The organism is Actinoplanes lutulentus (assembly GCF_003259845.1).
Lineage (GTDB): Bacteria > Actinomycetota > Actinomycetes > Mycobacteriales > Micromonosporaceae > Actinoplanes > Actinoplanes lutulentus.
The window spans coordinates 56,746-170,386 of the sequence record NZ_QLMJ01000011.1 but is presented as its reverse complement, the minus strand read 5'-3'; the positions used below and the strand labels follow the sequence as shown (position 1 = coordinate 170,386).

The 113,641-nt window shown below is 71.0% G+C and carries 106 protein-coding genes and 3 riboswitches (2 of these 109 running past the window's edge); of the genes, 50 read left to right on the top strand and 56 right to left on the bottom strand.

From position 1 onward, the window contains the following. Both B0I29_RS23590 and B0I29_RS23585 read left to right on the top strand, forming a co-directional pair. A protein-coding gene (locus B0I29_RS23590; RefSeq protein WP_111651222.1) for a sensor histidine kinase crosses the window boundary here: on the top strand, positions 1 to 688 show its 3' portion. Its footprint begins 443 nt before the window's first position; only the last 688 of its 1,131 coding nucleotides appear in the window; the start codon falls outside the window, past its left edge; its stop codon occupies positions 686 to 688. Continuing rightward, positions 685 to 1,779, top strand: a complete 1,095-nt coding sequence (locus B0I29_RS23585) for a sensor histidine kinase (RefSeq protein WP_111651221.1) — start codon at positions 685 to 687, stop codon at positions 1,777 to 1,779. Before B0I29_RS23590 ends, B0I29_RS23585 begins: the two co-directional genes overlap by 4 nt. Here the strand turns inward: B0I29_RS23585 and B0I29_RS23580 are convergent. Beyond that, the gene (locus B0I29_RS23580) at positions 1,768 to 2,211 is read right to left on the bottom strand and encodes a MarR family winged helix-turn-helix transcriptional regulator (protein WP_111651220.1); all 444 of its coding nucleotides are present in this window, start codon (positions 2,209 to 2,211) and stop codon (positions 1,768 to 1,770) included. The genes B0I29_RS23585 and B0I29_RS23580 overlap by 12 nt on opposite strands. 76 nt (positions 2,212 to 2,287) lie before the next feature. On the opposite strand from B0I29_RS23580, the gene B0I29_RS23575 reads away from it, so the two are divergent. Together B0I29_RS23575 and B0I29_RS23570 are read left to right on the top strand one after the other, a co-directional pair. Continuing rightward, positions 2,288 to 2,701, top strand: coding sequence for a nuclear transport factor 2 family protein (locus B0I29_RS23575; protein WP_111651219.1), 414 nt, complete (start codon positions 2,288 to 2,290; stop codon positions 2,699 to 2,701). 73 nt (positions 2,702 to 2,774) lie between these two features. Continuing rightward, a complete protein-coding gene (locus B0I29_RS23570; protein WP_111651218.1) occupies positions 2,775 to 3,257 on the top strand; it encodes a MaoC family dehydratase in 483 nt (160 codons plus the stop codon). Here B0I29_RS23570 and B0I29_RS23565 read toward each other — a convergent pair. After that, positions 3,233 to 3,673: a hypothetical protein gene (locus B0I29_RS23565; RefSeq protein WP_111651217.1), complete on the bottom strand. Its 441-nt coding sequence runs from the start codon at positions 3,671 to 3,673 to the stop codon at positions 3,233 to 3,235. The two genes, B0I29_RS23570 and B0I29_RS23565, sit on opposite strands and share 25 nt — an antisense overlap. A gap of 88 nt (positions 3,674 to 3,761) precedes the next feature. Here B0I29_RS23565 and B0I29_RS23560 point away from each other — a divergent pair, with 88 nt between their 5' ends. From B0I29_RS23560 to B0I29_RS47500, 3 genes are all read left to right on the top strand, one after another. Beyond that, the gene (locus B0I29_RS23560; RefSeq protein WP_111651216.1) at positions 3,762 to 4,943 is read left to right on the top strand and encodes a DUF418 domain-containing protein; all 1,182 of its coding nucleotides are present in this window, start codon (positions 3,762 to 3,764) and stop codon (positions 4,941 to 4,943) included. Continuing rightward, positions 4,940 to 5,302, top strand: a complete 363-nt coding sequence (locus tag B0I29_RS23555) for a DUF1304 domain-containing protein (RefSeq protein ID WP_220091397.1) — start codon at positions 4,940 to 4,942, stop codon at positions 5,300 to 5,302. The genes B0I29_RS23560 and B0I29_RS23555 overlap by 4 nt, the downstream gene beginning before the upstream one ends. A gap of 223 nt (positions 5,303 to 5,525) precedes the next feature. Further along, positions 5,526 to 5,709, top strand: a riboswitch (cyclic di-AMP (ydaO/yuaA leader). Continuing rightward, positions 5,708 to 6,253 carry a LysM peptidoglycan-binding domain-containing protein gene (locus B0I29_RS47500; protein ID WP_111651215.1) on the top strand — a complete coding sequence of 182 codons (546 nt, stop codon included), beginning with the start codon at positions 5,708 to 5,710 and terminating at the stop codon, positions 6,251 to 6,253. (Overlaps the previous riboswitch by 2 nt.) A gap of 469 nt (positions 6,254 to 6,722) precedes the next feature. Here the strand turns inward: B0I29_RS47500 and B0I29_RS23545 are convergent, their stop codons facing one another. Further along, a complete protein-coding gene (locus B0I29_RS23545) occupies positions 6,723 to 8,273 on the bottom strand; it encodes an MFS transporter (RefSeq protein ID WP_181557949.1) in 1,551 nt (516 codons plus the stop codon). Between the two features lie 58 nt (positions 8,274 to 8,331). Here B0I29_RS23545 and B0I29_RS23540 point away from each other — a divergent pair, with 58 nt between their 5' ends. The 4 genes from B0I29_RS23540 (at position 8,332) to B0I29_RS23525 (ending at position 12,152) form a co-directional block, all read left to right on the top strand. Beyond that, entirely contained in the window at positions 8,332 to 9,072 is a 741-nt protein-coding gene (locus B0I29_RS23540; protein ID WP_245972698.1) for a sulfite exporter TauE/SafE family protein, read from the top strand. 22 nt (positions 9,073 to 9,094) lie between these two features. After that, positions 9,095 to 10,081, top strand: a complete 987-nt coding sequence (locus tag B0I29_RS23535) for a nitronate monooxygenase (protein ID WP_111651213.1) — start codon at positions 9,095 to 9,097, stop codon at positions 10,079 to 10,081. Positions 10,082 to 10,155: 74 nt separating this feature from the next. After that, positions 10,156 to 11,139, top strand: coding sequence for an alpha/beta hydrolase fold domain-containing protein (locus B0I29_RS23530; RefSeq protein ID WP_111651329.1), 984 nt, complete (start codon positions 10,156 to 10,158; stop codon positions 11,137 to 11,139). After that, entirely contained in the window at positions 11,136 to 12,152 is a 1,017-nt protein-coding gene (locus B0I29_RS23525; protein WP_146616874.1) for a hypothetical protein, read from the top strand. Before B0I29_RS23530 ends, B0I29_RS23525 begins: the two co-directional genes overlap by 4 nt. A gap of 15 nt (positions 12,153 to 12,167) precedes the next feature. On the opposite strand, the gene B0I29_RS23520 is transcribed toward B0I29_RS23525, so the two are convergent. After that, positions 12,168 to 13,178 (bottom strand): zinc-dependent alcohol dehydrogenase, encoded by a 1,011-nt coding sequence (locus tag B0I29_RS23520; RefSeq protein WP_245972697.1) that lies wholly within the window; start codon positions 13,176 to 13,178, stop codon positions 12,168 to 12,170. Positions 13,179 to 13,295: 117 nt separating this feature from the next. On the opposite strand from B0I29_RS23520, the gene B0I29_RS23515 reads away from it, so the two are divergent. Beyond that, complete coding sequence (locus B0I29_RS23515) at positions 13,296 to 17,384, top strand: SpoIIE family protein phosphatase (protein ID WP_111651210.1); 4,089 nt, start codon at positions 13,296 to 13,298, stop codon at positions 17,382 to 17,384. Then, positions 17,381 to 17,683 carry an STAS domain-containing protein gene (locus B0I29_RS23510; protein WP_111651209.1) on the top strand — a complete coding sequence of 101 codons (303 nt, stop codon included), beginning with the start codon at positions 17,381 to 17,383 and terminating at the stop codon, positions 17,681 to 17,683. Before B0I29_RS23515 ends, B0I29_RS23510 begins: the two co-directional genes overlap by 4 nt. A gap of 30 nt (positions 17,684 to 17,713) precedes the next feature. Here B0I29_RS23510 and B0I29_RS23505 read toward each other — a convergent pair whose 3' ends face one another. Next, positions 17,714 to 17,965 carry a hypothetical protein gene (locus B0I29_RS23505; protein WP_146616873.1) on the bottom strand — a complete coding sequence of 84 codons (252 nt, stop codon included), beginning with the start codon at positions 17,963 to 17,965 and terminating at the stop codon, positions 17,714 to 17,716. Between the two features lie 154 nt (positions 17,966 to 18,119). Between B0I29_RS23505 and B0I29_RS23500 the strand changes: the two genes are divergently transcribed. The 5 genes from B0I29_RS23500 (at position 18,120) to B0I29_RS23475 (ending at position 26,562) form a co-directional block, all read left to right on the top strand. Then, entirely contained in the window at positions 18,120 to 21,392 is a 3,273-nt protein-coding gene (locus B0I29_RS23500; RefSeq protein WP_181557948.1) for a PAS domain S-box protein, read from the top strand. A 134-nt stretch (positions 21,393 to 21,526) separates the two neighbouring features. Further along, a riboswitch (glycine riboswitch) is annotated at positions 21,527 to 21,622 on the top strand. Between the two features lie 4 nt (positions 21,623 to 21,626). Next, positions 21,627 to 21,713: riboswitch (glycine riboswitch) on the top strand. Between the two features lie 40 nt (positions 21,714 to 21,753). Continuing rightward, the gene (gene gcvH / locus B0I29_RS23495; RefSeq protein ID WP_111651206.1) at positions 21,754 to 22,125 is read left to right on the top strand and encodes a glycine cleavage system protein GcvH; all 372 of its coding nucleotides are present in this window, start codon (positions 21,754 to 21,756) and stop codon (positions 22,123 to 22,125) included. Positions 22,126 to 22,127: 2 nt separating this feature from the next. After that, positions 22,128 to 23,447, top strand: a complete 1,320-nt coding sequence (locus B0I29_RS23490; protein ID WP_111651205.1) for an L-serine ammonia-lyase — start codon at positions 22,128 to 22,130, stop codon at positions 23,445 to 23,447. 17 nt (positions 23,448 to 23,464) lie between these two features. After that, positions 23,465 to 23,770, top strand: coding sequence for a MazG-like family protein (locus B0I29_RS23485; RefSeq protein ID WP_111651328.1), 306 nt, complete (start codon positions 23,465 to 23,467; stop codon positions 23,768 to 23,770). Positions 23,771 to 24,876: 1,106 nt separating this feature from the next. After that, a complete protein-coding gene (locus B0I29_RS23475) occupies positions 24,877 to 26,562 on the top strand; it encodes a WD40 repeat domain-containing protein (protein ID WP_181557947.1) in 1,686 nt (561 codons plus the stop codon). Here B0I29_RS23475 and B0I29_RS23470 read toward each other — a convergent pair. Next, entirely contained in the window at positions 26,549 to 26,899 is a 351-nt protein-coding gene (locus B0I29_RS23470; RefSeq protein ID WP_111651203.1) for a DoxX family protein, read from the bottom strand. The genes B0I29_RS23475 and B0I29_RS23470 overlap by 14 nt on opposite strands. 107 nt (positions 26,900 to 27,006) lie before the next feature. Between B0I29_RS23470 and B0I29_RS23465 the strand changes: the two genes are divergently transcribed. From B0I29_RS23465 to B0I29_RS23455, 3 genes are all read left to right on the top strand, one after another. Beyond that, positions 27,007 to 27,381 (top strand): winged helix-turn-helix transcriptional regulator, encoded by a 375-nt coding sequence (locus B0I29_RS23465; RefSeq protein ID WP_281270909.1) that lies wholly within the window; start codon positions 27,007 to 27,009, stop codon positions 27,379 to 27,381. Positions 27,382 to 27,492: 111 nt separating this feature from the next. Next, positions 27,493 to 27,852, top strand: coding sequence for a hypothetical protein (locus B0I29_RS23460; protein ID WP_111651201.1), 360 nt, complete (start codon positions 27,493 to 27,495; stop codon positions 27,850 to 27,852). Between the two features lie 19 nt (positions 27,853 to 27,871). Then, the gene (locus tag B0I29_RS23455; protein ID WP_111651327.1) at positions 27,872 to 28,351 is read left to right on the top strand and encodes a GNAT family N-acetyltransferase; all 480 of its coding nucleotides are present in this window, start codon (positions 27,872 to 27,874) and stop codon (positions 28,349 to 28,351) included. On the opposite strand, the gene B0I29_RS23450 is transcribed toward B0I29_RS23455, so the two are convergent. Beyond that, the gene (locus B0I29_RS23450; RefSeq protein WP_111651200.1) at positions 28,348 to 29,016 is read right to left on the bottom strand and encodes a TetR/AcrR family transcriptional regulator; all 669 of its coding nucleotides are present in this window, start codon (positions 29,014 to 29,016) and stop codon (positions 28,348 to 28,350) included. The two genes, B0I29_RS23455 and B0I29_RS23450, sit on opposite strands and share 4 nt — an antisense overlap. Positions 29,017 to 29,129: 113 nt before the next feature. Between B0I29_RS23450 and B0I29_RS23445 the strand changes: the two genes are divergently transcribed. After that, positions 29,130 to 30,581: an MFS transporter gene (locus B0I29_RS23445; RefSeq protein ID WP_111651199.1), complete on the top strand. Its 1,452-nt coding sequence runs from the start codon at positions 29,130 to 29,132 to the stop codon at positions 30,579 to 30,581. Positions 30,582 to 31,279: 698 nt separating this feature from the next. Here B0I29_RS23445 and B0I29_RS23440 read toward each other — a convergent pair. From B0I29_RS23440 to B0I29_RS23425, 4 genes are read right to left on the bottom strand one after another with little or no spacing between them, the layout of a single operon-like run. Further along, the gene (locus tag B0I29_RS23440) at positions 31,280 to 32,152 is read right to left on the bottom strand and encodes a TPM domain-containing protein (RefSeq protein WP_111651198.1); all 873 of its coding nucleotides are present in this window, start codon (positions 32,150 to 32,152) and stop codon (positions 31,280 to 31,282) included. Between the two features lie 22 nt (positions 32,153 to 32,174). After that, complete coding sequence (locus B0I29_RS23435) at positions 32,175 to 32,600, bottom strand: hypothetical protein (protein ID WP_111651197.1); 426 nt, start codon at positions 32,598 to 32,600, stop codon at positions 32,175 to 32,177. After that, a complete protein-coding gene (locus B0I29_RS23430) occupies positions 32,597 to 32,857 on the bottom strand; it encodes a winged helix-turn-helix domain-containing protein (protein ID WP_311733617.1) in 261 nt (86 codons plus the stop codon). Before B0I29_RS23430 ends, B0I29_RS23435 begins: the two co-directional genes overlap by 4 nt. Before the next feature lie 47 nt (positions 32,858 to 32,904). Next, positions 32,905 to 33,372 carry a hypothetical protein gene (locus tag B0I29_RS23425; RefSeq protein ID WP_245972696.1) on the bottom strand — a complete coding sequence of 156 codons (468 nt, stop codon included), beginning with the start codon at positions 33,370 to 33,372 and terminating at the stop codon, positions 32,905 to 32,907. Positions 33,373 to 33,573: 201 nt separating this feature from the next. Here B0I29_RS23425 and B0I29_RS23420 point away from each other — a divergent pair, with 201 nt between their 5' ends. Then, on the top strand, positions 33,574 to 36,648 hold the full coding sequence (locus B0I29_RS23420) for a discoidin domain-containing protein (RefSeq protein WP_245972712.1): 3,075 nt from the start codon (positions 33,574 to 33,576) through the stop codon (positions 36,646 to 36,648). A gap of 18 nt (positions 36,649 to 36,666) precedes the next feature. On the opposite strand, the gene B0I29_RS23415 is transcribed toward B0I29_RS23420, so the two are convergent. Then, entirely contained in the window at positions 36,667 to 37,398 is a 732-nt protein-coding gene (locus B0I29_RS23415) for a hypothetical protein (protein WP_183192740.1), read from the bottom strand. 54 nt (positions 37,399 to 37,452) lie between these two features. On the opposite strand from B0I29_RS23415, the gene B0I29_RS23410 reads away from it, so the two are divergent. Continuing rightward, a complete protein-coding gene (locus B0I29_RS23410) occupies positions 37,453 to 37,893 on the top strand; it encodes a hypothetical protein (protein ID WP_111651193.1) in 441 nt (146 codons plus the stop codon). Here the strand turns inward: B0I29_RS23410 and B0I29_RS23405 are convergent. Both B0I29_RS23405 and B0I29_RS23400 read right to left on the bottom strand, forming a co-directional pair. Further along, positions 37,833 to 38,327: a hypothetical protein gene (locus tag B0I29_RS23405; RefSeq protein ID WP_111651192.1), complete on the bottom strand. Its 495-nt coding sequence runs from the start codon at positions 38,325 to 38,327 to the stop codon at positions 37,833 to 37,835. The two genes, B0I29_RS23410 and B0I29_RS23405, sit on opposite strands and share 61 nt — an antisense overlap. Before the next feature lie 12 nt (positions 38,328 to 38,339). Further along, positions 38,340 to 39,770 carry an MFS transporter gene (locus tag B0I29_RS23400; RefSeq protein WP_111651191.1) on the bottom strand — a complete coding sequence of 477 codons (1,431 nt, stop codon included), beginning with the start codon at positions 39,768 to 39,770 and terminating at the stop codon, positions 38,340 to 38,342. A 74-nt stretch (positions 39,771 to 39,844) separates the two neighbouring features. Here B0I29_RS23400 and B0I29_RS23395 point away from each other — a divergent pair, with 74 nt between their 5' ends. The 5 genes from B0I29_RS23395 to B0I29_RS23375 all read left to right on the top strand — a co-directional run bounded on the left by B0I29_RS23395 (position 39,845) and on the right by B0I29_RS23375 (position 45,179). Then, a complete protein-coding gene (locus tag B0I29_RS23395) occupies positions 39,845 to 40,402 on the top strand; it encodes a TetR/AcrR family transcriptional regulator (RefSeq protein ID WP_111651190.1) in 558 nt (185 codons plus the stop codon). A gap of 92 nt (positions 40,403 to 40,494) precedes the next feature. After that, complete coding sequence (locus tag B0I29_RS23390) at positions 40,495 to 40,950, top strand: lamin tail domain-containing protein (RefSeq protein WP_111651189.1); 456 nt, start codon at positions 40,495 to 40,497, stop codon at positions 40,948 to 40,950. Positions 40,951 to 41,016: 66 nt separating this feature from the next. Beyond that, positions 41,017 to 41,301, top strand: coding sequence for a hypothetical protein (locus B0I29_RS23385; protein ID WP_111651188.1), 285 nt, complete (start codon positions 41,017 to 41,019; stop codon positions 41,299 to 41,301). Positions 41,302 to 41,414: 113 nt separating this feature from the next. Beyond that, positions 41,415 to 43,487, top strand: a complete 2,073-nt coding sequence (locus B0I29_RS23380) for a hypothetical protein (RefSeq protein WP_146616870.1) — start codon at positions 41,415 to 41,417, stop codon at positions 43,485 to 43,487. Between the two features lie 642 nt (positions 43,488 to 44,129). Next, positions 44,130 to 45,179, top strand: a complete 1,050-nt coding sequence (locus B0I29_RS23375) for a LacI family DNA-binding transcriptional regulator (RefSeq protein WP_111651186.1) — start codon at positions 44,130 to 44,132, stop codon at positions 45,177 to 45,179. Between the two features lie 65 nt (positions 45,180 to 45,244). Here the strand turns inward: B0I29_RS23375 and B0I29_RS23370 are convergent, their stop codons facing one another. Both B0I29_RS23370 and B0I29_RS23365 read right to left on the bottom strand, forming a co-directional pair. Next, positions 45,245 to 45,907 (bottom strand): DNA alkylation repair protein, encoded by a 663-nt coding sequence (locus tag B0I29_RS23370; RefSeq protein WP_245972695.1) that lies wholly within the window; start codon positions 45,905 to 45,907, stop codon positions 45,245 to 45,247. Between the two features lie 29 nt (positions 45,908 to 45,936). Further along, the gene (locus tag B0I29_RS23365) at positions 45,937 to 47,478 is read right to left on the bottom strand and encodes a UxaA family hydrolase (protein WP_245972694.1); all 1,542 of its coding nucleotides are present in this window, start codon (positions 47,476 to 47,478) and stop codon (positions 45,937 to 45,939) included. A gap of 93 nt (positions 47,479 to 47,571) precedes the next feature. On the opposite strand from B0I29_RS23365, the gene B0I29_RS23360 reads away from it, so the two are divergent. Both B0I29_RS23360 and B0I29_RS23355 read left to right on the top strand, forming a co-directional pair. Continuing rightward, a complete protein-coding gene (locus tag B0I29_RS23360; protein ID WP_181557945.1) occupies positions 47,572 to 48,819 on the top strand; it encodes a mannitol dehydrogenase family protein in 1,248 nt (415 codons plus the stop codon). A gap of 28 nt (positions 48,820 to 48,847) precedes the next feature. Next, positions 48,848 to 49,492 carry a dihydrofolate reductase family protein gene (locus B0I29_RS23355; RefSeq protein ID WP_245972693.1) on the top strand — a complete coding sequence of 215 codons (645 nt, stop codon included), beginning with the start codon at positions 48,848 to 48,850 and terminating at the stop codon, positions 49,490 to 49,492. On the opposite strand, the gene B0I29_RS23350 is transcribed toward B0I29_RS23355, so the two are convergent. Both B0I29_RS23350 and B0I29_RS23345 read right to left on the bottom strand, forming a co-directional pair. Next, positions 49,438 to 50,115, bottom strand: a complete 678-nt coding sequence (locus B0I29_RS23350; RefSeq protein WP_111651184.1) for a lysoplasmalogenase — start codon at positions 50,113 to 50,115, stop codon at positions 49,438 to 49,440. The two genes, B0I29_RS23355 and B0I29_RS23350, sit on opposite strands and share 55 nt — an antisense overlap. A gap of 64 nt (positions 50,116 to 50,179) precedes the next feature. After that, positions 50,180 to 50,890 carry a FadR/GntR family transcriptional regulator gene (locus B0I29_RS23345; RefSeq protein ID WP_111651183.1) on the bottom strand — a complete coding sequence of 237 codons (711 nt, stop codon included), beginning with the start codon at positions 50,888 to 50,890 and terminating at the stop codon, positions 50,180 to 50,182. Between the two features lie 84 nt (positions 50,891 to 50,974). Between B0I29_RS23345 and B0I29_RS23340 the strand changes: the two genes are divergently transcribed. After that, entirely contained in the window at positions 50,975 to 51,874 is a 900-nt protein-coding gene (locus B0I29_RS23340; RefSeq protein WP_111651182.1) for an aminotransferase class IV, read from the top strand. A 4-nt stretch (positions 51,875 to 51,878) separates the two neighbouring features. Here B0I29_RS23340 and B0I29_RS23335 read toward each other — a convergent pair whose 3' ends face one another. Then, positions 51,879 to 52,583, bottom strand: coding sequence for a sulfotransferase-like domain-containing protein (locus B0I29_RS23335; protein WP_111651181.1), 705 nt, complete (start codon positions 52,581 to 52,583; stop codon positions 51,879 to 51,881). Positions 52,584 to 52,705: 122 nt separating this feature from the next. Here B0I29_RS23335 and B0I29_RS23330 point away from each other — a divergent pair, with 122 nt between their 5' ends. Genes B0I29_RS23330 through B0I29_RS23315 form a run of 4 tightly spaced genes read left to right on the top strand, consistent with a single transcriptional unit; the run spans position 52,706 to position 56,214 of the window. Beyond that, positions 52,706 to 53,632 carry an ABC transporter ATP-binding protein gene (locus tag B0I29_RS23330; protein WP_111651180.1) on the top strand — a complete coding sequence of 309 codons (927 nt, stop codon included), beginning with the start codon at positions 52,706 to 52,708 and terminating at the stop codon, positions 53,630 to 53,632. Further along, the gene (locus tag B0I29_RS23325) at positions 53,629 to 54,444 is read left to right on the top strand and encodes an ABC transporter permease (protein ID WP_245972692.1); all 816 of its coding nucleotides are present in this window, start codon (positions 53,629 to 53,631) and stop codon (positions 54,442 to 54,444) included. The genes B0I29_RS23330 and B0I29_RS23325 overlap by 4 nt, the downstream gene beginning before the upstream one ends. 10 nt (positions 54,445 to 54,454) lie before the next feature. After that, a complete protein-coding gene (locus B0I29_RS23320; RefSeq protein WP_181557944.1) occupies positions 54,455 to 55,612 on the top strand; it encodes a sensor histidine kinase in 1,158 nt (385 codons plus the stop codon). Further along, positions 55,609 to 56,214 (top strand): response regulator transcription factor, encoded by a 606-nt coding sequence (locus B0I29_RS23315; RefSeq protein WP_220091395.1) that lies wholly within the window; start codon positions 55,609 to 55,611, stop codon positions 56,212 to 56,214. The genes B0I29_RS23320 and B0I29_RS23315 overlap by 4 nt, the downstream gene beginning before the upstream one ends. A gap of 10 nt (positions 56,215 to 56,224) precedes the next feature. Here B0I29_RS23315 and B0I29_RS23310 read toward each other — a convergent pair whose 3' ends face one another. Continuing rightward, positions 56,225 to 56,716 carry a hypothetical protein gene (locus tag B0I29_RS23310; protein WP_111651178.1) on the bottom strand — a complete coding sequence of 164 codons (492 nt, stop codon included), beginning with the start codon at positions 56,714 to 56,716 and terminating at the stop codon, positions 56,225 to 56,227. 211 nt (positions 56,717 to 56,927) lie between these two features. Here B0I29_RS23310 and B0I29_RS23305 point away from each other — a divergent pair, with 211 nt between their 5' ends. Both B0I29_RS23305 and B0I29_RS23300 read left to right on the top strand, forming a co-directional pair. Continuing rightward, positions 56,928 to 57,356 (top strand): hypothetical protein, encoded by a 429-nt coding sequence (locus tag B0I29_RS23305; RefSeq protein ID WP_111651177.1) that lies wholly within the window; start codon positions 56,928 to 56,930, stop codon positions 57,354 to 57,356. Positions 57,357 to 57,416: 60 nt separating this feature from the next. Further along, on the top strand, positions 57,417 to 57,641 hold the full coding sequence (locus tag B0I29_RS23300) for a hypothetical protein (RefSeq protein WP_111651176.1): 225 nt from the start codon (positions 57,417 to 57,419) through the stop codon (positions 57,639 to 57,641). Positions 57,642 to 58,031: 390 nt separating this feature from the next. Here the strand turns inward: B0I29_RS23300 and B0I29_RS23290 are convergent, their stop codons facing one another. Next, the gene (locus B0I29_RS23290; protein WP_111651175.1) at positions 58,032 to 61,478 is read right to left on the bottom strand and encodes an SCO7613 C-terminal domain-containing membrane protein; all 3,447 of its coding nucleotides are present in this window, start codon (positions 61,476 to 61,478) and stop codon (positions 58,032 to 58,034) included. Between the two features lie 191 nt (positions 61,479 to 61,669). Then, complete coding sequence (locus B0I29_RS23285) at positions 61,670 to 62,425, bottom strand: sulfite exporter TauE/SafE family protein (protein WP_111651174.1); 756 nt, start codon at positions 62,423 to 62,425, stop codon at positions 61,670 to 61,672. Between the two features lie 172 nt (positions 62,426 to 62,597). On the opposite strand from B0I29_RS23285, the gene B0I29_RS23280 reads away from it, so the two are divergent. From B0I29_RS23280 to B0I29_RS23270, 3 genes are all read left to right on the top strand, one after another. After that, positions 62,598 to 63,059 (top strand): SigE family RNA polymerase sigma factor, encoded by a 462-nt coding sequence (locus tag B0I29_RS23280; protein ID WP_221403141.1) that lies wholly within the window; start codon positions 62,598 to 62,600, stop codon positions 63,057 to 63,059. Between the two features lie 136 nt (positions 63,060 to 63,195). Continuing rightward, entirely contained in the window at positions 63,196 to 63,744 is a 549-nt protein-coding gene (locus B0I29_RS23275; protein ID WP_146616868.1) for a hypothetical protein, read from the top strand. Positions 63,745 to 63,769: 25 nt separating this feature from the next. Next, positions 63,770 to 64,195: a hypothetical protein gene (locus tag B0I29_RS23270; protein WP_111651171.1), complete on the top strand. Its 426-nt coding sequence runs from the start codon at positions 63,770 to 63,772 to the stop codon at positions 64,193 to 64,195. 33 nt (positions 64,196 to 64,228) lie between these two features. Here the strand turns inward: B0I29_RS23270 and B0I29_RS23265 are convergent, their stop codons facing one another. Next, complete coding sequence (locus B0I29_RS23265) at positions 64,229 to 65,017, bottom strand: alpha/beta hydrolase (protein WP_181557943.1); 789 nt, start codon at positions 65,015 to 65,017, stop codon at positions 64,229 to 64,231. Between the two features lie 41 nt (positions 65,018 to 65,058). Here B0I29_RS23265 and B0I29_RS23260 point away from each other — a divergent pair, with 41 nt between their 5' ends. Then, positions 65,059 to 65,409 carry a VOC family protein gene (locus tag B0I29_RS23260; protein ID WP_111651170.1) on the top strand — a complete coding sequence of 117 codons (351 nt, stop codon included), beginning with the start codon at positions 65,059 to 65,061 and terminating at the stop codon, positions 65,407 to 65,409. A gap of 1,163 nt (positions 65,410 to 66,572) precedes the next feature. Here B0I29_RS23260 and B0I29_RS23250 read toward each other — a convergent pair. Further along, positions 66,573 to 67,019 carry a hypothetical protein gene (locus tag B0I29_RS23250; protein WP_146616867.1) on the bottom strand — a complete coding sequence of 149 codons (447 nt, stop codon included), beginning with the start codon at positions 67,017 to 67,019 and terminating at the stop codon, positions 66,573 to 66,575. After that, positions 67,016 to 69,766, bottom strand: a complete 2,751-nt coding sequence (locus B0I29_RS23245; protein WP_111651167.1) for a GDSL-type esterase/lipase family protein — start codon at positions 69,764 to 69,766, stop codon at positions 67,016 to 67,018. The genes B0I29_RS23250 and B0I29_RS23245 overlap by 4 nt, the downstream gene beginning before the upstream one ends. Before the next feature lie 70 nt (positions 69,767 to 69,836). Here B0I29_RS23245 and B0I29_RS23240 point away from each other — a divergent pair, with 70 nt between their 5' ends. Beyond that, on the top strand, positions 69,837 to 70,337 hold the full coding sequence (locus B0I29_RS23240; protein WP_245972691.1) for a GNAT family N-acetyltransferase: 501 nt from the start codon (positions 69,837 to 69,839) through the stop codon (positions 70,335 to 70,337). Here B0I29_RS23240 and B0I29_RS23235 read toward each other — a convergent pair. After that, on the bottom strand, positions 70,334 to 72,514 hold the full coding sequence (locus B0I29_RS23235) for an esterase-like activity of phytase family protein (RefSeq protein WP_111651319.1): 2,181 nt from the start codon (positions 72,512 to 72,514) through the stop codon (positions 70,334 to 70,336). The two genes, B0I29_RS23240 and B0I29_RS23235, sit on opposite strands and share 4 nt — an antisense overlap. An 80-nt stretch (positions 72,515 to 72,594) precedes the next feature. On the opposite strand from B0I29_RS23235, the gene B0I29_RS23230 reads away from it, so the two are divergent. Then, positions 72,595 to 73,146 carry a GNAT family N-acetyltransferase gene (locus B0I29_RS23230; protein ID WP_111651166.1) on the top strand — a complete coding sequence of 184 codons (552 nt, stop codon included), beginning with the start codon at positions 72,595 to 72,597 and terminating at the stop codon, positions 73,144 to 73,146. Here B0I29_RS23230 and B0I29_RS23225 read toward each other — a convergent pair. Beyond that, complete coding sequence (locus B0I29_RS23225) at positions 73,109 to 74,050, bottom strand: nucleoside hydrolase (RefSeq protein ID WP_111651165.1); 942 nt, start codon at positions 74,048 to 74,050, stop codon at positions 73,109 to 73,111. The genes B0I29_RS23230 and B0I29_RS23225 overlap by 38 nt on opposite strands. 17 nt (positions 74,051 to 74,067) lie before the next feature. Beyond that, a complete protein-coding gene (locus B0I29_RS23220; RefSeq protein WP_111651164.1) occupies positions 74,068 to 76,569 on the bottom strand; it encodes a DEAD/DEAH box helicase in 2,502 nt (833 codons plus the stop codon). Between the two features lie 66 nt (positions 76,570 to 76,635). Here B0I29_RS23220 and B0I29_RS23215 point away from each other — a divergent pair, with 66 nt between their 5' ends. Continuing rightward, positions 76,636 to 77,199 (top strand): DUF1707 SHOCT-like domain-containing protein, encoded by a 564-nt coding sequence (locus tag B0I29_RS23215; RefSeq protein ID WP_245972690.1) that lies wholly within the window; start codon positions 76,636 to 76,638, stop codon positions 77,197 to 77,199. A gap of 6 nt (positions 77,200 to 77,205) precedes the next feature. Here the strand turns inward: B0I29_RS23215 and B0I29_RS47495 are convergent, their stop codons facing one another. The 24 genes from B0I29_RS47495 to B0I29_RS23100 all read right to left on the bottom strand — a co-directional run bounded on the left by B0I29_RS47495 (position 77,206) and on the right by B0I29_RS23100 (position 105,965). Then, entirely contained in the window at positions 77,206 to 82,548 is a 5,343-nt protein-coding gene (locus tag B0I29_RS47495) for a hypothetical protein (protein ID WP_146616866.1), read from the bottom strand. A gap of 8 nt (positions 82,549 to 82,556) precedes the next feature. After that, complete coding sequence (locus B0I29_RS23205; RefSeq protein WP_146616865.1) at positions 82,557 to 83,243, bottom strand: hypothetical protein; 687 nt, start codon at positions 83,241 to 83,243, stop codon at positions 82,557 to 82,559. Between the two features lie 15 nt (positions 83,244 to 83,258). Further along, complete coding sequence (locus B0I29_RS23200; RefSeq protein ID WP_111651160.1) at positions 83,259 to 84,650, bottom strand: hypothetical protein; 1,392 nt, start codon at positions 84,648 to 84,650, stop codon at positions 83,259 to 83,261. Between the two features lie 23 nt (positions 84,651 to 84,673). Then, on the bottom strand, positions 84,674 to 86,734 hold the full coding sequence (locus B0I29_RS23195) for a hypothetical protein (RefSeq protein ID WP_111651159.1): 2,061 nt from the start codon (positions 86,732 to 86,734) through the stop codon (positions 84,674 to 84,676). Positions 86,735 to 86,738: 4 nt separating this feature from the next. Further along, a complete protein-coding gene (locus tag B0I29_RS23190) occupies positions 86,739 to 88,613 on the bottom strand; it encodes a baseplate J/gp47 family protein (RefSeq protein WP_181557941.1) in 1,875 nt (624 codons plus the stop codon). Further along, a complete protein-coding gene (locus B0I29_RS45885; protein WP_181557940.1) occupies positions 88,610 to 93,595 on the bottom strand; it encodes a hypothetical protein in 4,986 nt (1,661 codons plus the stop codon). Before B0I29_RS45885 ends, B0I29_RS23190 begins: the two co-directional genes overlap by 4 nt. Then, on the bottom strand, positions 93,592 to 94,017 hold the full coding sequence (locus B0I29_RS23185) for a GPW/gp25 family protein (RefSeq protein ID WP_111651157.1): 426 nt from the start codon (positions 94,015 to 94,017) through the stop codon (positions 93,592 to 93,594). Before B0I29_RS23185 ends, B0I29_RS45885 begins: the two co-directional genes overlap by 4 nt. Before the next feature lie 2 nt (positions 94,018 to 94,019). After that, complete coding sequence (locus tag B0I29_RS23180; protein ID WP_111651156.1) at positions 94,020 to 94,316, bottom strand: PAAR domain-containing protein; 297 nt, start codon at positions 94,314 to 94,316, stop codon at positions 94,020 to 94,022. Between the two features lie 29 nt (positions 94,317 to 94,345). Beyond that, the gene (locus B0I29_RS23175; protein WP_111651155.1) at positions 94,346 to 94,984 is read right to left on the bottom strand and encodes a phage baseplate assembly protein V; all 639 of its coding nucleotides are present in this window, start codon (positions 94,982 to 94,984) and stop codon (positions 94,346 to 94,348) included. After that, positions 94,984 to 96,093, bottom strand: coding sequence for a phage late control D family protein (locus B0I29_RS23170; protein ID WP_111651154.1), 1,110 nt, complete (start codon positions 96,091 to 96,093; stop codon positions 94,984 to 94,986). Before B0I29_RS23170 ends, B0I29_RS23175 begins: the two co-directional genes overlap by 1 nt. Next, positions 96,074 to 96,757 carry a CIS tube protein gene (locus tag B0I29_RS23165; RefSeq protein WP_111651153.1) on the bottom strand — a complete coding sequence of 228 codons (684 nt, stop codon included), beginning with the start codon at positions 96,755 to 96,757 and terminating at the stop codon, positions 96,074 to 96,076. The genes B0I29_RS23170 and B0I29_RS23165 overlap by 20 nt, the downstream gene beginning before the upstream one ends. 6 nt (positions 96,758 to 96,763) lie before the next feature. Beyond that, positions 96,764 to 97,120 (bottom strand): hypothetical protein, encoded by a 357-nt coding sequence (locus B0I29_RS23160; RefSeq protein WP_111651152.1) that lies wholly within the window; start codon positions 97,118 to 97,120, stop codon positions 96,764 to 96,766. 49 nt (positions 97,121 to 97,169) lie between these two features. Continuing rightward, positions 97,170 to 97,439 carry a hypothetical protein gene (locus tag B0I29_RS23155; protein WP_111651151.1) on the bottom strand — a complete coding sequence of 90 codons (270 nt, stop codon included), beginning with the start codon at positions 97,437 to 97,439 and terminating at the stop codon, positions 97,170 to 97,172. A 586-nt stretch (positions 97,440 to 98,025) separates the two neighbouring features. Further along, positions 98,026 to 98,448 carry a phage tail protein gene (locus B0I29_RS23150; RefSeq protein ID WP_111651150.1) on the bottom strand — a complete coding sequence of 141 codons (423 nt, stop codon included), beginning with the start codon at positions 98,446 to 98,448 and terminating at the stop codon, positions 98,026 to 98,028. Positions 98,449 to 98,457: 9 nt separating this feature from the next. Then, positions 98,458 to 98,640: a DUF6760 family protein gene (locus tag B0I29_RS23145; RefSeq protein ID WP_111651149.1), complete on the bottom strand. Its 183-nt coding sequence runs from the start codon at positions 98,638 to 98,640 to the stop codon at positions 98,458 to 98,460. After that, positions 98,637 to 98,975: a hypothetical protein gene (locus B0I29_RS23140; protein WP_111651148.1), complete on the bottom strand. Its 339-nt coding sequence runs from the start codon at positions 98,973 to 98,975 to the stop codon at positions 98,637 to 98,639. The genes B0I29_RS23145 and B0I29_RS23140 overlap by 4 nt, the downstream gene beginning before the upstream one ends. A 12-nt stretch (positions 98,976 to 98,987) precedes the next feature. Next, positions 98,988 to 99,434, bottom strand: a complete 447-nt coding sequence (locus tag B0I29_RS23135; protein WP_111651147.1) for a phage tail protein — start codon at positions 99,432 to 99,434, stop codon at positions 98,988 to 98,990. Then, positions 99,431 to 100,948 (bottom strand): phage tail sheath family protein, encoded by a 1,518-nt coding sequence (locus B0I29_RS23130; protein WP_111651146.1) that lies wholly within the window; start codon positions 100,946 to 100,948, stop codon positions 99,431 to 99,433. The genes B0I29_RS23135 and B0I29_RS23130 overlap by 4 nt, the downstream gene beginning before the upstream one ends. Before the next feature lies 1 nt (position 100,949). Beyond that, entirely contained in the window at positions 100,950 to 101,333 is a 384-nt protein-coding gene (locus tag B0I29_RS23125; protein WP_111651145.1) for a hypothetical protein, read from the bottom strand. Between the two features lie 444 nt (positions 101,334 to 101,777). Continuing rightward, positions 101,778 to 102,449, bottom strand: a complete 672-nt coding sequence (locus B0I29_RS23120) for a hypothetical protein (RefSeq protein WP_111651144.1) — start codon at positions 102,447 to 102,449, stop codon at positions 101,778 to 101,780. Next, positions 102,446 to 102,994 carry a Pvc16 family protein gene (locus B0I29_RS23115; protein WP_111651143.1) on the bottom strand — a complete coding sequence of 183 codons (549 nt, stop codon included), beginning with the start codon at positions 102,992 to 102,994 and terminating at the stop codon, positions 102,446 to 102,448. Before B0I29_RS23115 ends, B0I29_RS23120 begins: the two co-directional genes overlap by 4 nt. Beyond that, positions 102,991 to 105,000: an AAA family ATPase gene (locus B0I29_RS23110; RefSeq protein WP_220091393.1), complete on the bottom strand. Its 2,010-nt coding sequence runs from the start codon at positions 104,998 to 105,000 to the stop codon at positions 102,991 to 102,993. The genes B0I29_RS23115 and B0I29_RS23110 overlap by 4 nt, the downstream gene beginning before the upstream one ends. A gap of 60 nt (positions 105,001 to 105,060) precedes the next feature. Continuing rightward, positions 105,061 to 105,690 carry a LuxR C-terminal-related transcriptional regulator gene (locus tag B0I29_RS23105; protein WP_111651142.1) on the bottom strand — a complete coding sequence of 210 codons (630 nt, stop codon included), beginning with the start codon at positions 105,688 to 105,690 and terminating at the stop codon, positions 105,061 to 105,063. Further along, on the bottom strand, positions 105,681 to 105,965 hold the full coding sequence (locus B0I29_RS23100) for a response regulator transcription factor (RefSeq protein ID WP_220091392.1): 285 nt from the start codon (positions 105,963 to 105,965) through the stop codon (positions 105,681 to 105,683). Before B0I29_RS23100 ends, B0I29_RS23105 begins: the two co-directional genes overlap by 10 nt. 131 nt (positions 105,966 to 106,096) lie before the next feature. On the opposite strand from B0I29_RS23100, the gene B0I29_RS23095 reads away from it, so the two are divergent. Together B0I29_RS23095 and B0I29_RS23090 are read left to right on the top strand one after the other, a co-directional pair. Further along, complete coding sequence (locus B0I29_RS23095; protein WP_181557939.1) at positions 106,097 to 106,735, top strand: LuxR C-terminal-related transcriptional regulator; 639 nt, start codon at positions 106,097 to 106,099, stop codon at positions 106,733 to 106,735. 94 nt (positions 106,736 to 106,829) lie between these two features. Continuing rightward, positions 106,830 to 107,159, top strand: coding sequence for a hypothetical protein (locus B0I29_RS23090; protein WP_111651139.1), 330 nt, complete (start codon positions 106,830 to 106,832; stop codon positions 107,157 to 107,159). Here the strand turns inward: B0I29_RS23090 and B0I29_RS23085 are convergent. Beyond that, a complete protein-coding gene (locus tag B0I29_RS23085; protein ID WP_181557938.1) occupies positions 107,148 to 108,233 on the bottom strand; it encodes an SGNH/GDSL hydrolase family protein in 1,086 nt (361 codons plus the stop codon). The genes B0I29_RS23090 and B0I29_RS23085 overlap by 12 nt on opposite strands. A gap of 16 nt (positions 108,234 to 108,249) precedes the next feature. After that, positions 108,250 to 109,755, bottom strand: a complete 1,506-nt coding sequence (locus B0I29_RS23080; RefSeq protein WP_181557937.1) for a GGDEF domain-containing protein — start codon at positions 109,753 to 109,755, stop codon at positions 108,250 to 108,252. A 129-nt stretch (positions 109,756 to 109,884) separates the two neighbouring features. Between B0I29_RS23080 and B0I29_RS23075 the strand changes: the two genes are divergently transcribed. Together B0I29_RS23075 and B0I29_RS23070 are read left to right on the top strand one after the other, a co-directional pair. Continuing rightward, complete coding sequence (locus B0I29_RS23075) at positions 109,885 to 110,418, top strand: NfeD family protein (RefSeq protein WP_111651137.1); 534 nt, start codon at positions 109,885 to 109,887, stop codon at positions 110,416 to 110,418. Then, positions 110,419 to 111,948 carry a flotillin family protein gene (locus tag B0I29_RS23070; RefSeq protein ID WP_245972689.1) on the top strand — a complete coding sequence of 510 codons (1,530 nt, stop codon included), beginning with the start codon at positions 110,419 to 110,421 and terminating at the stop codon, positions 111,946 to 111,948. A gap of 175 nt (positions 111,949 to 112,123) precedes the next feature. Here B0I29_RS23070 and B0I29_RS45880 read toward each other — a convergent pair whose 3' ends face one another. Both B0I29_RS45880 and B0I29_RS23065 read right to left on the bottom strand, forming a co-directional pair. After that, positions 112,124 to 112,300, bottom strand: coding sequence for a hypothetical protein (locus B0I29_RS45880; protein ID WP_181557936.1), 177 nt, complete (start codon positions 112,298 to 112,300; stop codon positions 112,124 to 112,126). Further along, positions 112,287 to 112,763, bottom strand: coding sequence for a hypothetical protein (locus B0I29_RS23065; protein ID WP_111651136.1), 477 nt, complete (start codon positions 112,761 to 112,763; stop codon positions 112,287 to 112,289). Before B0I29_RS23065 ends, B0I29_RS45880 begins: the two co-directional genes overlap by 14 nt. 368 nt (positions 112,764 to 113,131) lie before the next feature. Here B0I29_RS23065 and B0I29_RS23060 point away from each other — a divergent pair, with 368 nt between their 5' ends. Continuing rightward, on the top strand, positions 113,132 to 113,641 hold the 5' portion of the coding sequence (locus tag B0I29_RS23060) for a helix-hairpin-helix domain-containing protein (protein WP_220091391.1). Its footprint extends 84 nt past the window's final position; the window shows 510 of its 594 coding nt (coding positions 1–510); it begins with the start codon at positions 113,132 to 113,134; the stop codon falls past the right edge of the window.

Sequence of the window (113,641 nt, the reverse complement as noted above, 5' to 3'; positions counted from 1 at the left end):
GGTGCTGGTGATCGTCTTCGGGGTGGGGCGGGCCGCGCGGCATCGGGCGACGCTGAACCGGCAGCTCACCGAGCGTGACGCGGAGTTGCGGCAGTTGCGGGACGACCGGGCGGCGCTGATGGTGGCCGACGATCGGGCGCGGCTGTCCCGGGAGCTGGACGGTCTGCTTCAGGAGCGTCTCGACGAGCTGACCCGGGCGGCGTCGTCGGCGGACGGGCTTGATCCGGCGCAGGCTCGTGAGCTGCTGGAATCGATCGAGTCGGCGTCGCGCCGGACGATGGACGACATGCGGGAGATCGTCGGGCTGCTGCGGGGTGGTGAGGTGGCGCTCGCTCCGGTGCCGACCGTCGCGCATCTTGACGCGTTGCTGGCCCGGCATCGGTCGCCGCTGACGCGGCTCACGGTGAGTGGTGATCCGCGGTCGTTGCCGGCGACGGTGGAGTTGTCCGCCTATCGGATCGTGGAATATCTGGTGACCGCGCTCGATGATCGGCCGGTGCGGGTGGCGGTGCGGTTCGACGACGAGGCGCTGGAGATCCGGGTTCAGGGGTCGGTGGGGCGTGGTGGCGCGTTGCGGGCGGCGGTGGCGCGGGCCCGGGAGCGGGCGAAACTGCATGCCGGGTCGGTCGAGGTGAAGCTGGCGCGAGGGTCGGCCAACGTGGTGGCGCAGCTTCCCGTGCTGGGGTGACCGTCGTGTGGTGGCTGGCCGGGGTGGTCGTGCTGGTGGTGGGCGGTGTCGTGGCGCCGATCGGGTGGCACGGGTGGCCGTCGACAGTGGTCGGCAACGTCTTCGCTCTGAGTCTGGTCGTCAGTGGGCTCGTGCTGGCGTGGTGGCGTACGCATCCTCGACTGGTGGCCGTGGCCGGAGGTGGGTTGTGGCTTGTCGCGGGGGGACTTTCGTCGTGGGGATGGTTTCCGGACCCCGCTCTGGTGATCCTGGCGTTGCTGTCGACGGTGGCGGCGCTGGGTTTCCGGGGATGGCAGGGTGCGGCCGGCCTCGCCGGATATTTGCTGATTTTGTTTTATTTGGTGGGTGATCCGAATCCCGTACCTTTGATGATGTTCAGCGTTCCGGGGTTTCTGGCCGGGACCGTGCTGCGGCAGCGGCGGGAGGTGGCCGCGCGGCTGGCCGCGCGGGGCCGGGAGCTGGAGGAGGAGCGGGAGCTCTTCGCCGACCTGGCGTTGCGGCACGAGCGTGCCCGGATCGCTGCCGAGCTGCACGACATCGTCGGCCATGCGATCAGCGTGATGATCATCCAGGCAGCGGCCGGGCAGCGGCTGGTGGACCGTGATCCGGATCGGACACGTGAGGCGTTCGCGGCGATCGCCGAGTCGGCCCGCCAGGGTCGGGGTGATCTCCAGCGGCTGGTGGATCTGCTGGGTGGGGCGGCGTCCGGTGGCCCTGACCTCGCCGTGATCGACGAGGTGGTGGATCGCGCGGCTCGGTCCGGTCTTGACGTGTCGTGCCGCTTCGAGGGTGTGCGTGACGGTCTGCCCGCGCCGGTCGCGCATCTCGCTTTCCGGGTGGTGCAGGAGAGTCTCACCAACGCCTTGCGCTACGCGCCAGGCGCGGCGGTGCGGGTCACGGTGAGCGGTTCGGTCCAGATTCTTGTGGTACGCGTGGAGAATGCGCCCGGTTCAGGCGCGGATGCCGGTGTTGCCGGATGTGGGCAAGGGCTGACGGGTCTGCGGGAGCGGATCCAGGAACTGGGCGGGCGGTTGAGCGCCGGGCCGGTGGTGGGTGGGGGCTGGGCGGTGGAGGCCGGTCTACCTCTGTGATCTCTGATGAGTGAGCACCTCGTGGAGCAGGTGGGTCAGCGTCTTTCTCTCCGCGGCCGTCAGCGGGGCGAGCAGCTCGTCCTGTGCTCGTTGCAGTGATTGCTCCAGGCGCTGCTGTTGCTGCTGACCGGTTTCGGTCAAGGAGACCAGGTTGCGGCGCCGGTCGGCGGGGTCCGGGGTTCGCTCGACGTAACCCTGGGCGGCCATCTCGTTGATCGCCGCGACGACGTCGCTGCGGTCCATGTTGCAGCGGCGGCCAAGGTCGGCCTGGCTGGCGACGCCGAACTCGTCGAGGGCGGTGAGGATCCGGTAGTGGTAGCCGTGGGCGCCCGCTTCGGCGAATGCCTCGGTGGCCAGCCGGTGCGCGTGCACCGAGAGCTGGGTGATCAGCCAGGTGGGCTTGGCGCTGAGGCGGGCCGGGATCTCTTCCACGTGTTCGACCCTACATTGTTGGTGCGGCCAACGACTTAGGTATATCGTTGGCCGAACCAACGAATAGGGGAGAGTCATGCTCGCTGATGACCGGATCGAGATCGCTGATCTGCACGCCCGGCTCGCGGTGTTCCTGGATGAAGGGCGGTTCGAGGACGCCGGCCGTGTCTACGCCGGCGACGTGGAGGTTCGTAACCCGCAGGGCGCGACGTTCCGGGGCATCGGCACCGTCGTCGAGAACCTGCGCCGGGCGCGTGTCGACGGGGAGCACACCCAGCGGCGGATCACCGACGTGCTGGTGGATCTTGCCGGTGACGAGGCGTCGACGTCGGCGAACTCGCTGGTGTACGCCTATCGGGAGGGGCAGGCGCCGCACCGGACGAGCAGCATGCGGATGGCGTTCACGGTGGTGCGGACGCCGGTGGGCTGGCGGTTCCGGTCGGTGCGGATGACGCTGGTGTGGACTCGGGCCGATCCCGTGGCGGTGTGATCGGCGTTCGTCGGCGTGTGCCGGCAGTCGGTTGACGGACGGCGGGCGGATCTTTTGCGGGCAGGCTGCGGTCATGCTTACCGATACCGCTTTTGATCCCTCCAAGCACACCGTCGTCGCGGCGCGGACGTTCGAGGACCTCACGATCGGTGAGGTCTTCAACGCGCCGAGCCGGACGGTGACCGACGCGCACGCCGCCGCCTTCCAGACCGTGTCGGCGGACAACCATCCGATCCACTACGACGCTGTGTACGCCCGGGCGCACGGGCACGCGGCGCCGGTGGTGCACGGCTTGCAGGTGCTCGCGTTCACGGCGCCCGGGGCGACGTTGTTCCCGCAGTACATCGGCGATGTGTTCGTGGCGTTCGCCGGGCTGACGGCCGAGTTCCACAAGGAGGTCAACGCGGGCGACACCCTGTATTCAGCCCTGGAGATCGTCGGGCTGGAGCCAGGGGAGAGCACCGGGATCGTGACGACGCGGGTGACCGTTCACAACCAGCGCGGGGACCTGGTGCTGTCCGGGGAGCACCGTTACCTCTTGAGGCTGTCCCGCTGAGGTCGCTCCGCCCGGTGCAGCAGCCGGCCGGTGTAGAGCAGCAGCAGGGCCAGGGCCACCTCGAGGCCCAAGCCGGTGCCGACGCCGACGGCCTCGGTCAGCGAGAAGTTGCCGAAGTGGGTGACGTGGAAGAGGAAGTGCGTGCCCGCGTAGATCAGGTACCCGGTCACGGCCGTCAGCGCGACCGTGGTGTCCCGGGTCCAGGCGGCGATGAACAGCATGGCGGCCAGCGCGAGGCCGAGACCGCCGACGTCGGTGACCAGGTGCTCGTTGTACGGCGGGTCGAGCCGTACGGTCGGGAAGTCGTTGTAGAAGGAGACCGGGAACAGGTACTGCCATCCGGAGACGAACGCCTGCAGAGTGCCGAGGGTGAGCAGGCCGCCGCGCAGCCATGACTTCAGGGATTCAGGGGTCATGCCGGATAGACGATCTACGAGCCGGAGTTGTGACTTCGTAGACTTTCGATAACTGCACACCGGGTGCGGCGGTGCCTAGCGTCGAGGCATGACCGCGAAACCGACCGGCCGATCGCTGGGGCCTGACCTGGCCCGTGGCTTCATGCTGCTGTTCATCGCGCTCGCCAACACGCACTACTTCCTCCAGGCCGGTCCGGTGCTCGGCGGCTTTCCGCGTGATGGGTCGGGGGCGGACTCCGCCGTGGCCTGGTCGCTGGCGACGTTCGTCGACGGGCGGGCGTTCCCGCTCTTCGGACTGCTCTTCGGTTACGGTGCCGCCCGCATCGCCGAGCGGCAGCGTGATCGCGGTCCGTGGGGTGTGCGCCGGTTGTTGTGGCGGCGGAGCGCGGCGTTGATCGTCGTGGGGCTCACCGACGCGGTGCTGTTCTACGTCGGCGACATCCTCGCGGCGTACGGTGTGCTGCTTCTCCTCGGGGCGCTGATGATCCGCTGGACGGATCGGTGGCTGCTGGTGACCGCCGCCTTCTTCCTGGTGATCGGCGCGTTGCCGGACGACGCCGCCGGGCTGGTCTCCGCGACGCCGGATCCGGCCATGCTGCCGGTCGACCTGGGTGTTGTGGTCACCGAGCGGGTGCCGGCCGCGCTGTTCGTCGCGGTGCTCGGGCCGCTCGGGTTCCTGTGCCCGTTCGCCGTGGGGCTGTGGGCCGGCCGCCGGCGTGTTCTGGAGCGGCCGGAGCGGTTTCGGGGCCTGCTGCTGACGACCGCCATGATCGGCATTCCGGTCGCGGTGCTGGGGGCCCAGCCGTTCGCGCTGATCGTCAGCGGGGTGAGCGACGCACGGCTGGCGGGGTGGGCGGTCGCGCTGCACAGCACGACGGGCACGCTGGGCGGATTCGGTTACGCGGCGCTGGTGGCTCTGGTCGCTACTCGCCTCGATGCCGGCGGGCGCCGGCATCGGCTCGTGGCGGCTGTCGCGGCTGCTGGTGAGCGGTCGATGAGTTGTTACCTGATGCAGTCGGTCACCTGGGCCGTGGTGTTCACGCCGTTCCTGCTCGATCTCTCCGGCCGGTTGACCGTCGCCGGGACGGCGCTGCTCGCTGCCGTCACCTGGGTGGTCACCGTCGTCATCGCCGACGGGATGCGGCGGGCGGGCCGGCGGGGGCCCTTCGAGACGCTGGTGCGGCGGATCACCTACGGCGATGGCAGCGCCCGGGGCGGTGGCTACCGGGAAGGGAGGGTGGGGCGTTCACGCGCTAGTGTGTCGCCGTGATCATCTTGGCGAACGTGCTGGTGGCGCTGGTTGCGCTGATCCACGTCTACATCCTCGTGCTGGAGATGTTCCTGTGGACGAAACCGCAGGGGCGCAAGGCGTTCGGGCTGAGCGAGGAGTTCGCCCAGCAGACCAAGGTGCTCGGGGCCAACCAGGGTCTCTACAACGGTTTCCTCGCGGCCGGTCTGATCTGGGGGCTGATCGCCGGCGGTGACACCGGGTTCGCGGCGAAGCTGTTCTTCCTCGGCTGTGTCGCGGTGGCCGGTCTGTACGGCGCGGCGACCGCGAGCCGGCGGATTCTGTTCGTCCAGACGGTTCCGGCGGTGCTCGCATTGGTGGCTGTCATCGTCGCCGGTTGACGGGAAAACAACCGAAATGCCTGGCCGGGAGTCACCCGGCCGGGCATTTTTTGTTACTGCTCATTACGACGGACCTCCTGAATCGGGAATGCCCGCCATTCCAGGGCACGAACAAGATCAAATCGGGCAAATACCGTGAAGAACGTCACTATTCAAGGGTCGGAGCTTGGCCTTTGTCGATGGGACGTGGTTACCGTCGGGCCGTCCTGCGACAGCGGGCACCGTGGACGGTCCGCCGAATCCTGCCGCCGTCCGCGGACACGAATCGATGGCAGGAGCGGGGGACCCAAGTACGTCGGCTAGCTGCGAGAACAGGCAGCTACGCCTTGGGGTGAAGCCGCATCCAACGGCCGGGCCACTCTGCCCGAACCCGACAGCTCACCTCGTAGGCGTGGAGGATCATCCATGTCTCGGATCGGTAGACGAACGCGCCTTGCCCTCGGTCTGTTGACCGTCGGCGTGACCGGAGCCGGCGTCCTGCTGGCACCCGCGAGCCCCGCCTCGGCGGCTCGGCAGGTGAATTGGGACGTAGTCGCGAAATGCGAGTCCGGCGGCCGGTGGCACATCAACACCGGTAACGGGTACTACGGCGGTTTGCAGTTCAGCCGCAGCACGTGGAAAGCGAACGGCGGCGGCAAATACGCCTCGACCGCGAACAAGGCCACCAAGGCCGAGCAGATCAAGATCGCGAACAAGCTCTTCAAGAAGCGCGGCCTGAAGCCGTGGCCGGTCTGTGGCAAGAAGCCTGGCGTCTACAAGAAGGCGTCCCCCGGCAAGAAGACGCCGGCCGTCACGAAGGGCACGTATGTCGTCCACTCCGGGGACACGCTCGCCTCGATCGCGAAGAAGTACAAGGTCAAGGGTGGTTGGCGGGGCTTGTACAAGCTCAACAAGGACCGGCTCGACAGCCCGAGCATGATCTTCCCGGGCCAGCGGCTGCGCCTGCGCTGACGCGCGCCGGTGCCGGCCGGCGGTGACGCGGGCCGACGACGGGGGCGGTGAGCGCACGCGCGAGCGTTCTGTGTGCGCTGACCGCCCACAGGGCGGCGGTGAGCGCACGCGCAGGCGTTCTGCGTGCGTTCACCGCCCCTGCGCAAGCGTTCTGTTCGGCGTTCACCGCCCCTGCGCAAGCGTTCTGTTCGGCGCTTACCGTCTTTGCGCGAGCGTTTTGTGTCCGCCAGGCATCTGGCCGGCCCGTGGGTGGCGAAAGGACTGTCTTCCCGGGAACTCGTGCGTTTGCGGTCACCCGGACGGCCGAACCTCACAAGATCTGGCAGTGACGCCTTTCCGCGGGCGTCGCCGGGCAACCCGAACCGCACAAGATCTGCAAGTGACGCCTCGCCACGAGCGTCGCCGGGCAGCCCGAACCCGCCATCGGTCCAGGCGTGGCGAAACTCGGGTGCGTCACCACTCGCCAGGTTCACCCGGCGGGTTGACGCGCGCGTTCGGGGACTGTGCGCAGGTCCAAGGCGGCGAACACCGCCGACGCCACGGTCATCACGAGACAGATCGCCAGCGCACCTGTCACGCCGTCAAAGCCGCCGGCACCCGAACCAGCTGCGCCGGCGGCCGAACCAGATACGCCGGCAGCCGAACCAGCGGCCGCACCGGCCGCGCCGCCGCCGGCTACCGGCGAACCAGCCACGCCCCCGCCGGCCACCTGCGAACCAGCCTCGCTGCCGTGCAGCAGCAGCGCCGTCACCGCCGCTGTCGCCACCGTCGCCGAGATGCGCTGGGAGACCTGGAGGAACGCCCCCGCCAGCCCCGCCGCCGCGGCCGGTGCGTGGGCCAGCGTCAGCGCCTGATTGGGCGAGATGATCAGGCCGCCGCAGATGCCCATCGCCAGCTGGGTCAGCATCAGCCCGACCCCGAGCCCACCGATCCCGAGACCACCGCCCGGCCCGAGGCCAAGGCCGACGTCCGGCACCACGTGCAGGACCACCACGGTCGCGACGATCGCCACCACGTTCCCCACGAGAGCCCACACCACGCTCGCCCGGCCGAACCGCCCGACGACCCGCCAGCTCTGCGACGACGCCACGGCGAAGCCGAACGCGCTCGGCAGCAGCGTCATCGCGGTGCGCAGCGGCGTCCAGCCGAGCCCGTCCTGCAGGTGCAGCGTCAGCGTCAGCGTGGTGCACAGCGACGCCCCGAACTGGAACATCGCGGTCAGGGTGCCGAGCGCGAACCCCCGCCGGGCCAGCAGCGCGGGCATCAGCACGGGAGTCCGGCCGCTTCGTGCGTACCGTCGCTCCCAGACGTAAAGCGCGAGCAGGAGTCCTGGAAGGACCACTGAGAGTGATGGCACGGGCGTCACGAACGGCAGCATGAGCGCGACGGTCACCGCACCGAGCAGGGTCAGACCGGGAAGATCGAGAGTGGTCCGGCGCGCGCGTCCCGCTTGCGCCCTGGGGAGCAATTTCAGAGCTAGGGGTACGGTGACCAGCCCGAACGGAACGTTCAGTAGGAGGACCAGTCGCCACCCGAGGTCAGGCCCGGCCGCTTCGAGCAGGAGGCCGCCGACGACCGGGCCGAGGACTCCGGCGATGCCGCCGACGGTGGAGTACGCCCCGAGCGCCCACGCCCGGTCACGCCCCGTGAACAGGTCCTGGATGATGCCGTACACCTGAGGGTTGACCGTGCCCGCCCCGATGCCCTGCGCGAGCCGCGCGAGAGCGACCACCCACGGCGAGGTGGCGGTTCCGGCCACGATGCCGGCGACGGTGAAGAGGGCGACGCCGCCGGCGAAGAGCTCCCGGCGGCCGTACGCGTCACCGAGCCGCCCGGCAGGGACGAGCGCGAGACCGAAGGTGAGCGAATATCCGGCGAGGATCCACTGCAGCGTGGCGGGCCCGGCGCCGAGGCCGGTACGCAGAGCCGGCACGGCCGTGGTGAGGCTGGACTGGTCGAGCAGGGTGGTGAAGGCGGCGGCGAGACAGACGGCGAGGGCGACGGCGTTGCGGCGAGGCACGACGCGACCATAACCCGCTTCGCCTATCTGCTTAATGGGGAACGTACGCTCACGTCCCGTGAACACCGGCCAGGCCACCCTGCTGTTCCTCGGTGGCATCGGTTCCGGCCTGACCGGTTCGATGGCCGGGCTCGCGTCGCTGGTCAGCTACCCCGCCCTGCTCGCCGCCGGCATCCCGCCGATCGCCGCGAACGTGACCAACACGGTGGCGCTGCTCTCCAGCGCGGCCGGCTCGGCGGCCGGCTCCCGGCGTGAGCTGCGCGGCCAGGGCCGGCGGATCCTGCGGCACGGCGTGGCCGGTGTGGCCGGCGGCACGGCCGGGGCGCTGCTGCTGATGAGCACGCCGTCCGACGCGTTCGAACGGATCGTGCCCGGCCTGATCGTGCTCGGCGCGCTCGCGCTGCTGTTCCGCGAACCGCTGCGGGCCTGGTACGCACGACCCGGCCGCCGCCCGCCGCTGGGCGTCGCGGTGTTCCTGATCGCGATCTACGGCGGGTACTTCGGCGCGGCCGCCGGCGTGCTGCTGCTCGCCGCGATGTCGCTCGCCGCCGCCGAGCCGCTCGCCGTGACCAACGCGGTGAAGAGCATCGTCCTCGGTTTCTCGAACGTCGCGGCTGCCGTGCTGTACGCGCTGTTCGCCCCGGTGCACTGGACCGCGGCGGCGTTGCTGGCCGCCGGATGCCTGATCGGCAGCTGGATCGGGCCGGCGCTGGTCCGGCGGACGCCGGAGAAACCGTTGCGGGTGGCGATCGCGATCGCGGCGCTCACGCTGGCGGGTTTCCTCTGGCACACCGCGTGACATTGGCGCATAGGGTCGGCCCATGCGTGAACTGATCGTCGCCCCGATGGCCGGTGGACCATCCACGCCCGCCCTCGTCGAGGCCGCCGCCCGGGCCGGATCCCTGGGTTTCCTGGCCGCCGGATACAAGACCCCGGACGCCGTCGAGACCGAACTGCGCCAGGTCGCCTCGGTGGCGCACGGGCTGAACATCTTCGTGCCCGTGCCGCCGCCCGCCGACCCGGCCCCGCTGGAGGAGTACCGCCGGCTGCTCCAGACGGAAGCCGACCGGTACGGCGTCGACCTGCCCCCGGTACGCCTCGACGACGACGATCACTTCGCGGCGAAGGTCGAGCTCGCCGTCACCTACCGGGTGCCGGTGGTCAGCTTCGCGTTCGGCGTACCCGATGCGGCTCTCGTCCGGGCTCTGCACGTGGCCGGTTCGACCGTACTCATCACGGTGACCAACCCCCGGGAAGCGCAAGCGGCCCTCGCGGCCGCGCCCGACGCCCTGATCGCCCAGGCCGGCGCGGCCGGTGGGCACGCTTCCACGACCAACCCTCATGGGTACGCCGGAACCAGCACCGCCGCCGGGACCCTCGCCGCGATCCTCGCCGTCACCGACCTGCCCGTGGTCGCGGCCGGCGGCGTCAGCACGGCCGAGGACGTGCACGAGCTGCTCGACGCGGGCGCGGCGGCCGTGCAGTGCGGTACCGCGTTCCTGCTCGCCGACGAGGCCGGCACCCGTCCGGCGCAGCGGGCGGCGATGCTCTCCGGCGAGTTCACCGAGACCGTGGTGACCCGGGCGTTCACCGGCCAGCCGGCCCGCGGGCTGCGCAACCGCTTCATCGACGACTACGAAGCCGCCGCCCCGATCGGCTATCCGGCCGTCCATCACCTGACCGCGCCGATCCGCGCGGCCGCCGCCGCGAAGGGCGACCCGGGCGCGCTCAACCTGTGGGCCGGAACCGGCTTCCGCAGCGCGGTCGCCGGCCCGGTCGCCGAGCTGGCCGGCCGCCTGACCGGCTGACAGCGGGCCGGCCGCCCGACCCGCACGGCCTGTCGCCGAGCTGGCCGGCCGGCTCAGCGGCTAACTTGGCAGCCATGACCGCCACCGGCACCGTCCTGGGTTACACGATGAAGACGCTGCGCCGGCTGCCCCGCCCGCTCCGCCGGGCGATCATGGCCCGCGCCGCCGGCGGTGACCTGCCGCCGGTGCCGGACTACGTGCGGATGATGGAGATCGCCGGCGACCTGCCGGAGACCGGGCCGACCGACGCCGAGCTGTTCGCGCGATTCCCGCAGCTCGCAGCCGTCCGGGTGGAGGACCAGGCCGCGGGCGTGCCGGCGAGGCTCTACCGCGGGCCCGGCGAACCGGTCGCCGGCCTGGTCTGGGTGCACGGCGGCGCGTTCGTCAGCGGATCCCTGGACATGGCCGAGGCGCACTTCACCGCCCTGGCACTGGCGGCCCGGGGTTTCCCGGTGCTGTCGCTCGATTACCGCAAGGCCCTGCACGGCGTGCGCTACCCGGCCGGCTCCGACGACGTGCTCACCGGCTGGACCTGGGCCGTGGCGAACGCCGACCTGCTCGGCGTCCCGGCCGAACGGCTGCACCTCGGCGGTGCCAGCGCCGGGGCGAACCTGGCCGCCGGGGTGGCGAAACGGCTGCGCGACGGCGCGGGGGAGGCGCCCGCCTCGCTGCAGCTGATCTATCCGATCCTGCACGCCGAGCTGCCGCCGTGGGAATCCGGCGAAATGGAGAAGATCCGCAAGAACAGAGCGGCCGTCTACTTCTCCCCGGAATGGGTCGCCGCGATGAGCCGGCACTACTGCGACGACCCCGCCGACCCGTACGCCTTCCCGGCCTCCGGCGACCCGACCGGCCTGCCGCGCACCCTGGTCGTCAACTGCGAGACCGACACCCTGCGCAGCTCCGGTGAGGCGTTCGCCGGACGGCTGCGCGAGGCCGGCACCGACGTCACCGTCCACCTGGAGTCCGCCGCTGTGCACGGCTGCCTGGGTGAGCCGTTCACGGTGGCCGCCACCGGCATCATCGAGTTGATGGGCGCGAATATGATCCCGCGGTGATGATGTTTCTCCGCTACCTGATCCACGCGATGTTCCACGGTCCGGTCCCCGATCCGCCCGAGTTCACCGACGACCTCCCGCTGACCGACGAGACCGAGCGTGAGGCGCGCAACCGGGCCGTGCGCGGGGACTGGCACGCCGCTGAGAAACTGCTCGCCGACGCGGGCACCGACTGGGAGAAGCGCGGCCGGCGCGTCCAGCTGCTCGCCGACGCCGCCGCGAAGGACGGCTCCTGGCTGCAGACCTGGCTGGAGACAGCGCCGGACGACCCGGGTGCCGTGCTGGTCCAGTCGGAGACGCTGCAGATCCGTGCCGCGCGGGCGCGGGGTTCGGCGTCGGCCTCGGAGACGACGCCGGAGCAGTTCCACGCCTTCCACCGGCAGTCCGGCCTGGCCGGCGCGGCCGCCGACCGGGCGATCGCCCTGGCGCTGCCGGGCGACCCGGTGCCGTACGCCCGCAAGATCCGGACGATGTTCGGCAACCAGGCGGCCCGGTCGTCGCTCGACGAGATCTACGCCGAGGGCCGCCGCCGCGACCCGCACAACTTCGCCCTGCACCTGACCGCGGTGATGCTGCTCTGCGAGAAGTGGTACGGCTCGCACGAGCGGATGTTCGCCACCGCCCGGGACGCCGCGACGGCCGCGCCGCCCGGTTCGAAGACGGTGCTGCTGCCGCTGTTCGCGCACTACGAGTACGCGCTGCGTGAGTTCAACTGGGACGCGACGACGACCAAGGGGTTCAAGACCGCCCGCGCGTACTTCCGCGGGCCGGAGGTCCGGCAGGAGATGGACGCGTGGGTCCAGAAGTGGGGCGGCGGCGACCGCGATCGCGAGTGCCTGCACTGGGTGGCGCTGCACCACGTCCTGGCCGGCCGCCGCGCCGAGGCGAAAGCGCTCTTCGACGAGATCGGCCCGGTCGTGGACGCGTCGGTCGCGTGGTACTACGTCTACGGCGGCGGCGCCGAACTGGGTTACCTGCACGGCTGGCTCTGGGCCAACCGCCTGGGAAGATAGACGGAAGACAGCCGGTCAGCGCCGGGGGTCGACCAGGATCTTCGGTCCTGCGCCGGCCCCCACCGGCCGGTTCCCGGCCAGCACGCCGGCCACGTCGTCCAGCCCGGTCACTGCCGCGACCAGCGCCTGTGGGTTCACATTCCCGCTTGCGTACGCGGAAACGGCGTCGGCCAGCCCGGCGGAGGCACCGAGGATTCCGACCGCTGTCACGTCCTTGAGCACGATGTCGCGCGAGTCCACCGTGCTGGGCGTCCCGGACAGCCCGATGTAGACGACCCGCCGCCCCGGCTCGACCAGCTCCACGGCCAGTCCCGGCATCGCGGGCGCGTTGGTGGCGTCGACGACCGCGTCCCATTCCAGGCCGGGCAGCGTCTCGCGGGTCCACGACTGGTCGAACCCGAGGGACCGGGCGAAGTCCAGATGCTGGCCGAGCAGGTGCACCTCGATGCCCCGGGACCGGGCGATCAGCGCGGCCAGCAGCCCGATCGTGCCGGTGCCCAGGACCAGCAGACGCTCACCGGGTTCCAGAGCGGCCGCCGCGACCGCGCGCTGGGCGTTGCCACCGGGCTCGACCAGCGCACCCACTGTCGCGTCCATCCCGTCGGGCAGCGCCTGCAGGTACGCGGCCGGGAACGCCAGTTTCTCGGCGAGCGCCCCGGGCAGCCCGTCGGCGATGCCCAGCTCCCGCATCCGCGCGCAGACGTGGTGCCGCCCGGACCGGCAGCGCCGGCAGTCCCCGCAGGCGATCATCGTGTCCCCGGTCACCCGCCGCCCGAGCCAGCTCCCGTCGACGCCGGCCCCGGTCGCGGTCACGATGCCGGCCCACTCGTGCCCGGGCCGCAGGGGGTACGACGACCGGCCGTTGTGCAGGTAACTCATCTCACCGGTGAACAGCTCGACGTCGGTGCCGCACACCCCGGCCCGCTCGACGTCCACGACCACCTGACCAGCGCCGGCGACCGGTTCCGGCACCTCGCGGACCTCGGCCTCACCGGGCCCGGTGAACACCAGCGCGCGCATGATCATCAGTCAAGTAGAGCACGCCCGGAGAAGTCCACCGAACGTGCGCGAGCCGGATCGCGGCGCGTCGGCTACGTTGTCTGCGGGCCGGTTGATGGGCACGACGCGGGAGAACGTGGGCAGATGAGCGGTACGGCTGCGGCGGACGTCTTCGCCGCGGGTGGTGATGTCGGCCGTGACCTGGCGGCGGTGGACTGGACACAGACGCCGCTCGGGCAACCCGAGCAGTGGCCGCAGAGTCTGCGCACCGCGGTGAGCATCCTGCTGGCATCACGGTTCCCGATGTGGATGACCTGGGGTCCGGAACTGACCTTCTTCTGCAACGCGGCATACCGGCGCGACACCCTGGGACGCAAGTACCCGTGGGCGCTCGGCCGGTCGGCCAATGAAGTGTGGAAGGAGATCTGGGGTGACATCGGACCCCGGATCGAGAACGTGCTCAGCACCGGCGAGGCCACCTGGGACGAGGGCCTGCTGCTCTTCCTGGAGCGCTCCGGGTACACCGAGGAGACGTACCACACGTTCTCCTACAGCCCGCTGCGCGACGACGAGGGCGCCCTGGTCGGGATGCTCTGCGTGGTCAGCGAGGACACCAAGCGCGTCATCGGCGAGCGCCGGATGGGCACGCTGCGCGACCTCGGCTCGGACCCGAGCGTGGTGCGCACCGAGCAGGAGATGCTGGCGTTCACCGCGCAGCAGCTCGGCAAGAACCTGAAGGATCTGCCCTTCACCCTCACCTACCTGTTCGCCGAGGACGGGCGGGCCCGGCTCGCGTCGTCGACCGGCATCCCGGCCGGGCACCCGGCCGCGCCGGAGATCGCGTCCGCGGACGGCCCGTGGCCGGTGTCCGGGCCGGCCCGCCACGAGTCCGCGCTGGTCGAGCTGCCCAGCGCCGGCGTCGGCCTGCCCACCGGTGATTGGGCCGACCCGCCCGCCGAGGCCCTGCTGGTGCCGCTGCTGCGCCAGGGCGGTGCGGCGTACGGGTTCCTGGTGGCCGCGCTGAACCGCTATCGCGCCCTCGACGAGGAGTACCGCGGCTTCATCGAGCTGACCGCCGGTCACGTCGCGGCCGGGGTCGCCAGCGCCCGCAACTACCAGGCGCAGCAGCAGCGGGCCGAGGAGCTGGCCGAGCTGGACCGGGCGAAGACCACCTTCTTCTCCAACATCAGCCACGAGTTCCGTACGCCTCTCACGCTGATCATAGGACCGCTCGACGAGCTGCGGAGCCGGGCCGGCGAGGACATGCGCGAGGACCTCGACGTCATGCACCGCAACGCGCTGCGCCTCGGCAAGCTGGTCAACGCGCTGCTCGACTTCTCCCGCCTGGAAGCCGGCCGGATGCAGGCCCGGTACGAACCCGTCGACCTGGCCGCCACCACCGCCGATCTGGCCAGCGTCTTCCGCTCCGCCGTCGAGCGCGCCGGGCTCACCTTCGACGTGGACTGCCCCACGCTGCCCGCCGAGGTCTACATCGACCGGGGCATGTGGGAGAAGGTCGTCCTCAACCTGCTCAGCAACGCCCTGAAGTTCACCTTCGACGGCGGCATCCGGGTCGCGGTGCGTGCCGAGGACGGCCGGGCGGTCGTCACGGTCGCTGACACCGGCGCCGGTGTCGCGCCGGAGGAGATGCCCCGGCTCTTCGAGCGATTCCACCGCATCGAGAACACCCGGTCGCGCTCCAACGAGGGCAGCGGCATCGGGCTCGCGCTGGTGAAGGAGCTGGTGCTGCTGCACGGCGGCACGGTCGGCGCGGAGAGCACCGCCGGGCAGGGGACCGTTTTCACGATCATCCTGCCGTTCGGCGCGGCGCACCTGCCCGCCGACGCGGTGGTGCCCGCCGCCGACGCCGCTGCCGTCTCGGCCACCGCCGACCCGTTCGTGCAGGAGGCGCTGCGCTGGCTGCCGTCCGCGCCGGACTACCCGATCGAGACGGCCGTGCCGGTTCCCGGTTCCGCCGCCCGGGTGCTGGTCGCCGACGACAACGCGGACATGCGGGACTATCTGACCCGGCTGCTGCGCTCGGCCGGGCACCGGGTCACCGCGGTCGGCGACGGCCGGCAGGCCCTCGGCGCGGCCCGCGCCGATCCGCCGGACCTGGTGGTCAGCGACGTGATGATGCCCGAGATGGACGGTCTGGAACTGGTGGCGGCGCTGCGCGAGGACGGCCGGACCGCCGGGGTCCCGGTGCTGCTGCTCTCCGCGCGGGCCGGCCAGGAAGCGGCGATCGAAGGCCTCGAGGCCGGTGCCGACGACTACCTGTTCAAGCCGTTCTCGGCGGCCGAGCTGCTGGCCCGGGTCCGCGCCAACGTCGAGCTGGCCCGGATGCGCAACCATCACGCCCGGTGGCGTACCGCGCTGGTCGAGTCGTTGCAGGAGGCCTTCTTCGTCTGCGACGAAGAGGGCGCGGTCATCGAGATCAACGCGGCTTTCACCGACATACTGGGGTACGGGCCGGAAGGGCTGCCCTATCGCGGCGTGCCACCGTGGTGGCCGGACGCGGAGACCGACGCCGACGCGTTCGCCGAGGTGGCCGCCGCGCTGGAGTCGCTGACCCACGACCAGCACGGCACCTACACGATCCCGGTCAACCACCGCGACGGGCACCGGCTGTGGGCAGCCGCCACGTTCACCGGGGTCCATGACCCGGAGACCGGCCGCCGGGTGATCGTCGGCACGTTCCGGGACGTCACCGACGAGCATTACGCGATCCAGCGGGAGAGCGCTGTCGCCTCGCTCAGCCTGCGGCTGTCCGAGGCCGAGGACCTGCCGGGCGCGCTCGGTGGCGCCCTCGCCGAGCTGCGCGGTCTCTGGCACGCCACGTACGCGTCAGCGACCGTCTTCGACGGCTCACCGGTCCCGGTGTTCGACGCCACCGACGCCTCGCTGACCTGGGACGGTCTGCCGCAGCGTCGCCGGGACACGATCACCGGCCTGGTGGGCGGCCCGCCGCTCACGCCGGTCAGCGAACGTGACGCCGGCGCCGGCATCGCGTTCGGCCACCCGGACGGGACCATGGTCGTCTGGCTGGAGCTCGGTGACCGGCGGCCCTTCACCGAGCAGGACAAGACCCTGCTCGCCCTGCTCGCCGGCCATCTCGGCCAGGCGCTGCGCCGGGTGCACCAGATCGACCAGCAGCGGGAGACAGCGCTCGCCCTGCAACGCGCGATCCTCGGCCCGGCGCAGCTGCCGGCCGGTTTCGCGGTGCGTTACGAGCCGGCGACCCGGCCGCTCAAGGTCGGCGGTGACTGGTACGACACTGTCACCCTGCCGGACGGCCGGATCGGCATCGTCGTCGGCGACTGCGTCGGGCACGGGCTGCCCGCCGCGACCGTGATGGGCCAGCTCCGCAGCGCCTGCCGGGCCCTGCTGCTGCAGGACACCGGCCCGGCCCGGACCCTGATGGCGCTCGACCGGTTCGCGGCGCTGCTGCCCGGCGCCACCTGCGCCACCGTGTTCTGCGGTGTCCTCGACCCGGCGACCGGCCGCCTGGTCTACTCCAGCGCCGGTCATCCACCACCGATCGCCGCGCAGGCCGACGGTGCCATCGAGCTGCTCGACCAGGGACGCTCACGGCCGCTGGCGATCCGGCCGACGATGGACCGCGACGAGGCCGAGTACCGGATGGAACCGCGGACCACGCTGCTGCTCTACACCGACGGTCTCGTCGAGCGGCGCCGGCAGCCGCTGACCGAGGGCATCGACGCGGCCACCGACGCGGTGCGGCTCGGCCGCAGCACCCCGATCGACGAGCTCGCCACCGAGGTGATGGACCGGCTCGCCCCGGACGGTGGTTACGACGACGACGTCGCTCTGCTGCTCTACCGTCAGCCCGGCCCGCTGGAGCTGGAGTTCCCGGCCGAGGCGGCCCGGCTCGCCCCGGTGCGTACCGCGCTGCGCGGCTGGCTGGAACGCTGCGCGATCGACCCGGTCACGATTCAGAACGTGCTGGTCGCGGCGGGGGAGGCCTGCGCCAACGCGATCGAGCACGGGCATCGGGACACGGCCGGCAAGATCCAGTTGCGGGCCATAGCGACGGCGGAGGACCTGCGGCTCACGGTCGTCGACAACGGGCGGTGGCTGACACCACGGCCTGCCGAGAACCCGTACCGTGGTCGTGGCCTCATGCTGATGAAGGCGTTCATGCACCACGTGACTGTCACCACCGGCATCGCCGGCACCACCATCGACATGCAGGCGAGGATCGTGCCATGACCACCGCGCTCACGCTGACCAGCGGGCAGCGACCCGATGGCGTTCCGGTTCTCGCCGCGGCCGGTGAGATCGACATGAGCAATGCCGACGCCTTCGCGTCGGCGCTGCGTGTCGCGGTCGCCGGGGCGGCCGCGGCCGCGCTGCTGGTGGACCTGACCGCGGTCGAGTACCTGGACAGCTCAGGCCTGGCCACGCTGTTCCAGCACGCCGACCGGATCGAGGTGGTGACCGGCCCGCTGCTGGCGCCACTGCTCACCGTGTCCGGTCTTGCCGAGCTGACGACGGTGCGGGGGCTCTGAGCCCCCGTCCGTCCCGCTGTGGTGGCGAACTCAGAACCGGCTGATCAGGTCCTCCCACCAGCTGCGGCTGCGGCGTGCCTCGACGGCCTTGGCCACGCCGTACACGGCTCCCGCCGTCGCGGCCGCGATCGCCGCCGTGACCAGGATGACCGGTAGACGGCGGCGCTGGGGCGGCACGCCCAGCTCGGCGCCGGCGGCTTCGGCGTTCGCCGCGATCTCGGCCGGGTCGCCGGTGCCGGCGATGTTGTGCTGGGCATCGATCGAACTGTCGTACATCGTCATCAGGTCCTCCTGAGGGGTTTCACTTCGCCTTGCCCCACTGCGGATCCGGCTAACCTGATCGTCCGAGCCGGTTGCCGTGCCTGCCTCATCCCCGCGGGATGGTTGACGCCTCAGGATTGCCGGACGGTTGCCGATCGGTCAGGCGATGAGTGGCGTGTCTGTCCAGCCCAGCCTCGTACCGGGGGCGGTTCTGGACCCTGCTCGGCTGGCCGCTGTCAAAGCGACCGGCCTGGTCGACCGTGAGTCGCCGGTGCTGGACCGGATCACCGGTCTCGCGCAGCGCCTGGTCGGCGGCAGCGCCACCCTGGTGACGCTGGTGCAGGAGGAACGCCAGTGTTTCGTGAGCCAGGCCGGTCCGTCGGCCAGCCCGATGTTCCGCGAGACGCCGCTGTCGCACTCGTACTGCCAGTACGTGGTGGAGGCCGGCGCGCCCCTGGTTGTGCCGGACGCCCGGGAGCACCCGCTGCTGCGCGGTAATCCGGCGATCACCGAGTACAACGCGATCGCGTACCTGGGTGTGCCGTTGCGCTCGCCGGACGGGTTCGTCCTGGGCACGCTCTGTGCGGTCGACCGTGAGGCGCGGCCGTGGAGCGACGCGGACGTCGCGGTCATGGAGGACCTGGCCGCCGCCGCGGCCGCCGAGATCGCCGCGCAGGTCGCCGCGCACGAGGTGGCCGAGTCCGCCGAGCTGATCCAGCAGATCCTCGGTAGCACCCTGGACGCGTTCGTCGCCACCGATCTGGGCGGCCGGATCACCGGCTGGAACCGGGCCGCCGAGGAGATGTTCGGCTGGAGCGTGCCGGAGGCGCTGGGCCGCTGCTTGAACGAGCTGATCATCGCGCCGCAGCACCGGCGCGACCACGCCGACTGGATGATAGCGGCGTCGTTCGAGACCGAGGTCGACCCGGCCGGTCGCCGGGTGGAGTTCCTGGGTCTGCAGCGCGGTGGCCGCCAGTTCCCGATCGAGCTGTCGCTGACCGCCCTGGACCGGCCCGGTGGCATGGCCGCGTACATGTTCGTCCGGGATCTGACCAGCGTGCGCCGCAGCGAGATGCTGCGCACGCTGGAGTACGCCGTCTCCGGTGCCCTGGCCACCTCGGAGAGCGTCGAGCAGGCCATCTCCCAGGTCGTGGCCGCCGTCGCGGACGGACTCGGCTGGCCCTACATCGAGTACTGGCAGCTGGACGACGACGAGACCCATTTGGTACGCCTCGCCGTGGCCGCCCGCGACCGCGAGGTGACCGCCCCGATGGAGGAGATCACCGAGTACGCCCACGGCGAGGGGATCGTCGGCCAGGTGTGGGCCACGGCGTCCGCCCGCTGGGTCCGGGACCTGCCCACCATCGACTCGCCCCGGGCCGCCGCCGCCGAGCGTGCCAGCCTGAACACGGCGGTGGCGGTGCCGGTCCGCAACGGCACCGACGTGGTCGGGGTGCTCACCGCCTTCGAACGCCGCCGCACCGAACCCGACCCCGAGCTGATGGCCGCCCTGGACACGGTCGCCGCGCACATCGGCCAGTACGTGCACCGCCGCCGCGCCGAGGAGCTGGAACTCGAACTGTCGAGGGCCCGCCGCGAGTTCGACCGGGTCATCGCGAACCTGGACGACTTCCTCTGGACGGTACGCGTGGACGCACCCGGCCAGGCGGTGATGGTCTACGCCAGCCACGACAGCGCCGGCGTCTTCGGCGGGCTGGTACCCAGTGGCGACGACCTCTCCGAGGTGACCACCGGGATGGTGCATCCGGAGGACCGGGCCCTGTTCGAGAGCTTCGGCCAGGAGATGCTGAACGGCCAGGCCGCCCAGGTGACCAACCGGGTGATCGGCGCCGACGGGGTGACCCGCTGGGTGTGGACCCGTGCGGTGCCCCGCAACGAGGGCGGGATCTTCTTCATCGACGGCGTGTGCAGCGACGTCACCGAGCGCCAGCACGACCAGGAGCAGCTGCGCCAGCAGGCCGAGCTGCTCGACCTCGCGCCGACCGCGGTCATCGTCAAGGACCTGGAGGACCGGATCACCTACTGGAACCGGGGCGCCCAGGCCACGTACGGATGGGACGCCGACGCCGCCCTCGGATGCCCGACCCACCGGCTGCTCGACACCCGCTTCCCGGTCCTGCGGACCCTGGTCGACACGGCGCTGTCCGAGACCGGTGAATGGCACGGCGAGCTGGACCACCTGCGCAGCGACGGCACCCGGATCACCGTGCTGTCGCACCAGGCCGTGCAGCGCGACCACGCCGACCATCCGATCGCGATCCTCGAGGTGAACATCGACGTCACCGCGCGCAAGGTCGCCGAGCGGCGGATGGCGGACAGCGAGAAACGGTTGCGCACCCAGTTCTCGCTCGCCACCGTGGGACAGGCCACGATCGCCCTGGACGGCGCCTTCCAGCAGGTCAACCCGGCTCTGGCCGGGATGCTGGGCCGATCGGTGGCGCTGCTGGAGTCGATGACGCTGGACGACATCACCCACCCGGACGAGCGGGCCGACAACCACCGGGCGGCAGCCCGGCTCTTCACCCAGGACCTGCCGCTGGACCGGCACTTGCGGATGCTGCACGCCGGCGGGCACATCGTGGACGCGGCGATGGGCATGTCCCTGGTCCGGGACAGCGACGGCCAGCCGGTCAGCTTCATCGCGGTGCTGCAGGACGTGACGGCCCGGCTCGCCGCCGAACGCGACCGGGACGCCGCCGCGGCGCAGCTCGCCGAGAGCAACGACGAGCTGCAGGACAGCAACAACCAGCTGGCCGCCGCGAACGCGCTGAAACTCGACCTGATGGGGATGCTCTCGCACGAGATCGGCACCCCGCTGAACACCATCACCGCGTACGCCGAGCTGCTGCAGGGCGACCTCGACGACGTGAAGCCACCGCACCGCAAGGCGGTCGAGGTGATCGCCCGGTCGGCGCGCCGCCTGGAGATCCTCTGCGCCGAGATCCTCACCATGTGCACCCTGGACGCCGGGCAGATGAACGCGACCCCGGAGCCGGTGGAGATCGGCCCGGCGCTCGGCGAGATCCTGGCCGGACTGGAGATCAGCCCATCGGTGACCTGCGAGACCGGCACGACCGTGCTGGTGCATCCGAGCCACCTGCAGCAGATCGTCACCAACTACTGCACCAACGCGGCCAAGTACGGCGGCGGGGTCACCGCCGTCACTGTCGAACGGCGTGGCGGCACCGTGGTGATCGGGGTGTGCGACGAGGGCGAGGGCATCGCCGAGGACCTGCGGCCGCACCTGTTCGACCGGTACGTACGAGCGGCCGGCATGAGCCCGTCGATCAAGGGCAACGGCCTGGGCCTCTACATCGTGAAGGGCCTTGCCGAGGCGAACAACGGCACGGCCGGGTACGAGCCGGGGCCGACCGGCGGAAGCATCTTCACCCTGACCCTGCCGATTGCTCAGCCGGCGATCCGGTAATCGCCCTTCCCGGCGCTCGTGGACACCGTCTCGACGAGGACGGCGTCGCCGGCCGCACGGCCGAACCGGTCGTTGAGCGCTTGACGCGATCATGGCGGCCCGGATAGCTTGCAGCCACAATTGAAGAAGCCGTTTCACCCGCAGCGGGAGAGCCCTCTTGATCGTGGAGAGGCGCCGAAGGAGCAACTTCTCCCTCAGAATCTCTCAGGCCCCCGTACCGCTGCGGTCAGGCGACTCTGGAAAGCCGGGAGCGAGACCCGCGCCGACGGTGCAAGCCGCTGCCTTCACGCAGCGGTGAACCTCTCAGGCACCATGACAGAGCGAGGGAGGCCCCGACCTCAGTCAAGCCAGGAGCCTCCCTTTGATCCCCCTCAACCTTCGTTACAGCCGCGACCACGAGTGGCTCACCGACGACGAGATCGCCACCGTCGGCATCACCGCGTTCGCCGCGGACGCGCTCGGCGACGTCGTCTTCGTCGATCTTCCCGAGGCCGGCACGATCACCACGGCCGGCCAGACGTGCGGCGAGATCGAGTCGACAAAATCGGTCAGCGAGGTCTATGCGCCGGCCGATGGAGAGATCGTGGAAATCAACAGCGCGCTCGCCGCCGACCCCGGGCTGATCAACACTGATCCCTACGGCGCCGGATGGCTCTACCGGGTGCGGGTCACCCGTACCCCCGAGGTTCTCGACGCCGCGGGCTATGCCGCGCTGATCTCGCCGGAGTCCTGATCGTGGCCGTCTCCGTGTTCGACCTCTTCTCGATCGGTATCGGTCCGTCCAGCTCCCACACGGTCGGCCCGATGCGCGCGGCCCACCTGTTCGCCGGTCGTCTCGCCTCGGTGGACGGGGTCACGACGGTGCGCGCCGAGCTGTTCGGCTCACTGGGCGCGACCGGTCACGGCCACGGCACGCCGAAGGCGGTGCTGCTCGGTCTGCAAGGGTTCGAACCGGAGACGGTCGACGTCACGCTGAACCCGTCCTCCGACGGCCTCCTCACGCTGCCGCATGGCGCCGAGGCGGCCGTGGAGATGGTCCTGCACCGGCGTCGCTCGCTGCCCGAACACCCCAACGGCATGGTCTTCACCGCGCTCGGCGCCGATGGCGCCGAGCTGCTCACCAAGCGATACTTCTCGGTCGGCGGCGGCTTCGTGGTGGGAGACCTCTTCTCTTCGGTACGGGGTTCCGCACCGGACCTGCCGCATCCGTTCTCCACGGGCGACCAGCTGCTCGCACTGACCCGGTCGACCGGCCTGTCGATCTCCCGCCTGATGCTGGACAACGAGTCCGTGCGGCGCCCGGCGGCCTCGGTGAACGACGGCCTGCTGCACATCTGGTCGGTCATGTCGGCCTGCATCGACGCCGGCCTGGATGCCGAAGGTGTGCTGCCCGGCGGGCTGAAGGTGCGACGCCGGGCAGCGTCGACAGCCCGGCAGCTGCGGGCGGCCGGAGACCCCGCCACACTCTCGATGGAGTGGCTCACCGCGTACGCCATGGCAGTGAATGAGCAGAATGCGGCCGGAGGCCGCGTGGTGACCGCGCCCACCAACGGCGCCGCGGGCATCATCCCGGCCGTGCTGCGCTATTACCTGGACTTCGTGCCGGGCGCGTCGGACGCCGGAATCGTCCGGTTCCTGCTCGCGGCCGGCGCGATCGGGCTGCTCTTCAAGGAGAACGCCTCGATCTCCGGCGCCGAGGTGGGCTGCCAGGGCGAGGTCGGGTCGGCGTGCGCGATGGCGGCGGCCGGGCTGGCCGAGGTGCTCGGCGGCACACCGGAGCAGGTGGAGAACGCCGCCGAGATCGGCATGGAACACAACCTGGGCCTGACCTGCGACCCGGTCGGCGGCCTCGTGCAGATCCCGTGCATCGAGCGCAACGGGATGGGCGCGGTGAAGGCGGTCACGGCGGCCCGGATGGCGCTGCGCGGCGACGGCCGGCACCACGTCTCCCTCGACAAGGTCATCAAGACGATGAAGGAGACCGGCGCCGACATGAAGGTGAAGTACAAGGAGACCGCCCGGGGTGGCCTGGCCGTCAACGTGATCGAGTGCTGACCGGCCACAATCACCGGATGGACATCTGGACCGAGGCCAAACGCTGGCGCGCCCACCTCGACGACCGCAACGGCACGTCCGAACTCGAACAGACCCTGCGGATCCTGAAACTGACCGAGGAGTCGGGCGAGGCCGCCCAGGCCTGGATCGGCATGCTCGGCCAGAACCCCCGCAAAGGCGTCACCCACACCCGCGAACAGGTGATCGGCGAGCTGGCCGACGTCGTCTTCACCGCCCTGGTGGCGTTGGAGAGCATCGGCGCCGACGCCGAATCGGCGGTCCAGGACTGCGCGCGGAAGGCGGCCGGTTACCTGCCGGAGTAGGTTCGGCCCGTGGACTGGGTGACGGATTTCTATTCCCGTACCGGTCGCTGGTGGGGTCCCGCCGAGGCCCGGATCACCGACCGCGACCACGACCGGGTCGCCCTCAGGTCCGGTCCGTGCCACCGGGCCGTTGTTCTGTGCTGCTGTGCCGGGGCCGTTGCTCTGTGCTGCTGTGCCGGGCCGTTGCTCTGTGCCGCTGTGCCGGGCCGACGAGCGAGCCGGGCCGGTGAGCGAGCCGAGCCGTAGCTCAGCCATGCAATCGGACCCTCATAAGGCGCCTGAGCGACGGCCGAGGGGAGCGAGCCGTCGTCCAGTCACGTTATCGCTGCCCCATGACATGGCTGAGCTACGGCTCGCCCCCCCCCGGCACCCCCTGCAACCCGCGGCACCCCCTGCAACCCGCGGCACCCCCTGCAACCCGCGGCACCCCCGGCATCCCGCGGCACCGCAAACGTCGGCACCGGGAGCTGCCGCACCCGAACACGCGGTGAGCCGGCAGGGCGGTGTCGGCGGGCCGTTCTCCGGGATCTTGTGAGTTTGTGGTCGGTGGGGCGGCGGAAACTCACGACTTCGGCCCGCTTCCGCCTCGCCGCCCTCACGGTCGGGCGGGGTTCGGCGGCATCGGTGCGTGGCGTGGCTTTGGTGCGTTGCCGGCTCGTGCTTACGGTCGCGCGGTGGCCGAGGGAGCGAGCACAAGCGCGAGCCGGGATGCGGGGTCCGACGTTGCTGGGGATGCCCGGGTCGGCGTCGCCGGGGATGCGCGGGTCGGCGTCGCCGGTTGGCGTCGGTATCCGGGTGAGCCGGCAGGGCGGTGCCGTTCTGCGGGACCTTGTGAGTTTGTGGTCGGTGGGGCGGCGGAAACTCACGACTTCGGCCCGATCCCGTTGCGCCGCCCTCAAGGTCGAGCGGGGCTCGCCGGGGATGCGCGGGTTGGCGTCGGTATCCGGACAGCGGTGCTGCTGGGTGGGTGCTCGTCCGGGCTGGGCTGAGCAGGGTGTTTGGGGGCCGGCATGGCATTGTGGACGGATGGGAGCGTGCACACGCGGGGCACAAGATCGACAATCCGCTCTCGTCCCGACCGGATCTGGCGGCTTAGAGTGACGGCCATGTCTTGCCTGACAGTGCTTGAGGCCGGCGGGCCGCACGCGATCATCGTGCGGGGTCCGGCGCTGGAAGTCATCGACCTGGTGGCCGGTGTGTCGGCGGGCACCATTCCGACCGGGCTCGCCGGGATCAGCGCGGTGGCCGCGGCTGAGCTCGACGGGCGACCGATCGCGATCTGCGTGGCGAACGGGCGGCTGCACGTGTTCGACCTGGCCTCCGGCGACGGCGTGGATGTCACGTTCGCCGGGACCGCGCCTGAGGTGATCACCGCCGGGGTGCTGGCGGGGCGTCCGACTCTGATCGGCGGGGCCGGTACCGAACTGCGCCGCTGGGACATTGCCACCGGCGCGGAGGTGGGCGGCCCGCTGGCCGTGCACCGGGCTCAGATCAGCGCTCTCGCGCTGGCCGGGGACTCGATCGTGGTCAGCGCCGACGTCGACGGGGTGATCCACCAGTCCGACCTGACCTCGGGTGAGGAGGCCGGCGCGCCGATCGACCGGCCCGGCGACCTCATCGCCTCGATCGCCGCCGCCGAGATCGACGGCACGATCGTCATCGTCACCACCGACGGGCGCAAGGCTGTTCTCCCGTCGACCTCGCTCGACGAGGTGGACGCCCTGGCCGCCACCGTGCTGCACGGCCGTCCGGTTCTGGTCACCCACGGGCTCGACGAGTCGGTGCGTACCCATGACCTTCCCGACGGCGCGCCGATCGGCACGCCCTGGGCCGACGAGACCGTCTCGATCACCACGGTCGCTGTCGGTCACGCCGGCGGGCGTCCGTTCGTGATCAGCGGTGACGGCGACGGCACGCTGCGCCGCTGGGATCTGACCACCCTCACTCCGGCGGGGGAGAAGATCAACGGCCACACCTCTTGGGTACGCGCGATCGCCACCACCGAGCTCGACGGACGCACCGTGGCCGTGACCGCCGGGGACCGCTCGCTGCGGACCTGGGACCTCGCCACCGGTGCCCCGGCGGGTGATCCGATCGACACGAGATATCCGGCCACGGTGCTGGCCGCCGCGGACTGGCAGGAACGGACCATCGCGGTCTGTCTGCACGGCGATGGGCGTACCCGGGCATGGGATCTTGCGACCGGCGAGCTTGCCGCCGGTCCGTTGGACGAGTGGGCAGGAGCTCGGGCCTTCGCGCAGGTGGACGACGTGATCTATGCGGTCACCGAGGACCATCCCTACGACGAGGCGACGGGGGAGTACGACGTCGACGAGATCGCGCTGCGGGCGTGGGACCTCGCCGAGGGCAACGTCATCGGTACGCCGATGGCAGGCGGCGGCGCCGGCGGCAGTGTGACGTGGCCACCGGTGGCGGTCGCGCGCGTCGACGGGCGGATGGTGGTGATCTCCGGCGCGGGCCGGGACGGCGAGCTGCGGGTGTGGGACATGGCAGCCGGGGAGCTGATGTTCCGGCGGGCCGGCCACGACGGGCAGCTCACGGCGGTGGCCGCGACCGTGCACGAAGGACGACTCATCGTCGTGACCGGCGGCGAGGACGGAACGTTGCGGATCGGGGAAAACGAGGCGGGGTTACGCCTGACCGGCCACACCGGGCGGATCACCTCGGTCGCGATCGACGGCACTCAGGTGGTCAGCGGTTCCGAGGACGGCACCGTGCGGGTGTGGGACCTGCTGACCGGCGACCTGAAGGCCCGGCTCAGGGCGCGATGAAGATCAGCACGACCGCGAGGGCCAGCAGGGCGATGTTGAGGCCGATGACCTTGGTCTCGCCGCGGGAGACGTGGACCGCGATGCCGCCGATCTGGACGATCGCGAGCCCGATCGCCGCGGCGACCGCGAGCCAGGCGGCGATGCCGGTCAGCGGCGGCAGGATCAGGCCGAGGGCGCCGAGGATCTCGAGGGCGCCGATGAGGCGGACGGCCGGCATCGGGACGGTGTCCACCCAGCCCATCATCGGCGCGAGCTGGTCCTTGCTCTGAGTGACCTTCTTGCCGCCTGCGTACAGGTAGAAGACGGCGAGCAAGCCAGCGAGAATCCAGTACAACATGGGGCTCTCCTAGGACAGTTACCAGAAGTAAGTTGCCCCATCATGAGGCACTATTGTGAGCCTTACAAAAGGCACACGCGTGTGCCTCAGGCACAGGGAGTTGCCGGGTGGAGTACGAACACACGTGCATGATCCGCGGGGACGGCGGCCGGACGATCCGCGCGATCCTCGACCAGATCTGCAACAAATGGACGCTGCTGATCGTGGCGACGCTGGAGCAGGGCACGGTCCGGTTCACCGACCTGCATCATCAGATCCCGGGCATCTCCCAGCGGATGCTCACCCTGACCCTGCGCCATCTGGAGCGCGACGGCCTGGTGTCGCGCACGGTGTACGCCGAGGTCCCGCCGAGGGTGGAGTACGCACTGACCGCTGTGGGCCGGAGTCTCATCGCGCCGGCACTCGCCCTGGCGGGGTGGGCGCTGGAGCACGTGCCGCACATCGAGGCCAGCCGCGCGGCATTCGAGAAGGACCGGAGCTAGCAGGAACCTTTGTGTTCCTGTGGATCAGCTGTCGAAGCCGAAAGCCCGTCCCTGCGCGACCGACTGGACCGGGCGTAAGCAACAACAACCGCTTCGACCAGGAGAAACACCATGACCTCGATCAGCACCGCGTACGCCGACGCCCGCACCGACCTCCTCAAGGCGCAGCAGCAGCTGGCCGCAGACAAGGCCGCGAAGGCGGACACGAAGACCATCACCGAGGACGAGAAGGCGGTCGCGGAGAGCCAGAAGGCCGTGGCGGAGGCCCAGCGCGCCGCGAAGGAAGAGGCTGCGAAGGAAGAGGCCGCTCAGGAGGCGGCCAGGACCGAGCGGCTCAGCAAGGCTCTCGGGTCCGATCCGGCCGACGTCCGGGGTGTGAGCGCTTCGGAGCTGGTCAGCCGGCTCCAGGCGAAGGGCGTCGACCCGCGCGAGATGCTGCGTAGCGGTGACCTTTTCGACATGGCGGTCTGACCGGCTAGCCTTGGTGATCATGAAGATCAGAGACGCGGTGGCGGCCGACTGGGACCAGATCTGGCCGTTCTGGCACACGATCGTGGCGGCCGGTGAGACGTACACCTGGGATCGGGAAACGACGCAAGCCGGCGCCCGCGCGCTCTGGATGAGTCCGGCGGCCCGGGTTTTCGTCGTCGAGGACGACGGTCGCATCGTCGCGTCGGCGTATGTGAAGCCGAACTACGGCGGCCCGGCGGCGAAGGTCGCGAACGCGGGGTTCATGGTCGACCCGGCGTCCGGCGGGCGGGGGATCGGGCGGCGGCTGGCCGAGCATGTCCTCACCGAGGCGCCGAAGGACGGCTACAAGGCGATGGTCTTCAACGCCGTGGTCGAGACGAATCCCGCGGTCAAGCTCTGGCTGTCGTTCGGGTTCGCGATCGTCGGGACGATCCCGGGCGCGTTCGAGCACCCGGTGCACGGGCCGGTCGGCCTGCACGTGATGCACAAAGCCTTTTAGAGGTCGCCGACCCCGGCCAGGATCAGGTTGACGCCGTCCAGGAACTGGGCGCGGTCGTCGTGGTCACGCAGCTGGCCGGCGATGTCGTGCAGGAACGGGAACTGCTCCGGGTCCAGGCCACGCCACGCCGCCGCGTGGGTCTCCAGGACCTCGGCCCGGTCGGTGCCCGGCGGGTGCATGCGGGCGTTCGCGGCGTTCTGCCGCGCCGCACCCAGGATGTAGATCATCAGCGCGGACGCCGAGGTGAACTGAAGCCCGGCCGGTACGCCCATCGCCTGGATCTGCTGCCCGATGCGCTCGCAGATCTGCAGCGTCACCCCCTGCCACGGGCCGCGGGAGAGCTGCTCGCCGAGCCACGGGTGCTCGTCGATCGCGTCGAACATGATGAGCGCGATCGCGCGGATGACGTCCTTCGGCGGGCCGGCCGCGGCTTCCGCCGTCATGCCGCTGGTCAGGGCCGCGTTCGTGGCGGCGGCCAGGAGCTCGTCCTTGTTCGCCACGTGCCAGTAGATCGCGCCGGGCCCGGTCTGCAGCCGCGCGCTGAGCGCCCGGAACGTCAGGCCGCTCTCGCCCGCCTCGTCCAGCATCGCGACGGCGGCTTCGACGATGCGTTCCTTGGATAGCGCGTCGTCGCGCCGATCGGTGTTCCGCGTCCTGGTGGCCATGAACCCATCTTGACATGTCTGGAACGGCGTTCCAAGATAGGTGTCATGGAACAGCGTTCCAGTGATTCGCCCGGTAAGTCCACCGGACGGTCGTGTCCGGGAGGAGCTTGATCATGAGTGCTGCTGTTCTGGAGGGGCGCGAGAAAGCGCCCGCCACGTCGCTGTGGGCCGTCTGGCCCGCCATCCTGGGGCTGTCCGTCGTCTTCCTCGTGGAGATGCTCGACAACTCCGTGCTCAGCGTCGCGCTGCCGACCATCGCCCGCGAACTGCACGCCACCGCCTCCGACCTGCAGTGGATCACCTCCGGGTACTCCCTGCTGTTCGGAGGCCTGATGATCGCCTTCGGCGCGATCGCCGACCGATACGGCACCCGGCGGATGATGCTGATCGGGCTCAGCCTCTTCGCCGTCGCCAGTCTCGCCGTGCTTTTCGTTCGTACGCCCGGCGAGCTGATCGCCGTCCGCGCCGCCATCGGCATCACCGCCGCGATGACCGCGCCCGGCACGATGGCCCTCTGCTTCCGGTTGTTCGACCAGGAGAACCTGCTGATGCGGGCGACGTCCTTCATCGCCACGGTCGGCCTCGTCGGCATGGCGATCGGGCCGACCGTCGGCGGCCTGGTCCTGCAGGTCCTGCCCTGGCAGACGCTGCTGGTGATGAACGTGCCGATCGCGGTGCTCGCGTTCTTCTGCATCCGCCGCGGCATCCCGGCCGACAACCCGGCGCAGCGCAACACCACCCCGCTCGACCTGTTCGGCGCGATGCTCGGCACCACGACACTGCTGCTCACCCTCTGGACCGCCACCCTCGCCGTCGAGGACGGCTGGGGTCACGCCGCGCCGTGGCTGTCCGCCGCCGGTGCCATCGCCAGCGCTGTCGCCTTCGTGGTCCGGGAGCGGCGTACCACCCACCCGATCTTCGACTTCGCCCTGATCAAGCGGCCGGCCGTGTCGGCGAGCCTGGCGTACGAGGCAGCGATGGGCCTGGGCATGGCCGCCATCGCGTACAGCGTCTCGCTCCAGCTGCAGCTCGTCTGGGGCTGGTCGCCGGCGCAGGCCGCGCTCGGCAACCTCCCGCAGGTGGTCGTCCTGATCGCGATCGGCCCGTTCGTCGAGAAGATCGCCGACAAGCTCGGCACCCAGCGCGCCGGCGCGCTCGGCGCGGCCTCGGTCGTGGCCGGCCTGCTCGTTTACGCCCTGCTGGGACGGTACGACTACGTGTTCATCGCGATCGCGCTGGCCCTGACCGCGGCCGGCATGCGGGTGGTCGCCACGATCGCCGGGGTGACGGTGATGCGGGGCTTGCCGGAGGACCAGACGTCTACCGGGGCGGCTCTCAGCGACACCAGCCAGGAGGTCGCCGGCAGCATCGGCATGGCGGTGACCGGGACCATCGTGGCGGCGGCGATCGCGGGATCGCTGACCAGCGTCGGCGGCAGTGTGACGGCGGCCCACGATTTCGAGAACGCGGTGACCACGGCGACGCTGGTGCTGACCGCGATCTGCGCGGCGCTGGTGATCTGGGCGGCGCGGCGGAGCACGAAGGTGGAGCCGGTCGAGGCGTGAGGTTTCGGGGGGTGAGGTCTCGGGAGTGAGATCTCGAGAGTCAGATCTCACGCGTGAAGAAAAGGCGGCGCCCCGGTTGGGGTGCCGCCTTTCACGTCATCGGAGCCCGGGTCCGGCATGTCTGGGGCGGCGTTGAGCGTGCGCTCACCGCCCCTGCGCTGGCGTTATGCGTGCGCTCACCGCCCTGCAAGCGCTCCCCGGGCGCGCTGGTCGGTCCCGGGTTGGTTGGTCTCGGGCTGTTTGGTCCGGTTTGGGGCGAGGTCTTGCTCAATGGCACTTGCCGCGTGGACGAAGGCGCACGTAACGCGCGGTCAGCGTGGATGCGGTCGCATCTAACGACACGGTGCGATTTCATCCATGCCAGGGCCGAGATGGGGGCTCACATACGCATTCGGTGAGTCCTGATCACCGCTACCGGGCTCCTGCGTGTGCCCTTGTCACGGTCGGCCGGCCGTTCGGTCCCGCGACCTGATCTGGCTGCGCCCCAGTACGTTTCCAGCCCGCAACATGCCCGCAGCTCGTTCCCAGCACGCGGCCTGTCTCGCCAGCCACACATTTGGAGGCCAGCCACGTATTTGGAGGCCCGCCACGTAGCTGGATGCCAGTCAGGCATCTGGAGGTGGGAAAGTCCGGAGGCCGGAAACGCTGTCACGACCGTGGACGCCGGGGCCGCGCAACGTGCAAGGCGACCATTCAGGTCACCAGCTTCCGGAGGAGCCCCCGCCGTCCGATGATCCGCCGCCGAAGCTGGAACTGGAGCTGCTGCTCGACGACGATGACGATGAGTCGTAGCTCTGGTAGACGCCGGTCGCCACGCCGGTGTGGTAGGCGTGCGACGAGCCCGAGTCCGAGCCTGACCCGCGTCGGCCGCGGCCGGTGGCCCAGCCGATCAGGCCGAGGAAGCCGAATGCGACCAGGGCGAACAGGACCACCGGCGCGATGCTCGGGCTCTCGGACTCCGCGGCCTCGAAGTCGGCGTCGGTGCCGAGGAGGTCGCTCTCCTCCTCACCGAAGACCGACCAGGACTCAGATCCGGAGTCGGCGTCGGTCGTGGACAGCTCGGCCAGTGCGTTGCCCGGCTCCACCGTGTGGCCGAGGGTGCGCCGCACCTCGTCCAGCCCGTCGAGGACGCCGGCCGCGTAGTCGTCGGCCGTGAACCGGGGCGTGATCACCGTGTCGACGATCCGGCCGGCGGTGGCGTCGTCCAGGCGCTGGGCCATGCCACGGCCGGTCTCCAGGCGTACCCGACGGTCGTCGACCGCGACGACGAGCAGCACCCCGTTGTCCGCGCCGGCCCTGCCGACACCCCAGTCGTTGAAGAGCCCGGTGCTCCACGTCTCGATGGAGGCGTCGCCGGTCGTCGGCACCACCGCGACCGCGATCTCGTCGGAGGTGGCCGCCGCGTCCTCGCGCAGGATCACGGTGATCTGATCGCAGAGCCCGCCGAGCACGCCGGCCTCATCGACACATGACCCGTCGGCGGACGGGAACGCCGGGGCCGCGAGGGCCGGGGCCGGCAGCGCGACGGCCAGGACGACCGTGCCGGCGATCAGTGCGAGGCGTGCTCTCATGCCGCCAATGTGAGCACCCCTGTCAAGAGCGCTTCTTCCGGATCCTGTTGATGCGGGCGGCGGCCGCTCGCGCGTCCGCAAGGGTGGCCCGCTGGACGAACGCGAACGCCTCGCTGGTCACCTGGAGTGCGGTCGGGCGGTACTCGTGGTAATCCCGGTCGCGGACCCACAGCCCCTGCTCGTCGTGGCCCGCCTTGGCGACCTCACCCCACGGCAGCACGACGGTGCGGAACAGGTTGATCAGGAGCAGGCGATCCGCGTACAAAATAATGCGGATGACCCACAAGCGCGCGCCGCACGCCAGGGTGAGGACCGAGCCCGTCAGGGCGAGGGGCAGAACCCAGCCGCCCTCCTCGAGGCCTCCGCCGGTGAGGGCGAGGGCCAGGCCGCCGAACAGGATGAGCTGGACCACGCGCAGCCAGAGGGGTGGGCGGAAGACGGCGATCACGGCTGGGGGAGCACCGCCAGACCGGCCCGCGCGACGATCTCCTGCAGCGCCGCGACGTGCCCGGCGAAGGCCTCGTGGCCCTGCGGCGTGAGCCTCGCCGAGGTGCGCGGACGCTTGCCCACGAAGCTCTTGCGGATCTCCACATAACCGGCCTCCTCCAGGGTCGTGAGCTGCTTGGACAGTGCCGAGTCGGATAGGCCCGCGCTGTCGCGCAGGAACCGGAAGTCGGCCCAGTCGGTCGCTGCCAGCAGGCTCACCAAGGACAGTCGGGTGGGAGCGTGAATAAGTTCGTCGAAAGTGCCCATCAGTTTCCGGCCAGCGGGCGGGCCAGCATGATCCGGCGCAGGTGGGACATCAGGGCCGGGCCGCCGAAGGCGAGGCCGAGCGCGACCGGCACGCACCCGAGAGTGGCCGGGAACGGCACACCGAGCGCGTCCAGGGCGAACCCGAGCCCGATGCCGATGGCGGTGAGCGCGAGGGTGAAGGCGGCGATCGACACGCCGCCGCGCACACCGATCAGCTCCGGGCGGACCTGGACCTGACCGCGCCGGACCATCGCGATGATCAGAGCGCTGAGGCCGAGCACGTAGACGATCGTGCCGGTGGCGACGACCCAGGTCACGCCGGACTCGACGGCGGCGACGAAGGCGACCATCAGCGCGGCGATGCTGAACCAGAACCAGCGGGGCACCAGGTTCGTGTCGACCACCTGGGCGCGGCGGGACTGGATCTCGGCGAGGGCGAGCTCGGCGTCGACGGGCGGGATGCTCATGACTTCCTCCTCAGGCATGTACTTTCCTGCAAGGAAAGTAGCAGTCACTTTCCACATGGGAAAGTGCCGAATTGGCGTCATGCGCAAGAAACACAATTGAAATCAACTGATCGCCTGCCGGCCATGTTGTCATCCGACTTCGGCAACCAGCCTCGGGGGAGGACGGCAGTGGCCGGTCGGCGTGCTATTTCCACATTGGTCGTGTTTTTGCTGGTCACCACCCTGTTAGGGGTGGTCGGGGGCGTACCGGCGCAAGCCGCCGTGCTGCCCGCCGGGTTCCGGGAGCAGACCGTTCTGTCCGGGCTCGACCTTCCGATGAACATCGAGTTCGCCCCGGACGGGCGGATCTTCGTGGCCGAGAAAGCCGGCCGGATCAAGGTCTTCGACTCGATCGCCGACACCACGCCGACGATCTTCGCCGACCTGAGCGTCAACGTGCACAGCCAGAACGACCGGGGCATGCTCGGCCTCGCCCTGCACCCGGATTTCCCGACGGTGCCGTACGTGTACGTGCTCTACACCTATGACGCCCCGCCCGGGCAGACCGCGCCGGTCTGGAACGACAACTGCTCAGCGGTCGGCGGGGCCAACGGCGGCCGCTGCATCGTCACCGCCCGGCTGTCCCGGCTGCAGGCCAGCGGCAACGTGATGTCCGGCGCCGAGACGGTGCTGCTGCACGACTGGTGCCAGCAGTACCCGTCGCACTCCATCGGTGACCTGCACTTCGGCCCGGACGGCATGCTCTACCTCAGCGCCGGCGACGGTGCCAGTTACAACGTGGTCGATTACGGCCAGCTCGGCAGCCCGATCAACCCGTGCGCCGACCCGCCGGGCGGCACGATGACCGCGCCGACCGCACAGGGCGGGGCGCTGCGCTCGCAGGATGTGCGGACCAGCGCCGACCCGTCCGGGCTGGACGGCGCGATCCTGCGCCTCGACCCGGCGACCGGTGCGGCCGCGCCCGGCAACCCCGCCATCGCCTCGGCCGACCCGAACACGCAGCGGATCGTCGCGTACGGAATGCGTAACCCGTACCGCTTCGCCCTGCGCCCCGGCACCAGCGAGCTCTGGGTCGGCGACGTCGGCTGGAACACCTGGGAGGAGGTCAACCGGCTGCCGGACGTCGCGACGGTCCGCAACCTGGGCTGGCCCTGCTTCGAGGGCACGGTCCGCCAAGGTGGGTACGACGGCGCCAACCTCGACCTCTGCGAGAGCCTGTACACCGCGGGCGGGCAGACGGCGCCGCATTACGCGTACCAGCATTCCGGTCAGGTGGTGTCCGGCGAGGCCTGCCCGACCGGTGGGTCCAGCATCTCCGGGATGGCGTTCTACCCGGCGGCCGGCGGCGATTACCCGGCGCAGTATCGGGGCGCGCTCTTCTTCGCCGATTACACCCGGGACTGCATCTGGGCCATGCTGCCGTCGGCCGAGGGCGGCGCGCCGGACGCCGGCAACCGGCTCACCTTCGTCTCCGCCGCGTCCAACCCGGTCGACCTGGCGATCGGGCCGGGCGGCGAGCTCTACTACGCCGACGCGGGCGGCACGGTCAAACGGATCCGATACTTCGCGGGCAACCAGCCGCCGACCGCGATCCTCGAAGCCGCGCCGACCACCGGGGAGGCGCCGCTCACCGTGAACTTCGACGCCCGGGCGTCGAGCGACCCGGACGAGGCCGACGCCGGCCTGCTGAAGTACGAGTGGGACTTCACCGACGACGGGACCGTGGACTCGCGGAACGCCACGGCCACGTACACCTATCCGTCGAGCGGCGGGCCGTTCACCGCACGGCTGCGCGTCGTCGACACCCTGGACGCGGCCGACACCCAGACCGTGCAGATCCAGGCCGGCAACAGCCCACCGGTCGCGTCGATCGCCACGCCGGCGGCGGGCACCACGTTCGCCGTCGGGCAGACCATGACGTTCAGCGGCGGCGCCACCGATCCGAACCAGGGGACACTGCCCGCGTCGGCGCTGCGCTGGAAGCTGCTGCAATATCACTGCTACACGGCCGACAACTGCCACATCCACACCGCCCAGGAGTGGAACGGCGTGACCGGCGCCTCGTTCCCGGCGCCCGACCACGAGTACCCGTCCTATCTGGAACTCGTGCTCACCGCCACCGACGCGGGCGGGCTGTCGTCCACGACGACGCGGCGCCTCGATCCGCGTACGGTCAATCTGACCTTTGCCGGCAACCCTCCGGGTACCCAGGTCGCCTTCGGTGGCGCCACGCAGACGACGCCGTTCACCCGGACGGTCATCCAGGGCTCGGCGAACACGGTCAGCGGCGTCACCCCGCAGACCTCCGGCGGCGTCGGACAGGTCTTCGCCGCCTGGTCGGACGGCGGCGGCCAGACCCACACGATCATCGCGCCCGCGGCGAACACCACATACACCGCGACCTTCGTACGCCAGAGGCTCGCCCAGTCGCAGATCACCGTGCGCCGGGTCGACTCGCAGGAGGCCACCGAGCCGTCCGGCAACGTGCTCGACGGCAACGCCGCCACGTTCTGGCACACGGCGTACTCCGGCAATCCGGACCCGCCGCATCCGCACGAGATCGATCTCGATCTGCGCGGCATCTACGACGTGACCGGCCTGGTCTATCGCGGCCGCGCCGACGTGGCCAACGGACGGATCGGCCGCTACGAGGTCTACCTCTCGCTCGACGGCACCACCTGGGGCAGCGCCGTCACCACCGGCACGTTCGCGAACAATGCGGACGAGCAGACCGCGGTCATCGCGCCGAAGAGCGCCCGGTACATCCGGCTGCGCGCGCTCTCCGAGGTCAACAGCCGGGCCTGGACGTCGATCGCCGAGCTCAACGTGACGGTCTACCCGAGGCTGCCGCGCATCGCCACGACGGTCCGATCCGTCGACAGTCAGGAGACCACCAGCACGAACGCCCGCGGCACCAACGTCCTGGACAACAACCTCGCGACGTACTGGCACACGGCGTACTCCGGCAACCCGGACCCGCCGCACCCGCACGAGATCCAGCTCGACCTGGGCCGGAACATGACGGTCAGCTGCGTCTACCAGCGCCCCCGCCAGGACCACGTCAACGGCCGGATCGCCCGCTACGAGGTTTACACGTCCACCGACGGCACCAATTGGGGCACTCCCGCAGCGGCCGGCACGTGGCCGAATGTGATCGGCGAACAGAACGCCTGCTTCACGGCGCGCACGGCGCGTTACGTGCGCTTGCGAGCGCTGTCGGAGGCCAACGGCGGCCCGTGGACGAGCATCTCCGAGATGCGGGTCGCCGCCCGGTGACGTGGGGGATGGCGCCGCTCAGCGGCGCCATCCCACCGCGATGCGCAGCCATCCCAGCGTCGGCCTCACTGTCACATTCCAGGTGTACGCGAGACCGCGGAACAACGCCCCGAACGAGTACCGCCACGTCCAGGCGAGTCCGATCCCGATCGGCCGGAGAACCCAGCGGTAGAACCGGACAGCGAGCCAGGCCGTCCCTTTCCATCCGGCGGTCAGGAACCAGATGATCGCCCGCCCAACCGGAACAAGCACGGGGTTGACCACGCAGTCGACGAGGAAGCGGACGGTCGCCGCCACACCGATGCCGATCGGCCGCAGAACCCACCGGTAGAAAACCAGGGGAGCCGGCGCAATGACCGCCCGCCAGAGCCAGCCCACGGGGACAGCGACGAGATAACGCCAGGACCAGGCGGCCGGCCCGGCCAGCCACATCCCCGGCGCGACGATCAGATGCCGCCAGATCCACACAGCAGGGACAGCGACGAGATAGCGGCAGACCCAGACCACGGGGATCGCGATCAGATAGCGCCACACCCACGCCGCCGGAATCGCCACGGCATAGCGCCACAACCACGCCATCGCCTCGCCGAGAGGCGCCAGCACATATCGGACAAGGAACCGCCCGGCCAGCGTCAAGCCCTCCCAGAGCACCCGGAACGGCAGAACGACCACGAGGGCGAGAACCCGCACCGGCCACACGATCCAGCCAGGCACCTCATCAGTTCGCTGCTGAGAATCCATCGTCGGCACGGCTGCCCACGCTAGCGAACCCGCGCATGTCTCCACCGTGAGCGATGATGTGCCGTGCCTTCCGAAGATCTTCGCCCGCTGTTCAGCACCGCCGACGCGGGCCGCGTCCAGCCCGCTCTCGACCTGCGACCGGTCACCTCTGACCCGCACCTCGTCCTCGACGCCGACACGACCGCGCTGCTGCGTGACGGGCTCGGTGGGTACGACATGGAGATCCGATGGATGGCCCACCTCGACGGCGAGGGTGTCCTCCGGATGTGGCGGTCCTGGACCGGCCTCCAGGTGTACGAGGCTGGCGTCACCGGAGACCGCATCTCGGGGCTACGGGTCGAACAGCACCCCGACCGGTACACCGGCAGCCTCGATCAGGAGCCGGAACTCTTCTGCCGGGTACTGATCTCCGTGGTCAACGAACTCCGGCGGTTCCGGGCCGGCTACACCCCGTACGGCCCGGCCTCCCCGTCAACCGGCCCCGAACCATCCCGATGGCCGTGATCCCAGGCCCCGGCCCGGATCTGCTGGTGAAACTGCCCCGCCGTACTCACCACGGCAACAAAACCGAACACCGCGATCTCGTCCACAGAGAAACTGTCGGTGACGATGGGCGGCGGCGCCCACGCGTAGATGTCGTCGCCGCCCAGCCGCAGCCTGCGCCGATGAAACGCCGCCATGGCCAGACCGCCCAGCAGGAACTGATCCTGGCCGTCCTCCGTGTTCAGGACGGCGGCCAGGGTCGCAGTGTCGGGCCACTCCTGAAAGAGCTCACCCTCGAACGTGTTGAGCTGCCACCACGTGCCGTCCTCCGCCTCTAGGAACACATCCCCGAACAGGGACGTGAACCGGGGCGTCTTGCCGTGCAGGTCCAGCCACGACCACGATGCGAGCGCGGCCGCGTACTGCTCTTCGGTGAACGTCTTGGTGAGCTCCACCCACCCATCCGATCACACCTCGACCGGACTCAACTCCGGCAGCACCTCAGGCACCGGCGACACCCGCCGCCGAGCCGCCGGCACCAGCAACGCCACCCCGAACGCCGCCGCACTGGCCCCCGCCAGCAGCAGGAACGCCGTCGTATACCCCGCCTCCGCCGGCAACCCACTCGGCTGCAGGTGACCGGTCACCACAGAGCTGACCACTGCCGTACCCAGCGAAGCCCCGATCGTACGAATGTTGGTGTTCATCCCACTGGCAGCGCCGGTCTGGCTGGCCGGAACGCTCGACACGATCAGGTTGATCATCGACGAATAGATCAGCCCGAGTCCGATGCCGAACACCCCGGCCGCCACCGCCACCGTCCACTTCTCACTGTGTGCCAGCGCCAGCGACAGACACGCCGCCGTCCCCATCGCCGAACCCCACAACAGCTGCGCCTTGTTGCTCACCCACCGAGCCAGGGGCCCACTGAGTGACCCGAACACCGCCATCGAGACCAGCATCGGCAGCATCAGAAGGCCGGCGCCGGTCACCGACGCGCCGAACCCGTACCCACTGGAAGCAGGCACCTGCAGCAACTGCGGCAGAAAGGCGAAGACCCCGAACATCGCGGCCCCGAAAAGCAGCGCGACCAGGTTGGTGGTCCAGACCGCCGGCAGCCGCATCATCCGCATGTCGATCAGCGGCTCCGCGGAGCGGAGCTCAGCCACCAGCCAGGCAGAGACAAGAACAACTGCCAGGACCAAGAGCCCGAGGGTACGCCCGGACGACCATCCCCAGGTCCGTCCCATGCTCAGGGGCAGGAGCAGGGCGACGAGCCAGCCGGCCAGCAGGGTGGCGGAGAGCCAGTTGATCCGGCCCTGGCCGTGCCGTGGCGAGACCGGGATGACCCGCCACGCGACCACGGCGACGACCGTGACGACGGCCATCGGGATCCAGAACAGCCAGCGCCAGTCGAGGACGCCGACGATCGGGCCGGCGAGAACGATGCCGAGGCCGCTGCCGGTGGCGATGACCGCGGCGAGTACGCCGATCATCGAGCCGACCCGGGCCGGTGGGAACTCGTCGCGGACGATGCCGAACGAGATCGGGAAGACGGCGCCGCCGAGGCCCTGCAGCACCCGGGCGGCGATCAGCACGCCGATGTTCGGGGCGAGCGCGGCGGCCAGGCAGCCCAGCGCGATGGCGGCGAGCGCGACGAGCAGGGTGCGGTCCTTGCCGATGGTGTCGGCGATGCGGCCCATCAGCGGGGTGGCGACGGACGCGGCGAGCAGCCACGCGGTGAGCACCCAGGTGACCGATCCGGTACTGGTGTGCAGATCCTGCTGGATGGTCGGCAGCACCGGGGTCACCAGCGACTGCATGAGAGAGAACGCGGCAGCCGCCGCGGCCAGCACCGCGAAGGTCACCCTCGGGGATGGCTGGTAAAGTCGAGGCATGCCTCCAGATTAGCGGAGGTATGCCTCCGGTTAGCAACCGGTTTTGCATCTTGAGGGATGTGAGGAGCCTCTCCATGGACGGTCCGGTCACCCTGCGCCGGCCGCAGCGGGCCGACGCCCGGCGCAACTACGACGCGCTGCTCGCCGCCGCCCGCGACGCGTTCGCCGAAAAAGGCGCCGACGCCTCCCTCGAGGACATCGCGAAACGCGCCGGAGTCGGCATCGGCACGCTGTACCGCAACTTCCCGGCCCGCCAGGACCTCTTCGAAGCGGTCTACGTCGAGGAGATCAACCAGCTCGCCGCGGCGGCCGAGGCCGCCGCGTCTCTCCCGCCGTGGGAGGCCTTGCGGGTCTGGCTCCAGCGCTTTGTGGCGTACGCGGTGACGAAGCGCGCCATCATCGACCTGCTCAACCGCGACTCGGAGATGTTCCGGTCGTGCCGCGTCGTGATGTACGCGGCCGGCGAGCCCCTGTTCGCCCGCGCCCAGCAGGCCGGCGAGGTCCGTGCCGACGCCAGCTTCGACGACGTGCTGCGCCTGGTGTCCGGCCTCACCTCAGCGGCCTTCGTCGACGACGCCCAGCGCGACCGCGTCCTGGAATTCGCGCTGGACGGCATCCGCGCCACCGGCTGAGTTTTCCAGACGAAGGGGCTACTCGCGGTGCGTGAACTGTCGCCCGCTGTTCGGCAGGATCCCGGGGTCTCCACCGAAAGGACCCCGTTTTCATGCGTAAATTGCTCGGCACCATGGCCGCTGTCGCCGTTGCCCTCGGCGGCACCCTCGCCGCGGCGAGCCCGGCCCAGGCGGCGCCGACGCTCCGTTTCCACACCGCCTTCTACGACTCGCCCGGCAAGGACACCCGCAGCAACAAGTCCCGCAACGCCGAGTGGATCTCCCTGGTCAACACCGGCAAGAAGGCCGTGAACCTCAAGGGCTGGTCGATCAAGGAGAAGGGCGGCCGGGTCTACACGTTCGGCGCCGTCAGCATCCCGGCCAAGGGCGGCAAGATCACCCTGCACACCGGCAACGGCACCGACACGAAGAAGCACGTCTACTGGAACAGCGGCAACTACATCTGGAACAACACCGGCGACAAGGCGACCCTGCGCAAGCCCAGCAAGAAGGCGTACGACACCTGCTCGTGGACCAACAAGAAGGGCCGCAGCAAGATCGCTTGCTGATTATCTGAACCTTTCTCCCACCGTGCGGTGTACACCCGAGCATCCGCACGGTGGGGAGGAAGAATCATGGCTGATCGTCTGACTGTCGACCTGGTACTGCTCGAATCGATTTCCGACCGGCTCCGTCGCTCCGGCGAGGCGCTGCGTGCCGCCGGCGCGGGCAGGCTGCGCGCCGCCCCGGATGCCGGCGAGGCAACCCCGATCTTCGCCGAGCTGCTGGCGCAGCTCTCCGAGAGTTCCACCGGCCTCGCGGCCGGGCTGCACGACGCCGGCATGCGTGTCTCCGAGGCCGGCCAGACGTACGCGTACGAGGACACCGCCGCCGGGCAGAGGATCATCGAGGTGTTGTGATGCCCATCGACACCCGCCTCGACGGCGACCCAGGCCAGATCTTCGAGTCCGCCGGATGGCTCCGCGACCAGCTGGCGTTCGACGTCCGCGCGAGCGCCGAAACCCTGCGTACCGTGGGCGCCGACGCGACCGCGAGCTGGCGGGGCTCCGGCGGAACGGCCTTCAGTACCCGCATGTCCCGAGCCGGCACCCTGGCCTCAGCCCTGCACGGCGAGATCGAGTCGACAGCCGGCGCGTTCACCACGTTCGGCCAGCACCTGTCGGTCGCCCAGAGCCGGATGGCATCCGCGCGCGAGACAGCGGCAGCGGGTGGCTTACCGGTCTTCGGCACAATGATCAGCGAACCGCCGAACCCGTCGTCGCCGGACTACCCGCGCCAGGTGGCGGCCTACCAGTCGGCGGCGGCCCAGGCGACAGGCGCCCGAGCCGAGATGGCCGCCGCGATCCAGGCCGTCCGAGCCCGCCAGGCAGCGGCGGCGGGCGTGCCACCAATCCGCCCCTCCGACGTAGCCAACCCAGGCGGCGCGGCCGGCGCTGCAGCCGGCGGCGCTGCCGCAGGCGTGGCAGGTGCGGCCGGCGCTGGCGCGGGTGCCGGGGGAGTGCTCGGCGGTGCTGCAGGCGGTCTGGCCGCAGGCTTGGCTGGTGCTGGTGGAGCGGTTGGTTCTGCCGCCGGCGGTCTCGCCGAGGGCCTGGCCGGTACCGCGGGTGGGACAGGTGCCGGCCTCGGCGCTGCGGCCGGCGGTCTGGCCGCAGGTCTGGGCGGTGCTGCTGGCGCTGGAGGCGCAGTCGGAGCCGCAGGCGGTGAACTAGCCGGCGGCGTCAGCGGTGCGACCGGCGGCACAGGCGCTGGCCTCGGCGCTGCGGCAGGCGGACTTGCGGCCGGTCTTGGCGCTGCAGCAGGTGGAGGTGCGGCCGGTCTTGGCGGTTCGGCTGATGGCGCGGGCGCTGGCTTAGGTGCTGCTGCGGGTGGCCTTGCCGCGGGCATAAGCGGTTCTGCGGGTGCGGGTGCGGGCGCCGGCGTTGGCGCCGCGGCCGGTGGTCTCGCAGCGGGGCTTGGCGGCGCTGCGGAGGTTCCCGGCGCCGGTGTCGGCGGTGCGGCCGGTGACGTAGCAGGCGGAGTAAGCGGTGCCGCCACGGGTGGTGCCGGAGCAACCGGTGCAGGAGGCGCCGTCGGCACGGCCGCCGGTGGAATCGCCGGTGGCGTCAGCGAAGCGGCCGAACCCGGTGCCGGTTTCGAAGCCGACGCGACGATCAAACCGAACGGCGAAGCCTCCGACACACTCAGACCGAACGGCGAAGCCTCCGACACACTCAGACCGAACGGCGAAGCCTCCGACACGCTAAAGCCAAACGGCGAAGCCTCCGACACGCTAAAGCCAAACGGCGAAGCCTCCGACACGCTAAAGCCAAACGATGAGGCCCAGGCCGAAGCACGCGAGTCCAACCACGACAGTCAATCCACCCCGGCGGCACCGAACAAGCCGGCCGAGGGCGACGCTGGACAGCTCACGCCGAACAAGCCCACGGAGAGCGAGTCGACTCCGGCCTCACCGAACAAACCGGCGGAGAGCGAGTCGGCTCCCGTAACACCGAACAAGCCGGCCGAGGGCGAGTCCACTCCGGCCCCGCCGAACAAACCGGCGGAGGGTGGGCCGAACCAGTCGTCCAACGGGACGATCAGTGAGAACCCGGCTCAGCCTTCGAATGGCGGCGCTCAGGACAGTGGTGACCGCTCCTCAAACGATGCCACCAGCCATTCCCCGGCTCCGGCACCGAGCAACGACTCAGCGCAGGGCGGGCCGGGTGAAGACGCGAACGGCAGCGTGAAGGACAACTCCGGCACGCCCGCGAACTCCACCAAGCCTACCGAGGACGCCAACGCCGGAAGCTCGGAGGAAGCGCGCGGTTCCGTCAGTGACAACTCGGACGCTCCGACAGGCGCGAACAAGCCGTCCGACGACAACAGCACCAGCCCTCACGGCGAGGCCAGCGGCGCAGCCAAGGACAACAGTGCCGACACCCGTGGCGAGGCCAACGGTACAGCTAGTGACAACAGTGCTGACGCCCGCGATGAGGCCAACGGCGCCGCGAAGGATAACGCGGACAACTCGCCCAGTTCGAACAAGCCGGCAGCCGAGGCCCCGAGCGACTCCCAGGAGGACGCCCGCACTTCGCTCAACAACTGACCGCCACTCCGCCGATCTTGGGCCTTTGTCCACCCCAGGGTGTAGTCAAAGGCACAAGATCGGCGACACCCACTCCACACGCCCTGGATCTTGAGCGATCTTCCACCCCAGAGGGGCCAGAATCGCTCAAGATCCAGGGCGCGACCCACCTGCGGAGGCAGCGCGATCTCGGCGCCGCCGCTCCACACGAGATCTTGAGCGACTTTCACCCCTCCGCGGTGGAAGATCGCTCAAGATCCAGCAACGTGCGGCAGCAACGAGCGGCGGCAACGAGCGGCGGCAACGAGCGGCGGCAACGAGCGGCGGCAACGAGCGGCAGGCTTCTTCCTAGAGTCCTAGGATGCCGAAACGGGGTGTGAGCTGCGGGGCCAGCCACACGCGGCAGCTGCAGCCGCACAGCAACCACGCGCTGATGGCCCCAGCTGAGTCAGCTGACGAGCCGAGTGATGACATGCGCTGAGCGGAGCCGCTGGCTCCTTGTAACGAGCGGTACCAGCCGAACCGGCGGGGCGGACCGGCGGGCGGATCAACCTCGGACACCGCTCGACTCCCTTGCAAACGTATGCAGGGAATTTCCACACTGTGTCACCGGTGCCCTCGGCCGCTATGCTGGCGGCCAGCCTGACGAGGGAGTAGAGCTCGGTGCGCACGACCGTGCACGACGTCGCGGATGCCGCCGGTGTGTCGGTGTCCACCGTCTCGCGGGCTCTTACCGGCGGCAGTGTCAGCCCGGCTACCCGGGCCACCGTCATGGCCGCTGCGGAACGGCTCGGTTATCGGCCCAACCGCACTGCCCGCGGGCTCATCACCGGCCGGACCGGGAACTATGGGCTGATAGTTCCGGATCTGCAGAACCCGTTCTTCGCTGACATCGCCAAAGGGGTCAGCGCCCGGGCGCGGGCTGTCGACGGTGGTGTCTTCATCACCGACACCGACGAGGATGTGTCGGCTGAGCTGGAAGCTCTTGCCACGCTGGGCCGGAACACGGACGGGGTGCTGCTCTGCTCGCCGCGCGCGACCGACGCCGAGCTGAAAGAGGCCGCCGATCCGGAAACGACGGTTCTGGTGCACCGGCAGGTTCCCGGGATGTTGTCGATCTCGGCGGACATCGCGGCCGGCACCCGGCAGGCGATCGACCATCTGAGGGCGCTGGGCCACCGGCGGATCGCGTTCCTGGCCGGCCCGGACGAATCCTGGGCGGGCGCTCAACGCCTGGCCACCCTGGCGGAATACGATAAAAAACCGGAATACGACGAAAAACCCGAATCCAACGATAAAACCGATAAAACCGGTGTCGAGATTCTGCGGTTCGGGTCGGTGGCGCCGACCTTCGAGGGCGGCGTTCTCGCCGGTGATCTCGTGCTGGCCAGCACGGCCACCGCGGTGCTCGCCTACAACGACCTGGTGGCGATGGGTCTGCTGCACCGGCTGGCGGCGCGGGGTGTGCCGGTGCCGGAGCGGATGAGCGTGGTCGGATATGACGACATCAGCCTTGCCGCGATGAGCCACCCGCCGCTGACCACGGTCGCGGTGCCGAAAGGCCGGGCGGGTGCGGCCGCGCTCGAGCTGCTTCTGCGCCGGGTGGGTGGTGCCGGCAAGCCGGCCACGACGGTACGCGAACGCGAGGTCACCCTCCCGACAGGACTGGTCGTCCGTGCGTCATCGGGCCTGGCCCCGACAACGAGCGGCTGAAGCTCAGGACACCGAGCAGCTGAAGAGCAGAACACCGAGCAGCTGAAGGGCAGGACACCGAGCGGCTAAAGAGCCGACTGCCGGCGGACCATCTCGGTGATCCAGATCGGGGCGAACGGTGACGTGCACCCCGGCGCGGTCGGATAGTCCACCAGCACCTGCAGACGCTCGCCGATCTCCAGTGCGCGTGCCCGACGCCCGGCATCGGAGATCCCGATCTGGGCGAGGCAGTGGTTCATCGCCCATTGCAGCCGGTCCGGCGCGTCCTTCATCGAGGCTTCGATGATGTCGAGCAGCCCGTCCAGATCCAAGTCCCCAGGAACCCGTGCCGTGGTCAAAGCCCAGCCCGCGCTGGCCACGACCGGATCCGGGTCGGCGAACCAGGCCACCCGCAGTTCTTCACAGTGCGGGCTCTTCTTGACGATGTAGTTGACCAGCCAGTCGTGCACCTTCGGGGCCCGCGCCGACCGCAGCATCGCGTCGAGTGAAGAGCGCGAATACGCCTTGGGCCGGCTGATCAGGATCGCCAGCAGCCGGGCCGCGGTGTCGCCGGTAACCCAGAGCTCGACCGCCAGGTCCTGCTGTGTCTTGAGCTGCTTGGCGAGGGCGCGCAGCTTGCCGAGGTTCACCCCGTGGTCGTCGCCGTGCCGCTCGTTCACGGCACGCATCTTCGGGTCGTCGAGCGCCGCGAGCTGGGTCATCACGCCGGCCACCGCTGTCGAAGTCACCCGAGCATCGTAGAGAGCCACAGAGGAAATCAGGTCACGGCACCCAGCTGCCAGGGGATGAACTCGTCGCGGCCCAGGTCCAGGTCCTCGCTCACGGTCATCCGGCCGGACGCCACAGCGAGCACCTCCTCGAAGATCCGGTCGCCGATCTCCGCGACGGTGGCGTCCCCGGTGGCGATCGGCCCGGCGTCGAGGTCCATGTCGTCGCGCATCCGCTCGTACATCGTGGTGTTTGTTGCGACCTTGAGCGTCGGGACGGGCTTGCTGCCGAGGACGGAGCCGCGGCCGGTGGTGAAGCAGACGACGGTGGCACCGCCGGCGACCAGGCCGGTCACCGAGACCGGGTCGTACCCGGGGGTGTCCATGAAGGTGAAGCCGGCGTCGGTGATGCGTTCGGCGTATTCGTAGACGGCGGTGAGCTCGGCGGTTCCGCCCTTGGCGACGGCGCCGAGGGATTTCTCCAGGATGGTGGTGAGGCCGCCGGCCTTGTTGCCGGGTGACGGGTTGTTGTCGAGGGTGCCGCCGCCGGCCGCGACGTATTTCTGCCACCACTCGATGCGTTCCAGCAGCTTGTGGCCCACAGCGGAGCTGACCGCGCGCCGGGTGAGCAGGTGTTCGGCGCCGAAGACCTCGGGGGTCTCGGCGAGGACGGTGGTGGCGCCCTGGGCGACGAGCAGGTCGGAGGCGTGGCCGAGGGCCGGGTTCGCGGTGATGCCGGAGTATCCGTCGGAGCCGCCGCAGTTCAGCCCGAGGATCAGGCGGGAGGCGGGGACGGTGGTGCGGCGGCGCTGGTCGAGCTGCTCGATCAGTTCGCGGACGGCGGTGACTCCGGCGCGGACGGTGGCGCGTACCCCGCCCTGATCTTGGATTGTCAGCTGCGAAAGCAGCGTATCGGCCGGCGCGGGCAGGTCGTGTAACAACGCGTCGACGGCGAGCATCTCGCAGCCGAGGCCGATGGCGAGAACGGCGCCGACGTTGGGGTGGGCGGCGTATCCGCGCAGCGTGCGCCGCAGGATCTGACCGCCCTCGCTGGCCGGGACCATGCCGCAGCCGGAGTCGTGGGTGAGCGCGACGACGCCGTCGACGTGCGGCCAGGCGTCCATGATCGGGCCGCGGAACTGGTCGGCGATCATGCGGGCGGTCGACGCGGAGCAGTTCACGGAGGTGACGATGCCGACGTAGTTGCGCGTGCCGACGGCGCCTCCGGCGCGTTCAAACCCTTCAAACGTACGCGTGACCGAAGCCTTCGGCACCACGATGCGACCCGTGCCGAACTCGTAGGCCGGGCGCTCCGTGTCCATCGCGAGGTTGTGGCTGTGCACGTGCTCACCGGCCCGTACCGCGGTGGTGGTCCGTCCGATCGTCTGGCCGTACTTGTGGACGGGAGTGTCGGCGGGCATTGCGCGTACACACAGCTTGTGGCCTTGGGGGATCGCGGCGGTGACCTCGACGGTGAGGGTGCCGTGCGTCAGTTTCAGGCCCGGCGGCAGGTCGCGCAGGGCGACCGCGACGTGGTCCTCGGGGTGCAGAAGCAGCGCGTGGTCGGCGAGCAGGGCGCCTGTTCCGGGCACGATCTACCACCCTTCCGCGATGGTGGAATTTGTGGGAACGTTTGCACCGCGCATCATCACACGGCTCCGATGGTGGCGTCCATCGTGAGGGGAGTGAGCGTGCGGCAGCGGCCGGTGCGGGTTCTTCAGATCGGCGGCGGTAACTTTCTGCGCGGCTTCGCCGACTGGATGATCCAGAAGGGGAACGACGCCGGGGTTCTCGATCACGGCGTGGTGGTGCTGAAGGTGACGGCGAGCGCGTCGGCGCCGGTGGCCGGACCGTTCCGGGTGGTGCTGGACGGCGCGGGGTTCACCGAGGTCACCGACGTGGACGTGATCCAGGAGGTGGCCGGCGCCTACACGGATTGGGATCGCTGTCTCGCGGTGGCCCGGGGTGCGGATCTGCGGCTGGTCGTCTCGAACACGACGGATGCCGGGATCGTGTCCGTCGACGAGGATCTCGGTGCGCGGCCGCCGGCGACGTTCCCGGGCAAGATGGCGGTGCTGCTGCACGAACGGTGGCGGCACTTCGGCGGTGACCCGGATCGGGGGCTGTCGTTCCTGCCATGCGAGTTGATCGAGGAGAACGGTCAGGCGTTGCGCGCGGCCGTGCTGCGGCACGCGGCGGTGCTCGATCCGGGATTCGCCGGGTGGGTGGGTGCGCACTGCCGTTTCCACGACACCATCGTGGACCGGATCGTGCCGTCCGGCGACGCGGGCGAGGTGCGGGGTGAGTTCTACGCGCGCTGGGCGATCGCCGGGGATCCGCGGATCCGGGACGAGTTCCCGCTGGACAGGGCGGGTCTGCCGGTGGAGTTCCTGGCGGACATCCGGCCGTTCCGGGAGAAGAAGGTGCGCATCCTGAACGGTTCGCACACCGCCCTTGCCGCGGTGGCGCCGTTGCTGGGGTGTGTGACGGTCGACGCGGCGGTGGAGCATCCCCTGGCCGGCGAGTTCCTGCGGCGCTTGTTGCGCGACGAGGTGCTGCCGACGCTGCCTGCTGATGCCGGCGCGTTCGTGGAGGCGACGCTGGAGAGGTTCCGCAATCCGGCGCTGGAGCACCGGTTGTCGGACATCGCCCTGAACGCGCTGTCCAAGTGGGATGCCCGCAACCGGCCGGTGGTGACCGATCGCTGGGCGGTGGGTGAGCAGGCGCCGCTGAGCGTGTTCGCGCTGGCGTGCCTGCTGCTGGGTTATGCCGGTGAGCTGGGTGACTATCCGGTGCGGGACTCCGCCGAGGTGATCACGCAGGTCCGCGCCGGCTCGTGGGTGCGGGGACGCCTCGCCGAGGAGACCGCCGAACACATGCGGGTGATCCGCGAAGCCGGCCCGGCAGCAGCGCTGGAGAAGGCCTTGCGATGAGTTTTGATGGTGACGACGGTCTGAGCTGGTGACGGTTCGGTTCCCGAAGGAGGACATCATCATGGGCACGATTCACATCGACCTGTTCACGACGCTTGACCTGGTCGCTCAGGCGCCCGGCGGCCCCGCTGAGGACCCGGAAAGCTTCGCGTTCGGTGGGTGGCAGGCGCCGCTGTCGGATCAGCAGGTCGGCGAGCAGGTCTGGGCCGGGATGGCCGGCATGGACGCGCTGCTGCTGGGCCGCCGCACCTACGACATCTTCGCCGGGTACTGGCCGGAGCAGTCCGGTGAGATCGCCACCCTGTTCAACGACATTCCGAAATACGTCGCCTCGCGCGCCAACCCCGATCTCACGTGGACCGGTTCGGCGCAGCTGGGCCCGGATCTGGCCGCTGACGTGCGGGCTCTGCGGGACAAGCACGAGAAGATCCACGTGATCGGCAGCCTGAACCTGGTGCAGACCCTGCTGCGGGAGCGCCTCTTCGACCGGCTGAACCTGTGGGTCTATCCGATCCTGCTCGGCGCCGGCAAGAAGGTGTTCCAGGAGGGGACCCTGCCGGCCAACCTGACGCTCACCGAACCCGCGGTGACCACGCCGAACGGTGTGGTCCGGCTGCGTTATGCCGCCGCCGGCGGGACTCCCGCCACCGGCGACATGACGCCCGGCATCTGATCCTGTCGCTGCCATCCCACGGTGATCAAGGCGAGCGCGGCGATGTAGGTCGCCATCACCAGGACGTCGCGGGCCGGGAATTCCGCGCCCGCGGCGCCGACACCGATCAACAGGTCGGAGATCACGAACAGCGCGCCACCTGCCGCGACGACGCGGCCAACCCCTGCCGCTGCCGCGGCCATGGCGGTCAGCGCCAGGCTATAAAACAGCACGGGTACGCGCAGAGCACCCAACTGGTTCCACAACAGCGCGTTGGCCGTGACCCAGAGCAGGGCCCAGAACACCACCGCAACAGCCCGGGGTTTCGTCCGGCGCAGGAACGCGCTGATCAGGCAGATCTGGGTGCCGAGGAAGAACAGCATTCCGGTCAGGAACGCCACCTGTCCCGGCACGAGCAGCGCGATGTCCCCGGCGGTGGCGAAGGCCAGCGCCGCCACCACGAGATCCGGTTTGCGGCCCTGCACGAGTGACCAGATCAGCAGCGGCGCGAGCAGCGGCTTGGCGATCCACTGCAGCACGGTCAGGTCGGCGGCCACCGCGACGATCTCCACGGTCGCGGCCATCACGAACAGCACGAGGGGCAGGCCGCGGGTGGCGGCCGGCCGGACGGTCACGTCGTTCATGCGGCCGGCGTCCAGCCGGGCCGGCCGAACAGGTATCCGGCGCGCTCGCGCCAGCAGGTAGGAATCATCGGATCTCTTTTTCCCGGGCGGAGGAGGGAACCGCGAGGAGGGCTCGCGCGGCGCGTTCCGCGCCGGCGGCATCGCCTGCGGCGATGAGATCGGACAGGTCGCGGTGGGCGGCCACGTCCAGCAGTTCTTCGGTACGCCGTTGCGCCGGCATGTGGCCGACAGCAAGCGCCCCGGCGGTCAGGCTGTTGAAGGCGAGCAGGTACGCGACGTTGCCGGACGCCTCGACGATCCGGCGCCAGAACGCCAGGTCGGCCTGAGCCATCGCTACCAGATCGGGCACCGCCGCCGCGTAGTCGTCGACGGCCGCCGCGACCGCGTCGCGTCCCGCCTGGGAAGCGCGGGCCGCCGCCAGCCGGGACGCGTCCGCGCCGACGCAGGCCCGCATCTCCATGACGTCGCGTTCGATGGTGGGCACCGGCAGCACGTCGTCGCCGGTGGTGAGCGCCAGGGCCAGGTCGAGGCCGGCGCTGCTGCGCCAGTCCAGGACGCGGGTGGCGCCGCCCTGGCTGACCTTGACGAGGCCGAGCTGTTGCAGCCGGCGCAGCGCCTCGCGGATCGCGTGCCGGTTGACCTCGAAGGTGGCGGCCAGGTCGCGTTCGCTCGGCAGCGCGTCGCCGGCGGCGTACCGGCCGCGGACCACGGCGTCGCGCAGGCGGCCGAAGACGTGGTCGGAGACCGATGACCGGGGTGCCGGATCGAAAGTCATGAGCGGCAGTGTGCCGCGTCACACTTTAACCCGTCAACTGGTTGGACCAGTTATCGCGAAATCTCCGGGGAATATGATCTGGCGATGCTGCAGCGCTACGACGAGCGGAACGCCGACATCCGGTACTGGGTCAACGGGGAGCTGCTGCATCGCAGCCAGCCCGGGCTGTCACCGTTCGACTCGGTGGTGCAGGGCGGCGACGCGGTCTGGGAGGGCCTGCGGCTGTACCGCGGCGCGGTCTACGGACTGACCGAGCACCTGGCCCGGCTGCGGCGCTCGGCGACGGCGCTGGGCTTCGCCGACATCCCGGACGACGCGGCGATCATCGACGCGCTGGTCACGACGCTGCGTGCGAACGAGATGGTCGACGGGGTGCACGTGCGGCTCACCCTGACCCGCGGTGTGAAGGTCACCAGCGGCATGGACCCCCGCCTCAACCAGGCCGGATCCACGCTCATCGTGCTCGCCGAGTTCAAGGCCCCGGTGTACGACACCGGTGGTCTGCGGCTGGCGACCTCCAGCGTGCGCCGGCCCGGCCCGGACGTCCTGGACCCGAAGATCCACCACGCGAACCTGCTGAACTCGATCCTCGCGAAGATCGAGGCGACCGCGGCCGGCGCCGACGACGCGCTGATGCTCGACCAGCGGGGCTTCGTCGCGGAGACCAACGCGACCCACCTGTTCGCGGTCACCGGCGGTGCCCTGGCGACCCCGTCGACGGCGGCATGCCCGGAAGGGATCACCCGGCAGACGGTCCTCGACTTGGCGTCGGTGCACGGCATCCCGGCGGTGGTGCGCGACATCTCGCTGACCGAGATGTACACCGCCGACGAGGTGTTCTGCACCGGCACGATGGGCGAGATCGCCGCGGTCACGGTGATCGACGGCCGCACCATCGGCACCGGCGAGGTCGGCCCGCTGACCTCCCGGGTGGCCCAGATCTATCAGAAACACGCCGCCGCGAACGGCGTCCGCCTCCTGTGACAGCTCAGAGGCGGTGGGCGGCCATCTCGTCGTAGTAGGGCTGGGCCGCCTCGACCAGCGGCCGCAGCCGGTCCGGGACCTGGACCGGCGCCGGGTCGTGCGCTCCGAAACCGGTGGAGCGCTCGACCGCCGCGTACCAGTGCGGCGCCCACACGCCGTCCTCCTCGCGCGGGCCCGGCGCCCAGGCGAGCATCGCCTCGTCGAACCCGATGCCGAGGGCCTCGCAGAGCCGCCCCAGCGTTTTCGCCGGGTCCCGCAGCACGTCGGCCGCGTCGACGACCGGCCCGCCGAACGAGCGGAAGATCTCCCGCTGCTGCGGATAACCGAGGTCGTCGAGGGTGGGCTCGCCGCGGACCTTCGCATAGGAGGCGACCACGTGCGCCGGGTCGCGGATCAGGAACGCGTGGGTGAGCGCGCCGAGCCACTCCCGGCCCACCTCCGGAAGCAGGTGGTGGGTCATGTGCTTCTGGTAGAAGACCGCCGGCCCGCCGGGAACCGGCCCGGTCAGCCGCGCGGCCACGTCCTGCCACCGCTGCGGCTGCGCGGCCAGGATCTCCTCCCGGCCAGGGTGATCGATCCCGGTCGCGGCCAGATAGTACGCATACAGCGGTTCATCAACGGCAACGGTGTCCGCCCGCGAACCGAAGCTGCGCATCATGGCAGTCGAGATGTTCCGAGGCCCGGACCACATGGCAACCCGCGTCGTCATCACAAAATTGTTGCACCACGCCGTTACATTTCGATGATCAGCAAGCCGTCATGACATCTGTCATCTGAAGTGGTGAACGGGCGCACTGCCGCCGGCCCGGAACCGGACACAGACTTCACTGCATGACGACAACGACATCGGCCGCCGTCGAGGTTCGTTCACTGCGGCGGCGTTATGGGAGTTTCGAAGCGGTCCGGGGTGTCAGCTTCGACGTGCGGCGCGGGGAGCTGTTCGCGCTGCTCGGCACGAACGGCGCCGGCAAGACCACGACCATGGATATGGTCGCCGGATTCGGGCGGCCGGATGCCGGGAACGTCCGGGTGCTCGGCCGGGACCCGTACTCCGAGCGCCGCGTCCTGCGCCCCCGCCTCGGGATCATGCTGCAGGAGGGCGGCCTGCCGCCCGATCTGACGGTGAGCGAGTCGGCCGCGATGTGGGCCGGCACGCTGACCGATCCGCGTCCGGTCGTCGAAGCCCTCGACCTGGTTGATCTCCGGCACCGCGAGCACGTCCGGGTCCGGCAGCTCTCCGGCGGCGAACGGCGCCGCCTCGATCTGGCACTCGCCGTGATGGGCCGGCCGGCGGTGCTGCTGCTCGACGAGCCGACGACCGGCCTGGACCCGGAGAACCGGCGTAACGCCTGGCAGATGGTGCGCGCCCTGCTCGCCGACGGCGTGACGGTGCTGATGACCACGCATTATCTGAACGAGGCGCAGGAGCTCGCCGACCGCCTGGCGATCATGCATCGCGGCGAGGTGGTCACCGCCGGCTCCACCGCCGAGGTCGTCGCCCAGCACCCGGCCCGGATCATTTTCGGACTCCCGCACGGCGTGGACCTGCCGGCCCTGCCTGGTCTGCGTGACCCCTACGACGGCGAGCACGGCCCCGGTCGGGTCACGCTGCGCACCGACGACCTGCAGGACACGCTGACCGAGCTTCTCGGCTGGGCGCGCCGGCACGACATCGAGCTGGCCGGCCTTGAGGCCCGCCCGGCATCCCTGGAAGAGGCCTTCCTCGCGGTGGCCGAGAGCGAAGAGGTACCGGCATGACCACGATGACCACCACCACGACCGTGACCCGCGGGAACACCGCGAGGATCCGCGCCGTCGGCCTCGCCGAGCTGAAGCTGTTCGCCCGCAACCGCACCGCCATGTTCAGCGCCTTCGCGATCCCGCTCATCCTGGCCGGCGCGATCTCCACCTCCGGCATGGCCGACTCCGACGACCTTGCCACCTCGGTCGCCGTGGTGACCTCGCTGCTCGGATACGTGCTGCTGGCGGCGGTCTACTACAACCTGGTCACCACGTACGTCGCCCGGCGTGAGGAACTGGTGCTCAAACGGCTGCGGGCCGGCGAGCTCAGCGACGCCACGATCATCACCGGGATCGCCGCGCCGATGGTGGCCGTCGCCGTCGCGCAGATGATCGTGTTCGTGGTCGCCGGCGCGATCCTGGTCGGACTGCCGGCCCCGGTCAACGTACCGTTGATGGTGTTCGGGGCTGTCGGCGGTGTGATCGTGTTCGTGCTGCTCGCGGCGGTGTCCGCGGTGTTCACCCGGACCGCGGAGTCGGCGCAGGTCACGACGCTGCCGGTGCTGCTGGCGTGCCTGATCGGCTCGATGATCTACCCGATGATGGACGACGCGCCCGGTGTGGTCGTGGCGCTGCTGCGAGCCCTGCCGCTGACCCCGGTCGTCGACCTGTTGCGGCTCGGCTGGCTCGGCACCACGGGGGAGTCCGCGCCGGTCGGGTTCGCCGGGACGTTCGCTGACGCGCTGCTACCGGCCGGGATTCTGATCGCCTGGATCGTGGCCGGGCTGTGGGCGGTCCGGCGCACGTTCCTCTGGGAACCGCGTCGATAGGTTGATGACCATGACACCGACGTCCCGTGCCGCCCGGGTCGACCTGACGATGCGTGCCTCGCTCTATGTGCTCTTCGCCGGCCTGCCGCTGGCGGTGACCGGACAGGTCGACGCCACGCAGGGCACCCTCGCCACTCTCGCGGCCGGCCTGTCGGCGCTGCAGGCCGTGGCCGCGGTCATGCTGCTGCACCAGTCGATCGACTACCGGCTGGGCCGGGGACCGAAGCCGCGGCGGCGGATCGTGATCACCGCTGTGCTGTCGCTGGCGACCGTGGCGGTGGCGATCCCGGTCACCTCGTTCACCGACGGCTCGTACGCGTTCGTCACCGTGGCGGTGCTGACCTCGTTGCTGGTCGCGCTCGACCCGATGATCTCGACGACCAGCCTGACCGTGCTCGCACTGATCGGCTGGCTGGTCGCGGCCGGGCCGGCGATCTACCAGGACGGCAGCAGGTTCGGCGCGCACCTGACGCTGCTGCTCGTGGTGGCGGCACTTCTGATCACCGAACGCTGGACGGTGTGGACGATGGGGGTGATCCGGCAACTGGAGGAGGCGCAGCAGGTCAAGGCGGAGCTGGCCGTGGCCGAGGAGCGACTGCGGTTCGCCCGCGATCTGCATGACGTCGCTGGGCGTACCCTCTCGGTTGTCGCCCTGAAGGCCGAGCTCGCCGCCCAGCTGGGCAAACGCGGGCGGCCGGAGGCCGTCGAGGAGATGTTGGAGGTCCGGCGCATCGCGCAGGACTCGCTCGCCGAGCTGCGGGCGGTGGTCAGCGGGCTGCGCACCGCGCGGTTCGACGAGGAGCTGGCCGGCGCGCGGTCGCTGCTGGACGCGGCCGGGATCAGCTGCCGGGTGATCGGCGACGGCGGCGGGCTGGCCGAGCGGACCCGGGCCACGCTGGGCTGGGCGGTCCGCGAGGCCACCACGAACGTGCTGCGGCACAGCCGCGCCACCAGCTGCACCATCGAACTGGACCGGGCCGCGGACGGGACGGTCACGCTCACCATGATCAACGACGGTGCCGACGGCGCCGGCGTGACGCACGGCAACGGACTCACCGGCCTGGCCGAGCGGGTCGCCGACGCCGGGGGTACGGTCGACGCCGGCCCCGTGCCGCCGGACCGTTTCCGCGTCGCGGTGAGCCTGCCGCAGACAAGGGAGGCCGCGTGATCCGGATCCTGCTCGCCGACGACGAGCATCTGATCCGCGGCGCCCTGGCCGCGCTGCTCGCCCTGGAGGACGACCTGATCGTGGTGGGCCAGGCGGCCACCGGCGCCGAGGCGATCGCGGCGGCCCGTGCCCTGATCCCGGACGTCGCCGTGGTCGACCTGCAGATGCCCGACCTCGACGGCGTGACCGTTGCTGATCGCCTGCGCGTCGAGGTCCCGACCTGCCGCACGATGATCGTCACCAGTCACGGGCGTCCCGGCCATCTCAAGCAGGCCCTGGCCGCCGGGGTGCGCGGCTTCCTGCCGAAAACGGTGTCGGCGGAGAACCTGGCGATGGTGGTCCGGACCGTCCACGGTGGCGGCCGGTACGTCGATCCGCAGCTGGCCGCCGAGGCGATCAGCGCCGGCGACAGCCCGCTGACCGCCCGCGAGGCCGACGTGCTGCAGCTGGCGTCCGAGGGCGCGCCGATCGAGGAGATCGCCCGGCGCGCCTCGCTGTCACCGGGAACGGTCCGCAACTACCTGTCCGCGGCGGCCGGCAAACTGGGCGCGGCGAACCGCCACGAGGCGGCCCGCATCGCCCGCAAGAGCGGCTGGATCTGAGCGCCGCCGGTCACGCGCTCCGGTTGTGCCAGCCGCTGTTCACGCAGCGCTGCCAGCCGGAGGTTGTCGAGGTGCCGTAGTAGAGGTCCATGCAGACGTACACGTTCAGGCTGGTCGCGGCCGTGCCGGTGATCGTGTGCGGGTAACTGTAGGACCAGCCCCGGTTCTCCGGCTGCAGCGCGTACGTGCAGACGTTCGTCGTCGTGGCGGTCTTCCAATCGGCGTACCCGGGCCGGCGCAGCGCGGCGTACGCAGTGATCTTGCACCGGTTGGCGCTGGTCGAGCTGACCTCGAACTTCGCCCCCGAGTACACGTGCAGCAGCACGCTGCCGTCGCTCTGCGTGACCCAGGTGTCCTCCGCACACACCCAGATCCGGAAGCCTTCGGCGTTGGTGGAGACCTGCGGGCAGACCTCCAGGTTGGCCCGGGCCGGCGAGCCGCCCAGGGTGAGACCGAGAACGACAACGGCGAGAACGGCGGCGATTCGCGACAGTATCCGCATTGACCCTCCATCATGGAATTGACTGAGGTGGATCGTAGGGTCTGCGAAACGGCATCGCGACCCGTCTCACCAGCACGAACTCCAGGAGAATGGCGGGGAAACCGCCGGTGTCGGCGTCACCAATTCGGTCAGTGAATCGCGGTTCGCACCCGGCGTCACCGGCCGGGTGGAAACACTCTGTCGACCCGTTGGCACAGCCCGAGGAACGCCCGTGAACCCGATCGAGGACGAGCCGCTGTTCGAACGGATGCGGCAGTCGGTGGCCGCGGCCGTCGCCACCCACGCGAACACCCTGCGTGAGGCTTCCGCCCCGGCCGTCGTCGGTGTGCTGTCGGTGGCGGCTCTCGCGCCGATCCTCGCGGCGGCCGGCGGCGCGGCGGGTGTCCTCGGCGCGGGTGCCGGGGTGGTCGGGTCGGTGGGCGCCAACATCCTCACCAATGTGATCGCGGACGCCGTCGAGCGGCTCAGGGATCACGGCGACGGCGGCCGCGAGCTGTTGGCGGAGCGGATCGCGGGCGCGTTCCGTACCGACGAAGACCGTGAGTTGCGCTCGGAGATCATCTCCCTCTTCTCAGGTCCGCTGACAGCCGAGGACTGGAGCACCTACGCCCCCACCGAAACCCCCCACGCCACCTGCTGACCCCACCATCCCGCCCGTCGCACCCGAATTCGACACGGATGGACGGGGCTCCCGGCGTGTGTGCGCAGTGGCGATTCGATCGCGGGCGGCTTGATCGCGGGCGGTTCGATCGCGGGCGGCTTGATCGCGGGCGGTTCGATTGCGGGCGGCTTGATTGCGGGCGGTTCGATTGCGGGCGGCTTGATCGCGGGCGGTTCGATCGCCGTCGGTTCGATCGCGGGTGGCCCCGAGCGATTGGGCCGGGCGGGCGGTGCGGAAGGGCGGGCCGGCGGGTCCGAGCCGTAGTTCAGCGAGGTTATCGGCCCCTCATAACAGGTCTGAGCTACGGCTGCGAGGCGCGAGCCGTAGCTCAGACCTGTTATGGAAGCCGGATGAGACGTCTGAGCTACGGCTCGCCCCGCGCGGTCGCGTCAGCCCGGCCCTCGCCTGCGACAGGGCCCTCACCTCCGACAGCGCCCTCGCGACAGCGCCTGCGCCTGTGCCCCGCGCCTCGCGCCTGTGCCCCGCGCCTCGCGCCTGTGCCCCGCGCCTCGCGCCTGTGCCCCGCGCCTCGCGCCTGCGCCTGCGACAGCGACAGCGGCGGCAGCGGCAGCGGCAGCGGCGGCAGCGGCAGCGACAGCGGCGGCAGCGCCTGTGCTCGTGGCAGCGTCTGCCTTGATTCGGGTGGCGGGATGGTCAGCTCATGCGGCCTACGGCGTTGCGGAGGCGCAGCACGTCGCGGCGGCGTTGTTCCATCGTGGTGGCGATGCCCACCAGCAGCAGCCCGCCGACCGCGAGCGGCACCCACCGCGGCACCAGATCCCAGAACTGCACCAGCTCGTGCAGCGCCGTCAGCACCAGCATCACCCCGCCGGTCACCACCGGCGCCTGCAGGCGGGCCCGGGCGCCGGCCAGCAGCACCACGACAGCCGCCACACCGAGCAGGAGCCGGCGAAGATACTCCGGGCCGTCGCCGCTGATCAGCGCGAGTGTCGGCAGGAAGCCGGCTGCGAGCGCCGGCCCGTACGCACTCCAGGACGGCAGTGACGGACGGCCTCGGCGGGCCAGCCAGCCGGCGCCGAGCGCGAGTGCCGCCGCCGGCAGTGTGTAGATCTCCACGGTCGTGACGTCGCGCGACCCCAGGAACAGCCACCAGCCGGCCAGTACCGACACCGCCGCCGCGACCGTGTACCGGAACCGGACCGCCGCACGCTCGCCCGGCCGCAGCGCGCGCAGGCCCAGCACGACCGCCCAGAGGGTGGCGATCAGTGCGGCGCGGCCGGTCGTACCCGCGACCAGCAGGGCGATCAGCGCCGCCGAGTGCGCGACCGCGGCCACGGCGGGCGCCTCGCGCGGGCGGCGCGCGGCGAGCACGAATTCGAGCGCCGCGGCGATGGCCGCCGCGGCGAGCACGCTCAGCGGCCCGCTTCCGGCTCCGAGATCCACCATCTGGCTTGATGTGTACGCACAAACGACCACCGCCACCGATCCAGCGATCCAGCCACCGACCCGGGCCGCTTCCGCCCGTCTGGACACACCGGCGACCGCTCCGGCTACGACGACCAGGGCGAACGCTGTCAGCATCGCACCGCGCACCGGCGTGGTCCCGGCCAGCCCGGCCGCCGCGAGAGCGCTGAAGACCACGCCCGGCACCGCACCCCACCAGCCGGCCGAGCCGGTCAGAGCGAGCGCGACGATCCCGCCGAGCCCGACGACCAGGCCGGCGAGCGGCACGGCCGGCCAAGGCGCTTCGACCGCCGCGACCACCAGCGGAACCACGACGGCGAGCACCGGCACGGCCGCCCAGAGAGCAGGCCGGAAATTGGCCCGCACGCTCGACCGGGACGAGCCCGCGGAAGTGGCGTCCGGCAGGCCGGCCCGCGACGTGAGACGAACGGCTGCGAAAGCGGCAGCACCCGCCACGATCAGCAGCGCGGCGATCGAACTCCAGCGCGCGCTCACCGCCGCCGGCACGTCGCCCGACCAGAACGACCCGAGCGCCCCGTAAGGCTCGATCAACACGACGGCGAGGTCACGCCCGGTCGCGAAGAGCAGCACCAGCAGCGGAACGATCGCCGCCAGCACCCCACCCGACAACGCCCCGTCGGAGACGGTCGCTGCCGGAACGCCAGGAGTAGCGCTGATCGAAGCCGGTCGGACTACCTCCGGTGGGAGTGCCGCCGCGACCAGCACGAGGGCGACGGCGGCATACAGTGCGACCGCGTCCTCGCCTGCCAGCGCGATCACCGGAACCACCGTCGTGAGCAGCAAGGACACGGTCAGGACCGGGGAGCGGTACCACGGCGTCAACCGGGCGGCCACGGCGAACCCGACCGCCACCACGAGCTCGGCGCGTACCTGCCAGGTCACCGAGACATCCACGGCCATCAGCGCCAGCCACACCGCGGGCGGGAAAGCGAGCAGGCTCACCGCAGCGATTGCCGAGCCCAGGGCGGTGTTGCCGGGCTCCGTGCGTACGAAATAGGCAGTTGCCGCTCCCAAGAGCGTGAGGGTCAGGCACGCGGCCGCGCCCACCGCGGGGTTGCCCAGGCTGACCAGCAGCGCATATCCGGCCAGCAGCGCGGCCAGGGTGATCCGGAACGGTCGCCGGCGCGTGCCTCGGGTGCGTGTCGCGAGGGCGATCGCGCCTGCGGCGACGACCATCGCGAAGATCACCGCGGTCCACCACCGCAGCCGGAACGCCGCCGGCGCGAGCACCGCGACCCCGGCCAGGGCGGTCAGCGCGAGGTCCGTGCGCTGCCGGGCCTTCACCAGCATTGCGTACGCGCAAAGCACCGCGACAGTCGCCACCATCAGCGTCCAGTCCGGCTCGTCGACGGCCAGGCCGAGAGGCGCGTCGAACAGCGGGCGGGCCGCGTCGACGTGGTTCACCGCGGCGATCAGGATCGCAGCGGCCGCGCCGAGAGCGGGTACGGCAGCCGTGAGCAGCGCCGCCACCCACGGACCCCGGCCGACCGGCTGGGGCAGCCGGGGCTTGATCACGGCGACCAGCCCGGCGACGACCAGAGCGACCACGGCGAGGCGCAGCACACCCGTACCCTGGTCGATCCTCGCGGAGAGGGAGGGCGCGCCCAGCAGCAGCGCCCAGGCAGCGGCGGTGACGGACACGGCGGCGGTGAGCAGGCCGGCCGTGACGGTCTGCGCCTCGCGGTTGCCGGCGAGGGCGGCGCTCGTTGTCGCCAGGGCCGTGACCAGCACCAACAGGCCGCCGGCGGTGGCGGCTTCGGTTGCCGTGCCCGCGGAGATCAGGTCCACCAGGGCGATCAGCGTGGCGACGATGCCGGCGGCGAAGGCGCAGAAGTAGGCGACCAGGCCCAGCCCGGCAGGGGAGTAACGGCGGGCGTGGACGACGGCCAGGTTCAGCGCGGTCACCCCGGCCATGGTCAGCGACCAGCCGGTCACGCCGGCGTCGGCGGCGAGCGCCAGCAGCGGGAACACCGGCTGCGCCACGGTCAGGGCGGAGATCGCCGGGCCGGGCAGACGGGTCAACCGGCCGTATCCGAACGCGATCACTGATGTGGCGGCGCAGACCGCTGCCGCGTACAGCTGCGGGTCCTGACCACGCACGTCGAGGAAGTTGACCGCCCAGGCCGCGTAACCGTCCAGAAGGATCATGAGCAGGCCGACGGCCGCGAGGGTCTCGGCGGCGGCCGTGAGGCCGCGCCGGACCGCGAACGGAGGCACCGCGAGAACGGCGACCGTGGCCGTGGCGAGGATCGCGGCGCGGCCGGTGACGCCGACCTGCGCCCAGGCGACGGCGGTGAAGACGGCCGCGGCGACGATGAGGAGCAGGCCACCGAGGGCGAAGAGGACGTTCTGAACGGTGAGCGAGGAGAGCTTGGGTTCCGGCGTGCCGTCGACCGTGGCGGCGGGAAGGCCAGGGCCGGGAACGGGGCCGGGAACGGGGCCGGGAACGGGGGTGGGGTCTGCGATTGCTGCCACGGCCGGCGCGGCTTTGGGGGCTTTCGCCCATTTCTCTGCCTTCGTCGCGGTGATCACGCGGTAGGCGATGCGGTTGCGCTGGGTGGTGACGTCGGTGATCTGCGTCTGCAGGGTCGTCCACTCGGCGCGCGCAGCGTCGTATCGCTGACGCAGGCCGGCGATCTCGGCGTCGAGTCGCATCACTTCGATGGCGTCGAGATCCGGGGCCCGGCCGCAACCGGGGCAGCCGGTCTCCGCCGAGGCTGTCGTCCCGCAGTGGGGACAGGGATACGTCGATGGCGCGCTGGTCACGGCGTTAGTTTCGCCTACGGTCGCAAGTTGTTTGCGCGGGCGTTGCTCAGGTGGTGCTGCTTGGTGTCCGGCGGTGTTGCTCAGGTGAGGAACAGGACCACCGCGACGGTCACCGTGAAGGCGACGATGGTCCAGCGCAGGATCTCCGACGGCAGCCGCCGGGCGAGCCGGGCGCCGACATATCCGCCGACCATGGTGGCCGGCGCCAGGACCGCGACGACGGCCCAGTTGACCGGGCCGAAGATGCCGTAGACCAGTACCGTCGTGGTGCCGACGACGGCGCTGAAGACGTTCTTCAAGGCGCTGATCCGGCGCAGCGGCTCGTCGAGCACCAGCGCGAGGAAGGCGATCAGCAGCACGCCCATTGCCGCGTTGAAGTAGCCGCCGTAGACCCCGCACGCGAAGACCGACAGCTGCATCAGCACCATGCTGCGGCGCGAGCCGTCGTCGCGCGCGCCGCGGGCCAGGTTCCGCAGCTTCGTCTGGAATGCCATCATCAGCGCGGCGCCCAGCAGCAGGAACGGTACGACGACGTCGAACACGCCGCGCGGCGTGAGCAGCAGGATGCCGCTGCCGCAGAGGGCGCCGACGATGATGGTGGGGATGATCGCGAGGACGCGGCGGCCCTGCCCGGCCAGGTCGGGGCGGCTGCCGACGGCGCTCGCGGCGTACCCGGGGGCGACCGAGAGCGCGTTGCTGACGTTGGCGGCGACGCCCGGCAAGCCGATGGCGACCAGCAGCGGGAAGGTGATCAGCGATCCGCCGCCCGCGATCGCGTTGATCGCTCCCGCTGTCAGCCCGCCGGCTATCAGCGCGAGTACTTCCCCGAGGATCATGCTGCGCACGTTACGACGTCGATGATGATCGGTTTTCACCAGCGGGGTTTTTTGTGGCGCGGGCTTTGTTTCGCGAGCAACCCCGCGCCGGACCGGGCGTGTTGAGAGGTGGGGACAGCGAGGAGAGACCGTGGTTGATGTCGATGAGTACCGCGAGTACGTGGCCGGCCGGATGGATGGCTGGCGGCGCACCGCATATCTGCTCTGCGGGGACTGGCATGCCGCGGACGACTTGGTGTCGATCGCGCTGGTGAAGCTGTACCGGCACTGGGGCAAGGTCTCCACGGTGGAGCATCCGGACGCGTACGTCCGGCAGATCCTCGTCCGCACGATGCTCAACGAACGCCGCCGCTCGTGGCGGCGCGAGCATCCGGTGACCACCGTGCCGGACCGGGTGGCGGCCGCCGGCGGGCCGGAGTCGGTGGCCGACCGGCAGATGTTCGTGGCGCTGCTCGGCGAGCTGCCGCCGCGCCGGCGGGCGGTGCTGGTGCTGCGGTACTTCTGCGACCTGTCGGTGGAGGAGACGGCCGCGCAGCTCGGCTGCTCCACCGGAACCGTGAAGAGCCAGACGGCCCGGGCTCTCGATTCGCTTCGCACGCGCCTCGGTGGCGCCGTTGTCGTTGAGGAGGTCTGACGTGGTGCACATGTCCGAGTGGATGCGGGAGGCCTCGTCGGATGCCCCGCCGAGTGGGATCTCGGTGGACGGGCTGATCGCGGGGGAGCGACGAAGGCGTACCCGGGTGAGGGTTGGGGTGGGGGTGGGGTTTGTCTTGGTCTTGTCTCTTGTCGCCTTTGTGCCGATATTTAAGGGCGGGGGCGTCTCGATCCAGCCTGCCAGCCCTGTTCTGGCGTGCCCGACCGTCGACCTGAAGGCGACGCCGGAGCCCGGGCCGCAGCAGTCGCATCCCGCGCCGCGTCCCAGCGAGGCGTGCGGCGCCGCCGCGGCGCGGCTGACCGGCGTGCTGTCGACGGCGTTGCGCAGCGACGTTCCGGCGTTCGCGTGGAACACCAAGCGCCTTCAGTACGAGACGCTCGTCGAGCTGCCTCAGGGCGGCAAGATACAGGTACGGATCATCGCGGGCCATGAGTATCCGGATCGCGCCTCGTCGCAGTGCCCGGAGGATGCCGACTGGGACTGCAGTTACACGGTCACCGACGACAAGACGATCGTGATCGTGGCGGATACCGGCACGACGTTCCAGGCGGAGACGTACCGGAAGGACGGGACGGGCATGCTGATCCTGGCGACCAAGGAGATCATGACTCGCAACCAGCTGGTCGCTGTCGCCGGGAACCCGGGATTGACGCTCTTCCCGTAGCGGCGTGTGTGTCTAGGATGCGGCGGTGACCACGGTGACCACGCGTAGCAGCCTCCCGTTCTCGCGCCGGCGGACGGGAGGCTGGCTCGTCGCCGGCTTCCCGTTCGCCTTCGCTGTCTGGTACGCGGTGTGCTTCGGGCTGGCGCTCGGCCGGGCGCGGGAGTTCGCCGGCCACTGGTACATCCCGTCGATGAACGACGAGTACACCGCCACCGTCGACATCTGGTCCGGCTGGCGGATGTCGTGGCTGGTGGCGTACTCGATCAGCTGGACGCCGCTGCTCGCCGGGTTCAGTCTGTTCGTCACCGGGATGCTGTTCATCCTCGGATATCAGAGCGGGCACCGGAGGCTGTCGATCGCGCTGGTCGGTGGGGCCGTGATGTCGCTGGTGATCCTGGTGGTGGCGGTGACCCCGGCCGCGCAGTCGGTCAGCGTCTGGTTGCTGGATTGATCCTTCTATGTCAGTCCTTCTATGTCAGTATTTCTATTTCAGGGCGGCCAGGACCAGGTCGAACGCTTGGGTGATCGCATCCCTGGACTCGTCGGTGTCGTCCTTGTTGTCGAAGCCGTGGTGGCCGTTCGGGACGTCGAGGACGGTCAGGTTCGCCTTCTCGGCGGCTGCCACGAACTCGCTCACCCCCTCGATGATCCGCGGATCGTCGAGGCCGGCCCGGGTCAGCACGATCGGCAGGTCGCCGGCTGACGCCACCGCCTCGGCCGGGCGGAAGCGGGGGTCGTCGGGCCAGCCCGGGAACGGCGTGACCATCGGGTACGTCAATGCCACGGCACGCAGCCACGACGGCACCGAACGCAGGTAGTCGGCGGCGAGCCGGCCGCCGCCCGAGAAGAACCAGATCGCGACGCGGTCGCCGTCCACCCGCGGGTCGCCGCGGAGCACGTCAAGGGCGGTGGCGACGTCATCGGCGGCCAGTGGGTACGCGTCCGGCCCCTGCAGCCGGTGATCCACGACGGCTCCGGCGGCACCCCGGTCGGCGGCGAGGGACGCGTACCCCTGGAAGATCGGCCATTGCCGCGGCAGCGGCGTCATTCCGGGTGGCAGCGGGCCGCCGTGCACGAAGAGGATCCCCGGGCGGGGGATTCCGGGCCGGCCTTCCGGCCGGGTGTCCGGCTGGGTGTCCGGCTGGGTTTCTGGCCGGGTTTCTGGCCGGGTTTCTGGCCGGGTTTCGTCGGAGGGCAGGTAGAGGTCGACGATCCCGTGGCTCTCGGCGACACGGATCGTGACGGGCAGAACCAGCGGCTTCAAGAACTCCATGCCCGGCACCATATCGTCCCCGATCAATTACGGTGGGTCACGTGGAGCTGGTGGTGGTCGTGGACTGCGCTGATCTGAACCGGTCGGCGGCGTTCTGGAGCGGGGTGCTCGGCTATGTGGCACAGCCGGGTGGCGGCGACCGATATCGCTCACTGAAACCGGCGGCCGGAAGCGGCGTGGAGGTGCTGCTGCAGCGCGTCCCCGAGGCGAAGTCCGGCAAGAACCGCCTCCATCTGGACCTGCGCGTCACGGATCTGCACGCCGAGGTCGCGCGGGTGGAGGGCTTCGGCGCGGGCCGGCTGACCGCCACGCCTCTCTCGGAGGACGGCTGGTCGTGGCACGTCCTGACCGACCCGGACGGCAACGAGTTCTGCGTTATCACCGGCCCCTAAAGCACCGGCGGGACTGGCCGAACCAGCCGAACTGGCTGAACTGGCTGGGCTGGCTGGCTGGCCGGACCCTCCGAACTGGCCGAACTGGCTGGCTGGCCGGACCAGCCGAACTGGCTGGGCTGGCCGGACTGGCTGGCTGGGCTGGCTGGCTGGACGCGAGAGCCGGCCGGGGTCGCGTCGCGGCGTGAACCAGGTCGCACATAACCTCAGCGTGTGCCCGGGGCTACGCCCTGGCCGTGATGAGGTCGCACAAACCGCAACCGTGCGACCTCATCCACGTCAACTGGGGCATCTGCGCGTCCTCAGCTACGTGCGTCCTCAGCTACGTGGGCCCGAGCCCACCGTGTGCCCCCGACCCTGCTTCGGCGACGCGACACTGATCAGCCGACGCCGACGATTCGTTCGCTCGGTTCCGGCGGTGACCGTGGCCCGATCGACCCGGTGGTGCTCATGGCCGCTGGCGCTCATGGTCGCCGTTCCTGACAGCTGGCAGCCGTATGCGCGAGCTGGCCGGAGTCGGCTTGCGCTTGTGGTCGTCTTTGCGGGTAGCTGGCAGCCGTATGCGCGAGCTGGCCGGAGTCGGCTTGCGCTTGTGGTCGCGTTTGCGGGTGGATAGCAGCCGTATGCGCAAGCCGGCCGGATTCGGCTTGTGCCTGTGGTCGCTGTACGGGCTGGTGGGCTGCCGCAAGCGCGAGCCGGACCGAAACTGGCTGGCGCTTGTGGTCGCCGTAGCGGACAGCTGGCAGCCCTGGGCGCCAGCTGGGCTCGCCGTTGTGGACAGCTGGCAGCCCTGGGCGCCAGCTGGGCTCGCCGTTGTGGACAGCTGGCAGCCCTGGGCGCCAGCCGGCAGCCCCGGACGCCAGCTGGGCTCGTGTGATGGCGCGCCGGGCGAGATCTTGGCTAGTTCTGCCCACATGGGCGAACTCAACCGCAAGCTGCCTAGATTCGAGGCCGGCCGCTCACGGGACGGCCACCTGGCCGTCAGCCGTCAGCCGTCAGCCGTCAGCCGTCAGCCGCCGGCCGTCAGCCGCCGGCCGTCAGCCGCCGGTGGACGTTGGTGGTCGGCGGAGGACGTCGGCAACCAGCGGTGGACGTCGGCAACCAGCGGTGGACGTCGGCAACCAGCGGTGGACGTCGGCGGGCGGCGGTGGACGTCCGGCTGATCAGGAGGCCAAGGCTGACAACCGCACCGTCCTGTCCGCCGCCGTGCCCAGCCACACCGTGCCCTGCGCGCCGTTGCCATCGAGGGCGCACGTCTGCCTCGGCTCGCCCGTTCCCGTCTGGCCGTCCGGCACTGACGCGTCGTTGCTGCCTGGGCACCGCAGGTCGTAGCCCGCGTTGCTCAGCCGGTCGCCGACGTTCGCGAGCACCTCGGAGACCGTTCCCGGGTATCGCGCCTCCACCAGCAGCACCGACCCGCCGTCGAAACGGCTGTCGCTGTGGGAGGACGTCGCGGTGGTGCTGCCCTCGCTCAGCAACCCGCCGAGACCGGTCAGCGCGTCGGTCGAGCAGCCGCCGACCATGAGCAGCGCATACGCGCCGAAAAGCAGGGCGCTGCGGCCCACCACCAGCAGGGTGCAGCGTCCCAGCAGCATCAGAATCGGTCTCATGGCCTGCGCCTCCGGACAGTGACGGCGACCAGCAGGGTGCCGAGAAGGATCATTGCGGTTCCGCTGCCGGCCGCCGGCAGCAGCCAATTCGGTGACCCGGTGATGGGCAGATCATCGTCACCCTTAGGCGACACAGGAGACCTAGACGGAACAGGAGACGTAGACGAAACAGGAGACGAAGGGGAAACAGGAGACGAAGGGGAAACAGACGGCGGCGTCGGTGAAAGCAGCCCCGCGGCTCGCGCACGCGCGACACACCCCGGCTTTGTCGTCGCCCGCAGCACCGCGAAACCGAGCGTCGTCCCCTTCAGCGGATTGCCGCCGCGCACCTCGAGGCCGGAGATCTCACCAGCCGGCAGATCCGCCGGCATCCGCGCCCAGCCGCTCACCCGGCCCTGATCATCAGCGGTCAGGGTGCCGAGAATCCGGTTGCGAACCCGTTCGCCGGTGAGCCGGATCGTCACCGCCGAGCGGGCGGTGAAGCCGTCCGCCGCGACTGGCACCTGCTCGCCGCGGACCACGTCGCTGCGGCACGACGGCAGGCCCCGCATCGCTGCCCCGTCGGCCACGAGCAGCGGGACGATGCGGGTCGCGGCGACGGCTTTCACCACTGAATCGGGGTATTTGTCCAGCTCGGAAACGCGTACCACAGGAAGTGAAGCGGGAGTCGCCGCGCGCAGGGCGGGGGAGACGGCCTTGCGCACCGGTCCGGGCCGGGACGTCCATTCCGCGCGCTGCGCCGCGCGGACGGCCGCGATCTTCGGTCTGGCCCGGCTCGCTGCGGCGGTCGCGCTTCCGTCGTTTTTCAGAGCCATCGGGTACGCGGGCGGAGGCGCCGCGATCCTGCCGGAGACGATCTTTGCGTACGCGGTCGTGCCCTTCTCGTTGGGGTGGAACGACGCGGCGCTGGTGACGTCGCCGCCGAGGTCGGTGGCGCGGGCAAGCCGCAGGCCGGTGATCCAGTTGTCGCCGTCGCAGACCGCGTTGCCGGCGAAGCTCTGGCGCACGTCAGCGACGAGCAGGCCGCTGCGGGGAGCGCGCTGGAGCATGACGTCGTCGAATTCGTCGATCCGGTCGGCGATCCACTGCCGCTCGTCCTTGTTGATCACGGCGCCTTCGGTGCAGGGGCGCCGGCCGACCCGCAGGAGGTGCGGATAGGTTGCCACGACGATCGTGGTGTCCGGCCGGACGCGGGAGCGGACCTGCTGGTAGAGGCCGTCGAGTTCGTTCTGGACCAGGGCGATCCGGATCCGCGTCCAGTCGTCGAGCGAGATGGACCGGCTTCCGGCCGTGACGAAGCCGTCGTTCATGCAGCGCAGCTGGGTCGCGCAGTGCTTGAGCACCTCGGCGAAGCCGACGTCGTTGCCGCCGAACGTCATCGTGACCAGGTCGACGTCGGTGCCGAGGCTCTTGTTCTGCAGCGGGATCGCGGTACGCCGATCGAGGTACGTCTTGGTCATCTGCTGGGTGTCGGCGTTGACCAGGCGCGCGCCGGAGCAGGCCGCGAAGTCGAACGCGCCGCCGCTGGTGGCGACCGGCCGGCTCGAACCCGGCATCGTCACCTTCAGCGGCCAGCCCCTGCTGGAGCGGTGGCAGAGGAAACCGGGCGTCTGCGCGTAGAGCGGCAGGCCCAGCAGCATCTTCTCCACCCGCTGGTCGACGTAGGGTTCGACACCCTCACCGGCGGAGTACGAGTCACCGAGCGCCACGAACCGGGTGCCGTCGCGTCCGGTGAACCAGCGGCGGGACTCCAGCTTGCGGCCGTCGGCGAGCACCACGCGGACGACGAGCTGGTGCACGCCGCTGCCGACCGTCCCCACGGCGGCCGAGAAGTTGCCGATGCTGTCGACAGTGGCCGGGAACGGCGGCCGGCCGTCGCGCTCCACCGTGACCTCGCGGATGTCGGCGGGCCGGCTGGTCACGATGCTGGTCCGGAGCCGGGACGGGTCGTCGACGCGTATGCACTGGTCACCGGTGGCCGTGGCGATCGCGGCGAGTGCCGAGCCGTTCGCGCAGGTCGCGGCCGCACCGATCGCGAACGTGCGGACCCGGATGCCGGCGGCGGCGATCGCGGAGGTGTCCGGCACCGGCGCCTGGCCGTCCGAGAGCAGGAAGATCCACCGGGAACCGGAGGTGGTGAACGCGGCCGCCGCCACGTCGAGCGGCCGCTGGAAGTCGGTGCCGGAGCCGACGTCGCGCTGGGTCTCGCGGCCGATCGTGCCCCGGGTCAGCGAGCCGGCCACCGCGTTGATCCGCGGGACCACGTCACGTCCGCTGCCGGTCTCGCCGGGTGCCACGAACGCCCGCAGCCCGTCGCCGGGATCGAGATCGGCCACCGCCGCGTCGTCACCGAACCCGGTCAGGCCGACCGCGATCCGGTTGTCGGCGTTCGGTACGGCGCGCAGGGCCGCGTTCAGCGACACGATGCCGGAGATCTCGCAGTCCAGGGTGTCGCCGACCGATCCGTCCTGGTTGAAGTCGTCCAGCTTCGCCGTCACGGAACCGTCGCCGCCGCAGTCCAGCCCGGACGGGGACCCGGTCGAACCGGAGACGTCGACGGCGTACATGACCTGCGCCTGGTCACCGCCGAGGGTGACCGAACCGGTCACCGTGAGCGGCCCGGTGCCGACGGTCTGCCCCTCGGCCGGATAGCTGATGTCGACGCCCTCGCCGGCCGCGTGCGCGGGTGCGGCGGGCGACAGAGCGAGCGCGCAGGCCGCGACCGCGGCGCCGATCTTCCGTGTCATGTGTTGATCAACGGACCGGTCAGCCGTTTTTCCCGAAGATCACCCGATCGGTTTCGTTAGGGTCGGCCATGTGGAACTGGACGTGCGGGAATGCCGCGACACGGACGTCGCGCGGCTCGAAGAGGTGGCGCCGACCGGCGCGAACCGCTATCACGAGGCGCGCCGGCGCCGGCATGCCGCCGGGCTGAGCACGTTCCTGATCGCCTGGTCGGGCGGGATCCCGGTGGGGTCGGGAGAGATCCTCTGGGAGGGCCCGCGCGAACCGGTCGTCGCGGCGCTGTTCCCGGGCTGCCCGGAGATCAACGGCCTGCTGGTACTGGAGCCGTGGCGGTCCCGGGGCATCGGCACGCATCTGATCCACCGGGCCGAGGAACGGGCGGCCACGCGAGGGCTTCGGGCGATCGGCCTGGGCGTCGACGACGGTAATACGCGGGCGGCAGCGCTCTATCTGCGGCTCGGCTATGTCGAGACCGGCTGCCACTACGACGACCACTACCCGTGGATCGACGAGGCAGGGGCCCGCCACATCGCGGCGGACCCCTGCCGATTCCTGATGAAAGCGCTGGCCTAGCGGCGCAGACCGGGCACGGTGAGCGTGATCAGCTCGGTGTCGTCGGCTTTGCCGGGGATGCGGCCGTCGTTGCCGGGGAAGTTGTTGTCGTTCGCCACCAGCACCCGGTCGCCACCGAGCGGCAGCACCGACTCGACCGACTGCAGCGGGAACGAGAACAGCGGCCCCACGCCGTACTCATCCGGGCGGGCCGGCGTCGACACACCACGCGGGTCGGCGATGCGCATCAGGTCGGTGACGGTCCTGCGGGGCAGAGCCCCGCCGGCCCCTGCCTGGTCCAGGTCGGTGATCACCAGACGCTTGATGCGAGTTGGTACGCCCATCGCGTTGTCCCGCTCGATCAGCAGCAGACGCCGCCCGTCCAGCACGGCGGCGTCCCCGACCAGCAGCGACGCGTCGTCGACCCGGAACGACCAGGTACGGCCGGTGTACGCGTTCTTCACCACGGAGAACTCGTAGACGATCCGGCGGCGCTGGTCGGCGTCGTCGGTGCGGGCGCCTTCGAGGATCGGGTACAGGGTCTTGCCGTCCCGGCTGACGGCCAGGGCCTCGAAGCCACGGCTGGCCGGCACGGTCGCGGTCTGACCGGCGGCCAGGTCCGGCGACTGCGGCGACTTGCCGCCGTCGGGCAGCGGGATCGGCGCCTGCAGGACCTTGCCGGTCCGGTCCACCTTGATCAGGTACGGCCCGAACTCGTCACCGATCCACAGATTGCCCTTCGCGTCGCGGGCCAGCGACTCGATGTCGAAGTCAGCGCCGGTCAGCAGCCGATCGCGAGTGTTCTCGTTGACGATCGGGAACGGGACCTTGTGCCCGGGGTCGCGGAAACTGATGTGGCCGGTGATGGCTACTTTGTGCGTACGAAAGTCGGGTCTGATGTCGTAGGCGCGCAGCAGGAAGTCCGCCGAGTTGTTCTTCGCCCCGAACCCGTTGTCCGGCATGGCGAGGAAACGGCCGGGCTTGTCCGCGGTGATCACCGCGGAGAAACCGGGGATCGGCTGGCCGGGGAACGGCGCGGTGATCCCGTTGACGGCGTCCGGCGCGAGCTGGGTGCCGGAGACCGGGCCCGGCTGGTACGCGGTCGCCGGGATCAGCGCCCGCCCGTCGAGGGTGGGCTCGCCGCGCAGCGTGACCGCGAACGTGTAGACCCGGGTGATCTGGGTGGCGCTGCCGTTGTCGTCGGAGATCAGGCGCAGGACGCGGCGGCCGCCGGGCAGGGTCTCGCCGAGTGCGGCGCCCTCGATGTTGTCGAGCAGCGGGTTGGGCTGCGGCTGCTTCGCGGTGGCACCCGACGGCGGGCACTGCGCCACGTCGAACAGCAGTTCTTTGCCGAGCCAGGCCCGCGGGTCGGTCAGGGTGGCGAGGCTCGGGGTCTGTGAGACGTCCGGGACGCCGGTCGCCGACACCCGGAAGACGCGGACCGTGTTGCCGGCGCCGGCGGTGAAGCCGCGCTCGACGGAGAGGAACTGGTCGCCGCCCAGTGCGATCAGCTCGACGAGACCGAGGTTGGTGTCGGGGCGGTACGCGTACTGAATCACCGGGGTGTAGGCGGTGCCCGCGCGTCCGGCGTACCCAATGATCCGGTTGAGACCGGGACCGTCGCCGGAGAGCGACCCTTCCATGCCGGCGAAGAGCCGGCGTCCGTCAGGGGTGACGGTGAGCGCCTCGAAGGTCTGGTTGACCGCGGCCTCGCCGGCGGGGGTGACCTGGAAGCGGGCCGGGACCGGGAGGGAGGCGAGCTCGGCGCCGTCAGAGAGCCGGAAGCGGCGGATCGACGGCTCCTTCTCTGAGCTGGCGAGGATGGTCCTGCCGTTTTCTTCGAGGACCAGGCCTTCGCCGTCGAAGTCCGCGCCGGTGTAGGAGCCGAGTCGCGTGATTCCGGTGACCTTGGGCTCTTTGCCCAGTTCGAGGTGGTAGACGCGGGCCGGTGTGGTGCCGATGTTGTCGACCAGAGCGAGGGCTTGTTTCTTGCTTTTCAGGGCGAGCGCGGAGAGGCCGGCGACCGGCGTGCCGTCGAAAGTGGTCTTGTCGAGGGCGTCGGAGAAGCCGAGCAGCGACGCGTCGGGGGAACAGTTCCCAGCCGTCGTCGGGGTGTGGGCGGACGCGGACGCCGGCACTGCCGCCAGCGTGACCACGAGGGCGAGTGCCGCACCGGCCGATGTGGATGTAGTCGTCACGCCGCCACCGTGCCGGGCGAGCGTCAACGCCCGGCCAAAACGGGGTGAACGGGAGATCGTCGGCATGCCACCATTGCCGGATGTCGCAACCCGTCCTGCGTACCGAACGCCTGGTTATCGTCCCTCTCGCCGACTCCCATCTCGACCTTGAGGTCGAGCTGGACGCGGACGCGGAGGTGCTGCGGTATCTGTACGGGCGGTCGCGCTCGCGCGACGAGGTGGAGGAGTCGCACCGCAAGCGGATGGAGTTCGGCCGGGTGGTGGACGGGCTCGGGTACTGGATGGCGTTCGACGGCGACGACTTCGCCGGGCTGGTGGCGTTGCAGCCGGAGGGTGGTCCGGGCAGTGCCGAGCTCGGCTACCGGATTCCGCGCAAACAGTGGCGGCGCGGTTTCGCCAGCGAGGTGTCACGGGAGCTGCTGCGGCACGCGTTCGAGACGGTCGGCCTGAAACGGGTGTTCGCCCAGACGATGGTGGTCAACGAGGGTTCGCAGGCGGTGATGCGGGCGGTGGGGATGCGGTACGTGCGCAACTTCCACGAGGAGTGGGAGCACCCGCTGCCGGGGGCGGAGCAGGGCGAGATCGAGTACGAGTTCACCGCCGACCAATGGGCAGCCGCCGGACGGCGGTGAGCAGGAGCTGCCAGAAGGCGTCGACGTTCAGGCTGATCGCGACGTCCGCATTCGGGGTGCGGCCGCTGCGGTGGTGCAGGTCCACGACGGTCGCGCCCCGGGTGAACGTGCCGGTCAGCTCGACGCTGACCGGGACCGCGACGGTCGTGATGATCGACGGGTCGATGACGGCGGCCACCGCGATCGGGTCGTGCACCGGCGGGTGGGCGAAGCCGAAAACCCGGCGGTACGTGCTCGCGAAGAACGTCATCAGCTCCGCACAGACCGCGCCCAGCCGGGTGCCCAGGCCGGCGAACTCGGCGATGATCTCGTCGGTCGCCAGCGCCTGGTGCGTGACGTTCAGCCCGATCATCGTAATCGGCAGCCCGGACCGCAGCACGATGTCGGCGGCCTCGGGATCAGTGACGATGTTGAACTCGCCGTAGGGCGTGGTGTTGCCGCGCTCGGTCGAGCCGCCCATGAAGACGATGCGGTTCACCCGCGATTTCAACCCCTCATGGGTACGCAGAAACAGCGCCACGTTCGTCAGCGGCCCCGTCGCGATCAGTGTGACGGGCTCGCCGGACTCCGAGATCAGCCGCCGCATCAGCTCGACGGCGTGCTCACCCGTCACGCCGGCGACCGGGATGTCCAGGTCGGGCCCGTCCAGCCCGGACGTGCCGTGGATGTCCTCGGCGACGCTGAGCTCACCGACCAGCGGCCGGTCGCAGCCCGCCGCCACCGGTACGCCGCTGACCCCGGCCAGGGCGAGGATCCGCAGCGCGTTGCGCGTCGTCTTCTCCAGCGTCTGATTGCCGGCGACCGTGGTCACGCCGAGAAGGCGCAGCCGCGGGTCGCCGGCGGCCAGAAGCAGAGCCAGGGCGTCGTCGTGCCCAGGATCGCAGTCGATGATGACCGGGTTCACCTGGTCGACCCTAAACGCTAGTGGGGTCCGACCGCCGTCACCGTGATCGCGGCGATGCCGGCCTCGTCGGAGGCTTCCAGGTCGATCGTGGCCTCGATGCCCCAGTCGTGGTCGCCGTTCGGGTCCTCGAAGACCTGGCGGACCGTCCAGACGGCCGCGCCCTGATCGATGTGCAGGAACGCCGGACCGCGCGCCGACGGGCCGGTGCCCAGGCTGTCGTACTCGTCGTAGTACTCCTGGATGGCCTTCTGCCAGCGCTCGGCCGGCCAGCCGGACTCGGCGTCCATCTCGCCGAGCAGGTCCCAGCGGCGCAGCGCGGCCAGTTCGACGCGGCGGAACATCGCGTTGCGGACCAGGACGCGGAACGCGCGGACGTTGCGGGTGACCGCCGGCGGCTTGTCGTCGATGCGTACCTCGGCGATCTCGGCGCCGGGGTTCTGCAGACGGGCCCACTCGTCGAGCAGGCTGGAGTCGACCTGACGGACCAGCTCGCCGAGCCACTCGATCAGGTCGGTGAGCTCCTCGGTGCGGGCGTCCTCGGGCACGGTCTGGCGCAGCGCGCGGAACGCGTCGGCCAGGTACCGCAGCACCAGGCCCTCGGAACGGGACAGGCCGTAGTACGAGATGTACTCGGTGAACGTCATGGCCCGCTCGTACATGTCGCGGACCACGGACTTCGGCTTGAGCTCGTAGTCGGCGACCCACGGGTGGCCCTGCCGATACGTCTCGTACGCGGCGTCCAGCAGCTCCTTGAGCGGCTGTGGCCAGGTCACGTCTTCGAGGAGCTGCATCCGCTCCTCGTACTCGATGCCCTCGCTCTTCATCGCGTTGACGGCCTCGCCGCGCGCTTTCTGGCGCTGCGCGGAGACCACCTGGCGCGGGTCCTCCAGGGTCGACTCGATCACGCTCACCACGTCGAGCGGGTATTCGGCCGATTCCTTGTCGAGCAGTTCCAGGGAAGCGAGCGCGAACGGCGACAGGGCCTGGTTCAGCGCGAAGTCCAGCTGCAGATCCTCGACCAGGCGATATGTCGCGCTGGTGCCGTCCGGCGCGACGATCCGCTCGATCACACCTCCGGCGATCAGGGCCCGGGCGATCGCGATGGCCCGGCGGATGTGCCGGCGCTGCGCGTTCGGCTCCTCGTGGTTCTCGGTGAGCAGGTGCCGCATCGCCTGGAACGGGTCACCGCCCCGGTTCATCACGTTCAGCAGCATCGCGTGCGACACCTGGAACGACGAGGTCAGCGGCTCCGGCTCGGCGTCCACGAGACGGTCGAACGTGGGCCGGCCCCAGCCGATCGTGCCCTCCGGTGGCTTCTTGCGGACCACCTTGCGGCGCTTCTTCGGGTCGTCGCCGGCTTTCGCCAGGGCGCGCTCGTTGTCGATGACGTGCTCGGGGGCCTGCACGATGACGGTGCCGATGGTGTCGAACCCGGCCCGGCCGGCGCGGCCCGCGATCTGGTGGAACTCCCGCGCCTTGAGCAGGCGGGTCTTCACCCCGTCGTACTTCGACAGGCCGGTGAACAGCACGGTGCGGATCGGCACGTTGATGCCGACGCCGAGCGTGTCCGTGCCGCAGATGACCTTCAGCAGGCCGGCCTGGGCGAGGGTTTCGACGAGCCGGCGGTACTTCGGCAGCATGCCCGCGTGGTGGACGCCGATACCGTGCCGGACCAGCCGGGAGAGCGTACGCCCGAAGCCCGCTGTGAAGCGGAAGTTGCCGATCGCCGCGGCGATCTTGTCTTTTTCCTCGCGGGTGCACATGTTGATGCTCATCAGCGACTGTGCGCGCTCCAGCGCGGCGGCCTGCGTGAAGTGCACGATGTAGACCGGCGCCTGCTTGGTCTTGAGCAGCTCTTCGATGCCCTCGTGCAGGGGCGACATGGCGTACTCGAAGATGAGCGGGACGGGCCGCTCCACGCTGCTGACCACCGCGGTCGCGCGCCCGGTGCGCTGCGAGAGGTCGTCGACGAAGCGGGTGGTGTCACCCAGCGTCGCGGACATCAGGATGAACTGGGCCTGCGGCAGCTCGATGAGCGGCACCTGCCACGCCCAGCCGCGGTCCGGTTCGGCGTAGAAGTGGAACTCGTCCATGACGACCTGGCCGACGTCGGCGTCCGCGCCCTCACGCAGCGCCAGGTTCGCCAGAATCTCCGCGGTGCAGCAGATGATCGGGGCGTCCGCGTTGACGCTGGCGTCACCGGTGAGCATGCCGACGTTGTGCGCGCCGAAGACCGCGCAGAGCGCGAAGAACTTCTCACTGACCAGCGCCTTGATCGGCGCGGTGTAGAAGGTGGTGAGCCCGGAGGCGAGCGCGGCGAAGTGTGCACCCGTCGCGACCAGGCTCTTTCCGGAGCCGGTCGGCGTGTTCAGGATGACGTTCGCCCCGGTCGCGATCTCGATGAGCGCTTCCTCCTGATGCGTGTACAGCGTCAGGCCCTGCTCGGTCACCCAGGCCTGGAAGGCATCGAAGACGGCGTCGGGTTCGGGGGAGCTGGGAAGGCGATCGGTCAGCGTCATGATCCCCCAAGTTTGGCAGCTCGGCCGGGACCGCGCGCACAGGGTACCGGCGATAGGGTCTGCGGCGTGACTGTTCCTGTGCCGGCGCCGATCTCCGACGGTGACCGCGAGCGAGTGGCCGAGCTCCTGCAACGTGCCTGCGGTGACGGGCGGCTCACGCTGGAGGAGTTCAGCGTACGGGTCGGTACGGTCTGGGCCGCCGAGGATCCCGCGGAGCTGGCCAAGGCGTACGAGGGCGTCGCGCCGACCCCGGTGGTCGGGTCGTCGCGCACCGTGGAGAAAGTGATCACGGTGTTCAGCCAGACGAGCCGGCGCGGCAGGTGGCGGCTGCGGGACAGCCGGCTCGGCACGTACACGGTGTTCGGCCAGGCCGAGCTCGACCTGCGTCACCTGGCGACCGGCGAGGACGTCGTCGAGATCACCGGGAGCGTTGTCTTCGGGCAGCTGAAGGTGATCGTCCCGGAGGGTGTCGAGGTCGATCTGACCGGGCCTAACGTGTTCAGCCAGCGCGACATGCGGCTCGCGGCGAAACCGAGGCTGCCGGGGACGCCGGAGATCCGGGTGCACGTGACGTCGTGGTTCGCCAACGTCGAGGTGGTGTCGTCCCCGCCGGAGCTGCCCGGCCGCTGATGGCCGCTACTTGAGGTTCGTCTCGCCGGTGTGCACGACGATCGTCAGATCTTTGTTCTGCTCCCGCAACTTGGCGAAGATGCCGCTGCAGTGGGCGCAGGCGGCGATGTGTTCGCCAAGCTCGGTTCGTACGGTGGAGACGTAGATCCGGCCGGTCGCTCCCTGGCGTTGGATCGCCTTATTGACTCCGAGGACCTCGGAGTGTGTTCCCGGGAGATCACCGGCGTAGGACTCCGGCGGCTGGCCGGGTTCCCCGGCGTGCGGGTTGGGGGCCTTGCTTTCGAGTTCGCCCTGCTTGATGTACGCCTCGACGGCCGCGCGTACCCGCGGGTCGAGGGGCATCTGGGCGTGTGTCTGGTAGGACTCCTCCAACCATCCCAGATAGTGGTCGGGTTCTTTCACCCGCATCTTGCCGGTTGCGTACCCGGGTTCTATCCAGCCCCGCTTCGTCAGGTCGGACGTCGCCTCCTCCTGGGCTTTGCCGTGGTAGAGGTTGTCGCTGCCGTACGGCCCACTTTCGCCGCTGACCATGTTCGTCGTCGGGTTCGGCAGGACGTCGAGGTGGTTCGGGTCGTACGCCTTACCCTCCCTCTTGGCCTTTCGTGCTTTCTTCGCTGCCTTCCTCTGCTCTTTGGTCCGTTCTCTGGATTTGTTGGCGCCGGGATCCCACCATTCCGCGGGGTTGACTTCCCTGGGCTCCGTGTCCAGCGGTGGTGGCTTCTCGCTGTCGGCCGTCCGCGGCGGCCAGGGCTCCGGGTCCAGTTCGTTGTGCTTGCCTTCCTGAGATCGGACGTACTTGGCCAGCCGTTCCAGGCGCTCTCCCTCGATCCGGTCCAGGCGCTCTTGCTCGCTCCCTTCCAGGGGCCCTTCCTTGCTCGGCTTCTGCAGGGGGCTGGGCGCGTATTCCGTCGTGGGCGCTCCGGGTCTCAACGCGTGCCCGCCCTCGGTGAGGTCGGGGTGAACCCAGGACGCGCCTTTTTCGAAGTTTTCGGCACCGCCGGAGGAGCTGCTCCGAGCGGGTGGCGGAGGCGGTGGCGGGGTGGACGACGGTGGCACCGACGTCGGCGGGACCGATGTTGGCGGGACCGATGTTGGCGGGACCGATGATGGCGGGGTGCCCGCCGCACCGCGGATCCGCTTCCATGCCATTCCGACGGGCGTCTTACCGCTGCCGGTCACGAAACCGGCGGCCGCGCTCTGCCCGGCCTCCGCCCCGGCCGCTGCCAGGATGACCAGCAGCTTGTTGTCGCTCGCCCACGTCTGCTTGTCGAGGATCGCCGCCGCCGCTCCCGACGGCAGCCCTACGATCGCCTCCTCGAGGGCCTCCGCGGCCCCGGCCACCGCGATCCGGCCGAGCCATCCCGACTCGGCGGCCTGGGTCATCGTCACGATGGCCTTGGCCGTGGCCAACTTCTTCAGGGCGGGGCCGACGAACTTCGCTCCGGCGGCAGCGAAGACCGCTTCGGCCAAACCCTGGGCCAGATCGACCGCGAACTGCTCGCCGCCGTAAGCGGCGCCCTTGAGGCCTCGCTTGACGGCGATGCTGGAGGCGACCGCCGCGATCGCGCCGAGGACCGCGGCCATGACTGGCGTCGCGGTTCCCATCGTCACTACGGTCGCGACGGCGCCGACGGCGACAACGACGATGGTGGCGACGGTGTCCGCGATGACGTCCTGCGAGGTGCGGCGTTCGTCGATGTCGCGATCGCCGTACCCGGCCCAGCGCTCGAAGCGTTCCCGGGCCGCGATGGTCTCGGGGTCCTGGTCGTCCTCGCCGGAGGCAAGCAGGCGCTTGTACGCGTTGAACGCCCGCTGCGCCTCCTCGACGGTCGCGATCAGGAACCGGGTCTCGTCGCTGGCCGTGAGGCCGCCGCCGTCGACGCCCACGCCTTCGGTGAGCTCCCACTCCTTGCGAGCGTTCAGGTAGGCCATCTTCTCCTGCGGTGTGCCGGAGCCGAACTTCAGCAGCAGGACCATGTCGGCCTCGTCGCGGCCTTCCAGATCCCAGGCGAGGTCTTCGGCGAGGTTGCCGTTACCGGTGATGGCGGAGTATTGCTTGACGATGCCCTCGAGTTCGGACTTCTTCTTGCCCAGGAGGATCCGCCGGATGGTGGCGTAGTTGGTGCCGGCGCCGTAGATCGCGTGCTTGAGCTCGGCCGCGTCGGACAGCTTGCCGCCGCTCGCGATGCGGGCCGTCGCCTCCTTCCGCGATTCCCCCTGCACCTCGAAGAGGATCAGCAGCCGGAACGCGCCGGTGAAGCTGGTCCGATCGTAGGCGGCTTCCAGCTTCGCCATGTTCGCCTTGGCCGCGACCGGGATGCCGTCCTCCATGTGCTTGCGGGCGGCTTCGCGCTGTTCGGCGCTCAGGCCGGCCGAGCGCCGGTTGAGGTCGATCTCCAGATCGCGCCGCAGTTCGCGCTCGGCGCGTTCGTGCTGTCCACGCAACACCTCGTTGATCTTGTCGTCGTCGGCGTAGAGGATCGACTCGTGCTCCACCCGGAGCTTGGCCACGTCGATGGCGACCGGGTCGGCCGCCTGGTACCCGCGAACCAGCTCGAGTTCGCCGCCCTCCAGATCCTCCGCGAAGCGCTTGTCCAGGGTGAGACCCTCGTCGAAGTACTGGGAGTCGTACGCGCGCCGCAGCGCCTCGGTCCGGCGCTTGATCTCCGCCTCGATCTGGGCGGTCGTCATGCCGCGCCGGGCGCCCTTCGCCTCCACCTCGTCGCGGATCCGGGTGTAGACCGCGTGGATCTCGGGCTCCTGGGTGCCCGGCCCCCACATCGCCTCGTTGATCTCGATGGCGTCGGCCCGCGCGACGTCCCCGCCGAGCAGCGCCAGGGCCTGAGCCAGGTCGTTGCCGCTGAGGTCACCTTCGAGATCGGTGGTCAGAGCAACCTCGTACTTCTTCTCGTACGCGATGACGACCAGTTCACGCTGGACCGGCGTGAGCCCCCGCAGGGTCCGCATGATGGTCTTCTCGTCGGTGGTCGGCCAGGCGATCGCGTCGGCGATCGTCGCGACCGCTCCGGCGACCGGATCACCGGAGAGCAGCTGGTCGACGCGTTCCTGCTCGGAGAAGACGACGTCGCTGTTGATGGCGTCGTCCATGTCCTCGTCGAATTTGTCGCGGTACGCCTTACGCATGGCGGCGATCTGCACCGGTGTCCGCCCGCTGATCGCCGCGAACAGCATCGGGTCGTTGGTGAACGGCCCGCGTACCGCCCTGCGGACATCCCAGATCAGCATCCTGGCGCTGAACGCCGGATCCTGCTGCCGCCCGATCGCATCGAGGTCCTCCCAGCCGAGGTCCTGGATGGCCTTCTTCTCGATCTGTTCGCCGAGCTCCGGCACCCGGCGGGCACGGAGCCGGGCGACAAGCCCGATGGCGACCGCGCCGATCGAGTCCCGCCCGCCGGACGCCATGAAGGCGATGATCACGGCCCGCTGCTGTTCGGACATCCGGGCCATCTCGTCGACGACGGCCCGCCCGTTGCCGGCGGCCATCTGCTCGTACTGTTCCCGCAGCATGCCGAGGTCGGCGGTGACGGCGTCGCGGGTCTCGGCGGCACGCTGCGCCTCCCAGGCCTCGGTGCTCGCCCCGGACGCGGTGAGCCAGTCGGAGAAGAGATCGAACAGCCGCTCCCACCAGCTGCGTTCCCGGCCCTCCTGCCGGGCGGCCCAGTCCCGGACCCGGTCGCGGCTGGTCGCGGCGACCGCCTGCACGATGCCGGTGAGCCGGGCCGTCTCGCCGGCGGCGTCCCGGCCGAGGCGGGCGACGACCGCGTCGACCTCCAGGTTCTGCTGTTCGGCCCCGTCGCGGCCGGCGCCGGCGTCCGGGCCGGTGCGCGCCCGGTAGTAGGCATTGCGCTGCTCACCGAGCCGGGTCAGGTCGGCGGACCGGTTCTGCTGGGCGGCACGCAGCCGGGCGGCGGCCGCCGCGGCAGCCCGGTTCACCCGGTCCAGATACAGGTCGCGGGCGCTCTCGATGCCGCTCGGTCCGGTGCCACCGGTGGCGGCCCGATGTTTGAGCTCGGCCTCCTGGTCGGCGCCGGCGCGTGCCCCGGAGATCCGTGCCAGCTGGTCGGCGGAGCGGCGGCACACGCCGGCCTCGGCGGCGCCGGCCTGCTGGCCGAGCTCACCGGCGACGGCCTCGGCCTGTTCCTCGGCGTGTTCGCGGGCGGCCGCTGCCTTCTCATCGAGAACGGTCCTGGTGACTCCGGCCGCGGCCGCGACGGCGTGCAGTTCGTTGTCGAGGGCCAGCATCGTGCCGGCCTGGAAAGCGGAGGCGACCGTCCACAGCTGCGTCACGGTTCCGGAGGGGTCGAGGGTGGCGGCTGCTTCGCGCAGGAACTGTTCGGCGTGCGCGGGCGTGTCCGCCAGGACCCGGGCGACGACGTCCCCGACCTCGGCCGCGTCCAGGGGTGGCAGCGGTTCCAGGGACGCGGTCTTCGTGGCGGTGACGGTGACGGCAGGCGGCAGGCCGGTGGCAACCGGTGGCGGCGCCCAGATCGCAGCGATCCGCGCATCGATGGTCGCGCCACTGACCAGCGGAATCATCCCGGCGTCCGGGAACATCCGCTCGGCTGCCGGGAATGTCTGATCGGAGAGGCGCGCGTTCCCGGTCGCCTCGACGGCTTCCACCGCCGCCTCGGCCTCGGTGGTGTCGAGGACGGTTTCCTCATCGCCGGCCTTCGGCGCCGCCGGCATCTGTTCGCGAACCTGCTCGGAGTAGTCAGGCTCCGCGGCGGCACGCTGCTCCTCGCACATCATGGCGCTCTGCGCGAGCTGTCCGGGCGTCGCGGCCGGCCCGTCCAGGTTCGGTGGCGCGATGGCGTCACTCGCGGCGGTGGCCCGTTCACGCCAGGCCGCGATCCCGGCGTCCGCCTGCCGCGGTGCCGCGGGTTGCGCGGGTGGTTCCTCCCGGAGCGCTTCGCGCCCGGTCGGCTGCGGTGGCGCGGCTGGGGGAGCCGGTTGCGCTTCCTGCGCGGGTACGCCCGAAGCCCTGCCCGTGGTCCCGAAAGAGGCGACCGGTGCAGGTGCGGGCGCGGGTGCCGATGCCGGCGGCGGCGCCGTCACCGGCGGTTGCGCGGTGGCGGGTGTGGCCTGCGCGGTGGGTGTGGCGGGCGTGGCGGGTGTGGCCTGCGCGGCCGTGTCGATGCCGGGTGTGGTCCGCGGGAGTGTGTCGATTTCGGGCGATGGCTCGGCGAAGGCGCGGGAGAACCCGTCGTTGCCCAGGCTCTGCCGCAGGTCGTCCGGCGTCCCGGTGGCCGTCGGCGCAGGGCGCGCCCGTACCCCGCGCGACCGGGTCTCGGTGCGCGGCACCGGGGGTTTCGGGAGGGATGAGCCCATCGCCCGGTCTAGGCCCCGGCCGCCGGAGCCGCCGGAGCCGCCTGAGCCGCCGGGGCAGCTGGAGCCGCCGGGCGCAGCGGGTTCACCCAGGCCCGGTCGCTCAGGTCCGGTTCGGTGTCCTTCGCGAACGTCCCGTCGGCGTCGAGTTCGACGCTGCCGAGCAGAATCCAGCAGGTCCCGGCGTCGCACCCGGCGCAGTCGCGCTTCTCCGAGGCGCGGTAGACGTCGCCGGGCAGCGCGTCGAGCTCCTCCTCGCTGACGGCTTTGACCATCACCTGCTCCGGGACGCGGCGGCAGTCGTCGCCGGGGTTCTCCGGCGGGACGACCCGGCGCAGCAGGATCACGACCGTGCCGGGTGATTCGGCGTACCCGCAGGCGTCCGGGCTCAGGTCGAGGTCGACAGGTTTGCACAGCTCAAGGGGGAGACCGCGGCAGTCGATGGCGACGCCCCGCCCGACCTCCAGCACCGAGGACTGCCGTTTCCCGGCGGGCTTCTTGATGCGCAGGTCCAGCCCGCACACCACGCCGCAGCCGAAATAGGCGCGCAGCACGGTTTCCAGCAACGCGACCGCGTACCGCTGTGCGGTGTCCAGGTCCTCCGCGGTCACGATCATGCCGTCGCGGAACCGGATGCTGTCGATGCCGGTGGGCCGTGCCGGCTCGGGCATGGTGCCGCCGCGTCGAGACTTTCTCATGGTCTTGCTCCGATCTCAGTAGTTTGCGGCGGGCCGCGCGGCGACCTGGAAGACGGACACGAAGTCGCCGCCGGGCCGGGCGGCGCGGGGTCCGCGGGCACCGACCGGCCGGGCGTCGAGTGTCCGGCCGCACTCGTCGCGCAGCAGCTGGCCCCGGACGGTCAGCTCGAAATGCGCCCCTTCGAACAGGTTGGACCGGCGGCCACGCACCTCGGCGTCGAGCCAGTCATCGGCGGGTCGCAGGCGTACGCCCCACGCGAGGTCCTCGTCGACGCCGATCGGTTCGACGCCGGGGCGCCACTCGCCGTCGTACCCCTGCCAGCCGGTGGGGACCCGGCGGGGTTCGCCGTAGTCGACGTCGGGGTGCGCGACCACGGCGGTCAGGAAGACGCTCGCCTCGTGCAGGGTGCTCACCAGGACCGGCCGGCTGAACCGGATTTCCAGGCCTTCCTCGATCCGCTCCCGGAAATCGGCCCACGGCACCTTCGCCGGCCAGCCGTCGTCGATCCAGTCCTGCCAGGAGATCTCGTTCACCCGGGGCAGGCGGACGTCACAGCCGTCGGCCAGCTCGTAGAGCAGCGGGTTGCGGTAGACGAACGGGCGTACCTCGCAGGAGCCGGGCTGCACCGGGCAGTAGCCGTGCCCCGGCTCGTGGCCGTGCCCGGCGTACCCGCCCTCCGCCTCGTTGTCGTGGTCGTGCTCGCCGGCGTGCCGGTTGGCCAGATCGCAGATCCGCACGCAGGCCAGCGGCACGGCCACCTCGCCGTCCGGGTCGTACACCCAGTCGTCGTCGGGCGCCGGGACCAGCCGGCCCGGGCGCCGCCGTAGCCACGGCACGTCGTCGCTGACCGCCACGGTGTCGTCGAGGTCACCGGGCCGCCCGCCGGTACGCCGGCACAGGTATTCGTCGCGGCCGACGCACGCGCCGCGCGGGTGGTGCGGGCAGCCCCGGTCGGCGTCGTCGCAGCCCCGGCGCAGGGTGAAGACCACGCTTTCGGCCCGCCAGCGGGAACGTTCGGTCACCGGCGGGCAGTCGTCGCCGGCCGGCGGCCGGGCCGCGTAGTGCACGGAGAGGGTGTAGTGGCCCTCCTGCCGGGGCGGCCGACCGGCCAGGTCGTCGAGGTGCAGGCGGCCGCCGGGCCAGTAGAGCATTCGCCCGTGCCGGTCCAGGGCCAGGCCGGCGGTCACCTCCAGGCAGTCGTCGTGCAGGTGGAGGTAGCCGTCGTCGCCGGTCACCAGGCCCAGGCCGAGGACCACCCCGTACCCATGTATTGCCTGGTTGAGAAGCCGCTGCCGGGCCGTCTCGTCGTCCAGGCCGGCGTTGAGCTGTTCGGCGGTGAGTGCCTGCCGGGGGGTGAAATGCGGCCGGAGTGACCAGGCGCTCCGGTCGAGGTCGGTGCTGTGCACGGATTCGATCCTTCCTATGACGCTCATGACGGCCGGGGTCCGGCGCTGAGCGGGGCGCCCGAGTCGAGGACGGCGGGTGGCAGATCCGGTGCGGCGAGCGGCCAGTAGCCGAGCCGGGTGCTGGTGCCGAGCGGCCAGTCGTCGTCGCTGCGCAGGCGCAGCCCGGTTCCGGGCCCGCTGGTGTGCACCACCCGGAGCCGGCAGTGTGCGGGGACGAACGAGGGCAGCAGCCGTTCGACGATCGGCGCCACCGCACGCGCCCGGTGCAGCTCGACGGTGACCAGCGAGGCACGTTCGGCGGTGAGCCGCGCCGGGTCGGGGCAACCGTGGCCGAGCCGCGTGGTGCCGGCGACGATGGCCCCGGCGCGAGCCGGCCCGGGTTGTTGCGCCAGCACGAGGGTGTCGTGGCCGAGGCGGGCCGGCGGTGCACCGGCGGCGTCGGCGGCCGGCGGTCCGAGCACCCAGCAGGGCGGGTCGTCGGCGGAGTCGCGTACCGTCGCCCGGCCGCCGGTGACCAGGTCGAGCAGCAGCTCCAGGCCGGCGCGGGTGCCGCGCAGCTCCAGGATGCTCCCGGCCTGGCGCAGCAGCTCGCGCCGGATCGGGGCGGGCAGGTCGCCGAGCGGCGGGAAACCGAGCCAGCCCAGCAGATATCCGGTCCAGTCGTCGGGGGCGGTCCGCGGGTCGATCCGGTCCGGCAGCCCCGCGAGCTTCTCGTCGAGGCCGTCGAAGAGCACCTCGTAGGGCGCCAGGATGCGTCCGAGCTGCGGGGCGGTACGCGGATCGTCGCGGTACGGCGCGGGCAGCTCGCCGGCGTATCCCGGCAGCGAGTGGCCGGCCCGCAGGCGGACGAGCTGCGGCGGGGTACGCCCCGGCGGGGTACGCAGCCTGATCCGCAGCCAGAGCGTGCCGTGCTCGACGGCGTCGAGGGAGATCGCGAGCCGTTCGACGTCATCGCTGTGTCCGCCGGGGTAGCTGATCGGCGCCGGATGCCACGGCAGCAGCGCGTCCAGGTCGTCGGCGAGCCCGGCCGCCGGTGGTCCGGCGAGGAGCCGCCCGGCCCGCGCGGCCAGGACCGGATCACTGGTGGATGCCCAGTTCAGCTCCATCGAGGTGCCGGCCGGAAGCAGCACGTCGGCCTCGGCCCGGTTCCATCCGGCGGGTGGCCCGGCGGGGGCGAGCAGCGCGGGCGTGATGAACGTGGACTGCCGGTCCGGTGCGGAGTCGCGCGCGACGATCCGGCCCAGACCCCGGGTGCAGCCGAGCAGCAGCGTGCCGGTGAGCGACCGCGGGCTGCCGAGCGAGGGCGGCACCCGTAGTTCCTGGTGGTCGTCGATCTGCCCGTTGTCCGGGTCGACGACCTGGTGCACGGTGGTGCCGGCCGCGTCGAGGCTGGTCAGCAGGTGGATGCGCGCGCCGGCGGCGAGCAAAGTGGGCCGGTGGTGGTGCACCGGGTCGAGGCTGATCGCGGTGGTGGCCGCGTCGCGGGTGCTGACGACGAGCGCGGCGCTGGATTCGAGCGGGTCGATCAGGACGAGACGGGTCCGGTCGGCGGTGGCGGCCAATCGCAGGTACCGTCCGGCGTCGCTGACATCGATCGGGTCCCGGCACGGCCGGCCCCAGCGGTCCAGGTTGCGCAGCCGCCAGCGCCCGCCCGGGCCGGTCGCGACCAGCCAGACGTCGTCGTCGCCACCGGCGACGAGGTCCGCGACCCACCATCGCGGGGTGAGTTCGGCCGGGCTGAGCCGCTGGAGGGTGGAGGCGTCGTAGCGGTCCAGCCGGTTCCCGGCCAGCACCCACAGGATCGTGCGCCCGGCGGCGAAGCGCCGGGCCGGTCCGCGTCCGTGCAGGATGCCGCGCTCGACCACGGCCGCAGGGGTGCGGTGGATCAGCTCGCGGGTGTGTGGCCGCAGCCAGAGCATGCCGTGCCCGGTGTCGGCGATTAGTGCTCCTGCGTCGGCGGGCCCGGTGCCGGGCAGCGGCTCGACGCCGAGCGGTCCGGGGACGACCAGCCGGTCACCCTGGGCGCTCAGATTGTGCCGCACGCCGGCCCGCCAGTGCGCGGCCTGATGAAAGTCGACGAGCACGCGATCAGCCTCCCGCCGTGCCGGTGGTGACGCTGATGGCGGCGGCGGTGACCAGGCCGTGGCGTGGTGCGGGCACGGGCCCGGAGGTGCCGGAGCCGGCCGGTGCGATCCGGGCCAGTGGCACGTCGGCCACGCCCGGCACGGCGGCGGCGACGGCGGTGACCTCGGCCGCGGTCAGTTCGCGGCCGAGGGCCCGGCGTTGCGGTGACAGATGGTCGCGCAGGGCCTGTTCGACGGCGGACTCGACATCGGCGGCGACCGTGCCCGGCCGTGCGACGATCCGTATCCGCAGGTCGGCGCCGATCAGGACGGGCCGCATCACGATCAGCCGTTCCCCCAGCACCCGCCGTGGCTCCAGCCGGGCCGCGATCGCGGCAACCCACCGGTCGGCTCCCGGCCCTGCCGGGCCGGCCTCCTGATGGGGTACGACCACAAGGGTCCGCGCCCCGGCGACCAGCACTCCCGGCAGCCGCGGGTCGTGTCCTGCCAGGACGTGGGCACGCTGCACGGCCATTCCCGGCAGGCTCAGCGCGGCGTGGGCCAGGTCCTCGTCGGTGAGCAGGGCGGCTCGTCGTGTGGCGGCGTCACGGGCCGCGCCGGTCACCTCGGCGGCGGCGCTGGTGCTGCGGCCGCCGGCCAGGGCGTGCCGGTTGCGCCCGTACCCGGCGCCGTCCTCGTCGAGTGCCGGCACCGTCCAGCGCTGGCCGGGCCGCAGGTTCCCGGCCGGGCCGGCGGTACGGGCCAGGGTGGTGTGCGCGATCTGCGCCCCGGCGGCGGGCCGGCGCCCGTTCACGCCGTTGCCGAAGACGATCCGGCCGGGCCGCAGCACGTAGTGCGGGTCGCCGGGACCGGACCGGGTCAGGCCGGGCTGTTCGTGCCAGCGTTCGCCGTCGACGTCGATCTCCAGGGCCGGCCCGTGCGGCCGGTCCGGCGGGGGTACGAGCCCGGTCGCGTCGAACGGGATCTCCTGGTCCGGCAGGCCGGTGCCGAGCTGGTCGAACCGGGCACGCGGCAGGTGGGCGCGCTGCACGAGCGGCAGGACGTTGACGCGGACGTCGCGGATCTGCGGCAGTGCCGGGAACAGGCCGTGCTGGATCGAGATCCGCAGGCGGCTGCCGGCCGCCGGTGCCTGCCGGGGGATCTCCAGCACGACGACGCCGCTGCGCGACAGGCCACCGGTGCCGTCGTGCACGACAGCGGCATCGACGAAGTCGAAGTCCAAGTCGGCGTCGAAGTCGGGGCCGGGGTCGCCGGCCCGGTAGGCGTACCGCACCGGGCCCCAGGGGCGGCCGGTCGTGGCGGGTGGTTCGCCGGGCGGTGCGAGCAGGTCGAAGCCGAGCGCGACGTGGCGTTCCCGGTCCGCGGAGCCGAGTGGTCCGTCGAAGAGCAGGCGCAGCGTGGAGCCGAGCACGAGGGCGCCACTGCCGGGACCCGGCGGCGGGAGCACGACCGGGCCCGCCGGGGTGGACAGCACCGCGCCGGTGATCGTGACCGGAGGCAGGAAGAGGTCACGGTCGAGCACGAAGCCCAGGTCGGGGTGGGCCGGGCAGGTGACTGCCGTGCCGGCGGCCAGTTCCCGTGCCGCGGCGATCCGGCGGTCCGGCCAGATCATCCCGGTGGCCGCGGCGGGGCCGTCCGGGTGGCTGCCGAGCAGGGCGGCGAAGGCGCGCTGGTGGCGTCCGCCGACGAATCCGGCCCGGTAGACCTGCTGGTCGACGATCCAGGCGAACAGGTCGATCAGGGTCATGCCGGGGTCGTGCAGGTTGTGGTCGGTCCAGTCGGGGGCGTACCGGGGGATGAGGGCGCGGGAGCGCTCGACGAGCTGATCGAAGGCGATGTCGTCGAGGGCGGGCGTCACGGCGCTGGTCGGATCGGTCACGGTGTGGCCTCCTCGGCGGTGACGGCGACCGTGATGCTGTCCGCGCCGGTGCAGATCAGCGCGTCGGCGGGCAGCGGCCCGGGCGGGGTGACCGTGACGCCGGTGATCCTGTCCAGGCCGGGCACCTGGCTGAGCGCGTGGATCAGGTCGCTGCGGGTCGGGTGGCGTCCGAACGGCCAGCCGGTGCCGTCCGGGCCGCCGGTGACCGGGTCGAGGAACCCGAGCAGGGCGGCATGCGCGCCGGTGTGGACCTCGGCGAGCCGGTCGCCGGGTGCGGTGAGCTCGACGGCGACCGTGGTGGGTGTCCAGGCCGGGCCGGTCACGCGTACCGAATCCGGGGTGAGCCCGCCCCAGCCGGCGTCGCGGACGGCGGTCGCGACGGCGTCGCGCTGGGCGAGGGTGGGGTGTGGGCAGCGGTCGCGGCCGCGGACCGCGACGGTGACGCGCAGTGGGTCGCCGGGCCGGTCCGGGCGTTCGCAGCGGGCCCGGACGATGTCGGAGGAGGAGGCGACGGCGAGGGCTTCGACGTCGGTGACGGTCAGGGCCCGGCCGGCGTGCCGCAGGCGGTGCGGTGCGGTGGCGAGCAGCGACTCGGCGGCCGCGACGCTGAATCCGCCTGCGGTGTCGACCGGGAGCACGACGGTGTCGGCGCCCTCGACCGCGGAAATGAGCCGGGCCGGCGACCATGCGGGCAGGTTCCCGCCGGCGCCGCCGCCCTGCTGGTACCGGAAGCAGCGGATGTTGTCGCGCCCGGCCGGTGGGATCTTCCCGGTGCGCCCGTCGCCGAAGCGCAGTTCGCCGATCGCTGGGTCGAGCAGGTAGACGCGGGCGCCGCCGTCGTGGCCGGCCAGGCTGTCGGTCCGCTGCCACAGCACCCAGCTGCCGGGGAAGCGTTCCCGGTCGGTGACGACGGTGAGCCGGGCCGGGTCCTCCGCGTCGAGGTCCTCGCGTACGCGTAACTCGACGCTGTCCGGCAGGACCGGTGATTCGGCCAGGCGCAGGGTGAGCCCGGGCTGGCCGAGGCTCGACCCGACGATCTCGCTGGGCACGGTGCGGGCGTGGGTGATCGGGGCGGCGTTGAGCAGCAGCCGGTGCACGACCGGCGCCCACGGTGTGCCGGTGGCGGTGCCGTCGGCGGCCGGGCGCAGGCGCAGCCAGATCCGTTCCCGGCCGAAGAGCCGGACCGGTGTGGGGGCGATGTCGAACGTCACGGTGACAAGGCCCCGGCGGCGCAGGGCGCGGGTCCGGTCGTCGACCGGCAGCGTGCGCCAGCCGTCCGGGGTACGCAGGTCGGCGACGAGTGCGGTGTCGCCGTCCTGGTCGTCGGTGTCGGCGAACAGCGTGACCGGTTCGACGCCGGGCGAGACGGTCAGCCCGGCGTACAGGGATCGTTCGCCGGCCACCGCGGACGCACCGGTGAACAGGTCGAAGCGGGCGGCGGCCGAGGCCGCGGCGGCGGTCTCGTCGCGGATGTCGAGGTTGTTCTCCACCAGCACGATCTGCGGGGCGATCCGGTCGTCGAGCACGAAGGTGGCCTCGATGGCGAGGATCTCCGGTGGGTGCAGGTCGCTGGTGTCGACGGTGATGGTCTGTGTGGTGACACCGCCGGCGCCGGGGGTTTCGGTGACGACGAACTGGGGCCGCCCGTAGTCGCCGCCGATCAGCCGGGCGCGGATCCAGTAATCGGTCTGCCCGCCGATCTCGCTGGTCCGCAGGTCGCCCGGCACCGTGAAGGTGATCTGGCCGCTGGTGGACAGGTGCTGGGTGCTGTCGGCGAAGTCCTTTTCGAGCGGGCGCCAGCCGCGCCCGTCGAAGAACTCCCAGGACAGCTCGGGGTTCTGGTACCCGCGCTGGAACGCGTCCACGAGGAAGGTGTGCTGGTCGGGCGGGCCGAGGACGACGACCCGGCCCTGATCGGGCGGCGGGCTTGCCCAGGGTTCGCCCAGCCGGGCCCAGACGGTGCCGCCGTTGCGTTCCTGCAGCAGCATCGGCTGGACGCGGGGGCCGGCGGGTGGTCCGAAGTCGAGGCCGGCGGGCGGCCCGGCGACCGCGTCGATGCCGATCTCGGCGAGGGTACGCCGGTCGGCGCCGGTGGCCGCGGCCTCGCGCTGCTGCTCGGCGGGCAGGTAGACGGGCGCCGGATCGGAACCGGCGACGTCCTGATCGAGTTCGGCGACACGGCCGGCCCGGATCCGTACGACCCGGTAGCTGGCGTTGCCGATGATCAGCCGGTAGACGGTGAGGACCGTGCTGGCCCGGGTGAACTTGACGTCCCGGGCGTCGAGCTGGAGCCGGCGCCGGTCGCCGGCCGCGGGGAAGCTGCCGGTGAGCACCAGCGTGGAGGTGGGCTGCAGCAGGCGCAGCAGCCGGACGGTCGTGGCGTCGGTCAGCGGCTGGTCGATCTGGTAGACGCGCAGGTTGCCGTCCTTGATCCGGACGGACTCCTTGATCCGCAACATGGTGGAGGAGGCCGGGTCCTGCGGGTCGGTGGTGAGTTCGGCGTGGTGGGCGACGTCGCGGTCGGTGTGCTCGATGCCGTCGTGCAGGGTGTAATCGGCGACCGGGAAGGTGACCGGGGTACGCAGCAGGCGTTCCCCGGTGACCGGGACGACCAGTTCGGTGGCGTCCGCCCCGCCGAGCAGCAGCGGCTGCCCGGTGCTGGTGGTGCCGGTCAGCGGGATGGTCATGGTCCGGTCGGCGCCGAGCCAGAGCAGGGCTTCGCCGGGCGAGCGCAGGCCGGCGGTCACCGGGTGCCCGCCGATGCCGAGGCCGGTGGCCGGTCCGGCGTGCAGCGTGGTGCCGGCCGCGACGCCGTCATCAGCCGCCACGTGCTGGTTCACCTGGCTGGCCCGGATCACTCCGCGCAGCCGGCGCTCGTCACCGTCGGCCTCGGTGTAGGCGACCCACAGCCGGTCCTCGCCGTCGGCGCGGTACCGGGTGGCGGCCGGGCGTACGTCGGTGGCGGCGGTGACCCCGGCGGCGCCGAGGGGTTCCCAGGCGAGGTTGAGCGGGTCGTCGAGGGCGGAGGTGCCGAGCCAGAGCATGCCCGCGGTGTCGATCGCCACGATGTCCAGCCCGGTGCCGGCCGGCGCGTGCGGCCATCCGGTGTTCTGTACCGGGATGACGACCCAGTCGCCGGTGAGGTCGGGTCCGGCGGGGGCGGGTTGCCACGCGGCGGTCATCGCCCGGCCGAAGTCGTCGACCGGCAGCAGGTGTGGTGCCGCCTGCGTGACGTCGAACAGCACCACGCCGGGAAAGGTGGGCACGACGACCGGGCGCGGGCCGGCGCCGGGCAGCGCCGGCAGGGCCCTCCAGCCGGTGCTGTCGACGGCGGCGGCCGCTGCGGCGGGGCGTAGCACGCGGGCGGCCCAGAGTCCGCCGTCGCGGTCGCGGATCACCACGAGGTCGACGGCCTGGCCGCGGAGCCCGCTGCCGGCGGGCGGTCCGCCGAGCAGCAGCGGACGGCCGTCGCCGGTGGTGTCCAGCTGCTGCCAGCGGAAGGCGCCGCCGGGGCCGCGGGACAGCCGGTGCAGATATCCGTTGCCGCCGGCGCCGTACCCGCTGTCGTCCGGTGTGCCGGGGGTGATCTGGAAGCTGACCAGGGAGGCGTCGGCCATGGTGACCTCGACCGTGACGGTGGCGTCCTTCTTGGAGAGGGCCTCCGGCGCGGCTAGGGCGAACACGTCGAAGCGCAGCGGTTCGGGGCCCAGCGGGTAGAAGCGGCGCGCGGTGGAGAGCGGGGTCCCGTTGTGCGCGGCCCGCACGATGGTCCGGCTGCCCTCGACCGGCGCGGAGGCGAGAACAGGGGCAGAGCCGGGAACAGGGGCAGAGCCGGGAACAGGGGCAGAGCCGGGAACAGGGGCAGAGCCGGGAACAGGGGCGGCGGGATCGGGCGGGGTCGTCGCGGACGAGACGGCGAGGCTGATCCGTGACGCGCTCGTGGGCTGCGACACCGGTCCGGGCAGCAGGGCACGCAGCCAGCGGTTCTTGCGCCCGGCGACCTCGGTCTCGTCGATCGCGCCGGTCCACGACTTCTGCAACTCGATCTCGGAGCCCGAGCCGGCGCCAGCGCCGGCCCCCGCGCCGGTGAGGGTGAGGTCGTGCCAGGCCGGAGAACTCTCGTCCTCGGCGACCCCGAACATCGACCAGGTCACGCCGAGGCCGGTCAGCTCGCGGGCCAGCGCTGCCGGGGCGAACCGGACGACCACGGTGGCCGGCTGGGCGAGGTCGAACAGCTCGGCGTGGCCGAGGTAGAAGGCGTGCCGCTGCCGGTCGCGCAGCAGGAACGACGTGAACGCGTCGACCCGCTCGGCCACCGTGCCGGCGCTCGCCGCGGCGGCCAGCGGGTCGTCCAGGGTGACCAGGCCGTTCCCGTCGGTGCCGGCGACCCGGTACACCTGGCCGTCGATGCGTAGCAGGTCACCGGCGGCCAGCCCGGCTGCCGGGCCGAGCTGGACGGTGATGGTCCCGGCGGTGGCGAACGCGGCGACCTGATAGGCCTGCGGCCGCACCGGGGGCGGCACCGCCGAGGTGACCAGCCCGGGTCCGGGTTCGATGCGGTCGGTGGCGGGGTCCACGGCGATCAGGTCGGCGATGCGCCCCGGTACGGCACGCAGCCCCCGCAACGTCTCGAAGGTGACGTCCTCGCCGGCGCTGATCTGGGTGCGTGGCGCGGTGGTCACGGCGCGCGGATGTTTCTCGGCGAGGGTGAGCACCACGATCCCGGTGGCGGCGCGCGGCGGCATCGGCGGCAGGCCGAGGAAGTCGAAGAAGGCGAGCGCGTCGCGTTCGGCAGTGCGGTCCAGGCGCTGGGTGGTCTGCTCGGCCAGCCGGCTCGCGATCTCCAGCAGCGCCGAGCCGAAGTCGTCGCGGTCGCCGGTCGGCTCCCACCCCGCGGTGAGCGCCGGCGCGAGCCGCAGCAGGTACGCGCGCAGCGCCGCCGCCCGCCGCCGGTCGGTGAAAGGGGCTCCGCCGGTGCTCACCGGCTCGCCGATTCCTGGAAGTAGAACGGGTAGACCACGTTGCCGGGCTGGTTGGTGGCCCGGATCTCGTAGTGGATCTCCACGTCGAGCAGGCCCCGGTCGATGGCGCCGGTGCCGACGCGGACCTCCCGCACGTCGATGCGGGCCTCGTGCTCGCGCAGCGCCTCGCGGACGGTGGCCTCGATCTGGGCGATCAGCTGGGTGGTGACTGCCGCGAAGACCAGGTCGTGGATGCCGCAGCCGAATCCGGGGCGCATCACCCGTTCACCCCGCGAGGTGCTCAGGATGATCAGGATGGACTGCTCGATGTCCTGCTCGTAGCTCACCCGGGCGATGCGGCCGGTGTCCGGTTCCACGGTGACCGGGAACGCCCAGCCGACGCCGAGGAACTCGCGGCCCAGTCCGGTGTCGTCGATGGACATGGTCAGCCGATCAGCACTGTCGGTTCGCCGGCCGCGATCGCGTTGGGCGCGCCGGCCTCGACGACCTGGTCGCCGAGCCGGGCGGCCGGCAGCCCGCCGATCAGCACGCTGGTGCTGCCGGCCGCGACCACACCACCGACGTGCGGCTTCGGGCCGTCGGAGAGCGGGCAGACGTGGGTGTCGGCGCCGGCACGCCAGGCGGGGCGCCCGCCGACGAGCACGGTCGGGCATCCCGGGCCCGGGCTGAGCGGGGTGCCGTGGCTGGTGGTGTCGGTGACGCGAGCCGCCGGGTTGCCCATCACCGGTCTCCTTTCCGTCGGGGGCGAGCTCAGTTGATCCGTACGAGAGAGCCGTTGATCGTCAGCGTTCCCGAGGATGTGACGGTCATCGAGGCGCTCGCCTCGATGGCGATGGTGGCCGCCTTGAGGGTGAGCTGGGACGCCGCGCTGATGTCGATGGCGCCGGAAGCCGCGGTGAGGGTGACGTCGTTGCTGCCGTCGTCGATGGTGATCTTCTGCTGGTCGAGCAGGATCCGTTTGCCGTCGGCGAGGCTGATCTCGACCTCGGGTTTGCCCTGGTCGTCGTTGAACCGGACGGTGTGCCCGGACCGGCTTCTGATCATGCGGATGTTGTTGGTGCCGTCGGCGTTGTCCTGCGGCGGGAGCTGCTTGCCGTTCCAGAGCACGCCGAGCACGAACAGGTGTGACGGGTCGCCGTTCTCCGCGCCGACCAGGACCTCGTCGCCGACCTCGGGGAGAAAATAGGTGCCCCGCCCGCCGCCGGCCATCGGCATGGCGGCCCGCGCCCAGAAGCTGGTGTCGCTGCCGGCGTGCCAGGGCAGCCGGACCCGGACCCGGGCCAGGTTGTCCGGGTCCTTGTTGTCGGTGACCTCGCCGACCGCGAGTCCGGTGAGGAAGCCGTCGGATTCGCGGTCGGCTTCGCTGCCGCGGTGCCACAGATCGTCCATCAGACCGTCGTCTCCTGAACGGTGAAGGTGGTGCGGTAACCGCCGGCGTCGATGCGGTGGGTGGCCGCGCCGATGTAGTAGGTCTTGCTGAACGCCGGCCCGAGCCCGCCGATGGTGACGTTGGTGTCGGGCAGCAGCTCGGGCAGGCCGACCGATTCACCGCTGCCGGTGAGGAAGCTCTGCGCCCGTTCCTCGAGGACCGCCTTGGCGCGGGTGTCGGCTTCGGCCTGGGTACGCACAGCGGCCCGCAGGTTGAGCACCGGATCGGTGCCGAGCGCGGTGACCAGGCGTTCGCCACCGCTGCGGGCTCGGCTGTCGCGCCCGGTCTCCTGGCCGCGCCGGGCCCGCCCGACGATCGCGGCGCCGGTGTCCGCCGATCGCCCGTGTACGCGTACCTCGCTGACCTGGCCGGTCAGTGACGCCTCGGGGCGGAAGCCGAGCAGGCCCTGCCCCCAGGCGAGTTCGACCACGTCGGCGAGGTCGTTGCGGCGCGGGCCGAAATAGAGGGTGCGATCGCGCTCGTAGAAGGTGACGCCGTTGCGTTCGGCGAGTTTCACCAGGAACGACATCTCACACTCGTTGTTCTGATCGATGCGTGGCTTGCTCGGCGTGGTCGTGCGGATGTCGGCGCGTATCCGGGCGGCGGTGACCAGGTCCTGGACCGCGGTGCTGTCCGGTTTGTTCTCCCAGTGCCGGGTGGCCTTGCCGACGGTCAGCGGGTAGAGATCGTCGTAACCGCTGATCGTCAGCTCCGGCGCGCGTGCCGCCCCGAAGTCGGTGGTGATGTCGGTGAGCAGACCGGTCAGCAGCGGGGTCAGCTCGCTGCGGTCGCCGTATCCCATCGCGATCTCGACGGTGCTGCCGAACCGGAACAGCTCCAGCAGGTCGACCTGCTGCCGGCGGCGGGTGGCCTGGAACTGCCGGGTCTGCCAGTCGAACGCGTTCGCCACGGTGAAGGTGAAGTGCGCGGCGGCCTTCTCCTTGAGGTCGACGGTCACCGAGGTGACGGCCAGGAAGAGATCGTGCAGCACGTCCTCGCCGGCCACCCGGATCGTGAACGCGGGCACGTAGAAGCCGTCGTGCCGGCCGTCAAGCTGTTCCAGCCGCATCGTCCACCTCCCGTCGCTGGTCAGCGGAGAGCGGTGGCAGCACCAGCACCTGCCCGGGTTCGATGCGCCGGGGGTCGTCGACGTCGTTGGCTCGTGCGATGACCCGCCAGAACCGCGGCTCGCCGTACTCGCGGGCGGCCATCAGCCAGATGCTGTCGTGCGATTCCATGACCCGGCGTTTCGTCTTGTCGGCGGAGTTGCGGCGCGGCTCCTCGAGCTGTTCGGCGAGCGCCCGGTACTGCTTGAAGGTGACGGTGAGGGTGGCGCGGACCGGGGTGCCGTCCGAGCGGAACATGGTGAAGCGCTGCGAGATGCGCTCGACCACGGCGACGAACTGGAAGACGCCCCACTGGAACCGCACCCGCGGCGGCGCGTGCAGGGTCCCGTCGATGGAGAGCAGATCGGTCAGTGGCCGGGTCGCGTCGATGACGTTCGCGCGGCTTCCGCTGGTCCACGTGTCGAAGAACAGGTCCATCGACAGGACCTGCGCGTTGCCGTTGACGAACTGCAGGATCGGGTTGGACAGGCCGGGCGCCGCCGTCTCCTGGAACGACGCCGAGTACTCCACGCTGTACTCGGCCGGGTTGAACAGCACGGTGATCTCTCGTCCGGACTCGCGCCCGTCGAGCAGCGTCACTGTCGCCTTCGCCAGTTCCTGGGCCATCGCCGCTCACCCCCTGCCCCGGCGCTGCTGCTCGATGCGCATCTGCCGGTCGAAGCGCCGCCACAGATCCCGGCTGAGCGCGTCCATGTCGATCGGCGGCCGTGCGGGTGTGCCGGGTCGCCCCGCGTGCTCCCGTACCGGCGCCGGCTGCGCGGTTCCGGTCACGGTTCCGCGATGCACCATCGGCGCCGGGATGACGTCGCGACCCGGACGCGTGCCACCGCGATGCTCCAGCTCCGCGACGCGGCTCACGCCACGCGGTTTCCCGACCATCCCCGGGTACGCGTAACCGAGCGCACCACTCCTGCCCAGCCGGCCGGAGCCGCCGCCCCCACCCCGGGCAACCGGGCCGGCGGCAGCCACCGGCCGGCCTCCCACGATGGTGGTGAGCCGTGGTTTTCGGGCGGGCCGTTCATGCCAGGATCGGCCCGAGGCGGGCGGTGACCCCGGCGTGGGTGTCGCGCTCGGCGGTGAGAGCGGCATGGGTGGCGCGCTCGGCGGTGAGAGCGGTGAGAGCGGTGAGAGCGGTGAGAGCGGCGTGGGTGGCCCGTTCGCGGCGGGCGCCCACCGGCTTCCCGCGACCGTGGCACGTGGCGGCCGGCGCGAGGGCGATCCTTGCCGCGATCCGCCCGAGGTGGCCGAGATGGGCGGCGCGCTCGGCGGCGGTGTCGCGGGCGCCCACCGGCCTTCCGCGATCGTGGCAAGCCGTGGTTGACGGGCGGGCCGTTCGTGCCACGATCTGCCCGGCGTGGCCGAGCCGGGCGGTGCGCTCGGGGGTGCGCCCGGTGGCGGTGCCGCGGCCGTCCGGCGGACATCCGCGATCGTGGCGAGGCGGGGTCGATGTGCGGGCGGCACCTGCCACGATCGGCCGGGGGGAGCGGGAGGAGCCGGCTCGGGAGGGGTGGTCGCTCGCCACTCTGTTGCGATCATGGCGAGCAGCGGTTGATGTGCGGGCCCGTCCGGTTGGGATCTGTTCGGGACAGGGCGCGTGCGGTCACGCGTACCCAAGGGGTGTGAAGGGTGGGGTGGGGCAGGGAGCGGGACCACCGCGCGGAGGTGGTTCGCGACCTGGAGTCGCACCGCGAGCTGGAGTGTCACCTGGATCGGCGTGCCGTCGGCGCAGTGATGGGTGGGCACCGGCGGTGGCGGAAGCCGGAAGATCAGGGTGAGAGGCCGCGGTGTGCGCGAAGGCCGGAACGGCCGATGGGTGGCGGGCGTGCCGGAGCGGGCCCGCATGGGTGCGGGCCGGGACGGCAGACGGCCGGATCTCATTGGCGGGTGAGTCCGGCGTGGACCAGTTCGACGGATTCGGTGGCGACGGCGTCGGCGAGCGCGTCCAGTTCGGCGCCCGTCCAGCGGGCCGGGTACGCATCCGCGCAGATCCACCGCCACGCCTCGGCGCGCACGTCGTCGAGCAGGATCACCGAGACCGTGCGGCGCGCGACGAAACCGCCGATCACCTGCTGATGCCAGTCCCAGAGGGTGGTGTCGACCAGGCCGCGGCGCAGGACCAGCGGGGGATAGGTGGTCACCCCGGCGATCGGGTGTTCGAAGTCGTTCACGCCACCCTCCCGGTAAGGCTCGATGCGGGTCTGCCGTTCGATGCCGGTCACGCTCTGGAAACCGCCGGCGGTCGTGCCGTCGACCTCGACGACGAACCGGAACCCCCGGTAGGGATCGAGCCGGACCATCGCGGCACCTCAGGCGATTTCGAAGGGGTTGGCGGGCGTGCCGTCGAGCCGCTTGTTGATGCGCGAGATCTCCGCGCACCAGCGCCGCCGCTCGGCGTGCTCCAGGGACATCAGTTCGGTGTGCGACCAGTGCAGGTGGTAACCGACGAACGCCATCTCCTCGTAGAGCCGATCCACCGGGTACGCGCTCATCGCGGGTCGCCCACCAGCGGGAAATCCGGCGCACGCCCCGCGACGCCGTCCTCGTCGTTGAGGGCCTCGTAGAGTTTCTGCAGGTAGTTCAGATCGCTGGCGAACAGCCCTTCGACCACCTTGGTGTTCACGTCCGGCAGCGAACCGAGCCGGGTGATGACCCGGGCCAGCACGATGACCGTCAGGTACGCCGGGTTCTGCTGCACCCGGGGGTCTTTCAGCGGCAGGATCTCGTCGGCCGCGGTGGCGAGGCGCATCACGCCGTCGGCGTGCAGGACCCCGTCCGCGTCGAGGTATCCCTTGGGCAGGGTGAACGTGACTTCGGTGGCGAACATGGGACGCCCCTCCTACGGGATCCGCCGGATGCCCTCGTTGCAGAGCTCGAGGGTGTCGATGGCGACCTCGTTGCCGGTGCCGTTGAGGTCGGTCGGGTCGTACTTGCACGGCCAGGCCCGGGTGATCTCGAAATGCGCCCGGTCGCGGCCGGCCTCGTCGCGGACGTGGATCAGAACCGTCTTGCGGATCTCCTCGAGCAGCGTGCCGCCCTGTGCGACCTGCTGGTGCCACTCGGACAGCTCCATCGAGTCGGTGACACCCCACTTGAGCGTGACGTTGGCGTACTTGGTGAGGCCGCTGAGTTTGCGGACGGTCGGTATCTCGTCGCCCTCCCGGTACTCGATCGGGTCGGTCGACAGGTCGCCGATGGTGACCTCGGAGAAACCGGCCTGGGTCACGCCGTCGATCTCCAGGCTGAACCGGAAGTTGCGCAGCGGGTCGGGCCGGGGCTGGGTCATGAGGTGGCCTCCTGGGTCTTCTGGAAGATCCGGAAGACCACGAACTCGGCCGGCCGGACCGGCGCGATGCCGATCTCGACGACCAGCATGCCGTTGAGGATCTCCTGCTCGGTCATCGTGTCGCGGCCCACCGCGACGGAGAACGCCTCCTCCTCCTTGTCGCCGAAGAGCGCGCCCTCACGCCACTGGCTGCGCAGGAACAACGTGATGGTCTGCCGGACGCGCGCCCAGAGCCGGGTGTCGTTCGGTTCGAAGACGACCCATTGCGTCGAGATGTCGATGGACGCCTCGATGAAGTTGAACAGCCGCCGGACGCTCACGTACTTCCAGAGCGGATCGCTGGACATGGTGCGCGCACCCCAGACCCGGATGCCGCGGCCGGGGAAGCGCCGGACCGCGTTGACGCCCTGGGGGTTGAGCAGATCCTGGGTGCGCTGGTTGACGTCGTACTCCTGGCCGATCGCGCCGAGGATCACCTCGTTCGCCGGCGACTTGAACACCCCGCGGGTGGCGTCGGTGCGCGCGTAGATGCCGCAGACCGCGCCGCCCGGCGGCACCTTCTTGCGCATGCCGCTGCGCGGGTCGCTGATGTAGATCCACGGGTAGTAGAAGGCGCCGTACCGGGAGTCGGTGACCTGGTCGCGGGGGAGTACCTGGGCGGCGTTCGCCTGGTCGGGCAGCGCGTCGACGACGGCGATCCGGAAACGGTTGCGTTCGCAGTGCGCGACCACCAGGTTCGCCGTGGCGTAGTCGCAGCCGGGCGCGTACACCACCGCCACCGAGCGGAACTCGTCGAGGTCGAGGGCGGCCAGGCCGGTCGGCGCGTCCGGGTTCGGGTCGCCGTCGAAGCGGGGCGCGACCACCGGGTCGCCGTCGGTGCCGCCGTCGAGCAGGTCAGCGGCCGGCTGCGGCAGCGCCAGGTTCTCCGGCGCGGAAACCTCGGCCAGCACCGAGTTGAAGTTGTTGATCCGCTTGGCGAAGAAGGCGGACGATGCCGGGTTCACGCTGAGGTCGTCGAAGTCCTCCGACACGGTCGGCAGCACCGGCGCGGTGGCGATCGCGTCCGCGTCGGCCGGCACGTTGCGCGGGTCCGCCCAGTAATCCAGGCGCAGGCGGAACCCGACCGGGTTCCCGTTGCCGTCCTTGGTGGAGCCTTCGAGCACGCGTACCCAGGTCTGGTTGTATGAGGCGCCGGGGCCGAGCGCGGTGACGGTGAGGTCGCCGAGCACGCGGGTGGCGGTCTGCGCGTTCGCGCCGGCGATGCGGGTGACGAAGCAGCGGCGGCCACCGTTGTCGAAGAACGTCTTGACCGCGTACGGCATGAACTTGTCCTCGCTGAAGATGTCGCCGAAGTAGCGGACGTACTCGCCGTACCCGGTGACGAGCCGGGGCAGCAGCGGTCCGCGCAGCGTCTCGCCGAGGAAGGCCGCGGTGCTGGTGGCGACGCCCTCGACGGGTTTGGGCCCCCGTTCGATCTCCTCGATGTAGACGCCGGGCGCCAGGTACTCGGGCATGTCACTTCTTCCTTTCGGCCGATGCCGGTGCCGGTGCTGGTGCCGGCGCTGACGGCACCGGTTTGTCCTTCATCTCCTGCCGCAGCCGGGTCCCGCTGTTCTTGGTGTGGTCGTCGAGGGCGGCCTTCGCGGTGTCGAGGGCGGCCTTCTTCGCGGTGACGGTGCGTTCCTTGTCGGCGAGGTCCTTCTCCGCGTCGCCGAGGCTGGTCAGGGCGGTGAGCAGGGATTTCGGTAGGTCGCCGGTAGCCACGAGCGCCGGCTCACCGGTCAGTGCGGGCTCGAAGTCCCGGTGCAGCACCAGGTAGGCCAGGGCGTACTGGCGTGCCTCGCCGGCCTTGACGATCTCGTCGCGCAGCGACTTCAGCCGGGTGTGCCGGGCCTTCACCGAGGCCGCCAGCTTCTTGTACGCGTCAGCCAGGCCGGCCCGGGTCCGGACCGTCTCCTTGGCCTGATCGCGGGCCGTCTCGGCGTCGCGGAGTTCGGTCGTCGCGGTGCCGACCCCGGTGGTCAGCTCGTCGCGTTTCGGGTCGAGCGCGTCCGCCTTGTCCCGGACGTCCTGGGCGATGTCGCCCAGCAGGGTCTCCAGGCTCTCCTTCTCGGTGGCGAGGAACTCGGCGAACGACTGCTCGGCGCTCGCCAGGGCGGGGTGGGCGCTCGCGTACGCGTCCCGGTTCGCGCCGAAGTCGCGCTGGGCAGTCCGCAGCGCGGTGAGCCGGCTCTCCTTGTCGATGAACGCGCCGTCCTTCTCCGCCTTCTGCTGGCGCGCGTCGTCGGTCTCGGTCGCGAGCTGGTCGATCCCTGCTGTCGAGCACGGTGCGGTTGGGGTCCGTCACGGCCGCGCGCTCCTTCCGGTCTGGTGGGTGAACCGCGGGACGGTGTCGCCGTCCAGGTCGATGTCCGCCGCGAAGACGTGCTCGCGGCCGTGTTCCAGGTCGATCGCCACGTCCCGGTCCGCGCCGAAGTGCAGGACGGTGGGTACCGGCGCCGGCTCGCCGAGCGGGGCCACGGTGATGCCGACGGCGAGGGCGAAGACCCCGTCGCCGTCGGTGGTGGCCGGGAACTGGCGACCGGCGGCCTCCGGCGGGGGCTCGGCGCTGACCGTCAGGCCGGCCACCGGTTCCCGTACGCCCGGTTCGCCGCCCGATCGGATCACGGTGCCGCGGACCAGCACGGCGACGTCGCCGAAGCCGGCGTCGGCCCGGCGTTCGAGCGCGACGACGCGCAGGACGCCGTCGCGTGACGGCCGGAACGTGATCGGGCCGGGCTCCCGGTATCCGGCGCGCCCGGCCGTGACGCGAAATGTCAGGTCCTCGCCGGCCGGGTGATTGAGCAGGACGAACAGCCCGCTGCGGTTGCGGATCAGCCGGGTCTCCCGGCGGCCGGCGGTGTCCAGGTGCACCTCGGCGTCGCGCAGCACGGTCCGGCGGGTCAGCCCGTCGATGAGGTGCAGCACCGCGGTCACCACGTCGGTACGGCCCGGCTCGAACACGATGTCGCTCACGGCAGCATCACCCCGTGCCGGGAGCGGTGCTCCAGGACCGGCGGCCCGGGCGTCTCCGGGTCGGATTCGACGGTCACCGGACTGACCAGGTAGACGATCGACGTCCGGTACGACGTCTGCGGGAACAGCCCCCACACCCGGCTCAGCTCCTCCATCGAGTACGGCTCGACGCTGATCCGGGCCTCCCTGACGAACGGCTGGGTGTGCAGAGCCCGGATCGCCCGGCCGAGCGTGACCAGCTCCTCCGGATCGGCCAGCCCGTTGCCGCCGACACCCGTGGAGCGGAACACCGACAGCAGGTAACGCAGGTCCAGCGGCAGCGCCTCGGTGACGGTGAACGGCCCGTCCGGATCGCCGGGGCGTGCCACGAAACGTGGCTCGTTGCGCATCGCCTGATTGGCGACGACGTGGAAGAGGAACAGGCAGAGCTTGCGGCTGCCGACGTCCTCGGCGTTGGGCGGGCCGACGTACACCTCGGATTCGACGGCGGCGGCCAGGCGCGCCTGGAGCACACCGGTCACCTCGGCGATCGCGGTCGCGGTCATGGCTTCAGATCCCGCTCGGCGTTGAGCATGCCGATCTTGTGGAGTTCCCGGCGGGCCGCGGTGCTGATGGCGTCGGCGTCGATGCGGCCGTCGTTCGCCGCGGCCTGGAACGCGGCATGCAGGGCGATGTTCTGGATGCTGCCGCCCGGGATCGGCAGCCGGTTCGCCAGCGGGTCGAGGTTCAGCCCGGCGTCGATCGGCGCGTCGTCCGGGAACGCCTTGCGCCAGATGCCGCGCCGGTCCGCCGCGGTGGGCATGGTGAAGTCGGCGACGAACCGCAGGCGCCGGACGAACGCGCCGTCGATGTTCTGCTTCGCGTTGGTGGTGAGGATCGCCAGGCCACGGAACGACTCCATCCGCTGGAGCAGGTACGCGACCTCGACGTTGGCGTGCCGGTCGTGGGCGTCCTTCACCTCGGTACGCTTGCCGAACAGGGCGTCGGCCTCGTCGAAGAGCAGCACCGCGCCGGCGCGCTCGGCCGCGTCGAAGACCGCGTCGAGGTTCTTCTCGGTCTCCCCGATGTACTTCGAGATCGTCCGGGACAGGTCGACGTGGAACAGGTCGACGCCGAGATCACCCGCGATGATCTGCGCGGCCATCGTCTTGCCGGTGCCGCTGGGTCCGCTGAACAGGGCCACCACGCCGTTGCCGTACGGCAGACGCCCGGCGAACCCCCATTCGTGCAGGACCCGGCCGGCGTGCAGGACGTGGGCCGCGATCCCCTTCAGCAGGTCTTCGAGTGCCGCGGGCAGGACGATGTCGTCCCAGTCGTACGCGGGTTCGACCTGCTGGACCCCGGCCGGCAGCGCGGCCCGGGTGAGGTCACGGGCGGCTCGCTGTACCTGGGCGAGCACGGTCTCGGCGGCTCCCGGGTCGACAGTGGACAGGGCCCAGGCCATCTGCTCCGGTTCGACCAGGGCGGTGGTCGCCAGGCGCCGGATGCCGGCCGCGGACAGCCCGGCGTCCGCGCGGGCGGCGGCGCTGGTCCACCAGTGGGCCCGCTGGTTGATGGTCACCAGTGGCGCGCGCAGCAGTTCGGCGGTGATGCCGGTGTCCACGGCCAGGATCCGGACGGTGCCGGCGGCCCGGGTGAGCGCGGCGTGTTCGGCCGGGCCGGCGTGGCGTACGGACACGCCGCTGCCGATGAGGCGGCCCAGGACCGTCCAGTCGGTGACGGCGTCGGCGCGGTCCGGTCCGGGCTCCACAGTGGCGAGGTCGCCGTCGATCAGCGGTACGCCGGCGGCGGCGGCCACCCGGTGAAACCACGGCCCGGCGTCGATGAGGCGCAGCACGGTGCCCGGCCGCAGCCGGGCCGCCAGGGCGGCTTCCTCCCCGGAGGGCTCGGCGCCGGCGACGGGCGGCAGGTGACGGGCACCGATCGCGGCCGCGGCCCGCGCGACGTCGCTCGCCGACGGGTATGTCAGGAGGGCGACGACAGCGGGGGACGGCGCGAGGCCGGCGTCGACGGCGGATGTTCCGGCCGGGGCGGCGGGCCGCAGCAGGCCGATACCGAGCATGCGTGCGGCCGCGGTGCACCGCAGGTCCCAGGCGGTGAGGGCCGGTTGCCGGATCAGCTCGGCCAGCAGGGTCAGGCCCGGGCGGCGGCGGCTCATGTCGTCCTGGAGGACGGCCACTGCTGTTCCGTACCGGCCGTCGAGCTCGGGTGCCAGCACCAGGCACAGCAGGCGCAGTTCGGTGTCGGAGAGCGTGAACTCGGCGGCCACCCGGGTGAGCGCTGCCGGCAGGGCGGCCCGGGTGCGGATGATCAGGTCGTCGGCCGCGGCGAGGCGCTCGGCGGCGTCGTTTCCGGATTCCCTGTTTCCGGGCTCTGGTGCTGCTGCGAAGCCGAGGCGGGTGAGCACGTCGCGTGCGGACACCGACCAGCCGGGCACCCCCGCTGCCGGCGAACCGGTGCGGCGCAGCAGGCAGCGGCCGAGGCTGAGGTCCAGCCAGGCGGTCAGCGCTGTCAGTGCCACCGAATCGGCCGGTGGCGGCTGCTCGTACATAACGGTGAGCTTCGCGGCGGCCGGGCCGCGCGGCCATGGGCCATCGGATCCGGGAAGGGCTCAGCGGCGCTGGGCCTCGTACCAGGACGCGGCGTGCGACCGGCCGCTGAGCCGCAGCTTCTCCAGGATGTTGTGCACGTGGTTCTTGACCGTGGAGACCTCGATGAACAGCCGCCGGCTGATCTGGCGATTGCTCAGGCCGTCGGCGAGCAGGGCGGCGATCTCCTGCTCACGGCTGGTCAGCGGGGTGGCCGGGGTGACCCCGCGCTGCTGGTCGGCGAGTACCGCGAGCCGGCGGAACAGGCCGCCGGTGATCGACGGCGAGCACACGACCGCTCCGGCGGCCACCTGCCGCAGCGTCTCCACGAGCTGGGACAGGTCACCGTCGCGGTGCACGCACGCGGCCGCACCCGCCTCCAGGCAGGCGATCACGTCGTCGTCGCTGTCCGGTACCCCGATCGCGACCGTACGGATCCCGGGCAGGCCGGTGGTCAGCGCGCGCAACGAGTCCCGGACGCCGGCCGGGGTCACGTCGACGAGCACGACGTCCGGGCCGAGCCGCCGGATCCGGGTCATCCCGGCGGCGTCCGGGCTGGCGTCGCCGAGCACGGTGACCTGCGAGAGTTGCGCCAGTGCCGCCCGGATCGACTCGCGGAAGAGCCGGACCTGGCCGAGGATCGCTACCCGCATCGCCGGATCCTCGCCGCCCGCACGGGGGGTCCACCATGGGCCGTCGGATCCGGAACCGGGACCAGGCCCAGCCACTGAGCCCGGAGCACCGTGTTGAGCCGGTCGGCCGTGGACAGCTTCCGCTGCAGGTTCTCCTGATGCTTGGCGACCGTCCGCGGGGAGATTCCCAGCCGGCGCGCGGCCGCGGCGACCGGCAGGCCCTCGGCGAAGGCGGTGAGCACGGCCAGTTCGCGCGGGGTGATTCCGTGATCGGCGGCGATCTCGGCGGCGGTCATTCCAGCATCGTCGCGCGGTACCGGAATCTGCCGCATCGGATGATTCGGTCGAGCGCCGTCTCGATCAGCGGCTACGCGTAATCACGTATGTCGTGGCCCCCGGGGGACAGGCCAAAATGGGGCAGGGGCTCATGAGAATTGTGATCATCGCGGCGGTGCGCCTCTACCGTGAGGGACTCGCGGATGTGCTGCGCCACCAGGGAACCTTCACCGTGACCGGCACTGCCGGCAGCGGCCCGGCCGGCGTCGAGTGCGTGCGGCGGCACCGGCCCGATCTGGTGCTGGTGGACAGCACCACACCGGGTGGAGTCGGCATCCTGACACAGCTGCGGGCCGTGGCGCCGCAGTCGCGGGTGGTCGTGCTGGGCGTGGCCGAGGACGTCATCGAGATCGTCGCCTGTGTCGAGGCGGGCGCGGCCGGTTACGTGCCCCGCGACGGTTCGATCGCCGACCTGATCGCGACGCTGGAACGCGCCGGACGCGGTGAGGCGGTCTGCCCGCCTGCGGTACTGGCCGGGCTGCTGCATCGCGTCGCCGAGATGACCGGCGGCGGCGGCTTCCTGGAAAGCGGTGAGCTCACCAGCCGGGAGCTGCAGATCGTCGCGCTGATCGAGAACGGCCTGACCAACCGGGAGATCGCCGACCGGCTCTCGATGGCGCCGTCGACGGTGAAGAACCACATCCACAACATTTTCGACAAGCTCCAGATCCGCCGCCGTGCCGAGGCCGCTGCCTGGGCCCGCCGGCACCGGGATCAGGGCCGGGTCTGAACCCGGTCTGGATCCGCCGTCTCATGGTGTGGTGCCCGGGCGGGCACGGACACTGCGGGGACACCTCCAGCAGGACAGGACTGGCGTGCGACAGGTGACCGTTCTCCTCGATCTTCGCGGCGTGCTCGGCGGCGTGGTGGGAACGCTGCTCGGGGACGCGTACGGTGCCGCCGTCCGTGAGGTGCCGCCCGGTGTGCCGCTCGACGAGGTGGTCGCCGGGGCCGGGGTGCTGATTACCGACCTCGGCGGCGACAGCGATCCGGCGGTGCTGACCCGGCTGCTGCGGCGCCACCCCGGGCTGCGGGTCCTGGTGGTGGAGGACGATGGGCGTACCGGTTCGCTCTGGGAACTGCGCCCGCACCGCATCGCCCTCGGTGAGCTCTCGCCGCAGCAGCTGATCGAGGCCGTCGGGCTAACCCGGTGACAGGAAACCGGTGAGCGCGTCGGCCGTGTGCGCCGCGCCCTTGTCGGTCATGTGGATCAGATCGTCGCAGTACAGCCCGAGCCTGTTGTCCCCGGACGGGGGCAGCTGCCGGGCCGACAGGTCGAAGTAGCTGACCTCGCTGTCCTCGTCCGCGACCTCCTGCCACGCATCGGTCAGCCGGCTGAAACCGTGCGCCCGCCCGGGCCCCACCCGCGGCGACCCGTAGATCACGAACGAGGGGTCGGAGTGCTCCCGGACCGCCTTGATCACCGTCTTCAGATTCCGCTTGATCGTCGGTCCCGGCACACCGGTGCGCCAGTCGTTGACCCCGAGCTGCAGGATCACCAGATGCGGCCGGATCGCCGCGAGCCGCGGCGCCCACGCCGGCACGTTCGAGGCGAAACTTCCCGTCGTACGCCCACCGTGCCCGCCGTTCCACACCTGGATGCCCCGGTTCTCGTCGCCGTCGAACGTGACGAAGCCGTTGATCCGGCCCACCCCGCTGACCGCGATCGTGTGGCTGCCCGCCGGCAGCGGCCCGGACGACCAGGTGGTGCCGCCGGCGACCGCCGAGACCTGGCCGTCGACGGTGACCTGGAACCGGCCACCCGCGTACCAGACCTGCACGCTCGTCCCGGTGAAGGAGTGCGTGAGCGAACCGCCATGCAGGTCGTACCCCTTCAGCGCCCATCCGTCCTCGGGCGGCGCCGGCCTGCCGCCGGACGCCAGCACCGGCCAGCGGTCCGGGCGGCCCCACGCGGCCACGAAGTTCGCCCCGCCCGGCGCTCCGGGCACACCGAACGCGTGCCGCAGGTTGTCGGCGAGCACCGACACGTACCCCCGGCCGTACGCGCTGCCGACTCCCTCGGTGCTCGACGAGCCGATCACCGCGACGACGGCCGGTTCGTACCGCCGGTTCGCCAGCGCGGCGTGCCAGGACAGCAGCGACAGCCGGTCGGTGACCGGATCCGCGGCGCGGGCGGGTGGAGCGGTGGCCGCGCCGGCGGCGATGCCGGCCACGACTGCCCCGCCGGCTACGGCGCCGGCCCTGATGAAATTGCGGCGATTCGTCATACAGTCGCCCCCCGATCTACATGCGACTTGTCCGCAGTGTGGGCGAGGATGCCTCATCGAGGCAATAGACGGATCGGTGACTTTGGGTGCGTTTGTTCTCGTACATCTGGGCATCCGCGATCGCCAGAAGGTCGTCCGGGCCGACCGTTCTGCGTTGCGTCCAGACGGTGGTACCCAGGGCGGTCGAGACGCGGAGCGTCTCGCCACGCCAACTGACGGGCTCGCTCAAGGCGCGCACGATCCGGGTGCCGAGAGCGTACGCGGTATCGCTGTCAGCATCCGGACAGAAGATGAGGAACTCGTCGCCGCCGATCCGGGCGACCACATCACCCGAACGGACCGCTCCGGTGATCCGGTGGGCGGTGGCGCGCAGCACCGCGTCACCGGCCTCGTGCCCGTACCGGTCGTTGATCGGCTTGAAGTCGTTCAGGTCGCAGTAGAGCAGGGCCAGGTCGCCGCCGAGCCCGTCGGCGTGCCGGGCGATCGCCGTCTCCATCACGGTGAACAGCCGGCGGCGGTTGACCAGCCCGGTCAGCTCGTCGTGCGACGCCTGGTGTGCCAGGGCCTCCCGGTCACGGCTGCGCTGCAGGTTCAGACGACCGATCCGGATCAGTACGAGCGGGATCGTCAGCATCGGCGCGATGGTGAGCAGCGGGCCGTCCACGGGTGAGCCGGCGAGCTGGCCGATCGCACCGACGACCGGGACCATCAGCATGGCCGCGCCGAACATGCCGAGCTGCAGTTTCGGCGCCCGGTCGGTGGCACGCACCCGCGGGTTCATCAGGTCGTGGGCGCTCGGGTGCAGGCCGGCCGCACCGAGGCTGAGGTACCCGACCGCGAACAGCAGCGCCGGCACCGAACCCTGGTCGGAGTCGGCCGGCAGCATGTTCACCACGGCGGTGCCGAGCAGCGTCAGCCCCAGCGCGCCGAAGAGGAACCAGAGCGTGATGTTGCCGCGCCCGCTGGTCCGGGCCACCCGCAGCAGCGCGCCGCAGATTCCGAACAGCACCAGCAGCTGGGTGAGCGCGAACAGCTGCGCGGCGGTCGTGTCGCCCTTGGCCAGCATCTGCGGCCGGAACAGGAACTCCCAGACCGGCGCGGCGGCCGCGATGCCCCAGACCGCGGCGTCGATCGTGCCGCTCGCGTCCCGCGGCGTGTGCCGGAGCACGATCATCAGGCTCGCGGCCAGGAAGAACACATAGCCGACGAGCTGTGGCACCACGGCCAGCCAGGGTGCCGGGGTCTCCTGGCCGCCGTGGATGGCGGCGGGCATGTACCAGGCGGCGTTGGCGGTGCTGAGCATCACCAGCGCGAGCATGGTGAGCAGCCAGGGACGCCGGTCGGGCAGGCGGTTGACGCGTACGCCCATCGCGATGCCCAGGGTCGCCAGGACGCCGGAGAGCAGCATCAACAGCAGGCGTACCGGCTCCGAGCCGGTCAGATATCCGGCGGTGAAACCGGTGGCCACGACGAGGAACCCGACCGGCACGCCGAGCCGGGCCCACTGCCCTGGAGGTTTCACGACCGGCCCCATCGCCAGCCGGAGCCTGGTCCTGAGAAATATGACAGCACCTGTCATGTCCCTGTTAGCGCGGCTGCCCTACGCTGTGGGCCCGGTCGATGACCGGTCTGAGCAGGGGGGAGCTTCGCGGTGACGACGGCGACCGTGGTGTTTCTGATCATCGGCGGAGTCGGTCTGGCGATCCTCGCGTTCGCTCTCCTCGGCGGTGAGATCGCGCACCTCGGTGGTTTCGGGGCGGACGGACTGGTCTCCCTCGAAGCGGTCGCCGGCTTCCTCGGCACGCTCGGTTTCGCCGGAGCGATCGCCGCCGAGCTGTTCGATGCGCGTACCCCGGGATTTATCGCAGCGGCGGCCGCGATCGCGCTGCTCGCAGCGTTCGCAGGCGCCTGGCTCGCGTTGCGTTTCTCCCGCGCCGCGCGCGACATGCCCACCGACGCCACACCCACCCGACTGCACCTGATCGGCACGATGGGCGTCGTGGTGACCGCGGTGCCCGCCGGCAGCGGTTACGGCGAGGTGCGCGTCCGGCTCGGCGGGCAGCCGGTCAAGCTCTACGCCCGTGCCGAGCAGGCCCTTCCGGCCGGCACCCCGATCTTCGTGGTGGAAGCACCCACCGACACCAGCGTCGTCGTCGAGGCGACCCCGCCCACCGGAAAGGCATAGATGTCACCCCTTCTGATCGCGATCGCAGGCGTGGTCCTGCTCATCGTTCTCGTCGTTCTCTTCGTGCTGTCCCGGATCAAGGTCGCCGGGCCGAACGAAGCGTTCATCATCACCGGCCGCAAGGGCCGGGTGACCCAGTCGGCCGACGGCACCAGCAGCACCGACCTCTCCGGGCAGAAAGTCGTGATGGGCGCCTCGGTGTTCGTCATGCCGGTCGTGCAGCGGCTCCAGTCGCTCGACCTGTCCAGCCGCCGCATCGACGTCAGCATCAAGGGCGCGGTCTCCAAGCAGGGCATCCGTGCCGAGCTGCACGGCGTCGCGATCGTGAAGGTCGGCGGCACCGAGGACGCGATCCGTGCCTCCGCCCAGCGGTTCCTGCACCAGCAGGCCGAGATCGAGGACTTCACCCGTGAGGTCCTGGCCGGCGCCCTGCGCTCGATCGTCGGCCGGCTCACCGTCGAGGAGATCATCCGGGACCGGGCGGCGTTTGCCAGCGCGGTCGCCGAGGAAGCCGAGCACTCGATGACCAACCAGGGTCTGGTGCTCGACACGTTCCAGCTGCAGGACATCCTGGCCGAGGGCTCGTACCTTCAGGACCTGGGCCGTCCCGAGGCCGCCCGCGTGCTCAAGGACGCGGCGATCGCCGAGGCCCGCGCCCGGCAGGCCGCCGAGCAGGAGCGCCTGCTCGCCGAGGAGGCGATCGCCGAGGCGCAGCGCAACCTGTCGCTGAAGCAGGCCTCCATCGCCGCCGAGATCGACGCTGCCAAGGCGAAATCGGCAGCGGCCGGCCCGCTCGCCCAGGCCGAGCGTGAGCAGGCCGTTCTGACCGAGCAGCAGAAGGTCGCCGAGCGCAACGCCGAGCTCAAGCAGCGTCAGCTCGACACCGAGGTCCGCAAGCCCGCCGACGCCGCTCGGTACAAGGTGGAGCAGGAGGCCGAGGCCGCCCGTAACGCCGCGGTCATCGGCGCCGACGCCCAGCGTCAGGCCACCATCGCCGCCGCGCAGGCGTCCGCCGAGCAGGCCCGCCTCACCGGTGAGGGCGAGCGAGCCCGTCGTGCCGCGCTCGCCGAGGCGCACGCCATCGAGGGTGCCAAGGAGGGTGAGGCGGAGCAGCGCCGGCGTACCGCGATCGCCGAGGCGATCGAGCGCGAGGGCACGGCCGAGGCCGCGGCCATCCTGGCCCGTGGTCAGGCCGAGGCCGAGGCGATGGCGCGCAAGGCCGAGGCGTTCAGCGCCTACGGCGAGGCCGCCGTCCTCGACCTGCTGGTCAAGGTGCTGCCGCAGGTCGTCGAGGCCGCTGCCGCCCCGATGGGCGCCATCGACAAGATGACCGTCATCTCGACCGACGGCGCATCGTCGCTGACCAAGTCGGTGGCCAACAACGTGGCCCAGGGCCTCCAGCTCGGCTCCGACCTCACCGGCGTTGACCTGGCCGGCCTGCTCTCACGCCTGGGAGCAGCAAGCGCCTCCACCGTCGCAACCCCGAAGCCGGCACCCGCACTGGAGGAGCCCAACCACACCAAGCAGTAACCGCCCTTCGCGACCAACCCCGGCGACCGGGGATCGGCCCCAGGCGAGGCGCTCGGTTCCCGGCGGCCTTGGGTGAGGCGCGCGGTCTCCGGCGGCCTTGGGTGAGGCGTGCGGTTTCCGGCAAGCAGTAACCAGCGGCCCACCCGCTTCAGGTGCGACGAGCGCCTGAAGCGGGTCAGGCCCGGACGGCACGCCTTGCTCTCGCTGCGGCCGGCCGGCATGCCTTGCTCTTGCTGCGGCCGTCGCCGTGCGGGTCCGGCACGCCGCCGCCGGCGAGGGCGGCGAGGATGGCGAACGGCGCGGCCACGACGAGCCCTGCGCCCATCGTTTGGGTGCCCTCACTGGTGCTCATCGGACGCGGGATGCCTGGCACGCCGGCTGGTGATCGCTGACAGACTTCGCCACCATCGCTCGTCGATAGTCAGCTCCCGTGTCTCGAACAGTGCCCGCTCGAATGCAAGCAGATCGATGGGCCGGATGAGGCCTCGGCGAGCGACTTCCAGGACCTCGGCCGGGAGGCGGACGCCGTGTGACTCTACGTAGTGGCTCAAGCCTTCAGGCCAGACGAAGTGCTCGCCGTCGGTCATCTCGGTACTGCCATTGAGGACGCCGCATACGCGGCAAACCGAAAGTCCCGCGAAGGCCACGTACACCGTCCCCGAGCGCAGATACGCGACCACCGCGTCACGTTCCTCTGCCGGCAAGCTGTCATCGAGGAAGTCGTGGACATCCGGCCAGCCGTCAGGCGTCGAAGGGTCGTCCCAGTAGCCGACGAGTCGCAGCACTTTCTGGCTCATTGCGTCCACCCGCTCCACGGATTCCAGGCTATGTCGCAGACGTTGAGCGAAGATCTCGGGTGACTGCGGCGATCAGACTGTCATCCGGCGTTGCCGCAGGTCCCGTTGGATGGGCGACGGCCTGTGCTGAACTTGGTGCGTGCAGATGCGTCCCACAGAATTGGCGGCGATCCGTGCCGGCGACGTCGACGTGGCGTTCCGCCGGTGGGAGCGGCCTCGGGTCAAGGCCGGTACCCGGATGCGTACCGCGGTCGGATTGGTCGAGGTCACGTCCGTCGACCGTGTGCCGGTGGAGACGCTGACCGCTGCGGACGCGCGCCGGGCCGGGGCGGCTTCGCTGGCGGCGCTGCGGCAGGGACTGGACCGCCTGCACCCGGAACCGGCCGGTGTACCGGATCGGGCTGCGGTACGCCGGCGCCGACCCGCGGCAGGCTTTGCGGGAGGTGGTACCCGACGCTGCCGAGATGGACGCGATCGGCGCGTGGCTCGACCGGCTCGACCGCGCCTCGTCGACCGGCCCGTGGACCCGGGCGACGCTCTCTCTCATCGACGAACTGCCGGCCACCCGGGCACCCGACCTCGCCGAACGGATGGGTCGCGACACCCCCTCGTTCAAACAGAACGTACGCAAACTGAAGGAGCGCGGCCTGACCGAATCACTGGATATCGGGTACCGGCTCTCCGCGCGCGGCGGCGCCGTTCTGGATCACGAGGGACATCCCCGGGCCGCCGGCGGCCGCTCAGCACCGGAACCCGGCATCCCCTTGCCGCACCTCGGCGCCGCCGCGACCCGGGCGCTCACCGGGCGCGGAGTGGTCCGGCTCGAACAGGTGGCCGGGCTCAGCGCCGGCGAGGTGCAGGCACTGCACGGCGTCGGGCCCTACGCCATGGGCCTT

Bases quoted from the DNA above. Each gene is read 5' to 3' on its own strand.
- B0I29_RS23070 (WP_245972689.1), top strand. From the start codon at position 110,419: ATGTCACCCCTTCTGATCGCGATCGCAGGCGTGGTCCTGCTCATCGTT.
- B0I29_RS45880 (WP_181557936.1), bottom strand. From the start codon at position 112,300: ATGAGCACCAGTGAGGGCACCCAAACGATGGGCGCAGGGCTCGTCGTG.
- B0I29_RS23320 (WP_181557944.1), top strand. From the start codon at position 54,455: ATGACACCGACGTCCCGTGCCGCCCGGGTCGACCTGACGATGCGTGCC.
- B0I29_RS23570 (WP_111651218.1), top strand. From the start codon at position 2,775: ATGCTTACCGATACCGCTTTTGATCCCTCCAAGCACACCGTCGTCGCG.
- B0I29_RS23085 (WP_181557938.1), bottom strand. From the start codon at position 108,233: ATGACGAATCGCCGCAATTTCATCAGGGCCGGCGCCGTAGCCGGCGGG.
- B0I29_RS23505 (WP_146616873.1), bottom strand. From the start codon at position 17,965: ATGACGATGTACGACAGTTCGATCGATGCCCAGCACAACATCGCCGGC.
- B0I29_RS23110 (WP_220091393.1), bottom strand. From the start codon at position 105,000: ATGTACGAGCAGCCGCCACCGGCCGATTCGGTGGCACTGACAGCGCTG.
- B0I29_RS23335 (WP_111651181.1), bottom strand. From the start codon at position 52,583: ATGACGACGCGGGTTGCCATGTGGTCCGGGCCTCGGAACATCTCGACT.
- B0I29_RS23395 (WP_111651190.1), top strand. From the start codon at position 39,845: ATGGACGGTCCGGTCACCCTGCGCCGGCCGCAGCGGGCCGACGCCCGG.
- B0I29_RS23290 (WP_111651175.1), bottom strand. From the start codon at position 61,478: ATGCGACTCGACGCCGAGATCGCCGGCCTGCGTCAGCGATACGACGCT.
- B0I29_RS47500 (WP_111651215.1), top strand. From the start codon at position 5,708: ATGTCTCGGATCGGTAGACGAACGCGCCTTGCCCTCGGTCTGTTGACC.
- B0I29_RS23265 (WP_181557943.1), bottom strand. From the start codon at position 65,017: ATGGAGTTCTTGAAGCCGCTGGTTCTGCCCGTCACGATCCGTGTCGCC.
- B0I29_RS23105 (WP_111651142.1), bottom strand. From the start codon at position 105,690: ATGCGGGTAGCGATCCTCGGCCAGGTCCGGCTCTTCCGCGAGTCGATC.
- B0I29_RS23330 (WP_111651180.1), top strand. From the start codon at position 52,706: ATGACGACAACGACATCGGCCGCCGTCGAGGTTCGTTCACTGCGGCGG.
- B0I29_RS23515 (WP_111651210.1), top strand. From the start codon at position 13,296: ATGAGCGGTACGGCTGCGGCGGACGTCTTCGCCGCGGGTGGTGATGTC.
- B0I29_RS23575 (WP_111651219.1), top strand. From the start codon at position 2,288: ATGCTCGCTGATGACCGGATCGAGATCGCTGATCTGCACGCCCGGCTC.
- B0I29_RS47495 (WP_146616866.1), bottom strand. From the start codon at position 82,548: ATGGGCTCATCCCTCCCGAAACCCCCGGTGCCGCGCACCGAGACCCGG.
- B0I29_RS23285 (WP_111651174.1), bottom strand. From the start codon at position 62,425: ATGATCCTCGGGGAAGTACTCGCGCTGATAGCCGGCGGGCTGACAGCG.
- B0I29_RS23150 (WP_111651150.1), bottom strand. From the start codon at position 98,448: ATGGTCCGGCTCGATCCCTACCGGGGGTTCCGGTTCGTCGTCGAGGTC.
- B0I29_RS23440 (WP_111651198.1), bottom strand. From the start codon at position 32,152: ATGAGAGCACGCCTCGCACTGATCGCCGGCACGGTCGTCCTGGCCGTC.
- B0I29_RS23220 (WP_111651164.1), bottom strand. From the start codon at position 76,569: ATGACGCTGACCGATCGCCTTCCCAGCTCCCCCGAACCCGACGCCGTC.
- B0I29_RS23135 (WP_111651147.1), bottom strand. From the start codon at position 99,434: ATGACCCAGCCCCGGCCCGACCCGCTGCGCAACTTCCGGTTCAGCCTG.
- B0I29_RS23185 (WP_111651157.1), bottom strand. From the start codon at position 94,017: ATGTCCATCGACGACACCGGACTGGGCCGCGAGTTCCTCGGCGTCGGC.
- B0I29_RS23345 (WP_111651183.1), bottom strand. From the start codon at position 50,890: ATGACTTTCGATCCGGCACCCCGGTCATCGGTCTCCGACCACGTCTTC.
- B0I29_RS23510 (WP_111651209.1), top strand. From the start codon at position 17,381: ATGACCACCGCGCTCACGCTGACCAGCGGGCAGCGACCCGATGGCGTT.
- B0I29_RS23390 (WP_111651189.1), top strand. From the start codon at position 40,495: ATGCGTAAATTGCTCGGCACCATGGCCGCTGTCGCCGTTGCCCTCGGC.
- B0I29_RS23325 (WP_245972692.1), top strand. From the start codon at position 53,629: ATGACCACGATGACCACCACCACGACCGTGACCCGCGGGAACACCGCG.
- B0I29_RS23455 (WP_111651327.1), top strand. From the start codon at position 27,872: ATGAAGATCAGAGACGCGGTGGCGGCCGACTGGGACCAGATCTGGCCG.
- B0I29_RS23245 (WP_111651167.1), bottom strand. From the start codon at position 69,766: ATGACACGGAAGATCGGCGCCGCGGTCGCGGCCTGCGCGCTCGCTCTG.
- B0I29_RS23180 (WP_111651156.1), bottom strand. From the start codon at position 94,316: ATGGGCAACCCGGCGGCTCGCGTCACCGACACCACCAGCCACGGCACC.
- B0I29_RS23230 (WP_111651166.1), top strand. From the start codon at position 72,595: ATGTCGCAACCCGTCCTGCGTACCGAACGCCTGGTTATCGTCCCTCTC.
- B0I29_RS23385 (WP_111651188.1), top strand. From the start codon at position 41,017: ATGGCTGATCGTCTGACTGTCGACCTGGTACTGCTCGAATCGATTTCC.
- B0I29_RS23475 (WP_181557947.1), top strand. From the start codon at position 24,877: ATGTCTTGCCTGACAGTGCTTGAGGCCGGCGGGCCGCACGCGATCATC.
- B0I29_RS23485 (WP_111651328.1), top strand. From the start codon at position 23,465: ATGGACATCTGGACCGAGGCCAAACGCTGGCGCGCCCACCTCGACGAC.
- B0I29_RS23100 (WP_220091392.1), bottom strand. From the start codon at position 105,965: ATGACCGCCGCCGAGATCGCCGCCGATCACGGAATCACCCCGCGCGAA.
- B0I29_RS23460 (WP_111651201.1), top strand. From the start codon at position 27,493: ATGACCTCGATCAGCACCGCGTACGCCGACGCCCGCACCGACCTCCTC.
- B0I29_RS23340 (WP_111651182.1), top strand. From the start codon at position 50,975: ATGCTGCAGCGCTACGACGAGCGGAACGCCGACATCCGGTACTGGGTC.
- B0I29_RS23350 (WP_111651184.1), bottom strand. From the start codon at position 50,115: ATGAACGACGTGACCGTCCGGCCGGCCGCCACCCGCGGCCTGCCCCTC.
- B0I29_RS23520 (WP_245972697.1), bottom strand. From the start codon at position 13,178: ATGATCATGCGCGCGCTGGTGTTCACCGGGCCCGGTGAGGCCGAGGTC.
- B0I29_RS23250 (WP_146616867.1), bottom strand. From the start codon at position 67,019: ATGAGACCGATTCTGATGCTGCTGGGACGCTGCACCCTGCTGGTGGTG.
- B0I29_RS23165 (WP_111651153.1), bottom strand. From the start codon at position 96,757: ATGGCCCAGGAACTGGCGAAGGCGACAGTGACGCTGCTCGACGGGCGC.
- B0I29_RS23205 (WP_146616865.1), bottom strand. From the start codon at position 83,243: ATGAGAAAGTCTCGACGCGGCGGCACCATGCCCGAGCCGGCACGGCCC.
- B0I29_RS23145 (WP_111651149.1), bottom strand. From the start codon at position 98,640: ATGAGCGCGTACCCGGTGGATCGGCTCTACGAGGAGATGGCGTTCGTC.
- B0I29_RS23560 (WP_111651216.1), top strand. From the start codon at position 3,762: ATGACCGCGAAACCGACCGGCCGATCGCTGGGGCCTGACCTGGCCCGT.
- B0I29_RS23175 (WP_111651155.1), bottom strand. From the start codon at position 94,984: ATGGACGATCTGTGGCACCGCGGCAGCGAAGCCGACCGCGAATCCGAC.
- B0I29_RS23565 (WP_111651217.1), bottom strand. From the start codon at position 3,673: ATGACCCCTGAATCCCTGAAGTCATGGCTGCGCGGCGGCCTGCTCACC.
- B0I29_RS23140 (WP_111651148.1), bottom strand. From the start codon at position 98,975: ATGTTCGCCACCGAAGTCACGTTCACCCTGCCCAAGGGATACCTCGAC.
- B0I29_RS23095 (WP_181557939.1), top strand. From the start codon at position 106,097: ATGAGAATTGTGATCATCGCGGCGGTGCGCCTCTACCGTGAGGGACTC.
- B0I29_RS23470 (WP_111651203.1), bottom strand. From the start codon at position 26,899: ATGTTGTACTGGATTCTCGCTGGCTTGCTCGCCGTCTTCTACCTGTAC.
- B0I29_RS23170 (WP_111651154.1), bottom strand. From the start codon at position 96,093: ATGCGGCTGGAACAGCTTGACGGCCGGCACGACGGCTTCTACGTGCCC.
- B0I29_RS23310 (WP_111651178.1), bottom strand. From the start codon at position 56,716: ATGCGGATACTGTCGCGAATCGCCGCCGTTCTCGCCGTTGTCGTTCTC.
- B0I29_RS23535 (WP_111651213.1), top strand. From the start codon at position 9,095: ATGCGTGAACTGATCGTCGCCCCGATGGCCGGTGGACCATCCACGCCC.
- B0I29_RS23115 (WP_111651143.1), bottom strand. From the start codon at position 102,994: ATGACCGCGACCGCGATCGCCGAGGTGACCGGTGTGCTCCAGGCGCGC.
- B0I29_RS23425 (WP_245972696.1), bottom strand. From the start codon at position 33,372: ATGAGCATCCCGCCCGTCGACGCCGAGCTCGCCCTCGCCGAGATCCAG.
- B0I29_RS23450 (WP_111651200.1), bottom strand. From the start codon at position 29,016: ATGGCCACCAGGACGCGGAACACCGATCGGCGCGACGACGCGCTATCC.
- B0I29_RS23130 (WP_111651146.1), bottom strand. From the start codon at position 100,948: ATGCCCGAGTACCTGGCGCCCGGCGTCTACATCGAGGAGATCGAACGG.
- B0I29_RS23280 (WP_221403141.1), top strand. From the start codon at position 62,598: ATGGATGGCTGGCGGCGCACCGCATATCTGCTCTGCGGGGACTGGCAT.
- B0I29_RS23530 (WP_111651329.1), top strand. From the start codon at position 10,156: ATGACCGCCACCGGCACCGTCCTGGGTTACACGATGAAGACGCTGCGC.
- B0I29_RS23445 (WP_111651199.1), top strand. From the start codon at position 29,130: ATGAGTGCTGCTGTTCTGGAGGGGCGCGAGAAAGCGCCCGCCACGTCG.
- B0I29_RS23400 (WP_111651191.1), bottom strand. From the start codon at position 39,770: ATGCCTCGACTTTACCAGCCATCCCCGAGGGTGACCTTCGCGGTGCTG.